Origin of the sequence: Bacillus cereus group sp. BfR-BA-01331, from assembly GCF_022663915.1 — a bacterium.
Lineage (GTDB): Bacteria > Bacillota > Bacilli > Bacillales > Bacillaceae_G > Bacillus_A > Bacillus_A mycoides.
Map to the genome: position 1 here is coordinate 57,672 of NZ_JAKUGJ010000007.1, position 115,343 is coordinate 173,014.

Genomic DNA, 115,343 nt, shown 5'->3' on the forward strand with positions numbered 1-115,343 from the left:
TAATCCCGTTCCCAAATTAGAGGCAACTTCCACACCTTTTTCTACTAACGGAGAGTCTGCCCAACCTTGCGCGCGATGATTCGCATTTAATATTGTTTTACCGTGCCTTGTAACATATAACGTAACTACATTCTCATTGCTATCTGTTTCTCGCTTCTTCATTCTATTCTCTCCCTTTACATTTCTATATCAATTTTACCATCTCAATTATTCATTGAGCAAAATATACGTAAGTAGATCTGCTTAATAAAAAAAGCTATCTTTCTGTATATCCCTACAAAAAGATAGCATCTTTTATGATTACATTTCTTAATCGATTCTCCTACTCAGCAAAAGCACTCGAATATTGTACAACTCCTTCTACACCTTGAAGAGCATTCTCTCTTAATTCCATCACCATAAACACTTCATCTGGCACTTCAAATGGTGCTTTTATATTCCAATCACTTGCTTTTTTAAATCCAAATTTCGGATAGTACTCTGGATGTCCTAATACCACAACAGATTCATATCCTAGTTCTTTCGCTTTTTCTAAAGCAGCTACGATCAATTTTCCGCCAATTCCTTTTTTCTGATGGCCCCTAGCAACTGATACTGGTGCAAGTGCTAATGATTTTACAGAAGTTCCATCCTGTTCTATTGTAATTTTTGATAACAAAATGTGCCCCACTATTCCCTCATCAACCGCAACTAATGATAATTCTGGAATAAATGCATCACATTTTCTAATACGTTTTACAAGTTCATGCTCTTTTTTATCACTAAATTCTTCATTTAAAAATGCCTCTTTTACAACTTCTTCTGTCTTTCTATAATCATTTTTTTGTTCTTGTCTAATCGTTACCATTCTATATTACCCTCTATTCTTTCTTATTTCTTTTTCAATTTTACGAAGCGCTTTTTTCGATCCGCGCTCCATATCGTGCTGCATTTTTCTTTCTTTATAATCGACAAATAGTGTATTTAAATCATATCCTTCTGGGTATAATTCTTTCGCCGCTACCTCTAAAGTAATACGTTTTACATTCACTTCAACGAATTCACCGTTATAATATACAACGACATTATAGAAATTATCTCTTTCCTTATAGATGATACCAAAATCATCATGATCCAATAAATTCACACGGTCACCGATTTTATATTCATAGTCATTTTCTCTTTTTTCTTGCACGAATTTTGGTTTTCTAATTTTACTTTCATTCACTTTTTCTAGAGCGTATTCTTTATTTGCCATATACTCTTTCGCTCTTTGCAGTACATGGTCTCTCACATTCATTTTATTCGCAATCCAAAGTGCATTACTTTCACCTGATTTACCGATCACTAATTTATAAAGTGGCTCTAGTGTTTCACTATTAAATTGCATTGCTGCGTTCATAAAATCACCATGCATTTCTGAAAAACGCTTAATTTCACCGTAATGCGTACTCGCAATTGTAATACATCCCGCAAGGTAAAATTCTTCTAAAATAGATATCGCAAGCGCCGCACCTTCATTCGGTTCTGTACCGCTTCCTATTTCGTCAAATAGTATTAATGTATTATTATTTGACATCCTCATAATCTCGGATAGATTTTTCATATGCGATGAGAATGTACTTAGTGCATTTTCAATACTTTGATTATCACCAATATCTACAAATACGTTGTCAAAAATAGCAATTTCCGTTTCTTTATCTCCAGCGATGTGCAAACCTGACATCGTCGCTAATGTTAACAATCCTATTGTTTTTAGCACAATTGTTTTTCCGCCTGCATTCGGTCCTGTAATAATTAAACTACGGTATTCTTGACCGATTTCAAAGTTTAACGGTACTACTTTCCCACTTAAAAGCGGATGCTTACAATTTACTAAATGAATGTAGCCATGATCATTTAACTTCGGCTCTATTCCATCGATTGATTTACTAAACTTCGCTTTCGCAAATACCATATCATATTGGCTAATTAGTTCCATATTAATTTTTATATGATAAATGTTTTCTAATACCATTCCTGATAATGTCGCTAAAATTTGATACTCCTCCATCGCTTCTTCTGCTTTCCAACTTGCGAGTTCCGCATTTAACTTTGTAACCGTATGTGGTTCTATAAATACAGTAGAGCCTTTAGCGGACGCTTCAACTATACTTCCCGCAACTTGATTTTTATAAGAAGATTTAATTGGAATTGTATACCTATCATCCTTCTTACTAATAAAGAACTCTTGAATATACTTCTTATTTGCACTACTATTTAAAAACTTCGTTAAGCGCTCTTTTATTTTTCCGTCTACAGAATCAATGTTATTTCGAATTCGTTTTAACTCTTTACTAGCCGCTGCATCAATGCTATTTCCTTTAATTGAAAAGTTAATTTCCTCTTCAATACTTTTATATTCAGTCATTGAATTTGCATATGAAGCTAATACTGGCGCAAAAAATTCTTTATCTAACATAAACCTTTTAATCTTTCTACAGCCACGTAAAAAGTCTGAAACACTTACTAATTCTGCTGGATCTAAAATCATCCCTTTTTCTAATTTTTGAATTGTACTAGCGATATTAGAAATTCCGAAGAAAGGCACATGCCCTTCTGCATCTACTATAGCTCGTGCTTCTGTCGTTTCATTCAAGCGATTCCTCACTACTTTTATACTCGTACTCGGCTCTAATTTATTTAATAGTTCTTTACCTAATCCACTTACACAATAAGATTTCACTATATCCTTTAATTCGTTATATTGTAACTTTTCAAAAGTCATCGTATTCATTTTGTTTCTCCTCACTATGATTGATTTCTATCATCAATGAAGATACCTACTCATTAGATTCCAATGAATTCTACATTATTCAATTACCATTTTTATACATTAAAAACATATACAAAAAAGCTGCGGGGATACCGCAGCTTTTACATTTACAAGGCATGTGTAATAACATATGAGGAAATAAGCCATAAAAAACGGATGGCACTCCCCTTATTACACGCTTTATAAAGTATTGTAGGTATCTTCATAGGTATCGAAATAAATCCATGACAAAATTAGGGGGATGCTATACATAAAAATCCCCTGGTCTTATCCGATTTATTTCATTAAATTTTTCCTATTTAGTACCTACCGCACTCACAAAAAGCACCTCTCATTAATTTATATTATAGTCATTGAAATCTAATTTACTGAAATCATCATACTATATGTTTTGTGAGAAGTAAAGGTGTCAGACTATTCCCTTACAGATTGTAAAGCTTTCATATAATCAACCTTTTTCTCAAGGGTCTTTTTCACATCTTCAGCCGTTAATATATAATCTACTGCAATATTTTTTAATACATCCTTATTAACGTCTGGCAGCTTAATCGTTATATCTTCCACACTACTCTTACTATTTTCAATCGTTTTATTAAATTCCTTAATACTTCTTGCAGCCTCCGCTAATGTTTCCATATGTACAGGATTGTTTACATCTAAAACAGTATTACTTCTAAAAACTGCCGTATAATACTGCTTCAAATTTTTCTTCGCTATTTCTTTCTCGGCATTCTTATCGAAAACAGTATCCCCCGCCTGTATTTGAGCGAAAATAAGGATAGTATTATTCTCTTTTTTTTCATAATATGTATTGAATCTTTCTTGTAAATCATTCGCTTCTTTTTTTATTTTATAGTTATCATTATTTACTTTTGGAGAGATTTGTCCCTCGAAAGAAAGTTGAAATTGCAAATACGGTTCATCGACTTGCTGTACAGAAACTATCCGCCACTTTGGACCAAGGAAATCCTTTCCGTTATCCAGTGTTTCAACTTGGTTTAGTTTAACAGAAATACCATACTCCGATTTTGTATAACTTTGTGCTTTTTGTTCAAGTTCTTCATCCGTTATATAACATGATGTTAATAGTAATAAACTAAATACTATGCTATATTTCATTTTTCTTTTTTTCATATTTCCTCTCCTTTCGCTACTACTGCCTATACAGAAATGCCCTTATAGATTTGAAATTACAATGTATATAAAAAACTTCTTCTAATAATTGCTACACCACTTTGCCTTCTCTGACATGAATAATAAAAACTCATCATCTTGCTTTAGAAAGCCCTAATAACCACAAGTGTAAAAACACCCATTTCTTTTCATTTTACACTTATAGTGTAATTTTACACTATAAACATTTTATCGTAAAGCAAATATAAAACATCTATTAAAATCACGTTAAAAGCATACTAATATTTAGTTCTATAGCAATCACAGTACGATTTTTATTATTACGAAAAACAATATATAAATCTTTTATATTTAACGTTCGGTAGTACATTATAATTTTTAAAGCCTTGCTATTTCAGTCGAGGCTTTTTAATTTCCATCAGGGATTTTTTGCAATTTGTTGTATTTCATAGCTATATAGGAATATAACTCATATTTAGAAAGGAAATGATTATGATTGAATTTAATGATCGACTACAAGTAGCTGATAAAGAAAAATAGGATTTAATGGACATTTACCATATAATTGAAGATTAAAAAGCATTTTTCATAAAATTGAAGTATTAACGAAAGAATTACACGAGTTGGTGGTGGTTCTGGGGTAAGAGCTACATTCGCCAGAACTGACCTATTACCTTTAAGCTAAGGAGATGTTCTTCGAGTACGAATAAGAGAAGCGATCGGTGACATTATTTATTCCAACACATCTCTTGTTGTTTCAAAAGTCGACTAGTGCATTTATTAAAATAAAGATTTAGGTATGATAACAATATAAAAAGAAGAGTAAGACTTATATTTCAGTCTACCTCTTCTTTTCTATTACCAATTCACTGCTGAACATATATGGAAACTGATCCTCCACTTACATAGAACTGCCCCCATCCGTCCTTATTAATTGTTACAGTATTTGTTTGATTACCCGTAATATCGTACCATACTTCCCCAGCGTTATTCTTTCCAACATCCATCCACTTTGATCCTCCTGGTCCGTCCGAGAGTAATGTCGCTAAACCAGAATTAGCATGTACACCATCGCCTTCTCTTGTCCAGCCAATCACATCTGGATGATCTAAATAATCACGCTGCGTACCATATGCAAAGTTTTTTCGTGCCGTCAAAATCGGATCAATTGTATCTTTTAACGCTGGAATTTCATAACTACTCTTTCCGCTTGTCCCATAGTAATCACCATAAAAAACTGAAGGATAGCCCTCTGCACGTGTTAAAATAAATGCATATGCCAACGGTTTAAACCACGGACTTACTACAGATTCCAATGACTGCCCAGGCTGAGAATCATGATTCTCAACGAGAGTAACTGCGAGTGCAGGGTGATTTTTCATTACTGTTCCATTTAAAATATTTCTCATATCATAATTCCCATTTCCTGTTGAAGCATAATGAAAATTGTAATGAAGCGGTGCATCAAACACAGATTGATTATAATTGACTTTCGCTAAATAATTGTTTAAAGCCTGAACATCATTTTGCCAATATTCAGCTACTGTAAACATTTCTTTCCCCGTTTGCTGTCTGGCATGATTTACCCAATCGCGTAAATATTCATGATCAATATGTTTAACAGCGTCCAAACGAAAGCCATCTAAATTTAATTCATTCGCATACCATGTTCCCCAATTTTTCATCTCATTCGCAACATCAGGATGATCAAAATCAAGATCTGCATACATCAAATAATCATAATTCCCATTCTCGCTAGACACTTCCGAGTCCCACGCTTTACCTATACCCCTAAATTTATAAATTCGATTTAATTTCCTTCCTTCATCCCAATCCGTTCCGTCAAAATGATACCATTTCCATTTGAAATTAGAATAAGCATCTCCGCGCCCTGGAAAATTAAACCCCGTCCATGCACTAATTTGATAATCACCTGATACTTCAATATTTCGATTGTTACGGTCTACCTCAACAGCTGTTACGGTTTCAGTATAATCAGCCCCACCTTTATGATTCATAACTACATCACCGTATACGTCGATGTTTTGCTTATGTAAAGCGTCAATTGCAGATTTCAACTGTGCTTTTGTCCCATATTTCGTCCGCACCGTTCCTTTTTGATTGAACTCCCCTAAATCATATAAATCATAGGCCCCATACCCTACATCATTTTGCGAAGTCCCTTTATATGCAGGTGGTATCCATACAGATGTGATTCCTTTATGAGCTAAACTTTCAGCATCGGAACGCAAACGATTCCAATGATTCCCATCATTCGGAGCGTACCACTCAAAATACTGCATTAATGTTCCATTGTTTATCGTTGCTGCTTCTGCCTTATTCATCACATATACATTAGGTAAAAGCAAAATAAACAATAAACAGAATACCATAATTCTTTTCAACATATTTACACCAGCCCTTTCAAGAAAACGTTTGCATAATTTATTAAAGTTATTATAATATTCGTTCTACAGTTAGTAAAGTAACAATCTTTTAATCTCTCACATTATTTTTCAAAATATGAATTCAACTATTCCACAAGTACCCCATATAGTTTAAAATTCACATCGGATTCAAAATTGTTTACAATTTATCTATAAAAGCATAACGGAGGGATTTCTATGACCGACTTTCAAAAACAATTTTTCGCAAGATTAAATATAGAAGAAAAACACAAAGTTTCATTTGAAGATTTACCTAACATTATGTACGCAATGGCACAAACTGTCCCTTTTGAAAACTTAAATATTCTCGAAAACAACTTTAAAGAAATATCAAAAGAAAATCTAAAAGAAAAAATTTTAATAAACAACCGTGGCGGCCTTTGTTATGAATTGAATCCGGCTATGTATTACTTCCTTAAGGACTCTAAATTCGATGTCCATCTCGTTTCAGGAACAGTTTATAACGCTGCAAATTCTATATGGGCTGTAGATTCAGGGCATATCGCAACTGTTTTACAACATCATAATGAACTTTACTTAATTGAAGTAGGTTTCGGATCATATTTACCCCTTTCCCCTGTTCCTTTCTCAGGTGAGATCGTTCATTCTGTAACAGGCGACTATCGTATTCGTAAAGAAACGACTGAAAAAGGTAATTATATTTTAGAAATGCGTAAAAGCAATGAGTTTCTAGATCAATCTTCTACTGATGATTGGACAGTAGGTTATGCATTTTACTTGGAAGAAGTGGATGAAACGAAAGCAAATGCAGCACAAAAAATTATTGTTGAACATGAAGGTTCACCATTTAACAAAGTACCTCTTGTTGTAAAACTTACTCATGACGGGCACGCATCATTAACAAAAGATAGCCTTACAGTAACGAAAAATAGAAATAAAACAAAAGAAACAATTACAAAAGAGCAATATACAAACCTCCTTCATTCAACGTTCGGCATTACATTATAACTTTTAAAGCCTCGCCATTTCCGGCAAGGCTTTTCATTTTCCAGCAGGGATTTTTTGCAATTTGTTGTATTTCATAGTTATATAGGAATATAACTACATATTTAGAAAGGAAATGATTATGACTGAACTTAAAGATCGACTACAAGTAGCTGATAAAGAAAAATGGGATTTAACGGATATTTATCATACAATTGAAGATTGGGAAAGCGATTTTCATAAAATTGAAGTATTAACGAATGAATTACACAAGTTTAATGGAAATATTCACGATGGCAATAGTTTATTAGCTTATTTAACAAAGAGTGAAGAAATATCTAGCATAATATCTTTAATGTTCGCTTATGCACGATTACAATCTGATCTTGATACACGCGATACTGACGCTCAATCCCTTGTCGATAAAGTATCACAATTACACGTGAAAGTAAGTGCGGCTAAATCTTTCTTTTCCCCATTCTTACTTAGTGTAGATGAAAACACATTACATTCTTACATAGAAGAAACAGAAGGCTTACACTATTATAAAGAAGACTTATTTGAGCTATACCGTTATAAAAAACACGTTTTGAATAAAGACCAAGAAGAGATTTTATCACAAATGGGTGAAGCACTCTCCTCCCCGCAGCATACATTTGGCATGTTAAATAATGCAGATATAATTTTTGGTGAAGTGACTACTGATGATGGAGAAAAAGTAAACTTAACACGTGGAATGTATGCAAAGCTAATAGAAGATGAGAATCGTGAGAAACGTGAAGAAGCCTATAAAGCTTATTACAAGCCATATGTTCAGTTAAAAAACTCTATCGCTTCTACTTTGTCCGCAGCTATTAAAAACAATGTTACTGTCTCAAAGCTACGAAAATATCCATCAGCTTTAGAAAAATCATTATTTGGCGACATGGTTCCGAAAGAAGTATATGAAAATTTAATTGAGACAACGAAAAAAAACATTCAATCATTACATACGTATAATGAACTTAGAAAAGAAAAATTAAATGTAGATGAACTACGACAATACGACTTGAGTGTTGATTTAGTAAAAGGTGTAAAACAAGACATTCCATACGACGAAGCGTTTGATATAATGATCGCGTCACTAGCTCCTTTAGGTAAAGAATATATCGAAACATTAAAAAACTTTAAAGATAAACGCTATATAGACGTGAGAGAAACACCAGGAAAACGTTCTGGCGCTTATAACTTTGGTGTATACGGTGTTCATCCTTTCATTCTTTTAAATCATCATGATGATTTAAATAGCCTTTTCACCCTTACTCATGAATGCGGGCACGGTATGCATACGCATTACTCACACGGATACCAGCCAAGAATTTCTGCACACTATTCCATTTTTGTTGCAGAAGTCGCTTCTACAGTAAATGAAGTGTTATTAATTCATTATTTATTAAAAGAAGCAAAAGAAACGAACGTACGTAATCATTTAATTAACTACTTTATCGATAGCTTTAAAGGTACTTTCTTTACACAAATCATGTTTGCAGAATTTGAAAAAATTACACATGAAATGGCCGAACAAGGTAAACCATTAAATGCCCAAGTCTTTAGCGAAGTTTATGAAAACTTGTTTAGAGAGTATAATGGCGACTCTCTCGTATTTGACGAAGAAGTAAAATACGGCTGGGCTAGAATACCGCATTTCTATCGTCCATTTTACGTGTACAAATATGCAACTGGATTCGCTTCTGCAATCCAAATTGCTGATAAGTTATTGAGCGGCGATCCAAATGCTCAGAAAAACTATATTGAATTCCTTAAAGGCGGAAGTTCTGACTATCCATTAAACTTACTGAAAAAAGCTGGTGTTGATTTAACTACGCCAGAACCGATTGAAAATGCACTAAATCGTTTTAGCTCACTTGTTGAAGAGTTTTCAGCATTATAAAAAGCATGCAGAGTATATACTCTGCATGCTTTTTTCATTTCGGTTACTTTATGCTAAATGTTGCTGTGTCACACAGTGAATCATACCACCATACGCATACAGTTCATTTACATAAACACCGACAATTCTTCTTCCTGGAAACTGCCCTTCAATGATTTGAAGTCCTAACTTATCATGTTCATCACCATATATAGGAACTAATACAACTTCATTTCCAATATAAAAGTTCAAATACGAGCCCTTACAGTCTGCTTCTTTTACCACTTTTCTTGTTACCGGTACTGGGATGAGCTGAAATGGATTTTCATCTATATTTCTCGCTTGTCTCAATTCTTGATAATGCTTTTCGTACGCCTCCAAAAGGTAGGATTCACTCTCCCCAAAAGGATCATATTCATAAAGAATTGTATTTTCATTTACAAAACGTGCTGCCCCATCAATATGGTAATCCGTATCTTCATCATAATTATCCTCACCGCGAATGCCCGTTATCCATATAAAATTCGTGACCCCCAAATGCTTCGTTAACTCTATTTCAATCTCTTCCTGACTTAGTGTAGGATTTCGATTTTCATTTATAATAGAAGTTTTTGCCGCCATTAAGGTTCCATTTCCGTTTATCTCTATTCCTCCACCTTCTAGACAGACACTAGAATTAACTTTTGGAATGTTATACATTTCACTTATTTCCGCCGGAATACCCGCATCATTTTCATACGGATATTTCTCACCCCACCCATTAAAAATCCAGTGTGTTAAGCAGAGCTTGCCTTCCTTATCTTTTACAAAGATCGGTCCGTTATCTCTTATCCATACATCATCCGTCTCTTGAACTAAGAAATCAATTTTATCCATATCCACTTTCGCTTCCATTAACTTCGATTGGACATGTACTTTTTCTTCTTCATCATATACAACAATATGCACAATTTCTCCGTAATGAAGCTCCTTTGCCATCGTTACCCAAATATCATCTAACTTAGCTCTGTAACCTTCACCTCTATGAGCTTTATCATGAGGCCACTGGAGCCATGTCCCCTCATGCTTTTCCCACTCAGCTGGCATATAAAACAAACTATTTTCCATATTTCTCATACATGTTCACCCCTTCTTCGAATGTAAATTCAGTCTAAACTTTGACATCGTGCTAAGGTCAACAGAAATATATTAACTACTTCATAAACTGATTCTTTATTTTCCCTTGTGATACACTACTTCTCCTTGTAAAACCGTCACTAAAACTTTCGCATTCGGAATCTTATCGACACTCATTTTAGTAATATCTTCATTTAGCAATACCATATCGGCTGATTTACCTACTTCAATTGAACCAGTAATATTATCAAGGCCTAATGCTTTGGCGGGCTTAATTGTATAAGCATCAATAGCTGCATATATATCAGATAAGCCTTTCTCTTCAATACTTAACGCATTCGAAATTGTCACAAGTGGATTCAGTTCGTTTACGTCCCAATCACTACTAAGCGATACATTTGCTCCTGTTTTCCAAATGCGTCCTAACGGCATAATTCGTTTCATCTGTTGATTTGTAAAATACGCACTTGCCCAGCTTTGTTTAGGATCTTCTGCAAAATCATGACCTACTTGAAAATCAGCGCTAATACCTAACTTAGCAAAACGATTTATATCACTATCTTCTACCATCTCAACATGTGTGAGCGTATAAGGCTGATTTGCACCTTCTTTTTTCGCAGCTTCAATTGCATTTAAACTTTCTCTTACTCCGCCATCTCCAATTGTGTGGATGAGTGCACCGTAACCAATTTTATTGAGTTCACTCAACCACCACTTCATTTTTTCTTCTGGAATATAGTTCAAACCGTACGGTGTTCCTTTAAACCACTCAAATTTATATTTTTCTAGTATTTTAGCTGTGCTGTTAATGCTAATTCCATCACTATACATCTTCACTTGATTAATAAGCATTCTAGATGATACATCATCACGCTTAATTTTTTTGAAATACTCCATTTGCTCTGCTTCATTTAAGTTCGGATATACCCACGGACGAAGTACTACTCGCGACGTTAACTTTTTCTCATCATTAACTTTATTCCAAACATCTAACCAGCCTCGTTTCCAATAAAGACGTCCATCGCCGACTGTAGTAATACCATTCTTCGCAACCTCATCTAAACCGTCTAACAAACCTTCATAATTTTTTTCAAAGAGATTGGGCTGGGAATTCCATGCTTTTTCCATCACGATATCCCCTGCTGTATCATACAGAAGCCCGAAAGGTTCTCCTGTTTCTGGATCCCGGATGATTCTTCCGCCTTGCGGATCTTTCGTCTCTTTATTTATTCCCGCTACTTCCAATGCTTTTGAGTTAACCCATACAGAATGAGAAGTTCTTTCCATAATTAATACAGGGTTATTAGGAAATAACTCATCAAGAACTTGTAATGGCGTTTGTTGTTCAGATTTTTCGTCCATATCTTTTAACAGCTCTTCCAAACTAAATCCTGTTCCGCTTATCCATTCGCCATCTTTCACATCTTTTTTACAAGCCTTTAAATACGAGCGTTGTTCTTGCAGCGCAGCATCTGGCGAGACACTACAATTCCCTGCTGCTGGTGATTTCGCCTCAAATATATGATTGTGATTGTCCACAAAACCAGGAAGAATAAAACGTCCTTGTAAATCCACCACTTTCGTATCTTCATTTATAAATCCTTCTACATCTTTGTTTGAACCAACAAATGTAATTTTCCCTTCTTTAACGGCTACAGCCTCTACAATGTCTTGCTTGTCATTTGAAGTATAGATTGTACCATTTTTAAACACTACATTTTTTGGCAACTGATTTGGTAGAACGAAGCTACCATTCTCACCTTCTCCTACTCCAGGAGTACACGCTGAAACCCATGTCATACTTAGAATCAGACAAATAATCATGATTGTTCTTTTCATATTCTTTCTCCTTTTTATTATGATGAATTACTTACATAAATAGAATAAGGATTGACATAATGTTAATGTCAATCCTTATTCTCAGTCTATTTTCATAACTAAAAAACAAATTTGTGTGACATACTCTTCTACTAAACAATCACATTCAGGTCCCTTTATGTAGACCTCATATGGTGAACCATCTATTACATAACCATTTCTTTCAATCCATTTTTCTAACGCAATATAAGCGTAGCCTATATAGTCATAACTTCCATAATGCATAGTAGTAACGATTTGATGTGGATTTAATTTTTTTATTTCATATTCTTGTACTACATCTTTATTGTTCCCATGCATGACCGGAATCCTTAATTCAACATCACTTTCATTTGGAATATACTCTTCATCATAAAAGACCGTAGAGGGCGAACCGACCATTTGTAAGTTATGCTTTTGTACTTTTTCATATAAGTCATAAAAATAATCATCCATATCATCTATATTTATTTGCAGTCTTTGAGCAATTACTGTTATTTCATTTCTCATTCCAATAAATATATCGTAATTTCTATGACAAGCAGTATTTAAAGCATGATTCATATTTACCATTTCATTCATTTCTGAAATAACCTGTAAATTTTGTTTCACCTCATGAGACAACTCTATAATTTGTGATTGCATATGTTTAATAAATGAATCTTGATCTGATGATTGAAGAATTATTTTAATTTTCGGTAAAGGAAACTTATACTCCCTTAGCTTTTTAATTTTCAGCGCTATTTCAAGCTGCCCTTGCTCATAATATCTATACCCATTTTCCGGGTTCACATATGCTGGTTTTAATATATCCTCTTTGTCATAATGCCTTAGCATCCGTGTACTCATTTTACAAATCCGCGAAAACTCAGTAATTGTATACATATAAATACCCCTTGAATACATTTTCTTATATATAAGCTTATTTATTAAAACCAATCAAATATTTTTCTGATTGAAGAACCTTCATTCTGATCGTTCAGCCTTTTCATTTTTGAAGGTAACAAATGACTAGGACAATACCACGTTAAACAATTCATCGCGCCTCCCATTGTCGATATTTCTCCTACATGACTTTGAATAACTTGTTTCTCAGTATGCTGTTGAATATATCGTAAAACTTCCTCATCTTTAGCTAATCCAAACTTAGGAACGTAAAGCGTATCACATGTTTCTAACATATTTATATATAAACCTTTTGCTGACGCTATCTCTTCATCGTATTGACCCTTCTCTGTATATGACGAAGGAACAACTATAAATTCAGCCTCTGGCATTTGCTCTTGAATAATCTCTTGAACCTTATATCTAAATTCATGATCCCCTAAAAAATCACTAATAAACATTGTATGTTCATCAATAAATTTAACCATCCCGTCTGCGTGTGCAAGTACATCTCCCTCTTCAGCAGGAATAATAATAACCCGACTCACATCTAAATCGCATTCCAGTTGCTCTATAATTTCTTCTTCCGTCCAATCATAATTATCATCAAATATGCGTTCCGTTAATATAACGGTATCTTTTTTATTCCAAATAAGATTTCCACCGTCTAATATCAATGGAGATGTCACATATTCAAAGTCGTTCTTTTTCAACCATTTATTAAATTGTTGATCTAAATATCGTCCTTGATCTTTCGGTAAATAATTCGGTTGATATTTGAATTTAACTAGATGATTTGTTACAACTGGTGCAACATCTCTTAGCCAAATATCATCATACTCAAAAAAGTTTGTATGAAAGTCTTGCTCTTCAACAGATAAAGATATAAGTTGATCGGTAAATGCTTTATTTTCATTTAAGTATTCATTAAAATAAATAATGTCTTCATAAAATGGTCGATAATATTCATTCGATTCATCTGGTATTGCAGTAAAAATAATGCCACTATGTTTTTGTTCCATATTACTTACCTCGCTTTTTAATAATGATTGAATAACTGTTTTCAATAAGCTAACTATTCCCCAATTCATTTCTCTTTTCATTACAATTTTTGAAACGTGCACATTTCATGAATGGATTATAGCACGGAGAAATATTATATATTTATATAAAAAATATAAAGCCGTCGTTAAGCCATAAACTGACTCTTGACAAGATTTTTAAATTTTAATCGCCGTACACAATGAAGGATTAGATGATTTTTTTATCAAGATTCAAATCCATTACTTCTAATAGAGCGTTTTGATTATATAAATTCACTAAATGCGTTTCTACACCAATGCAAATCCCTTCTAGCGGCAGATCGTTTGGATCTTGACCAAATGGATCCTCAATTTCAACTCCTATTGCTTCAATCCCTATAAATGCAAAACTTATAAACGTAGTTGCAAGTACTGTAAACCATCCAAGACTATCAACAAGACCAATCGATAAAGTCCCGCAAAATATGAGCAGTAAAATTTTAATATGAGCAAAATATGCAAAAGGAATAGGCGTTGTTTTGATCCGATCACATCCACCCACAGCCGTAAGCAGAGTATTCAAATCAGCTTCCATATTAATTATTGCATTTGGGTGAATTTGACCCGTTTTCAAACCTTTTGATAGTATAGTTTTTAACATAAAAACTATACTAATCGGTAAATGAATAGACTCAGCCAACATTTCTTTTTCCTTCTCAGAACAAATATCAAACAATGCTTTTATTTCGGATAAATCTTTTTCGTCTCTCAAATGTCCTTTCGCTAACTTTGGAAAAGCAATTAACAAATGTAAAAATTTTAATTTTTCCTGATCCGTCTTTTTCCCTTCAGACTCCCAATAACATAAAAAACTAACTGCCAAATTTCTAGTACAAGCACCAACCGTGCCAAATAACTTTCTACCTTCCCAATACCTATCATAGGCAGTGTTAGTACGAAAAACTAACAGTAGACCTAAAGCCCCTCCAACAATTACCCAAGGAGTTTGATTAATTTTTATTTCTACATAATAATAATTAATCACAGTTACTATCGTTGAAATACATATATATAATAAAATTTGCGGGAAAATATCTCTTATAACTGTTCCCTTTAATGTAAATATTTGATGTAAATTATTTTGATTATTGTAATGAACCATATTTACAAAAACCTCTTTCCTTATTAACCTTTTATTCTTTTAAATTATGAAAGTATACAATTAAATAGTAGAATCATAAACCCTATTATTATAAAACTGGTTAAGATTATTTCTTTCAATACTGTTACTCCTTTTTACCAAAAGATAAAACATCTTTTTTGATTTAAACAACAAACGTTCACTCTTCTAAATCACGACGCATTATTTTAGAATTTGCAATGAATAAAGCACTAATTAATACAAGAATCGCGCAAGCATATATCAATGAATCCATTGGACTATCATGGTCTATAATAATTAGACGAACAATAGCCGTAATACCTATATATATAAAATAACGTAATGGAAAATGAAAGTTCATTTGAAAATACTTTATAATCATTACGATGAATTCAAAATATAAAAAAAATACGACAATGCTATCAATTAAATGATAACTAGATTCCTCACTATTTAATTTAAGTTCTTGTATAAATTGAATGACTTCTTTCATAAGAAACACACTTAAAACAATTCCCAAACAGATCAAAGCTACATTTATAATGTACTGTAGAACGATAGGGAAAAACGAAAATACTTTTTTAAAATTCTTTACCACAAACATTTTTCTCCTTTTCCATATAAACCAATAATGACAATATACTTTCATTCAATTATCGTTACATTAAAATTATACATTCCGTTCTTGTTACAGATGTTAAAACAAGACAAAATAAGTAAAGATAGCTTTTCACCTATTTTGTCTATAAAGCAACATAACGAAACTATAATCGATTACTTCAATTGAATCGGTTGTTGCTGTGTCACACAATGGATCATTCCGCCATTTTTATAAAGCTCTCTCACATCAATTCCCACTACTTTACGATCCGGGTATAATTTCTGAATCGTATCGTTTGCGATTTTGTCATTTGGATCATTATAGTTAGGCACCAATATAACTGTATTCCCAACATAATAATTGATATACGACCCCTTATAATCTAGAGTTTTTCCACCTTCTAAAGTAACTTTATCTTTACTAAGCGGTAAGTATTCGTACTTATATTTCTGTCCTGAAGCATTTTTTGCATCTAACAATTTATCCATATCTTTGTTTGACAAGCCCCATTCAGCCAAGTCATCTTCTGCCATCGTTACGATTGTAGATTTATCATGGAATTTAGCAAATCCATCAATATGAAAATCAGTAATATCTAAATTAGGCACTCCATCTAACCAAATAAAGTTTGTCACCCCAAGGTCACTTATATATTTTTCAATTTCCGCTTCTGATAAATCAGGATTTCTATTTTTATTCGTTACTGCGCTTCGAGTTAATAAAGCAGTCCCATTGCTGTCTAATTCAATTGCGCCACCTTCAAGGACAAATTTCCCCCAATCAATTCTTTCAATCCCTAATTGTTTACTAACATTCTCACGTATACAGGCATCATTTTTATATGGAGTTTTCTTTCCCCAACCATTAAATGCTGGATCTAATATTTTCAGATTTTTATTATTGTCATAAACAAAAATCGGTCCACTATCTCTTGCCCACACATCATCAGTAGGAGCGATAAAGAAATCAACTTTATCCATATTCAGCCCTTTATCTATTAAAAGCTTATTGATTCGCTCTTTCTCTTCCTCATCATATGCAACAATGTGGACTTTTTCACCCTCAGTTAAAGCACTTGCCATCTTAATCCAAATAGGTTCAACTTCTTGTTTATACTCTTGACCATATGTGTATTCATGAGGCCATTGTAGCCATGTACCTTCATGTTTATCTTTTTCATCCGGCATCGTATATTTTCCAGCGTTTTTCTGTACCTCTACTTTTTTATCCTCTTTCTCTTTCCCTTTGGCATTTTCATTATTCCCTTCAAAAGAACATCCACTAATAATCGTTGTAGATAATGTAGCTATTAAACAAAACTTTACTATTTTTTTCATTTTTCAACCTCCTGTTCATGTCTACAATACTGTAAGGCTTAACATAGTGTGAAGCTCAAGCTTTTTCATCAATGTAAAATTTACCAATTATTCTTCCGCATGATAATCACATAATTTCAATACAAATAGATGACATTCACAAAGTATATTCCCTATATTTAACATTAATATCATTTGACTTCCTTCATAAATTTATTCTAGTACTAATCCACTCTCATACCTGCTTGTTCACTAAATAAAACATTATTAAATAAAAAAATCGGTATTGATAATTACATATCAATACCGATTTTAAAATAATTATTTTCCTTCTATTAAATCATTCGCTAATTTCCTAAACTCTTGATTAAATGTATCATTCATACCATTTTGTACGTTAGAGAATAATATTACAAACGTTCTTTTATCCCAGTTAAAATTATTAAAAGTGTTCCAGCCAGCTAATACACCGTGGTTATGATAATAATCTGGGTAAATATAGAAGCTAAATCCATATTTTCTCGCAGGTGATACTGTAAACATATCTGATAAGCTTTGTTTAGAAATCAGCTTTCCATCCATAATAGCCTCATCTAATCTTTTCATATCTTCAACGGTCGTATACATTTCACCACAACCATACAGCCAGTTCATTTTTAAGCGTGGTGCAGCTATTAACTCATTATCTTTTTTCGTGTAACCTTCTGCTAAGAAAATATCTTCAGGGAGAGTTGCACCCATACCAGATTCATTCATTTCAACAGGAGTAAAAATGTTTTCTTTCACATATTCAGCAAGCGGTTTATTCGATATCTTTTCTACAATATACGCAAGTACCATATAATTATAATCTGTATATTTCCATCCTGTCCCTGCAGGAAATTGCAACTTTTGCGCTCCAATCCACGTTACTAACTTTAAACGTGATGCCGCATCAACACTACCTTGTCCCTGATCTGGTAATCCGGACGTATGTGTTAATAAATTTCGTAACGTAATGTTTTTATCTGCTGGAAACGATGGAATATACTTATTTACATTGTCTTCAATATTCAATTTCCCTTTTTCTCTTAGCTGTAATATAGATATTGCAACTACTGTTTTCGTTATGGAACCGATGCGATATTTTGTTCTTGGCGTTGTTAAAACTTTATCTTTTATATTCGCATACCCGTAGCCTTTTCGTAAAACCACATTATTTTTATCCGTTACGAGAACCGTTCCGTTAAATCCTTTATCTTTTAAATATTGATCGAGTTTCGTTGCTGCAATATCATAACGTTTTTGCTGATTCGCATCAACTTTCGATTGAACATTTCCAACTTTATCCTCAAAATTTGAAAATGCCTTCAAATTGTATTTCTTTTCTTTATTTGCATGTATGAGTGCAGCGACACTCCCACAAAAAATAGCAAAAACAAAGAAAGCGATTAACCATTTCTTAAACATATGGGAACCCTCTTTTATCTAGTTTCACTTTATACTTTTCCATTCTATTCTATATCTTTTAATTTTTAAATATCTTATAATCTATCTACTCTATTATTCCTCATAGTAAACTAGATTCCTTTTTCTAACGTTCAAATTTTAACTACTCTCTATTGTAGTTCTTTTTTACAAAATTTCCACCTTACAATCGGATACATCCAGCTTTAATTTTAATTTTTTATGTAACATTCGTTACACATTAACAAGAATGGAGGCGTTAATTTGAAAAAGACCGATAAGCTCAATCGTTTAGATGATATGATGTTTCATTATCGAGTAACAAAAAACAATATAGTTTTAATTGAATATTAAGGGAAAAAGATTATAATTTTAAAAGGAAATGATGCTGAAAATTTTTAAAACAAAATAAATCGGGCAAGTAACGAAAAAGAAAAACAGCTTATTATGGCTAAAATTACAGGTAATTTCAAAAGAGGAAATGAGCGTTAATGAAAACCAATCTCATTTCTAAATTGATTATACAGCATATAAAAAAAGAAATGTCACTCTCACGACATTTCTTTAGATTTTCTTCATAAAAGATTTACATTTTTAATATTTTTTTACTCTCATTGTCTATAAAATAACCTTTTCTTCTCATAACGCTCAGCCCTTTATGTTCATTTTATTATACAGATAAGGCATAACTAGCGATATATTATCATAGACGCCTACCATTGTACACATATTAAGCCAACGCAGCTGGCGGCAATAATTGCGGTCCTTTCCCGATGCGCGCCAATACCCAATCATCGTAATACCACATTTCTGTTTGGCGACGACTCATCATATAATCCCAGCGCACTTCTCGCTCAAATTCAATGATTTGTCCGTCACCACCAATTGTCACCCAGTTAAAACTTCCGTTATTATGCATCATCTTTATCCATAGAACAGGAAACTCCACAGTTTGTCCCCCGTCAACATAATGTCTCGTTTGTTTTTCTATACGAAGCAAAGTTAGGCCCTTTGCATATTGTCGATCAACCTTTTCCATTACATCCATCGCTATTTTCTCTGCCTCATCCTTATGAGGTAGTTTATTAGCGTATACTGGCATCATATTCGTGTAACTTAAAAGATACTTACTCTTTTGAGAAGTAATAGTTGTTATATGAGAGCCACCATAATTCAGTGGTTCTTCTGCTTGATAACGCTGTATTTCAACATTTACACCATCACGTAGTTCTTCATGCTCATGCACTAATTTTACATACTTCGGAATTGGTAATAACATTGAAACTTCCTTACTACAGTTTTGAAAAGCATTTAATTGATTAGCCATTAAGCATCTCTCCCTTTACTCGTTTCGTTTTGAAATAATTCTTTCGGTACTTTCGAAAGAATTGCCGTAATCTCTCCAGCATAATATACATATAACTCATGCATCGCTCGTGTACATGCTACATAAAATAAATTCCGTTCAGATTCTTTACTGTAAATATCACTTGAAGCATCAAATACAATAACAGCGTCGAACTCTATCCCTTTTGCTAAATAAGCAGGAATAATAACAACGCCATTCTCATAAGTCGTGTTTTCTTTCTGCACAAAATGGTAGTCTAATTTATCCCCTATTAACTCCATAGCCTTCATACATTCTTCATTTGTTTTACAAATGAGCGAAATTGATTTATGACCTTTCTCTTGCAAATCTCTTGCTTTATCAATGATACTTTCCACACGCTCTTGTTCATCATTCACTTTTATACATAACGGCTTCTTACCATCCCGATTAAAAGCTTCGATTTCTTTCCCGTTCGGAATGATATGTTTTGTAAGTTCAATAATAGGTTTTGCTGAGCGATAACTACGATTTAACTGAATGGTTTCTACTTTGCTATTTGCAAACAACGTTGAAATTATATTTGTTCCTCTATTACTAGCATGAGCGAAAATGTTTTGATTTACATCACCGAGCAACGTCCACTTTGCCTTCGGAAACAGTCGTTTCATAAACGCTAATTGAAATGGTGTATAATCTTGTACTTCATCAACAAATACAAATTTCACAAGATGGTTCGTTTTAAAACCTTCTATTAATTCTTTTAAAAATAAATATGGAGCTACATCTTCATATGCTAATCGCTTTTCCTCTAAACACTTTACTGTTTGCTTACATATTTCTTCCCAACCATCCGGTGCGAAAACATCTTTCTGGATCGTTCCAAAGAACTGCTGAAATATTGCAGAATGATTTACAAAAGCTAAAGATTTCACCTTTCTTCGCAATGAACGGAAATGCTTTCTCACTACATATTTCGTTAACACTTCATGCTCTTTCTCGTAATAATCAAATTGATTATCCTTCTCTAACTTTTCATACAAACGATTATAATCTTCTTTATTTAAATATTGAATTTCCCGCTCTACCCATTCTTTTTTCGCTTCTTTCTTTTCAAAGATATTTAATTTTTTACTAATCCATTCCGTTACAAGTTGCATTCGATTCGGTATTGAAATGGCTGTGTTTAGGGAATAAAAATAGTCATATATTGCATTTGCATGTATGATTATTTCCCCTTTAAATGTTACATCATGAAATTGCATCCCTTTTTCACCAAGGTTTCTCGCATACTTTTCAATCAGCCCCATAAATTCAATTGATGATTTATATTGAATCCCTTTTCTCCTTGTTTCATACACGTTTTCCTGTTCTTTCGTTAACATGTATTCTAACTGCGAAAAAGGATCTTCTACAGTAAAACTTTTTCCAATCATATGTTCCATGTATGCTTGGATAGTTGTTTGTTGCATATTCTCCTCACCAAGCTCTGGTAAGACATTAGCAATATAGCTATTGAACAAATCATTCGGAGAAAATAGCAAAATTTGATCCGCGTTTACTGTCCCACGGTAACGATATAATAAATACGCAACCCGTTGCAGAGCTGCTGAAGTTTTCCCGCTTCCAGCCGTCCCTTGCACAAGTAATACATCACTTTTATCGTTTCGAATAATTTTGTTCTGTTCTTTTTGAATTGTCACTACAATACTTTTCATTTGTTCACTTGCATTTCTTCCTAGCGCTTCTTGAAGGAGTTCATCTCCTATCGTTACACCTGTATCGAACATACTTTGAATGTTACCATTTCGGATAATATATTGACGTTTCAAAAGTAAATCACCTGATATTGTCCCCATTGGCGCTATATACTTTGCACTTCCTAAAGAATAATCGTAATAAAGACTAGAAATAGGTGCGCGCCAATCATATACTAAAAATTCATCTGTCTCTTTATCATAAAAAGAGCCGATACCAATATAGATTTCATCAGTATCCGCCTCTTGTTCTTCATTAAAATCAATTCTTCCAAAGTACGGTGTATCTTTTATTTTCGTTAAAAGATTATATTCATTTTTCGCATGTCGATGGGTATGCTCCCTTTCCGAAAGAATCTCGGCCTCTTGCCTAATACTGGCCGCCGTTTCAACCGCCTCTTTAATATTATCTATATTTACTTTTACATCTTCCCAAAAGTTTTTTCTTATATTTACAATTTCAGACTTCACCGAACCAACTCGGCTGTCCAGCTCATTCAGTTCCTCGTCTACTTTTTCAATGACTACATTTACACGTTGTTGTTCTTCTTTATAATGACTCATATAATCTCCCCTTCTCATTACGTTTCCTGATTGAAAGCCTTATATGATACGAAGTTCTTTACTTTTGAAAAATACCACGCGCAACAATTTCCCATGACTTTTGAAATTCTTCGTTTATCTTCTCTTCTTTCCATCGCTCAGAAAAAGCAGGGTGGTAGAACGGTGATAGGAGTCCAAAAATCGTATGCGCTAAAAATAAACTGTCTTGTTTTTCAATCTCGTTACGCTCTATCCCTTGATTTATAACCTTCTCCAGTTGCCTAACTAATCTTTCTTCGTGTTTTTGGATAACAGCATTCTTTTGCTGAACTAACGAACTATTCAATGTAAATAGCTCTTCATTTTCCAGTAACTCTTTCTGTTTAAGTTGGAACAAACATAAGAACCAATCTTGTAAAATTACTGCTGTTTCTCCGTCTTTCCCACTAATTTTCTCAAGTTGATCCGAATACTTTAATAACCATCTTTCCAAAATAGCGTCTCGAAGTGCTGCCTTACTACGAAAATAAGAGTATAAAGCTGCATGACTAACATCAAGTGATTTCGCAATACTAACGAGAGTCGTCCTACTCCATCCGTATTTAATCAATTCCTTTTCCGCTGCATCCAAAACAACATTTCTCGTTAATGCTTTTTCTGTCATTTTTCTCACCGTCCACTTTATTTACATAATAAAATTATCTTCTGTTATTTCAACAACTTACATTTTTTATTATTTGTAAGTTGCAATCAAAAAAATTCATCTTTCAAGTAGGTTATAAGATTAGCACATCTGCTTACAACTTACAATATTTTATTTTTGTAAGTTGTAAGCAATAAAAACACCGCTTTTGAAATACAAGCGGTGTTTTTATATTTAATTACATAATAAACGATTCATTATCTCTTCAAGTAATATACCCGGCTTTACTACCTCATTTTCCGTACGCCATCCAATAAATCCATCTGGTCTTATTACTACCGCTCCTCCATTTTCTATCCCGTATAGTTTTCTAAAAAAGTTACCTTGATCGATAAAATCACCAGTTAAACCTACCTGATACACTTTTATCTTTACTCCTAATCCAGATGAAACAACATTTGCAGCTTCAGTCCAAGTACTAGGCTCTGCTCCAGTAAGTAACACAAAGTTGCTACCAAATAGATCAAGTATAGAAACTTCTTTTCCTTCATAAGTTCCCCAAAAATGTGGCGCACGCGTTCCCGGGCGTCCGTTCAAATCAACTATATTCATTCTATGCGGTGTGTTACATTCGTCTATAATTGCTTCTGAGCAATACTGATAACCAGCAGTGACAGCTAAACTATCCATAGTATTCAAATTACCTCCCTCTCTATTCGCTGCACGAAATAATATACTACTCGCATGGTCCGTCGTTAATTTCGCAACAGGATATCTCTCGTCATGATACGTTTCTAACAATTTTGGATTTGCTTTCCCTTTTATAACAGCCGCTAATTTCCAAGCTAAATTATGTGCATCTTGTATCCCTGTATTTGAACCGAATCCTCCTGTTGGCGGCATAATATGTGCTGAGTCACCAACTAAAAAGATGCGATTGTCCTGAAATTTTACCGCTGTACTTTCACTCGCTTCCCACGGTAAAACACTTACTATTTCTGGCTTAATATCCATACTTCCAATTGCAGTTTGAATAATTTGTTTACAGCGTTCTATAGAAAAATCTTCTGGTCGCTCCCCTTTTACTGGATCATAAGCTACATGATAAATCCATTTACTTTCGTTATCGACTGGAATAAGCGCGCCAATTACTTCTGGATGTCGTATCATAGTAAAACCGAATGCGTCTCCTTTAATACATTCACTTAAATCTGCTTCAAAATATATGTTCATATAATAACCACCGATTGTACCACGGCCCTCGGTTAAAATACCTAACTGTTCACGTATTTTACTTTTCGCTCCATCTGCTGCAATTACATAATCACAATGAATCATGCTCTCTTCTTTCGTGTCACGATTTCGAATCGTTGCTATTACTCCGTTCTCATTTTGTTCATAAGAAACCAGTTCATGATAAAAAGATAGCTCTCCGCCTAATTTTTTCGCGCATTGTAACATCATCTCTTCTAAAGTAATTTGATAACAAGCAGTTTGTTTTGATGGGCTAATCTCTTCCACTTTACGAAATAAATTTTCGTTATTTTCATACTGCGCCGCCCTTATTTGTTCCAACTCTTCATGCTTTACCTCAGCTATTGTTTGAACTGCAATTCTCCCGTGACAATTCTCTAATGCTTTACCAGCTAATCTAATTCCTTTTTCTAGACCCAGTTCTCGGAATAATTCCATTGTGCGAAATGTAATTCCACCCGCTTTCGGATGAATCGCAGTAGACGGATGCCTTTCAATAAGTACATAATCAATGTTATGTTTCGCAAGGAATAATGCAGACGATAATCCTGATAATCCCCCTCCAACAATTAAAACTGGTACATGTTTCGATTCCATACATTTTCCCTCCACATATATTCTTCTGAGCTCAGTGACATAAATATAATCAAAAAACCAACAAAAATATAGACTTATATTTCATTTTGAATTATCATATAGATAGATTACGCCCCAAATTACTTTTATCCTTTCATACATCTACAAGTCACTTAATTTGTGTGTGTATGAAAGGATAAAAAAGAAGGCTTTACTTTGAACTATTCTCTGATATTGACATCAAAAATAATAAAAACATTATAAGCGGTCGTAACCTTGTAAATTATACAAGGTTACGACCGCTTATTTTATTGTTAAATGGCTACCCTTTATCCTCGGCAGACAACGCATTGTTAAATCATTTCCTACCTTTTGAATTCATTAATTACTATAGAAAAAAAATATATATCCTTCTATTCCTTATAATAAATACTCCATAATTTTCAATACGTAAAAATGGATTCGTCTCGATTTTCTTTCTCAATATTGCAGCTCATACAACATTCATGTAGCATTACCGTATCGATGTAATGGTTCATCATCTTAAACCTTTCGACTAATTATTGGAGGTATAGTGATTGAAATGAATAAACAAGAACAATTAAATGTTATTAAAGAAGATTTTATTAATTGTCAAAAAGTATTAGTGGCAATTGGTGACGAAACACGTCAAGCTATTTTGTTAGTTCTAATGAAAACAGAATGTCAAACTGGATTACGTGTTGGCGAAATCACTAAACAAACACACCTTTCTCGACCAGCAGTATCACATCACCTTAAGATTTTACGAGAAGCTGGTATTATTTTAATGCGTAAAGAAGGTACAAAGAACTTTTATTATATTGACATACGTACAAAATTAGGATTATTAAAAAACCTTGTATTAGATATTGAGAAGCTACTGCAAAACTTTTATTGAACTTTGGAGGTATAAGAAATGAGAGCAATGGTGATTGATAAGTACGGGAAAGTTCCAATGCGTATGACTGAGATGCCCACCCCTGAAATAAATGAGTATGAGGTGCTCGCAGAAATTCATGCAGCTAGCATTAACCCAATTGATTTTAAAATACGCGATGGAAAAGTGAAGTTGTTACTTAAATATAAAATGCCCCTTATTCTTGGTAATGACTTTTCTGGTGTCATTGTAAAAGTCGGAACAAAGGTGACCCAATTTAAAGTTGGTGATGAAATATATGCACGTCCAAGAAAAGATAAGATCGGTACTTTTGCGGAATATATAGCCATTCATGAAGATGATATAGCCTTAAAACCGAAAAATTTAACTTTTGAGGAAGCGGCGTCGATTCCTCTCGTTGGCTTAACATCATATCAAGCATTACATGACATCATGCAATTACAAAAAGGACAAAAGATTTTGATTCACGCTGGATCCGGCGGTGTTGGTACTTTCGCAATTCAGTTAGCAAAAATAATGGGCGCCACTGTTGCAACAACTGCTAGTGAAGCTGGTGAAAATTTAGTAAAGTCTCTTGGCGCAGATGAAATTATTAATTACAAAAAAGAAAAGTTTGAAGATATACTGAAAAATTATGATGCGGTATTTGATACACTTGGCGGTACAACACTTGAAAAATCATTCGATATTATAAAAAGCGAAGGGAACATTGTTTCCGTTTCAGGAATGCCGAATGCTCGCTTCGGTAAAGAATTTGGTTCAGGATTTTTCAAAACACTCTTATTTTCATTAGCAAGCAAAAAACTTACTGCACTTGAAAAAAAGCATAATGCTCAATATTCGTTTTTGTTTATGAAACCAAGCGGAGATCAATTACGTATAATTGCAAAGTATATTGAATCTGGACAAATCAAACCTATAATCGATCGCATTTTCCCTTTTGAAGATACTCAAAAAGCAATGGAATATTCAGAGTCTGGAAGAGCAAAAGGAAAGATAATTGTAAAAATCAAATAATAATAAAACTCCATTTTTTTAAAATGGAGTTTTATTATTTGCTGTTAAATAGACATAGTGCAATGAAGTCCTTACAATAGATTTCAAGGGGAAATATCATATTATACTTTTAGCTAATTTTACAAAGAATACATACGTACAAATACATAATAAAAAAATAAACAAGGAGGAGATAAAATGACTAAAAATAATGAAGCAGGTTGGAATTTAGATAATAGTTATACGACTTTACCACAATCATTTTATACAGAAATCCCCCCAACTCCTGTACACTCACCGGAGTTAATTAAACTAAATAATTCTTTAGCAATATCTCTTGGCTTTAATCCTGAGGAACTAAAAAGGGACGCTGAAATCGCCATTTTAGCTGGTAATACTATTCCAGAAGGAGCTCATCCACTAGCTCAAGCGTATGCTGGGCACCAATTTGGTCATTTCAACATGTTAGGAGATGGTCGTGCCCTTTTAATTGGAGAACAAATTACTCCTTCAGGCGAACGGTTTGATATTCAATTGAAAGGTTCCGGTCCAACTCCATATTCACGCCGCGGTGATGGTCGTGCTGCACTCGGTCCAATGCTACGTGAGTATATTATTAGTGAAGCGATGTACGCGCTTGATATTCCAACTACTCGCAGTTTAGCAGTAGTCTCAACTGGCGAACCAATCTATCGCGAAACGAAGTTACCTGGAGCTATTTTAACTAGAGTTGCAAGCAGTCATATACGCGTTGGAACATTCCAATACGCGGCTGCTCGCGGCCCAATCGAAGATCTCAAAGCTTTAGCTGATTATACGATAAAAAGACATTATCCAGAGGTTGAATCTACTGAAAATCCATATGTCGCACTACTACAAGAAGTCATTAAGAGACAAGCAAGCCTTATCGCAACATGGCAACTCGTCGGCTTCATTCACGGCGTAATGAACACTGACAATATAACGATTAGCGGTGAAACGATTGATTACGGTCCATGTGCCTTTATGGATAGTTATAACCAAGGAACAGTATTTAGCTCTATTGACACACAAGGCCGTTATGCATACGGAAATCAACCATATATGGCTGCATGGGATCTCGCACGTTTAGCTGAATCTTTAATACCGATACTACATGAAGATGAAGAAGAAGCACTAAAAATTGCACAAGATGAAATTTCAAAGTTCAGTGTGCAGTACGAAAACAATTGGTTCCTCGGAATGAAGAAGAAATTAGGACTATTTAGCAATGAAGAGCATGATCAATCACTTATTGAGAAACTTTTAAAAGCGATGGAAAAATATAAAGCAGATTATACAAATACATTCCGTGCATTAACTGACAATACATTAGAAAATGCACCTTTATTTGAAAGTCCTGAATTTAAAGAATGGTACGAGCTATGGCAATCTCGGTTAGAAAGACAAAAAGAATCACAAGATGATGCCTACAAGTTGATGAAAAATAACAACCCAGTAATCATCCCCAGGAACCACAAAGTAGAAGAAGCACTAGAAGCAGCTGTTAAAAATGGAGACTATAGCGTAATGGAGAAACTTCTTCAAGCTTTAGCAAATCCTTATGAATATTCTCAAGAACAAGCGGATTACTGCACGCCTCCTGTGCCGTCGAATCGCCCTTATAGGACTTTTTGCGGGACGTGATTGTTTCATATGTAAAAAGGTGTGTTCATACAAATTGTTTGAACACACCTTTTTTATACATTTCCCTTCCAAATAAACAGACTGAATCACTCTTTAGCTACCCTTACTATATTCCACTCCCTCCTTCCTTAAACTAAATATCAAAACTATCTTTATTCCAATTTATTTAATAGTAAATCTACCAAACAAATATTGAGAAATATAAAACTCCATTTCTAAATATTGTTATTTTTGATAATATATTTTATAAGAATATTCAAAAAGTGAGGGGGTTTTATGAACGTTCAACTACAAGGTAATGAACAAGTTACAAAACTATTTAATGATTGGTATTTAGCCATGCTAAAGCAAGATGTTTCACAGGCGAAGAATTTAAAGCATGAAATTGAGGAAAAGGAACTAAACTTTAAAGAAGACGAAAATTTAGCATTATACTATTCCTTACTAGATTTTCGCTATAAAATTTTAACAGATAGTTTAAGCATTACAAAAGATAGTTTTGAAAAAATTGATTCTTATTCTATCTCTTCTAACAATCAACTTTCTTATTATTATCATTTGTTTAAAGGAATTTATGCTACTTTAACAACAAATTATAACTTAGCATGTGAACATTATGAAGAGGCTGAGAAACTATTAGTCAATATTTCAGATAAACTAGAGGAAGCAGAATTTAATTACCGATTCGCTATCTTTAATCAACATTTTTATAAACCTATTGAAGCGATTCAATATGCTAATAAAGCTCGAGAAGTACTTATCACACATAGAGATTATGAAAAAACTGTTGCTTCATGTGACAGCGTTTTAGGTGCCTCCTGTGTACAATTAAGACAATACGAACAAGCTGAAGAACACTACAATTCAGCAATAAATGTTTTACAAAAACAAAATGAAGAATCTTTACTTTTAAGAGTACGTAATAACTTAGGTTGGCTATATGCCAATCAAAACCTATCAACGTTAGCTATTCGTCACTTATCTGAAGTAACAACAAAAATGCCAACCCATTTTAAAGCGATTTTCTTACAAGCACGAGAACATTCTAAACTTGGCGAAACAAATATTGCAGAAGAATTTATTACAAAAGGATTAAAGCTTTGTACAGAACTAAATAATGAGGAATATATACTCCACTTTAAAATTTTAAAGTCTTTAAACAATAATGATTCAACTGAAGACTTAGAAAAAATTATTATTGAAGGAATTACGTATTTCGACAAAGAATCTTTATATAACTACACTCAAGAATATTCAGAGAAATTCGCCGTCAAACTTTATGATGAAAATAATCATGTAAAGGCTAGTGAATATTTTCATAAAGCGTTACAAGCAAAAGAAAAAACATTTGAGAAAGGAGCATTAAAATGATTAAAAGAATTAGTTCTGCTATTTTAGGATTATCTGTCATCGGAATTGTGTCCCTTGGAATAAATGGTTCATTTACATATCAAGCAAGTCATGCAGATTTCCCTGCACCACAAAAACCTGACTTTGTTCAATCCGTTGACGTAAGCAAAGACTACAACACAACAACAGCTGAAAAAGCACTTTAAAAAATGAAAGACCTTCAATTAAGAAGGTCTTTTTAAATGCATTTATTTAGTTAATATAATCCAATATTTTTTCATAGCCAAATGGTAACACCCATGATACTAAACAGCCTAGCATAATTGAAACACTTGATAAAAAAATAAATTTCCGAAATGATATATCATTCCTCTTGTACCCCGTAAAACAAGCTTTTATTATAACAAAAACTGTCATCATTATGATCATAGCTGAAAAAGCGGCTACTAAAAACACTTCCATTTTGTTTCCCACTATAAAATATCCTAACCTTAATTTTACCATTAAATAGGTATAATAAAGACAAACTATTTCTTAATATAGGGTTTTCAATATGCCTCCGACGGGATTCGAACCCGCACTCCTTTCGTAAGCATAGGCTAAGGGGAACACGCTTCCCTACGGAATTTCACCGACAGGAGTTTCACCTGTCTCAGCTCATTTGCTTTTCGGTGCTTCTGAAACCTTCGCCTTGCGACCCGGTTCTACACTGTTTTCCGGCGCTCTTCCCTTCTAGAGCTACGGAGGCAGTTTTTTCAAGTAAAATATATTTCTACAAAAATAGAACCATCCCTTTATTTCACATAAATTCTCTCTCTCACTCTATTTCCTTCATCAACCCTGCAATCCCCCTACTCCCCTCACTCCCAACTTTCTCAAGTTCTTCTATAACTAACCCTCGTCTCTCCACAGAATGATTTTGACTTAACTTCGCTTTTCCTTCTATTTTATTTATCTTTATTTTGAATCCAACTATTCCCCTACTTAATCCTTCCATATAATTTGGATCTACATCGTTCAGTGAGTAGGCGCTCTTTGGATTTTCATATTTATGTACTAAATCTTGAAGAGAATCTATTAATTCCTGTTCATCTTCAACAATTTCTAACTCTCCATATACATGCACCGCAACATAGTTCCACGTTGGTACAGCTTTGTTTGTTTTATACCACGACGGCGATATGTAACTGTGTGGTCCTTGGAATATTGCTAATACTTCTTGATTCTCAATATCTTTCCACTGTTCATTCGGACGTGCGAAATGGCCATGTAAAGTTAGAGTCTCCCTATTTAATAACAACGGTAAGTGCGTTGCATATGGTTCCCCGTTATGTTGAGAAAATAAAGTTGCAAAGCTATTTTGTTCAATCATTTCGTACTTCGTCTCTTCATCTTGTATAGTGAAATGTTTTGGTATGTACATAAGCTCCCTCTTTTCTTATCTTCTTATTTCCCATTATATTTACGAGATTTATTATTTGGCAGGGGCAGATTGTAATTGTTTTATAAGGTCAGTTCATATAGTAAAACCTCTTCTTCAAAAACAATAGGTGGCATTATATAATTTCTGCCACCTTAGTCTATTTTCGTATTGATACAAACTCTTCTATTCAACTATCCTTCATAGCTTTTTCTAATACATATTCAATGAATTCTGTTTTACCTAAGCTATAACTTGAGCGATTTTCCGCCGTTTCTGCTAACTCTTTCTTTAACTTCCCATATTCAATAACAACGTTTGGATTTCCACGAAGATACTCACGAAACGCTACATGTCTTCTTAACTCTTCACTATTCTTATCGCATACATATAAATGATGTTCCATCCAAATTGTATTCTTCCCGTCCCTCGGAACATATTGACCCTTTCGCCCAAAAGCCTCTCTCCCCTTAAAACTCCACTCTTCTTGATGAAAATAACCTATCTGTTCAAGTCTCTTTATTACTTTTGGAAAAACATCATAATCTTCTATTACAACATCGACATCTAATATCGGTTTAGAAGCAAGGCCTTTAACAGATGTACTCCCAACGTGCTCTATAGAAAAAATGAGTTCTCCCATTACGTTATTAATCAACGTCTGTAATTTACAAAATTCACTTTCCCATTGTGTATTATATTTCTCAACAGTAATAAATTGTTTCAATTGACCACCCTTCTCAAATCACTTTTATAACCTCTGAATATGCGTATCCTTAAAATCAGTTTCATACTTCAATCCATACCCAAGCATTCGATCCATGCCAATATGTGCTGTCCATATTAAACCAACCATTAAAATTGTATCCATCTTTAAATAGACTCCTATTAAAACAAGTAATATTGATATGATATATGTGTGAAATAGATTATATATTTGTGCACCGATACGTTTGTTAATAGAGTACGCCACCATTGCTAAATCAGGTGCAAAAAGTAATACGATAAATAATAACCAACTAAATCCACATAATGCATATATATAAATCGTAGCTAATAAGACGACCAATCCTTCAAAGTGTATAATTCGTTTCTCCAAACTTCATCATTCCTTATCTGTTAGCTTGAAAATTTTATTCGGATTTAAAATATTTTGCGGATCAAGAGCTTTCTTTATTTTCTCCATTACCAATAATGCCGCACCATGTTCTTCTTCTTGATACTTCTGCTTTCCTATTCCAACGCCATGCTCTCCTGTACAAGTTCCGCCACGCTTAAGAGCATACAGTACAATACTTTCATTTATTTCGTCCGCTTTTTTCACTTCATCTTTATCATTTGGATCAATCATTAAGAGCACGTGAAAATTCCCGTCTCCTACATGGCCAAGAATACCACCAACAAGGCCCACCTTATCTAACGTCTCTTTCGCATTTTGAATCGCGCCAGCTAACTCTGAAATTGGCACACATACATCTGTGCTCATTAGCTTTTTACCAGGATAACTATGAACGTAAGAATAAGCTAAGTTATGTCTTGCATCCCATAATTTATTTCTTGCCGCAGTTTCAGTTTCAAAAGCGACTTCTTTACATTTATGATCAAAAACAATTTCCTTCGTAAACTCGATATCTTGCGTTAGCCCTGCTTCATTTCCGTGAAACTCTAAAAACAGTGTTGGTTCTTCTCTGTAATTTGTCTCATTATAATGATTTACTTGTTTCATAGATAATTCATCAACAAGTTCTATTCTCGCAATTGGAATGCCAGCTTGCAGTATATTAATAACAGCTTCTACTGCATCATTTATAGTTGGAAACGATGCTCTCGCAGCCATAACATGTTCTGGTATGCCGTATACTTTTAATGTTAGCTCTGTAAAGCATCCAAGCGTACCCTCTGATCCTACGAAAATACCATTTAAATGATAACCTGATGATGACTTCGCCGCTAAATTGCCAGTATGTATCACTTGCCCATCAGCAAGCACCACTTCTAAATCACGAACTTGATCACGCATTACGCCATACTTAACCGCTGTCGTTCCGCTCGCATTCGTAGCAGCCATGCCCCCTAACGTTGCATCTGCACCTGGATCTACACTAAAAAACAAACCGTACTTTTTCAATTCTTTATTGAGCTGAGAACGAGTCACTCCTGGTTGTACTTTCACAAGAAAATCTTTCTCTCTTATTTCAAGTATTTTGTTCATTAATGAAAAATCAACTGTAATCCCCTTTTCATAAGGAATTATATGACCTTCTAAACTAGAACCTACTCCAAATGGAATGACAGGTTTTTTATGCTCACTCGCTACTTTCATTATTGCTCTAACCTCTTCCATCGTTTTTGGAAAAACAACTACATCAGGTAAACTACTATTATGGTAAGATTCATCTTTACTATGTAACTCTCTTACTGTCTTATTAACCACTACTTGCTCTTCAGGAAGTACATCCTTTAATTCATTTACTAAACGTTCAATTGTTATTTCCATTACGTACTCTCCTTTTATATTATTTACGCCACATTAATTATACCATTTTTATACAAAATAATCTGAATAGTAAGATTCCTATAATTTTATATACAAAAAAGAACTTGCAGTATTCCTTATCTAGGGTAAAATATTTATAATCAAACTACTAAAAAGGTATTACATTTTAATGATGTAGTGCCTTTTTTATTGTAGTTACATTTAAATATCTACGGTATTATATGTAATATAATAATCAAAATGTAGGTATAGGAGGATATATGATGGAAATGCATCCAGATGAACTGTTCTTAAAGTTTTACGAGAACGCTTCTACAAGGAAAAAGAAAACATTAGAACTCATAAATAATGCCTGTAAAAAACAGTCCGAGTCTGACATAAAAGATTTTTCCATTGGCACCATAGCCAGACTGATAGCAGATGATGGCGGTCCAAGTGAACAAGCACTTAGAAACAAAAATGCCGAGGATTACAGAGTTTTAATAAGCCAGTGGGCTGAATACTATAAAACTACCACTAAAAAGCCTAAAAAAGAAAAGAGAACAACCGTAAACGATGATATCTTAGCAAGTATCTCCGAACCAACAACCAAAGCATTGGTTGGTATGCTTATGGCAGAGAATAAAAAGCTCAAAAGAGAAAACTCTCTGCTTAAGGAACAAACAACCTTTACGATTGATTTGCGTCCTATAAACGATATAAATAAAAATAAGGATGTCGTTATAGTCGAGCCTTCTTATAATCTGACAGATACCGAAATAGATGCGCTGAGAAATGCCATATCAAACGAATTTATGAACCATCAGGGATGGACTACCGATAAATATGGCAGAGTAAAAGAAAACGGCATTCAGGTATATAAGGCAGGATATATAACTGCCATACAAAAAATTCTTAATGAAAAATAAAAAAAATACATCCATTATCTCAAAAAAGATTGATTTAATGGATGTATTTTTACATACAGGGGTCACGCCACATTGCCATCAACCTAAGCTTTTGAGATACCCCCATACCGAAATTTTCACCTTTTTACAGTTATTTATGAGAATTCAGCTCATTTTTTCGTTTTGGGGAACAATCAATTTCTTAAGTTGATGGGTATGTGATAATGCTTCCATTTGAACAAATTTTCCTTTTCCATACCGATCACACACCTTTTGTAGAGTAATAGTATCAGCATATCCCAGTTTAAGAGGTTACTTACAAAATATTTAGAATTTTTTTGCGAGAATCCTCCGAAATGTAATACGGACTTTAAATATTTTCATTTATAATTCTCTATTTGTCTATACTTTTCATACCGCTGTTGTATAAGCTCTTCCGAGGATAATAGTATCAATTTTTTTAGAGATGATTCGATTACAGATTCAATCACTTTTGCCTGTGATTTTATATCATTTTGTGCTCCACCTTTAATTTCAGGAATGATTTCATCAATAATTCCTAAATGTTTTAAATCTTTTGCTGAAATTTTCATATGTTCAGCAGCTTCTGGAGCATACTTAGCATCCTTCCATAGGATAGATGCTGCTCCTTCTGGCGAAATTACCGAGTACCATGAATACTCTAACATATGGATATGGTTACCGACACTAATGCCAAGAGCTCCACCACTTGATGCCTCTCCAATTACAATACAAACAATTGGCACTTTAAGTGTAGCCATTTCAAATAGATTTCGAGCTATCGCTTCAGAAATTCCACGTTCTTCAGACCCTTTCCCTGGATATGCGCCTATTGTATCAATAAATGTAATAATAGGGCGATTAAATTTATCAGCTTGTTTCATAAGTCTTAGCGCTTTTCTATAACCTTCTGGATGTGCCATTCCAAAATTTCTTTCTATATTTTCCTTTGTATTTCTACCTCTTTGATGACCAATAACCGTAACGGGCATCCCTTTAAATTTTGCAATACCACCTATCATTGCTTTATCATCACCATATAATCGATCACCATGAAGTTCGAGAAAGTTTGTAAACAATAAAGGTATATAGTCCAATGTCGTGGGCCGGTTACGTAGCCTTGCAATTTGAACTCGTTGAAAAGGTGTAATATTAGAATAAATTTTATCTTGCATTTTATTTAAACGTTTTTCTAATACATGAATTTCTGGCGATAAATCTACATTATTTTCTTTCATAATTTTCTTTAATTCATCAAATTTCTCTTTTAATTCAATAATAGGACGTTCAAAATCCAAACTCATTTTACCCTCCAAATGTTATGATTTACCTCACTCTAATCAAAAGGCTTAGAAATAGAATCAATAAATAATTCAAAACCATCCACAACTATTTTTTGTTCTGATTCTGATAAATTATTGAGAATACTTTGATAAAATGTAATGGATTGCTCTCTTAAGCAATTAACAGTTATGTGACCTTTTTCTGTGAGGTGCAGAAAAAGTTCTCTTCTATTTTTTTCATTTACTTCACGATAAATAAGCCCCTTTTTTACTAACTTATCTACCAATCTACTTACAGTTGAAGTCTCTAATCTAAGTTTATTGGATAGTTGCCAAACAGTTAATTTTTCCACCTCTAGTTCCTCTAACGCCATCATTTGAGAAGTTGGTAAAGGTTTTTCAAATGGTCCATTGGGCAAATTTTGAGATTCAAAAACCCCAGTTATTATAATCATTTTCTTAATATCTGTTCTTAGTTTTAAGGCATCTTCTCTTTTCAAATAGGTCACCCTCCTACAACTAATGTATCATACATCAATTGTATTATACATGAATATGTTTTTTTCACAAGCTTAACGTAAGCCAATATTACAACATGGACGAGATATTTCTTCTTGTTAAAATGGTATAAGTGGATTGTTTTCTACAAATGGCAGAACATCAATTATGTATCAGGGGCCTTTATGGGGTACCGCTCATCGCAATCAAGCTAAGAAAATAAAACTACCCAAAAAACGAAAATTTTGTGATAACTTGTAACAAAAAACTCATAATTTTTTGGGGGAGTTCTAAATTCTTAAGTTGATGGGCATGGGGTAGCACCAACATAACGCGGATTCTGTACGTTAAGACAAATATTGTAATATTAAAGATGATATAATTGGAGAAAAAATGTGGGGGCTTCCTTAGTGGAGATAAGAAAATATAATTCTGATGACATCAAACAATTTACAGATTTAATGCCAGATTTAGGTTATCCCAGTTCATTAGATGAAATGAAAGTAAGAATGCAACGTATCGAATCCAATACAAATTACTACACCTTTGTTGCAATAAATGATAATAACTTAGTAGGGATGATAGGAATAACAATTCATACAACGTACACAAACAATGATGAAAAGATTCAAATAACATCGCTAGTTACAAAGAAAGAATATCGTGGTCAAGGTATTGCGAAAGCATTGATTAAATATGTGGAAGAATGGTCTTTGAAAAGGGGTTCTAATTTTATTTATCTTCTAAGTGGAAAAAGTGAACAGAGGATAAAGGCACACGAACTATATAAATTCCTTGGTTACGAGATAACAGGTTATAGGTTTGTAAAGCGTATGAAAAAAATAGATATTATTTAACAGTTGAGTGCAATTGTTAAATAATTAAATCCCAATTTCTTATGTATATCACTGAGAGATTGGGATTTTTTATATTGGATATCCTTAGCGTACGAAATTCGCGTTTTGTTTGTGCTACCCCTATAAGGTAGCACAAAATTTCGGTCTGGGGGGTACTATAAAATTTTAGCTTGATGGGTATGTGGTGCTACCCCATACAAATAAAAAGTTTGATTATATATAATCAAACTCAAAAACTCTAAGTATAAGGTCTGGTTTTGTTTTATTATACTATTTACCCTATATTCACTTTTTCTACAAGTTCTTTTTTAAAACTATATTTTAGATGATTTTTTCAACAGAATCATAAACCAAACTAAAGTAAATGCCATCATAGAATGAGAGAACCCTACAATATAAGTTAACCCTTTAAAGTCCGCTCCATTTAGTTGAAGAAGCCCTCTCGCTGCCAACGAACCTAGCATTAAAGTTAATGCGATATTATGTAAAACAAACCACTTATTAAAACCTTTCACTTCATGAAACGCGAATACTTTTGCTAATCCTAAAGCAATTAAAAAGAAGAAAAAGCCAAGTACTAACGTATGCGTATGCAAAAGATTTAATAAAGTAGAGCCTAAAATCCCTTTATATTTCCCATACTCCCTAGCAAATATTCCTGACAATAAACCGATAATCAAATAAGTAAACGATGCATTATATAATTTCTTCATTATGTACCTCCTTAAGTAGAATGTGTAGTGTGTCATATTTAGTAATAATGATAGTTATATAGTAAAAACTCCTAGTTTCCTAGGAGTCATTGTATAAGTATCTCACTCTTTACAATCAATCCTAATTATAAAATATCCTTTTATACAAAACAATCGAACTTTATGTGAACAGTAACTCTCAATTAAAATAACTTGCACTTTTATTTCGCACAATCCATACTAATTGTTATAACTTTTAAAGGGGGTGCGATAGATTGATAGTTCTTGAAACTGAAAGACTCACTCTTCGCTGGCTCGATGTAAAAGATGCTCCGTTTATTCTTGAATTAGTAAATGATCCTGCATGGATTCAATTTATTGGTGATAAAGGTATTAAAAACTTAGAAGATGCAAAAAAATACATCTTAAACGGACCCGTCGATATGTATAATAAAATGGGCTTTGGTCTTTACTTAGTTGAACGAAAAGAAGATCTCACACCAATTGGTATGTGCGGCCTTATTAAAAGAGATTCATTAGAAGATGTTGATATCGGCTTTGCTTTTTTAGAAAAATTCCGTTCAAAAGGGTACGGCTATGAATCAGCTGCTGCAGTAATCGAATACGGTGTACAAAAGCTCGGACTGAAACGAATTGTAGCAATTACTTCTATAGATAATGTTGCTTCAGGCACGCTGTTAGAAAAAGCAGGATTGCGATTCGAAAAAATAATTTCAGACTCAGGAGAAGATCTAAAATTATTCGGGTATAACGCATAACAAAAAAGGGTCGCCATTCATGGCGACCCTTTTTTTCACTTCACTTCTACCGTATAATTCCCTGTTCCACCACCATACTGGTATACATGTAAATAGTACTTCCCTGGATACGTATAGTAACTACCTACTAATTTATTTCCTTGTTGCTGTGCATACGTAACATAATTATTTAAATCTGCTTCTGAATAAAGAACCCAGTTTACTCCGATATTATTTTCCTTCGTTACATTAATTTGAAGGTTTTTCGCAGTTTCTATATTGATTTCAAAGTAATCACTCGTATCACCGTTTCCTAAACTAGCACGTAAAACTTGATTTAACTGCAGTTTATTCGCCGTTTGGAATGAATTATTTAGCTCTTTTTCTACACTGTTATCTTCTTTCTTTTGAACCGTTACGCTCGTTGTAGCAGTATTAGTTAATCCTTTATCGTCTGTTACTGTTAATTTCGCCGTATACGTTCCTTCTTTTGTATATACGTGAGTTGGATTTTGCTCATTACTTACCGCACCATCACCGAACTCCCAGTTATAAGAAGCAATTTTCCCATCTTCATCTTTTGATCCATCGCTTTTAAACGAGATTGCTTCATTCGTATGTCCGCTATACGGACCATTTATAACCGCGACCGGCGCTTTATTCACAGCACCTTCTTCTGTATTAATACTGTGGAACACAACATCATATTCAAATTGCCCTGATGCATTTACACGGTAATTCACGAAGTAAGCTGTTACTGTTTTATAGCCTGTCCATTCTTTTGCACTTAAACGTTTTAACGTATCATTAACGTTTTGCGTAATTGTTTTCCAGTCTTCATATTCTCCTTTTGCAGAAGTTCCTGTATATGTTCCTTGCAGTGTAAATGTATTAAAGAATTGTGATTTATTTTTCTTTACTGATACATTACTTAATTTTGCTTCCGCTGTAATTTCTGCGGCAATATCTGAAACTGGTTTCGGTGCATGAGTTGCTAAATAATCATCTGACACTAACGGAACATTATATTTCTCACGGTTGTCTACTAACATTTGCATATAGTCTTGATACTCTTTATTTAAATTCGCATCTTTACTTAAAGCAGAGCGATATGCATCATATGCTGTTACATCATTTTTCCTAATAAGATCATGAACTTTATCAAACATATCGTATCTCTTATTGTACATATACGATTGTAAAGCAAAGGAATAATTATAGAAATCCCACGTTCCATACTTTGCATTTAACGTTCGCTCTGCCGTATAACGTTCTGCTGGATTCGAAGATAGTCCTCCTATAATACTCTTTCTTGGAACGACGTTGTCCGTTCTCGTTGCACCTGCAAAAAACTCAGCATTCCCTTCTTCAAACCAAGATAATCTCTCATTCTCATACATCTTACCTTGCCCCCAAAGTCCTGGCACTTCATATCTACCTTGTAAATAATGCGTGAACTCATGTCGGAACAATTCTTCTAAACTATAAATACTTTCTTGTGGCGTACGTTCATAAGTAAAGAACGTACCTGTTCCTTCTATATAAAGACCGCCGTTATTCGTTTCATATCCGTACAATTGACGGTTAAATTGGTATTCAGCTGGGCTATTATAAATAACCATCGTTAATACATCATCTGGATTTCCTTTTTCTAACGGTTGGTCACTTTCAACCGTACGATGGAATTGTGCCTTCACTTCTTTTGCTGCCCAATATAAACGTTTAACTTTCTCCTCAGTCACTTTATCTCCGGCTTTTAAAACAATTGCACCATCATCAAACGTATACGTTTTCGGCAAATACTTTTTCTTCCCATCTTCTCGTATTTGATCTAAATTAACAACGTTACCGTTTGCATCTTTCCCGCCATAATTCGTCGTAATTTGCTCAGCTGCTACGAAATATTGCTCACCTAAATAAGGATAGATTTTCATCGCATCTGTTACAACTTGTAATCCTTTCGTCCCTGTACTATGGAATGTGCCGAGTCTCCCTGTATAATAAATGCCATTATTAATAAGCCATCCGTTTTTCTCTGTAATCGTTCCCATTAACGCAAATCTACTTAACTCATTAATATAACTATCTATTTTTTGGTACCATACTGTATCTTTCGGTACTTTTCTCGTATCGTACAAATACGATTGAATATCATAATCGACACCTTGCATAATATCGTAAATCGCATTTCCAGCTGAAAGATTATCTACCAATGTAGAAAAATCATCATTATATTGCTTAAAAATCTTTGCAGCCGATGTTACCGTTTCCACATCACTCGAAGCATTTCCTATTAATTTTCCGTATGATGATACAACTCTATTTTGTTCCAATGTACCGAGCTTGAAATTTGGATTGTTCGCAATCGTTTTTAACGCCGGCAAGCACTTGTCATGATAGCTCCGCTCATTAAGTTTACTTAATTCTGCATTATAAAAACCTAAATAAAATCCAGAGCGCAATACCTCTACTAATGTCTCAACCCCTTTTGAATCATCCTTCGTATAAGCTTGTCCTTGCTGCTTCAATTTATCAATAATTGCCTGCATCCTACTATCATTTTGATAGAATGCAAGACTGTCCTTATTAAACTGAAATAGCCCCGTAATTTGCTCCCAATCGATTGTTACAAGTAAATCTACTAATTGTTGATTGCTTAATTGATTCAATTCAGCAATTGTATAAGTTTTTGCTACAGCTAATTGCTTACTTTCCTTTTTTACTTCAGGCGGTCTTTGCGATAAATCAGCAAATTGTAGCCTTTTCTCAAAAGACTTGCTTTCTAATACTTTCGATGAATGAGCTAATTCTTCCACGGGCAGTTGTACACCAACCGGCTCCATTTTTAGCACATTTCGATATGAAACTTGCTCTCCCTTAGTATCTTCCGCCAATATGCTTCCTTGAAAACTCCCTAAAATTAAACTAGCAAAACTTACCCCTACTAAAACTTTTTTTGAATAGCCTTTCATGCTCTCCCCTACCTTACATTTTTTAGTGTCCCGCTCCATTATTTTACTATTCTGACTTTTTATTCTGTATTGAGAAAAAAGAAGGGAACGTTCACACATGTATCCATTCAAAGCGAAATTAACACTTGACTTCACATGTGATTTATGTCAAAAAAGGATAGATAATAGCGAAATTCCTGCTACATCTATCCTCTATTTCAACACTATGATTTTAACTTTATAAACGTAATTTCCGGCAATGTTTGCATATGCTGAATAAATGCATTCTTTTCTTCTGACGATATATTTTTCAATTGCATTCCTACCTTATAAACTATTTCTGTATCTTGCTGTAAGGCTTCAACTTCATATGAAAGTATTGGAATACCTTTCACTCGTAGCGTCTCTACTATTTGTTGTACCGCTTCGTGTTTATTTATACACATTTGCACTGTTATATTTTGCGGAAATAAAAATTGCACCTTAAAAATACGACTTACAATCTCTAAACCAATCAAAACGAGAATCATCGCTCCAATCCCTACAACATACATACCTGCTCCAATTGCTAACCCTATTCCTGCTGTAGCCCATAAACCAGCCGCTGTCGTTAATCCTTTCACTGCCTGCTTTTGAATAATGATTGTACCTGCACCTAAAAATCCAACTCCACTAACAACTTGCGCTGCAATCCGGCTCGGATCAAGAGCCATATGTTCTTCAAACACAATATCCGAAAAAGCATATTTCGAAACGACCATTATTAAAGCACTCCCTACGGCTACTAGGAAATGTGTTTTTAATCCAGCTTCTTTTGAGCGAATTTCCCTTTCAATACCGATTATCGCCCCTAACAAACCAGCAACACCGATTCGTATAATAAAATCAATATGTAAGCTCACAAGCACTTCCCCCTTTTATTCATTATAGAGAGATAAAACAAAAATTATCACATGCATCTACCCATCGATATAAAAGCATTTTATTGAAATACATTTAATATCCCAGTGATTTTATGTTAATATTTTAAATATTAACATAAATAAAACGTCCTACTTCTCATACAAAAAACCTTTAAAGTTCAACGTCTAACTTATTTTCAGTTAAAAATGGCATATGAGTTGCGTGAAATGAGGTTGAGAAAGTCAGGGAACGCTTTCATTTCATATCATAATTTTTGTGAAAAAAAACATAAATAAAAGGAGCTTACTAACAATGAACATCTCTTTACTTACACCTACTACCGATTTACAAGAAGAATACTTAGATTTTTATAACGAATGGAAAGATAGCGGTGAAGCGATGATTCCATGGGTTATTTCAAAAAATCCTTCTAATTTCACGACAATGATTCAAGAATTACACGACGCACATAACGGAATAAATATTCCTGAAACTTGGGTACCAGATTCTACTTATTGGCTCGTGACAGATGAAAATAAAATTGTAGGAGTTGTTAATATACGTCATAGTTTAACTGATCATCTATTTAATGCTGGAGGCCATATCGGTTATGGTATTCGCCCTTCTGAAAGAAGAAAAGGTTATGCTACAAAGTTACTAGAGTTATCATTAGAAAAAACGAAAGAATTAAACATCACGAAAGCACTTGTCGTTTGTGACGAAGTGAATACGGCTTCTGAGAAAACGATTTTACATAACGGCGGTCTCCGGGATGAAGATTACACTGAAGAAGATGGGAATGTTGTGAGAAGGTATTGGATTGAGCTCTAAATAATCAAAAACAAGCCAGAAAGTGATTAAACACTTTCTGGCTTGTTTTATCCCGCGTTAACGGGCAGTACAACTCCCACCTCAAAATTCAGCTGGAACAAAGAAGTTAGGTGGGAGATTAACTGCTCATAAACACCCGATTGGTGAAGGCTAATAATCAGTGGGGGATGAACAAAACCCCCACTAATTAAAGTTTCACTTTATACTGCTTCTATTTCAAACTGCACTGTAATACCACTTGGATCTACTACAGTAAATCCATTTGTAGTTTCATTTATTTCATGTTGTTTTTCTATTAATCTTTCTTTCACTTCATCTAACGCTTCTTTATGCGGTAGTACTATCGTATACACTTTTAGTCCCGTTGCATGTGCTGGTGGATGTGGATTATTTACCCCGTTCCACGTATTTGCACCAATATGGTGATGATAGCCTCCTGCCGAAATGAATAAGCAATCATCTTCACGCTGTTGTACTTCAAAACCTACTGTATCTACATAAAACTCATGTGACTTCTCCACATCAGCTATTCGTAAATGTACGTGTCCAACCACCGTTTCGGCTGGTAAGCCATCAAACTCATAATCAACGAGCACTGCTAGTTCTTTTAAATCAAGTGGCGTACTTCCTCCTGGCCCTTCTCCCCACTGATCACGCGGACGGTCTGCATATATTTCGATACCATTACCCTCTAAGTCTTGTAAATAAAATGCCTCACTATACGTATGATCACTTGCGCTATTAAACCTTGAAATTGGTAAAATTTCATTTGAATATGTATAACGCCCTTCTTGCTCAGCCGGACTATCAATTACCTTTTTATTGCGGATAACACCAAATAGTGCCGAAGCAAAAGCTTCACGAGTCGGAACTAAAAAGGCAACGTGATATATACCCGTCGTACGCGGTTCTTGTAGCGCTGCATCTTCCAACTGCTCAAGAACAAGTAACGTATTCTTACCACCCTTTCCAGCTAAGTGTGCTTTGTTCTCCTCTTGTTTAATTACTTCTAACCCTACTACATTCTCATAAAAAGCAATTTGACGCTCTAAATCTTTTACTTTAAATGCAACATGACCAATACGTGTTTTCGGATGAATTTGTACCATGAATAACTTCCTCTCCAGTTCCCTTTAGTTTTTTATGTAAGTTGATAGGCAATAGGCCCATTCAACGAATACACCTTAATTTTGTTTTTTTGTAGCATCAACTTTTAGCCATTTTTTCGATATGTCACTTAATGTTCCATCTTGCTCTAATTCTTTTAACGCCTTATTTATATCTTCTAACTTTTCACTCTTTTTTGCAAATGGAAATGCAATCTCTCCCCATTCAAGTGGGCCAAATCCAACTTTGACATTATCTAGTTTCGCCTTTGTTATTGTTGTTTCCACTTGAACTTTATCATTATAATAAGCATCGACGCGTCCAAAGCCTACTTCGTTCAATTCCGCCGTTGGGTCCTCTGAGTACGTTTTAATCGTAAAAGCATTATTTTTATTTAAAGCTTTTAACTCTTGCTCTCCTGCTGTACCAAGTCCAACACCTACAGTCTTTCCTTTTAGATCCTCTAGCGATTTAATTGTATTATTATTTTTCTTCACCGCAAAAACAGAACCTGAATACACATACGGGATCGAAAAGTCATATTTCTTTTTTCTTTCCGGAGAAACGGATAATTCATTTGCAATCGTATCAATACGGCCTGAATCTAATAAACCGAATAATCCTTCAAAATCAGAAACATTCCATTCTACTTTATATCCAGCTTTCTTAGCGGCCGCTTCAATAATTTCAGCATCAAAACCTTTTACTTTCTCACCTTCTTTAAATATAAATGGGCTACGACCTGCAGAAGTCCCAACTTTCACTACTTTTTCATCTGTCTTTTTACTTGCTGCATTAGAACCACATGCAGACAAAGCTCCAACTGATAGTGTTAATGCTAATGTTAGTAATAATGACGATTTTCTCATAACTCTTCCTCCTAAATAACGAAATGATTTCCTTCTTCAGATGCATTTAATTGCCGTAAAAACTTTTTCGTACGTTCATTTTGTGGGTTTCGAAAAATCTCTTCTGGCGTTCCCTGCTCTACGATAATTCCATCAGCCATAAAAATAACGCGATCAGCCACCTCTTTTGCAAAATTCATTTCATGTGTAACAATAACCATCGTTATATGTTGTCTTGCCAAATCTTTAATAACTTGTAATACCTCATTAACTAATTCTGGATCAAGTGCTGAAGTCGGTTCATCAAACAATAATACAGCTGGATTTAAAGCCATTGCCCTAGCAATCCCTACCCTTTGCTGTTGTCCACCTGATAACATTGCCGGATAAAAATCTTCTTTATCAGCTAAGCCTACTTGTTTTAATATTTCTCTCGCTATTCCATTTGCCTTTTCTTCACTTTTTTTCTGTACAACCGTTAATGCTGTTGTAATATTTTGCAATGCTGTTTTATTTTTAAATAAATTATAGTTTTGAAAAACCATAGCTGTTTTTTGACGTAATTTTATGATTTCTTTTTGATAAAGTTTTTTCGTATGAATCTCTAAATCTTCAATTCTAATACTGCCATCATCTGGTTGTTCTAATAAATTTAAACATCGTAGTAATGTCGATTTCCCTGAACCAGAAGGTCCAATAATTACTACCACTTCCCCTTTTTTTACAGTAAGTGAGATTCCTTTCAGCACTTCATTATGTTTGTAAGATTTATACAATTTTTTTAACTCAATCACATATATCACCTCACTTCTCTTATAAATACGGTGCATCAAGTTTCTTCTCCAACCTTTTCTGTCCCCAGCTGATTACGATTGTAATAATCCAATACACAATCGCTACCGCTAAATAGCTTTCCATATAACGATACGATTGTGCCGCCAGCATTTTCGCTTGTGCCAATATTTCAGCCACTCCAAGTGCAAAAGATAACGAAGATTCTTTTAACAATCCAACAAAATTATTTCCAAGTGACGGCACTGCTACACGAATAGCCTGCGGAAAGATAATTTGTCGCATCGCTTGTGCTTTTGTCATTCCAACTGATAAACAAGCATCCATTTGCCCTGATTCCACAGCATTCAATGAACCTCGAATGATCTCTGACAAATAAGCAGCATTATTTAAACTGAGACCAATTAAAGTTGCTTGCATAGCTGTAAGTACTGTAAAAGCCGGAGATATTTGTGGCAATCCGAAATACAACACAAACAATTGAACCAATAACGGTGTTCCTCTAAAGAAAGAGATATACACCCTTGCAATTGGATATAAAAATTTCGTTTTGTTTTTTGTTATGATTGCCAAGCCAATCCCTATAAAGAAAGAAATAATCATGGAAACAACAGTAATCCCTAAAGTTATGTATACATACTTAAATAATTGCGGAAAACTTTCTAAAAAATACGTTACATCAAATTTCATTTTCTCCCCCCTCTCTAAACAAAAAAACTCTTCTTACACATATAAGAAGAGTTGAATGTTAATCCATTTCCCCCCATCTTCCAAACGCCTCATACGTTTGCTGGAATTAGCACAGTACTTTTGTAGCCTGTTGCTGAGATTTCACCGGGCCAGTCCCTCCATCTCTCTTGATAAGAAAACTAATAAATTTTTCCATTTATTAAGTTGTTATTATGAAGAATACAGCCATTTTAAAACAATGTCAATAGGAAAACTAAGAATTAAACTCAACCTTTTTTCGAACATACTAGTAATACATCAATTTACTATTCTTAATAAACTGTACACAAAAGCCATCTCCTCTGAAATTCAGAAGAGATGGCTTCAATTATAGAAACTATAAATATTTTACTTTATTATCCTTTAACTACATATTTATTTCATCTTATGTACTTCAGCAACTAACTTTCCGCCTTGAATGCCCATATAAAGCTTAACAGGAGCATCATTCGTATTTTCAAATACTAAGTCTAAATATGGATAAGCAATTGTAGCATCTCTTCCCTGCGGGACATAACCTACTGTTTTAGAATGTGTAGTTCTATCTACCATTTTCAAACCAGCTTGATCTGCTGCATTGTATAGCGTTGATGATGTTTGACAAACGCCACCACCATAACCATCTACTAATTTACCATCCACAATTTCTTTTCCTAGTTGATACCCTTTATCTGGTGTTGTATCACCGATTAATGCATTGAAAGAGAAACGGTCTCCCTTCGCTAAAACAACCCCATTTATGCTCGCGGCAGACAAACGAATATTTTCAACTCTACCACCTGCTGAGCCACCTAAATTCGTTTCATATCTACCAATTACAGTACCACTTCCTTGAGCATCACTAAGTGTTGCAACCGGTTTTTTCTCCACAATTGGTAACTGATAAGAAGAATCCCACATACCCACATTTAATAATTTAGCCACTAATTCTTTTTCCATTAACTCATAAGCAGGCTTTCCTTCTTGCCACGTTCCATCAGGTGCCAAACGGGAAGGTACCATCTTTTTATCGACACTTTTACCAACTTCACTAGCAACCTTCGTTACCGCTGCTTTGAATTTCGCTTCATCTTCAAAATAACCTAAGCTCGATAAATCTAATTTTTTCACCTCAGTACCAGTACGCCCATCCACTAAGCTAATTGAATCCTGTACATCAGCCTTAGCCTCTACAACGTTCCCCCCAAAATCACTTACTAATGCCACATCACTTACTTTTGTTCCACAACCACTTACTACAGCTACGCATAGCACCCCTACTAATATACCCTTTATTTTTCGGAACAATATACTCTCTCCTTTTCCCCAACATTATTTCTTATGTATTATTTCATTTTTATGTATCTTTTGTTACAATCATTTTACAATATATTTAGAAAATGTTACAAGTTGTTTTTTACTCTATTAAAATTACTCTTTTCTTTTGTAAATGTCTATACATATTTATATAAATTTTCGAGTTTGATAAGATTGTAACTTTTATGTAACCTATATCCATCCAGTATATACCATTTAACAGATAAAATACAAATGTAAAACTCTTTCATTTCACCTCTTTATTCACCTGCATGCTTTAGAAACCGTAATACCGATTTTTCATATGTGATCATTATTAAACAACTTAAACCGAGCTTTTATAGGTAAAAACAATCATTCGCTTCAGTGTATATAGGTATTTGCCGTGCCACTACTCCGCTTTTGCACATACATTATGGTGAATTTAACCTATTATAAAGAAATGGAGGATTTTTTTATGTATCCCTACAACCCTTATGATTCATATAACCAATATGGTTACCAACCTCAGTATGATTTACAGGCACAATACCAACAATATATAGATCAAACAGAGCAAATTAATCCATATGATCCAAATCGCCAATTTCAACTTCCAATCTCTTTTCCTGGTGCTGGAAACCGTCAATTAGAAAGACGAGTAAATGAGCTCGAGCAAAGAGTACGTCAACTAGAAAACACAGTTGAGCGTCATACACGTAGATTAAATCGCTTAAATCAGCGTTTACGTACAGTAGAAAACAGGCTAAACATTCCATTTTCAGCATTAGAAGACGGATTTTAATTTCGAAAATAACAAATATATAAGGAAGGGACTCCCCCTTCCTTATATAAATTGACGAAAGTTTTTTCCATCTCTATACTGATAAGAGTTAATGAAATGAAACAAGGTGATAAATATGGATTTTGAAATAAATTTTCTTTCCTTTTATGTAGTACAAGTAGAAGGAAAAGGTGAAGCAGTTGATAAGCGCTATAAACATTTTCAAACATTAGACGCTGAAGAGTATGAAGATAGCTCTTTAAAAGAATTTTTGAATGGTGAATTATTAAAAATTTCAAAGCGAAAAGTAGAACGTCACGCAAAAACAGAACAAGCCCCAACGAAGATTGGTCGCTTTATTGTAGAAGAAGGGCATGAACTCGATTCAAACCCTCATTACAACTTATTTAATCGTATTCGCTTTGCAGAAACAAAAGAAAACTTCAAAGATATGAGCGAACCTCTCGTTTATACATACCTTGACACAAGCGCTGTACGTGGTGGTGTGTTTTTAATCGCTCAAGCAAAACTACGCAAATACTTTGATGATCCATTCGTATTCGTAATGAAATGTGACTTCGAACCAAAGGTTGCTTCCATTTCTGATGAATCAACACTTATTCGTAACGTTGAAATGGCCATCACAACAAAGAATATGAAATCTATTCAGTACCCATACATGCCTGAAGAAGGTATGGTGGAGCCTGGCGAACTAAAAATACACCAAGCATCACACGCCCGCTACTTTGAAGACTTCTTAAAATTCGTCGAATACGAACGCTCTATGCCTGAAATTATGAAAACACAAGTAATGGACATGGTATACGACCAAATTGAAGATGTATTTGAAGAAGGTACTGAAGAACGCGAACAATTCGACCAAGCGATGGAAGTATGGGCTGCCAGTCCGAAACGCGAAATTATGGAACAATTTTCAACCGAAGAAGTAATGGAAGCTACTGCTCAAATCGTCGAGCACGCCCCTGAAGTGGAATTAAAGCTAAAAGCAGATCATATCTCTGTGAAGGCGTTGCTTGCTGATTTCGGAGACCTAATACATATTGCAAAGGTAAACGACCGATATGTATTAATGATTGAGGCTGATACACTTACGTTTGAGAAAGGCTTCTCTCCAATTGAGTTTTTGAAGCCGGATGAATTACAAGACGTAATTGAGCGTATTGAGAATAAGCAACAGTATAGCTATGGATCAGGAGAAATTGAATAGAATAATGTAAAGAAGACAATGACGGGTTAAATTCCATCATTGTCTTTTTATTATCGAAAACATTTCGTATCAAGAACATGCGCTGTAACGTGTCCTTCTTGTATATCTGTTAATGTTATATTGTATGATCCGGCATTTTTTTCAAATGAAGCACCATCTCTCAATGGATACGAGTCTTTTAAACCACTCTCATGCATAATAAACACTTCATCTCAAAAACTGCTAATTTTTAATGATTATACGGCATTCCGCAAGAACAACGATGCGAACCGAATAATAAGTTATACGAAGCAGGAAATTCTTGATTTACACGTTGTACTTCTCGTGCAAACTCCTCTTCGTCTTTTGGTACTCGAATGAGCGCATTTGCTTTTTCTTGTGTATCTATATTGGCTCCAGGCGGCACAAACCTGTTCGCCGCAACACGTACACCGTTTGTTACTACTGCATTGTATGAAATAACTGTTCCTTCTCCAATAATCGCATTATACACAATTGCTTTAAAACCGACGAACACCTTATTCCCTATATAACAAGGACCGTGAATGAGGGCGCCATGCGCAACACTTACTTTTTTCCCAATATAGATTGAATACTTTTTATCACCAACATAAACAAATTTATTCAATAAGCCATGTAAGATAACTCCGTCTTGCAGATTTGTGTTTGAACTAATATAAAATGGAGTTCCTTCATCCGCACGAACGCTTACATTCGGAGCTACATATACATTATCTTTAATTCTCACATCGCCTATCACACTAGAAAATGGACTTATGAAAGCAGTTCTATCAATTTTAGGATAACGTTGAATCGGATTAAATGAGGTAATAGGATTAGGGCTGATGAAGGGAGCAAACGAATGATTGTGGCTCCTACAATTTCTTTTCGTCAAGAAAACATCTCCTTTAAAATCATATATACAGTATTTTATGTACGCCCTGCTATTTTGGAGACAAGTAGTTAAAAGTATTGAGAAACGATTCTCTTATATTGAGCTTCTGAGGCAAGATGAATTACAAGATGTGATTGAGCGGATTGAGAATAAACAGCAGTATTCTTATGATCCGAATGGGATTGAATAAATGCTTCCATATACCTATTTTTACTGAGCTCTATTAACAAGCGCTCTTTTATTTGGGACATAGTTGACATTTATATTAAAAACCGATTCTACTAAGAATCGGTTTTTCTTCTTTATAACAAATATGCTTATTTTTAAAAAATATTTTTGCTCCAAGATGACATTTCTTGTAGAATCAAGCAGATTCCTTCCTTGTTGTACAAGCATATTTCCATGAGAGACATCTACTTCAATATTTCTAGTTGACCAAGTCCTTCTATAAGTTTTTGGTGTTTTTCCTTTTAGTCATTATGTATGTTGTTAAAATGAAAATTTCACTTTACTACCTCAAATTTATTGTACTCGTAAAAAGATAATTGAAAACGATATTCCGGATGCTCTCTCACCCAATCGTAGGCTTCTTCTAAAATATCCATTTTATTTTGCACGTCATTAAGTTCACTACATTCGTTCCTTTTCTGTTTACATAAAGGACAGAACCCACCCACTATCTCGGCATTCATCGTACGAATCGTTTTACTTTCTAAGTCAACTACTAGACGAAGAATAAGAGAATGCTCCGCTTTTGTAGTCACCATCATTTCAGCAATTCCATCCTCATTCCAAAAGACACCATTTAATTCCATCTGTACGGTGACATCTTTGATTTCCAAGTCTATCACTATCACACCTCCCTTGTATAAGACTCTTACCTTACTCTTCGATTTTAATCTTTAATACACCACGAGTTAAAGATATATTAAGCTTTTTCCAATTCTTCTTCTTTGCTATGAAAGGAAGTGTAATTAGTGCAAATAGTGTGGTAAATATTATCAAAAAAACTAAAATGGTTAAAATGTTAAAGATTGCTTCCATTAAACTACACTCTTTTCTATGTATATCCGTACTAAAAACAACAAAATATTCCATTAACAATACAGGACAAGCCGTGAATTTTCCAACTAAACTTCAGCAACTTAATCCTAAAGTCTAGTTGTACATATGAATAAAATAAATTTTATTACTAACTTTCTTCTACTACTTTCTCCATCTCAGCCAAATACCTAAGCTGCCGCTCCGCTTTTCTCACCGCAGTAGGAAAGTGTTTTTTCAGAAGTTCTACTGCTGATTCACTTATATAATATCTTTCCGTTATACTTTCCCACGTGTCACTGCTTTCAAATGCACTCCATACAAAAGGACGCTCTGTATTTTTTCTCAGTTCTTTAAACACCCATTTCCGCATCCTTTTTTTCGCTTTTTCTGTTAGTTTTCCGTTCTTTACAAGTTCAAGCTCACCATGTCTCTTGTATCGCTTGTTAATATCTCTCTCGCCATATACTTTCAGAAAGATATTTGCTGTATTCTCAGCATCTGCTAAAGCCCGGTGCTGCTTCCCTTCCCATGTTAAGCCGAGCTGATCCACTGCAAATTGTAAACTTGGTGTATGCTCAAATAATTCTTCATACGCTTGAAAAACAAATTTTTGCACATCAAATCTGCTCTCTTTTTCCATACATGGGCATTCTACACCGTATAATGTACAATCTTGAGATAGAAAACGGTAATCTTCTTTTCCCCATGAAATAAATATAGAATCTTCTCCGATGAACTGAATAAATTTCTCTATAATTTGAGGGAAATTCCCTACACCTATTAAATCTTTCTTTGTAATTCCAGTTAATTTTGTTGTATGACGAGTTAATGGGGCACTTGGTTTTACTAACTCTGAAAATTCTCCAATAACCTTCATTGTACTCACATCTATTTTTACAGCTCCAATATCAACTATTTCTGACGGATCTTCTGATTTATACGGCCTAAAATTCCTTTCAATATCAAACACAATGAAGTGTGTAGCGTTTTTCAATTTATTTACCTCTTTCTAAATTCCTTTTCACACACATACTTTATTTTCAGTATTTATTTATTAATGCACTTTATGCATGAAAAACTTCACATAAAAATCAAAAATTCAGTCTTATTATTACATGTACATAGGAGGATATTCAATAAAAACGCAAAAAAAAAAGAAGGGCAAGCCCTTCTTTTTTCATAATTACTTCTTGTTTACGTTTGTAGCTTGAGGTCCACGGTTACCTTGTTCTACTTCGAAAGTAACTTCTTGACCTTCTTCTAAAGATTTGAAGCCGTCGCCTTGGATAGCTGAGAAATGAACGAATACGTCTTCTCCGCCTTCAACCTCGATGAAACCGAAACCTTTTTCTGCGTTAAACCATTTTACTTTACCGTTTTGCATTTAAAAAATCCTCCTACAATGTACCTATATGTACATATTCATTTTCAACCACTTTACAATAATACATCATATATTAAAAAACTGCAACCCCAGAGGAGATTTAACATTGCTATCCTCCTCGGAAGTTACAGCTCATTTAAATCTCTATATTATTAAAAGTAAAATGGTTTAAAGTAACTATATCATACCAATATAATAAAAGTAAAGTTTTTTTAAAGTTATACAGCTTTTTTTTTCCACTGCATCGCTTTTAATTCACCTGATCCAGCTACAACATAGCCTTCTTTTTCATTAACAATGCGCCAACCATGCCCTTTAACCGAATCACATACTGTAACAATTCCTTCTTCAAGAAGCACACGGCAAACAGTGCTAATTCCCGCCTTATTTTGCGTTGACGTTGTATATAACACATGTTGATCCACACTTAAATCTAAATAACTACTCGCTTTTTGTTCACTTTGACATGTATGCCAACCTATTTTATCACTTTCGATACTCTCATCTATTCTGCAAAAAGAAATATTTCCGCTAATTCCCTTGCACGATCCACTTGCCGCTACTAAATAGGAATTATGTATAGTCAACGCAGAAATCATCTGATTCATCGCTATTTTAATCCTTTTTAATTTACGTGTCTCTAAATCAAAAAGCCAAACACCACCATATTTAGTATGTATTTTCGTACCGATAAATAAGTAATGTTTATATAAAAATAATGATCGAATAGATGGTGCCTCACTACCGTAATTAAGAAATGGCTGAATAGTCTCCCATGTGGAACCAAAATTATTAGAATGATACAGTGTTTTATCTCCATGAGCAATTACTGTTCCATTCTCATTACTACATACATTCCAGCTCGTTGCTTTCGTTGGAAAGCGCTGGATCGTCCACGTTTCTCCACCATTCATACTACGAATAAAAACTCCTTCGTCCCCTACTCCGTAAACTACGTTACCTTCACTATGTAAATCTCGAATTCGTTTTTGGAAACCAGTTAAAGCCTGTTTCCATTCTCCATCTTTTTCAATGAATAAACCATTATATGTAGTAGCTAACAAAAGCTTTCCATCTCTTAACTTTGTAATAGCAGTTGCACTTAACATTGTTTCCACGTTGACACTCCCGTTCCTAGAACTTCTCGGCAAAAGCAATTGCAAAATCACTGCATTTTTCAACGTCTTCTTTATCTTCTGGAGCTAATTCAATTTTCAATCCTTCTTGTACAAGTTCTGCCCCGCATTTTACAAGACGTTCTTCAAATATCGTTACCGCTTCACAAAACAGCTCATACGCCGTATCACCTGATCCAAAAACAGCCACTTTTTTACCCGTTAAATCTATATTTTCTAACTCATCATGGAAATCTTCCGCTTCAAATGGTAATTCACCATCACCCCACGTATAAGATCCTAAAATGATTCCATCATAAGCTAATAATTCTTCAGCATCCATACCTTCCATCTCTTGCAATACTACTTCGTGATCAAAGGCATCTAAACTTACTTTAATTAAGTCAGCAATACTCTCTGTATTCCCTGACATACTTGCATACGCTATTAAAATTTTCGCCACTTTGGCATCCCCCTCTTACAATAATTGATTCTCATTCTCATTATATTAATAATGAGAATCAATTTCAATTATTATTTTCATTCAATTTATATCCTTTTCATTTATGTTAAAAGAAATGGTACATCTGACTATTCCCTTTTCATTTTGAGTATTAACATTCATATTCATCTATTGCCAAATCTAGTTTCTCAACTTATTGTATATACATCCTTTCACATTTAATATGTTGCATATATAATGCGAAAGGCCATTTACACATTTCATTATTTTTAGGTAACAAACAATTTCGATCTTACAAAAAGAGGAGTCTTTCTAATGAAAAAATTTTTTATTAGACTTTTAAAAATATCATCCCTTTTGACAGCACTATTATTAACAGTGGGTGCCATTATTCTATTTGGCACTTCATACGGCCATAATTTACGTGTCATCGCAGCGGAAAGTATTTTAACGTCTCAACATCCGCAATACGCAAAAATTACATTACTGTCTGATAACGAGTTAAATGATATTTCTCAATCCATTACAAATCCAAAATGGAAAAATAGCGATTTTGCCAATACTAAACTTTCAAAACAAGAATTAGAGCGAAAGAAAAATGCACCATTAAACATTTCGATTGAAACGATAAAGAAAAAATACAATGATCATTTTTTTGAAGGTAAATTAATGACTATTAGTAATCCATTAAATGTAAAGCTCGTTACACAACAAGGTTCAGAAGGGAAAGACGTTGGAGAAAAAATATATGTCATGGCAAAACGAAACCATGCACTTGCTGCTGTAAATGCTAGTGGGTTCTGGGATGAAACGGGGCATGGTGGTGGTAAAACAGGCATCGGTATTGTTATTGAAAACGGGAAAGTTATAAACACACCGCAAGACATTAATACCCCTACTCTCGTCAGTGGACTTACAAAATACGGACAAATGGTTTCAGGAGAGTTTTCTGCTAATCAACTGTTAAATAAGAATGTCGTTTCCGCTGCTGGCTTTATGCCTCAACTAATTGTAAATGGCGAAAAAATGATTACAAATGATGGCGGATGGGGCTATGGTCCCCGAAGTATTATGGCTCAGAAAAAAGATGGATCAATTATGTTTTTCATCATTGATGGAAGACAACCTCATAGTATCGGAGCTTCTTTAAGAGACTGCCAAGATATTCTTTATGAAAAAGGGGCCATAAATGCAATGGCAATGGACGGGGGCTCGTCAGCAACATTGTACGCAATGGGAGACATTTTAAACATCCCTTCAACCTTATCTCATAAATCACGCTATTTACCAAACGCCTGGGTTGTTACCTCGAACCCTAAACAACAAGTTCATGTAACGATAGATGGCAGCCCAGCAAGCTCTCAAAAGATTTCCGAAATGACAGGATCTACTGCTGTAGCAATAAATAAATAAAAAAGAACAGATGACTATACAATCATCTGTTCTTTTTTATTACTTTTTAAAAATACCAAATGGTTTTCCAACTGGTAATACAACTTTTCCGAAGTGTGTATTTAACACAGCTGCTGCTGAACCATAGAAAGATAATAATGAAATACATAGTTCAGAATACGCTGCTAAATTATGCATTGCGTGCGGCATAACACCTAAAGTACTTAATGAAAGACCGATAAATAAGAAATCAATAAGGACGAAAATCATAAATAATACTTTATGTGTTTCCATTGCACCAATTGTCATAAAGATCGTGAAAATCAAGTATCCGATAAAGGCTACACCAAGCTGTTTTGAATCTGCAGTTTGGGCTAATTTTTCGCCAAATACTCCGAGTTGAATTAACCAAGTCATTCCAACACCTAACCAAAATAGGCCGTACGCACCAAATGCTGTTGTACCGAACGTATTGTTATGCTTTGCATCGTGAATGCATGCAAAGATTTGTGCAAATCCTCCTAAAAAGATTGCCCATGGTAATACAAGTGAAACGCCATCTGTTAAGCCTAACTTTTGAGATGATGCTACAAGTGTTACCATCGCTAATCCAAATAGACCAATTCCAGATGGATCTGCTGTTGTCATTTTCACATGATGTGTAGTAGTTTGATTGCTCATATAAACCTCCTGATTATAAACATACTCGAATACAATACTTAAATCAGAAGGCTATGTCAATGGTTTTTTTTGTATGTTGTCAGACCTTATATTCCATAATAATCAAATACACATTTGGCCACATCATAAGGCTTTACATTTAAATTTGGCAACTCATTTACCGGCATCCATAAAGGAATATAACTCCCTCTATCTTTCAGCTCGAACTCCTCGCCTTTACCACTTCCGAAAACTCCACCTATAATATGGGCATTATAATAATACTCCGTACCTTTATACTCCACCTTTGCAATCAGATTCTTCACTTGTATATGTATCCCTAATTCTTCATAGACCTCTCGCTTCGTTGCTTCTTCAGGTGTTTCTCCTTCTTCAATTCCCCCACCTGGAAAAACAAAATACATTTCACCTTCTCGAACACGTTTTATAAGAGCGATTTTACCACCTTGTATAATTATAGCTGCACCGCGATTTCTTCTCACTTTATTACCTCAACACCAATCGCAACTGTTCCCCATTCTTTTTCTTGTTCTTTCGTATATATTCCGTATGTACTTTCTAACATTTCTTTTATACTAAGTTCTTCACAATCAAATAATTTTTTATCAATTTGTTCGTACATTGCTTTAAAGCTTTCGTATCGTTTTATCTCCGTTACTTTTACAGCCATCGTTTCTGCTGTCGTAAGGTTCGTAAATACAATTTCATCGTCTTGTTTTATAAGTTGACGTTTTTTATCGTATAAGCGTACTTCATATACTTTTTTTCCTAATTGAATCGACTGAAAAGGTTTATTATATAATCCCATTTCGTATCTCATACATTTCACTCCCTTTTATTCATCTTGCCTACTAACATTTTTGCACATTACTATTTCATACAACATAGTTCGCCTTACTTCACCTTGCATATAATGTTCCATATCCATTACTTTCTTTAGAGAGGATGCTAAAATTGGTATGTTATATTTAAATCAAAAACCTGAATATAATAAATATGATATCGGTGATTATACTTACAGTAAAGTAGGCCCTATTATTTTTTCTTGGAATGATGAAACAAAATTAAAAATAGGTAAGTTTTGTTCATTAGGAGAAGAAGTCGTTTTCGTACTTGGCGGTGAACATCGTGCTGATTGGATAACAACTTATCCATTTAATGTCCTCTTCGAAGAAGGAGCACACATTACTGGTCATCCTTCTTCAAAAGGTGATATCGTAGTCGGCAATGATGTATGGATTGGTTATCAATCCTGCATTTTATCTGGTGTTACAATTGGTAACGGGGCCATTATCGGGGCCAAGAGTGTTGTTACAAAAGACGTACCTCCATATGCAATCGTCGCTGGTAATCCTGCCAAACTAGTTCGATATCGTTTCCCGCAAGAAATCATTGAAAAACTAGAAAACCTTGCATGGTGGGACTGGGACATTTCCGTTATAAAAGGAGCTATTCCATTTCTACTCTCCAACAAAGTCAACGAATTTTTCACTTCTCCCGAAGAAGAAGCTACTTGATCTAAACAAAAAGAGCATCCTATTCTTTCAGGATGCTCTTTTTGTGTTTATTTTTTATTTATTCGCAACTGATTACACGGGGAACAGTGAAATGGAATTTTGTCTAAACAATTAAAGTTTGTTTCACAAATTTGTTCTATCGTTGGAACAAATGGAATGACAACTATGTTACTATCTATTATTTGTGTAACAGGTGGCAATACTGTGCCTACTTGATGTTCGAAGCGAATACTCGCTTGATTAATATAATTTCCTGAACCGCTTGGTGCACTCTGAACTGTTACTTGGAACGAAACTGTCCGTGCTTCACCTGGATTTAAACTTCCTATAAGAAACCCTAATACTGGGCTTACATTTGGCACTGGCGTATTATCAACAGTTACACTTCCAGGAACAAATCGAAAACTACTATCTAACATATCTTGAAAACGAATATTTTGTATCGCTGTATCCCCCGTATTCGTAATAACTGTCGTAAACGTAATAACATCGCCTATCGTTGCTGATTGAAGATCTGCCGTTTTTACGACTGTTGTTGAAACATTTTGAGGAATAAACGGGATAACAACTGTATTACTATCGCCTTCAACTACTACTGGCGGCTCATTAGGATTTACAGTTGCAAGCCCATTCGCTGTAGCTGTATTTGTAACTAAATTATTTATTTGCCCCCCTGTTATTACAACTTGGAAATTAATAATCGCTGCATCATTTGGCTGAAAATTACCTAAAGGGATACCAGTATTCGGATTGGCAAATGGAAAAGGTACATCATTTACTGTTACCGTGCCATTTATAAATAACGTATTTGGGTCAATGATGTCTGTTAAAATAATATTCGTCACAGGAACTGTACTATCATTTATAACAGCAATTCCGTAAGTGACAACATCTCCTACCATTGCTACTTCAAAATCCGCTCCTTTTGCAACAAATAAAATTGCAGTATTTACCGTTACAATAACTGTATTACTTGTGTCCATCACTGTAACTGGTGGCTCTCCTGGTACTAAAATATACTCTGCTAATGCCCCAGCAACGTTCACTACCGTACCACCATCAGGAAAACTTGTAATCGTAGCTTCATATGTTACAATCACCGTTTCACCGACTGGGATATCTGGTATCGTAAATCCAATCTGTGGATTTAACCCCGGCTGTGGTATTCCATTTATCGTTACACTATTTGGGACAAAATCAGCTTCCTGAGATAACACGTCTATAAATTGAACATTCATTGCATCAGCCGTACCAGTATTTAATATACGAACAGTATACGTTACCTTTTCTCCTACTCCAACAATTGGATGATCTACTTCTTTTAGCATATCTAAACTGCCTCTATTTACTGGTGTTACTGTCGTATTACTTAAATTCGTTATCGTAAATGGAGGTTCTCCTGAAATCAATTCAAAATCACCAGTTACACTCGCCGAATTCATAATACTATTAGAAGGCGGAATTGCGATTACAGTTACTTCGAACGTTATTAAAACGCCATCCCCTACTGCAAGATCCGGTAATGAAAAGCCTACAAAAGGATCTAAACCTACTTGCGGAATCCCATTTATCTGTACACTCCCTGGAACGAATTCTAAACTAGGTGATGGAACGTCAATAAATTGCACATTTGTCGCTGTTACCGTTCCTGTATTTGTAACTTGCACACTATACGTTAACGTATCTCCTAATCGTGTCGCCTGTTTGTTGACAGTTTTTATAACATTGAATCGCCCTCTATTTACCCTTGTTATTGTCGTATTACTCGGCTCTGTTACTACAACTGGTGGTTCTCCTGGTACTAAAGTAAAACTTCCTGTTATATTTGCAACATTCGTTATTGTTCCTGAAGATGGAATATTTGTCACTGTCGCTTGGAACGTCACTATAGTCGTATTGCCAACAAGTATATCGCCAATTCCAAACCCAGTAATCGGATTCAAACCAGGTTGCGGAGTTCCATTTACCGTTACACTATTTGGGACAAATGACGCTCCTGCTGAAATCGTATCAATAAACTGAACATTGTTAGCTGTTACTGTTCCCGTATTCGTTATTTGCACTGTATACGTTAATACATCGCCAACGAGAGTCGCAGCCCTGTTCACCTGTTTTATAACATTAAATCGTCCTCTATTTACAGTTGTGAGTGTTGTATTGCTTGGTTGGTTTACTATAACTGGTGGTTCTCCTGGTACTAATATAAAGCTTCCAGTCACATTTGCCGTATTGGCAATCGTTCCGTTTGATGGCACACTGACGACGGTTACTTGGAAGGTTACTTCTACACTTTCACCTGGATTTATATCTGGAAGCGTGAATCCATTATTAGGATTGAATCCAGGTTGTAACACACCGTCTATCGTTACACTGTTCGGTATGAATGTTATAGAGGAAGGTAATACATCACTATATTGAACATTCGTCGCTGTCACTGTTCCCGTATTTTGAACTACTGTTGTATATGTGATTGTATCTCCTACTGCAACAACCGGCTCACTTACTGATTTTAAAACATTCAAACCAGATTCATTTATTTTCGTTAATGTCGTGTTACTTGTCGTTGTTTCAGTAATAGGCGGCTCTGTTTCACTTACAGCAAATGTAGCCGTAACATCCACAAAGTTAACAACTGTTCCACCTTGAGGTATGCTCGTTACCATCTCTTGGTATGTGACAAGTACAAAATCACCTACAGGTATATCTGGAACTGTAAAGCCTATGAACGGATCTAATCCAGGCTCTGGTATTCCGTTTATACTCACACTTCCTGGAACAAATGCTACACCACTCGTACTAGAATCAAGAAATTGAACATTTGTTGCCGGCACTGTTCCAAAGTTAAAAATTAGTACATCGTAAGTTAATATTTCTCCAACCGTTGCTGCCTCTTTATCTACTAGTTTTAATGGGAAAATAGACGCTATATTAATCGTCGTAACGACTAAATTTGTTAATATCGTTTCCGTAATCGGTGGTTCCTGCGGATTTGGTTGTGAAGTAAATGTAACGTCAGCATCGTTTAATATGACTTCATTATCTGGAATCTCTGTAATCGTCACTTGGAATGTTACCGTAATACTTCCACCAGCATTTAATGACGGAGTAACTGTAAATCCTATTTCAGGATTTAAACCAAGTTGCTGTATTCCACCTATCGTTACACTATTTGCGACAAATGTTGATCCTTCTGGAATGACATCTTGGAAGAGTACATCTGTAACAGGTATAATTCCTACATTCGTTATTAGAACGGTATACGTTAATACATCTCCAACAGCTCCAGCAGCAACATTTACAGTTTTTGTTGCTGTTACTTCACCAGGAGGAGGTAACGGTATTGTAACTACTGTCGTATTACTTGAATTTGTCGTTGTTACAGGCGGTTTTAAAGGATTTAATAAAAAAGTGGCTGTAGCAGATGCTGTGTTTAATACTGCTCCACGTGTAGACGGTGCAACTACCGTAACTTGGAACGTTACTGTCAATGATGTTCCAGCTGCGATATTAGGGAGCGGGAAACCAACATTTGGGTCAAAGCCAGGTTGAGGCGTTCCATTTATCGTTACACTATTTGCGACAAATGTTGTTTCTGTTGCAATCGGATCAATGAAAGAAACATTCGTCGCTAGTACTGTGCCATTATTTCGAATGACAACAGAATACGTGTAAGTCTCTCCAAGTGCTGCTTGTTGTACAGATGAAGATTTTTGTATATTTAACTGTGCCGTATTTACCTGTGTCACTACAAAATTACTATTCGTAACAGTCGTTATAGGAGGTCCTGCTGGATTTATAAGGAAACTTGCAGTAACGTTCGATTGATTTCTTATATTCCCTCCACTTGGAACACTCGTCACTGTAACTTGAAACGTAATTGTAGCGGTTTGCCCGACTGGAATATTTGGTACTGGAAAACCTGTCATAGGATTCGCACCTTGCTGAACAACTCCATTTATCGTTACACTATTCGCTACAAGTGTAGCTCCAGTTGGGATTGGATCTTGAAAAATGGTATTTGTTGCAGGAACAGTTCCTGTATTTTGAATAAGAATCGTATACGTTAACGTATCTCCTATACCTGCTTGTGGTGTATTTACACTCTTCATTACATTAAGTGATCCTACATTCACTCGCGTCACAACAATATTACTAATCGTTACAATTGTAATTGGTGGCTGGAGAGGACTTACTTGGAAATCAGCAGTGACATTCGCATTATTCGGAAGAACTCTATTTGATGGTACACTTGTAATTAACACTTGGAAAGTAACTGTTACCATCGTACCTACCGGAATATTAGCAAGCGGAAATCCAGTTGTCGGATCTAAACCAGGTTGAGATATCCCGTTTATTGTTACACTATTCGCAACAAACGTTGTTCCAGATGGAATCGGATCAAGGAATGATACATTTGTCGCTGCTACTGTTCCACTATTTTGTATACGAACTGTATACGTTAACGTATCTCCTACACCGGCTTCACTAGCACTTACGCTCTTCATTACATTTAGCCCTGAAGAATTCACAACTGTCATAACAGTATTACTTGGTACTGTTACAGTAATTGGTGGCTCTGTTGGGTTTACAAGGAAATCTCCAGTTACATTCGCATTATTTACGACATTATTTCCTTGGGGAATTTCATCAATTAATACTTCAAACGAAACAATTACACTTGCGCCAGTAGGCAAATTATTTAGTGGGAATCCAAGTTCTGGATCTGCTCCTTCTTGTAAAACACCATTAACTAATACACTGTTTTCAATAAATAATGTCCCTTGCGGAATTGAATCTTGGAAAAATACATTTGTCGCTGGTACACTACCTGCATTTATGATTTCGATTGTATATACTAAAACATCCCCTACCGTTGCAACATCCGTATTGACTGATTTCACAACTTCAAAATCCCCTGATTGTACAGTTGTGTTAACAATGTTACTAGGAACATTAATTGTTACTGGTGGTTCACTCGGATTCACTTGAAAACTTGCTGTTACATTTGCTTGATTTAAAATATCTTCATTTTCTGGATCCTGTACAATTAATACGTCAAATGTGACTACAACTGTTTGAGCCGCAGGAATATTTGGAAGAGAAAATCCTGGATTCGGATCCAATCCACTTTGCGGTACTCCATTAATTGTTACAGAATTTGCAACAAATGAAACAGCAGAAGGAATAGGGTCTTGGAAAAATACATTTGTTAGCGGAACGTTTCCTGTATTTTGAACGGAAATCGTATACGTTAAAGTATCCCCTACTGCTGCTTGCGTTGTATTCACTTCTTTTATTACATTTAAACCACCTGTATTAACTTGTGTTACAACGGTATTCGTTTGCCTATTAATCGTTACTGGCGGTTGATTCGGAATAACGACGAAATTAGCAGATACATTACCGCGATTCGCAATCGTGCCTCCTGATGGGGTAGATGTAACTCGTACTTGAAAAGTCACCGTTCTACTTCCACCTGGAGATATATTCGCTACCGTAAAACCAGTCGCTGGATTTGCCCCAGGTTGCGAAACTCCATCAACAGTTACACTATTTGGTATAAAAGTCGTTCCAATTGGGATTGGATCTTGAAAAATAACGTTCGTCGCCAGTACATTTCCTGTATTTTCAATTGTAACGGTATACGTAAGAACGTCGTTAACCGTCGCAAAAGCTTTATCCACTGTTTTTCTCGTTCTTATATCAGCTATATTTATTGTAGTAAATACTGTATTACTTGTCGCTTGGCCTGAAACTGGTTGTTGACCAGGAACCGGAATAAAGTTAAACGTTGCACTTGCACGGTTCGGAATTGGATTTACAAGAGGATTAGATGTCACTCGAACTTGAAAGCGTACTACAGTCGTTTGCGAAGCATTAATACTTCCAAGATTAATACTACTTGCGGGATTCGCTCCTGGTCGAGCTACTCCATTTACCGTAACACTATTTGTTACAAACATTGTTCCAGCAGGTATACTATCGACAAAAATAACATTATTTGCAGCGACATTCCCATTGTTCGTGACATTCACTGTGTACGTTAATATGTCATTAAGTGTTGCCGTCTGTAGATCTACAGATTTTTGCAAACTTAGATTTGCACGGTTTACCGTCGTCTGTACTGTATTTGAAGAAGCTGTACTTGTGATAGGAGGACTTCCGACGAAAGGACGGAATTGGTACGACACCATTGCATGGTTTGAAATAGGATTTGGGTTCGGAAACGATGTTATTCGAACTTGAAATGTAACAATTCTTTGCGTGTTATTTGGGATTGTACCTAAATTTATCCCACTCGCGGGATTCGCACTCGGTTGTGTTACTCCACCTACTGTTACACTACCAGCTATAAATGTTGTTCCGTTCGGAATACTATCTTGTAATACAACGTTTTCTGCACTTCCTGTTCCTGTATTCAGAACGGTAATCGTATAGGTGAGAATATCTCCTATTCCTGCAACTGTTTTATCAACTGATTTTACAGGATTTATAATCGGCCCCGTCGCATCAATTTGAACACCAAAACCAGCTGCCGCATAACCATCACCATTTGTAACGAAACGAACAGTTGCTGAAGTTTGATTATTAACTAATGACGATGAAGCATCTACGTTTGTAATATCCCATCCTTGTCTTCGAACGGCCAAAGCTATCCCTAACGGCTGATTCAAATCTCCAAACGTCCCGGTTGTATCTAATTCCCCAATATCATTACAAATTTGAGACTGAAAGAAATTATTTGCGGGATTTCTCGGTCCGAATAATGCAACTGTAGCGTTTGCATTCGGACCAAAGCGAAGTTGATCTCCAGAAATGTTAGAATCTCCTTCTTGAACAGTTACGAGCACTCTTCCTGTAACAGCTCCTGTAGCTGGAGTAGCAAACCCTGAAATAGTAGCATCAACTGGCGGGGATGAAGCATCGATAATTTCTTGGCCTGCATATACTGACAAATTCCGAAGTGGTAAACTTGCATTTTGATAAACAACCTCAAGTGTCCAACCAGCAGAACGACTGATTGTTGGATCAGCTGAAGTTCTTGCAGCTGGCACGGCACCTGTTGTATATGCGCCTGCCCCACCTGCACTTACAAGATTCGTTACATTAGCAGAGCGAGCATAATAAAACTGCTTTCCTACTGAACCTTGCTGCGCGGTAGCGGGATCTGGCGTAACAGCAAACGTCCCTGATGGTGTTGTAAATGTAATATCATCATTTAAAAACGGTAAAACATCTTCCGTATCAGTCCGGTAAGTACCAGCCCAAACTAATTCCGCATATAACACACTACTCCCCGCCGGAAGATTTAAAATTGCACTTGAAGAATTCAATTGCCATTCATCCGTTGTTCCTGCTGGGAATCCTGGTACTTGTAGCGCTGTATTTACCGTTGTAAATACAGCAAGTGTACCAAAAATATTACCTGGCGCAGGCGATGTAGGGCTAAGCCCTAACGTATTCCCAGTGAACGTGACTGCACCAGGTACTGTCGTTGTAAAGCGATTCATAAAAGGCACATAATCATCTCATTTCATTTATAGTAAAAAGTGCTCTATACTATAAAATGTAGACAAACTATGCAACGTACGTTGTCCAACAAAATTCCACATATATGGAGAGGAGTTTATTACACTATGCGCTACGTTATCGTAACAGGAACTTCACAAGGTTTAGGTGAGGCAATCGCCGCGCAATTGTTAGAAGAAAACACGAGTATCATCTCTATTTCTAGAAGAGAAAATAAAGAGCTTACTAAACTCGCAGAACAATATAACAGCAAATGCATTTTCCATCCCTTAGATCTTCAAGATGTACATAATTTAGAAACTAACTTTAACGAAATCATTTCATCTATTAAAGAAGACAATGTATCTTCTATTCATTTAATTAATAATGCGGGTACAGTTGCACCTATGAAGCCGATTGAAAAAGCAGAAAGCGACCAATTCATTACGAACGTTCACATTAATTTACTTGCACCGATGATCCTTACTTCCGCTTTCATGAAACATACGAAAGACTGGAAAGTAGATAAACGCGTTATAAATATTTCATCTGGCGCAGGAAAAAATCCTTATTTCGGATGGGGAGCTTATTGTACAACGAAAGCCGGTGTAAATATGTTTACACAGTGCGTAGCTACTGAAGAAGTGGAGAAAGAATATCCTGTAAAAACTGTCGCTTTCGCACCTGGTGTTGTTGATACAAATATGCAAGCACAAATTCGTGAAACAAATAAGGAAGACTTTATTAACTTAGATCGATTCACCGCATTAAAAGAAGAAGGAAAGCTACTGTCACCTGAATATGTTGCGAAAGCTATTCGTAACTTACTAGAAACTGAGAATTTCCCGCAGGGTGAAGTAATTCGAATTGATGAATAACAAAGAGGCACGCTATAATAGCGTGCCTTTTCATTCTATTTCTCTAAAAATATGAGTACAGACTCCATCATCTTCTCATAACCAATCTCTTGATAAATTTTATTTGATGTTGGATTTGCCAGGTCCGTATATAATGTCGTTGTTTTGTAGCCTTCATCTAACATACGTTGACTAAGTGCAGCGATACAACTAGATGCGTACCCTTTTTTCCGAGCTTCTTTCGGTGTATATACGAAATTAACTGTTATATTGTTTGTAGTCGGTCTCGTTTTTGCAGCTACAGAAACAATCTTCCCGTCTACTTCTAAACCAAATAGACGATGATTAGTAATTAATGTATGAGCAGTTTGTTTCGCTTCTTCTTTCGTAGTAGGAAGCTTCACATCTTCGCAAAATTGATATATCCACTGCTCTATTAATGTTAGCTCATCACTACTTACTTCTCGAAAGATTCCATCTCCGTTCCACTTTTTCTTTACTTGTTTTAATTCATATATACCTTGCTCCATTGCAACATTAGTTTTCTTATTCTCTAACACTGCAATCTCTTCCGCTAATTTCTGTACGATTTTTTTATTACCAATCAATCCAGGAATATTTGGATATACTTTCGTTAACTCTTTTGCAAGTTCCTTAATAGCTACTGCCGAAATCTCAGACGTAGCAACAATTATTTGTTTCTTTTCTTCTGTTTGAAGAAATACAGCTGCAATTTCTTCCCCTTGTTTTGCTACTCCTATAAATATCGGTTCTTGGACCATTTGTAATACACCTAATATGAGATTATTTTCCTGCTCATTCTTCTCTAAAAATGGTGTAACCTCTTCTGCAAAATTAAGAATCTCTTCATATACATGTAATTGAATCATCGACAATCTCTTCTCTCTATTTATAGTTTCATTAAGTATTGGCGATTAATTCATTAAATCCCTCTTTTACGATTCAATAATATTCGAAGCTAACGTATTCAAATCATTTTCAGCTTGTAAAATTCTTTGTTTTTCCTTTTCAAATACCTCTTCTTCTTTTTGAAATGACTCTTTTCGATTTTTAATCATACGCTCCATCTCTTTTTTACTCGGTCCACCATATACATTTCTTTTTTGAATAAAAGCTTCTGGTGATATAATTTCTTTCCACTCTTCTTCTAATAAATTTACTTTCAAATTTTCTTGTAAGTATACATTTATGTCTTTGAAATTTAATTCATGTAATTCCTTTTTCTGCTCCAATGACATATTCGCAATCGCACTTGCTGCATGATGTGCATGCCGAAATGGTATTTCATAGTTTTTTGTTAAAACATCTGCGAAATCTGTAATCGTAATCGCGTGTTTATATGAACGATTTTTTAACGTTTCCTCTTCTACTTTCATCGTTCGAATAACTGCGTTCATAATACAAAAAACACGAATCGCCTTTTCGATTCCTTTATATAAATACGGCTGCAAGTCATCCTCCGTATCGACAATATCACCAAATGGTGTATTATGAATCATTTGAAATACAGTAAATGCTTCCCCTAAAGCACTACTCGTAATAGCACGGGCATGTTCTATTGAAACAGGATTTCGTTTTTGCGGCATAATACTACTTATTTGCACATATGGCTTCGCTACAGTAATCCCATCATATTCTTTCGTCGCTAATAGTAAAAAATCATGAATCCACCTACTCGTATTCGTCATAATTACCATTAGTAACGAGCTAACTTCTAATAAATAATCCGCTCCAGCAACAGCATCATATGAGTTCTCAATTACATTTGTAAACCCAAGTAACTGTGCCACTCGTTCTCGCTTAATTGGGAAGCTTGTTGTAGAAAGGGCAGCTGCCCCCATTGGAGAATGATTTAAAAGATGATACGCTTTTTTCATTCTTTCTAAATCTCGTTGCATCGTATCGTAAATTGCCAAAACATAATGACCAAATGTTGTCGGCTGCGCTGGTTGGGTATGTGTATACGCGGGCATAATTGTTTCCATATGTTCACCGGCGAGCTCCAGCATACTTTCTTGCAGCAATAAATGATGTTCCATTAACCGCAATACAAATTGCCGTAAACTCATGCGATACATCGTTACACCCATATCATTTCTACTTCTACCGATATGCATATTACTTACAAATTCACACTTTGCTTCTTGAGAAAGCAAATGTTCAACTAAGAAAAAAAGATCTTCATGCTGCTCCGTATATAATAATCTATCCTTGGGAATTGCCTCTACCTTTTTAAGTGCTGTTAGTATAACTTTAGCTTCTTCTCTTTTCATCAACTTTTCTTCAGTTAACATAATAATATGTGCCCTATGCACTTGAAACATATCTTTCAATAAATAATTGCGTTGAAAATCAAATACATGCTGTAATACACAATCCACATATGTTTTCCCAGGGAAATCAGCGCCTTCACTCTTTATAAACTCTTCTTTACTCTGTTTCATCACCTTTTCCCCTCTCACCTAAGTATTACTACCCATCATACCCAGGGATGGCAAAAAAGTGCTTGTACGTAAAAATAAACTCGGTGCTTATAGCACCGAGTTTATTTAATAAAAGTCGCATCATACTTATCACTTTGCAACACTTGGAAATGTAAATTTGCTAAGTGTTTACGTATTTCAGCACTGTCATCTTCATTTAAATTATTTGCTAAGAAAACAATTTCTGTACAGTTTCCGCGTTTATCCATTGCATAAACTGCTTTAGTTACCGTCCATGGTGTATAACCATTCTTTTGTCCAGCATGCCTGAATGTTTTACGATATTTCTTTGCGCTCATATCTGTTTCAACGATATTCGCCCACACTTTTTCTTCAGCTTCTGTAAGACCACCCTTATGATTTGCCTTTTGAAGCAATACCATATAATCATTTGCCGAAGCAGCAGGCAATCTATCCGACCAAATTTTGTCGTATCGTTCCTCTAAATAAAGAGGAATTTCCTTCTGTAATAATGGTCCCTTCTTTTTTAAGCGTTCATGAATAATCATGGCATACTCTCGATATTGCTCTTGGGACATTTCTTTTAACTTTTTCTCTATTTTATATTTTGGAACATGTAATTCTTTATGCAAATATCCTGGAATATATAATGATGAAACAATCGGAAATAGTGGTTGGTGTGCAGGGAGCGATAAGCTTTGTAAATTTCGATTAATGTTATCTAGCCCTAACAATTCCATTAAATATTCAGTATTTGCATTTGAACTGAACTTAACCATTCCTTTTGCAACTTCTTCTAAAGAAACCGCTCCTTCAGTTATCTTCCCTGTTTTTTGCAAATAATTTTGCCACCTGTCTTGTGCACCACCATCTGTATTTGGTACATAATAACGATTCACATCATTAATTGAGACGAAACTAGACGGATCACTTTTCCCTTCGGTAACTTGTTTCGTATATTCAAGCGCCACAATTAATTTCATCGTACTAGCAACTGGCAATACAACATTTGGATTTACAGAATAAACAACTTTATCATTTCTCTTTACTAGAAGCGCGCTATTTTTTTCATCTTTATGTTCTTCAATAAAGGATGCTATATATTCCGCATCATCATTATTTGAACTCCAAACTTTTTTCACTAAAAAGTTACCTGATATTAGCAAAACAAAAATACCCACAACCACTGCGCATACTATAGTTTTTTTCAAGTAAAATTCCTCTCCTATTGTGTAACTCTTCTCTATTTATCTTTTAAAAACAACATAATGGAGATGATTATTTAAATAATCATCTCCATTATTTTAACTTGTATGTTCCTATTATGTCTACGTCATAATTTTCACAAAATCCTCTAGAAACTTTTTATAATGTAAAGACCAGCCAATTTTAACCCAATTTTTCAACGCTTTTGCTTCAGGTTGCGGGCGAAAATCAGCGATACTTTCCCCTTTCGCAACTCCAATCGTATCTACATCAACACGACGATACACGTAATCTAAAAGAGATGGATTTGCCGCTACCATCATTGTAACAACGTCATGTACTGGACTACCTGTTATTTTGGGATTTAACTTTTTATAAGCTTTATAATAATACGTAAATATCGGTTCGATTAACTTATTAAAACTTGTTTTAGAGTTTTTCGTAATATATTTTACCATCTCTGGTGTAATAATTGCTTCGGATGTAACGTTAAGCGGCACTACTGTCACATTTTTTGCATTTTGCATAACTAATTGTGACGCAATAGGATCACCATGAAAATTCGCCTCTGCGACTGGTGTAACATTTCCAGGCATTAAGAACGCACCGCCCATTATATAATATTCTTTCACATACTTCATCATCGGTTTTTCTAAAATAAAAGCTGTTGCCAATGTTGTTGACCTACCAGCATCAACAATAATTAATTCTCCTTTATACTTTTCAAGAATATCGAAAAATGCACAAAAGGGTTTTATATTTGGTGAAAAAGCTTTTGGGGGTTTAATAGGTCCTAAGCCATCTACGCCGTGAATTTCTGGATAATACGTCACAAAATCACCAGACAAAGGTATTTTAGCACCATTAATAACAGGTATATCTTCCCTGCCAGCTATTTGCAATAAATACGCCGCATTACTCGTCGCCTTTTCCTGCGTTACATTCCCATATCCAGTTACTACTCCAACAATATCAATATCAGGATGCAATAATCCATACATAATTGCTAAAGAGTCATCAATTCCTGGGTCTCCTAAAAATAATATTTTTTTCATAGACCTCAACTCCATCCCATCAATTGTTATTACTTTATGAATACATGACGGAATACAGAATGAAAAAGATAAATTTTGTATAAACAAAAAACGTAGGAACTTCATATTAGAAATCCCTACGTTTTTCTATATTTTTATGCTACTTTTTTCATCGTAACCATACTACCAATTATATAAGAGATAAATGCAAAGCAAATCGGGAAAACAACTGTATGTATACCGAATGGATTAGGGTAGCAAAGGTGAATAAACATATAGGAACCTACTCCAACTAAAATAGATGCGAGAGCTCCAGTCGCATTTCCTTTTTTCCAATATAAACCTAACACAATCGGCCAAATGAACGCTGCTTCTAAACCACCGAAAGAAAATAAATTTAACCAAATTAAAAAGTCTGGTGGCTTAATAGCGGCAGCATATACGAGTAATCCTACGATACCAGTAATCAATAGGCTACCTTTCTTTATCGTACTATCCGCGGCATCTTTATTTATGTAGTTCACATATATATCTTTAATAATTGACGAACTTACAAGTAATAATAATGAGTTCACAGTAGACATTATCGCTGCCATTGGTGCAGCTAAGAAAACTCCAGCTAACCAAGGTGGCAACACTTCCATCGCGAGTAGCGGCATTACTTTATCTGGTACCGTTATGCCTGGAAGGACTACTCTTGCAAACACACCTGTTAAATGCATACCAATCATAATCGTACCAACGACAACCGTTCCAATGATTAATGCTTGGTGCATAGCTTTTGAATTTTTATAAGACATAGCACGCACACTAATTTGCGGTAATCCAACGACACCAATCCCAATTAAAATCCAAAATGATGTGACATATGATTTCGTTAAACTTCCATCCGCTCCGAACGGTGTTATTAGATTCGGATTAATTTGAATAAGTTCCTGCATAATCTTTTCAACTCCGCCACCAGCAATGACAGTAGCAATTAAAATGATTGTTGTTCCGACTAACATAATGATTCCTAATAACGTATCTGATAAAGCGACTGCACGAAATCCACCAATTAACACATACACAAGTACAGAAAATGTAAATAAAAATAGTGCCGTTGTGTAGGAAAGTCCTGTTAGCGACTCAATTAATCGTCCTCCGCCAACCCACTGGGCTACTGTTGCTGAGAACAAAAAGATTATAATACATAACGCAGAAAGAACAACTACCGCTTTATTATTGTATCTGCCCTTTAAATAATCAATAAGCGTAATTGCTTCCATCTTTCTAGCGATAATAGCAAATTTTTTACCAATAACCGTTAAAACGATATATCCTGTTACAACTTGAATCGCTGATAACAGCACCCATCCAAGACCCATATTGTAAGCAATACCAGGCCCGCCGATAAAGCTACTTGCACTACCGTACGTAGCAATCATCGTCATAGCTAATAATAAGCCACCAAGTTCACGCCCACCAAGAAAATATTCTTGTAAAAATTTATTATTAGCGGTTGCCTGTACACGTCTTGATGCATATACACCAATTAAAAACACAACGATAAAAGAAATTATCATTGGGATTATTACATACCAATTCATCTATCATTCCTCACTTTTTTCTTCCTCATCGAGTGAAATATCTTGAAATAAAAAACGAACAACTAAAATAAGCAAAATAACCATTACGATAAATCCAACGATACAGCTATAAAAAAACCATGCTGGAAAACCTAATACATATGTATATTCACTCGGATCCTTACTTCCAAGCCCATAAGCAAATCCATACCATATTATAAAATTAATAATAGCTAATCCAAGACCAATTAACGCTTCTCTATGGGCAACTCGAAAGCGCGGATCATCATGATAATTCTTCATTTTCCCCCTCCTCTCACGATGTATAATTGTACCATTGTTCTTCTAGTTTTTCCTACTAGAAAGCAAAAACAAGCAGGATTTTTTATAATCATATAGAAGAACCTCTTACATTACATATTTTTTACAATTGTAACACAAATGAAATTTGAATTTTCAGCATTTGTTAATTATGATTTAAATTAGAGGCTTTCCATCTAGTTCCTACATCCTTGATTTCGGAATAAACGCCGTCTCGTACTGCGTTTAAATTATATTTTCAAGGGGGTTATACAATGAGTCAACTAGCTGTAAATCTTCATGAAAAGGTAGAGAAATTTCTTCAAGGCACAAAGAAACTATATGTGAACGGAGCGTTCATTGAAAGCGCTTCCGGAAAAACATTTAAAACTCCTAACCCAGCAACTGGTGAAACACTCGCTATCGTTGCTGAAGCTGGTCGCGAAGACATTCATAAAGCTGTGGTAGCTGCTCGAATGGCTTTCGATGAAGGTCCTTGGTCACGCATGAGCACTGCTGAACGCAGCCGTCTTATGTACAAGCTCGCTGATTTAATGGAAGAGCATAAAGAAGAGCTCGCACAGCTCGAAACGTTAGATAACGGAAAGCCAATCCGTGAAACAATGGCGGCAGACATACCACTTGCAATTGAGCATATGCGCTATTATGCTGGCTGGGCGACGAAAATTGTTGGTCAAACAATTCCTGTTTCCGGTGATTACTTTAACTATACACGCCATGAGGCTGTTGGTGTCGTCGGTCAAATTATCCCTTGGAACTTCCCACTTCTTATGGCAATGTGGAAAATGGGAGCTGCGCTTGCTACAGGATGTACAATCGTTTTAAAACCTGCAGAACAAACTCCACTATCCGCTCTATACTTAGCTGAATTAATTGAAGAAGCTGGATTCCCGAAAGGTGTTATTAATATCGTTCCTGGATTCGGTGAATCAGCTGGACAAGCACTTGTTAATCATCCACTCGTTGATAAAATTGCATTTACTGGCTCTACTCCAGTCGGTAAACAAATTATGCGACAAGCATCTGAATCATTGAAACGTGTTACTTTAGAGCTTGGCGGTAAATCACCGAACATTATTTTACCAGACGCCGACTTATCTCGCGCGATTCCTGGTGCACTTTCTGGTGTTATGTTTAACCAAGGACAAGTATGCTCTGCTGGATCACGCTTATTTATTCCAAAGAAAATGTATGATAATGTCATGGCTGATCTCGTCCTCTATTCTAAAAAACTAAATCAAGGTGTCGGTCTTAACCCTGAAACAACAATCGGTCCTCTCGTTTCCGAAGAACAACAAAAACGTGTAATGAGCTACATTGAAAAAGGGATTGAAGAAGGCGCTGAAGTACTTTGCGGAGGAAATAATCCATTCGATCAAGGCTACTTCGTTTCTCCTACAGTATTCGCTGACGTAAATGACGAAATGACGATCGCAAAAGAAGAAATTTTCGGTCCAGTTATTTCTGCAATACCTTTTAACGATATTGATGAAGTAATTGAACGTGCAAATAAATCACAATTCGGCTTAGCGGCTGGTGTATGGACAGAAAATGTTAAAACAGCACACTATGTTGCAAGTAAAGTACGTGCTGGTACTGTATGGGTAAACTGTTATAACGTCTTTGATGCAGCATCTCCATTTGGAGGATTTAAACAATCCGGTCTTGGCCGCGAAATGGGATCTTACGCGCTGAACAACTATACAGAAGTGAAGAGCGTTTGGATTAACTTAAATTAACGAGAAAGAACCTGACCTACTCGGTCAGGTTCTTTTCATTATGTATTCATTTACACTTGCAACCCACCGCTCACATTTAATACCTCTCCTGTAATGTAAGACGCATACTCTGATGCTAAAAAGGCAGCTGCGTTTGCAATATCTTCCGGCGTTCCGATTCTTCCAACTGGAATCGCTCCAACCATTTTCTCTTTTACTTTATCCGGTATTGTTTTTGTCATATCAGTATCCATAAATCCTGGACAAATCGCATTACACGTAATACCAAAACTCCCAACCTCTTTCGCTGCTGTTTTTGTTAAACCTACAACCCCTGCTTTTGTAGCCGCATAATTTGCTTGTCCAATATTTCCTTCCCTACTAATAGAAGAAATATTAATAATCCGCCCATACCCTTGTTGCCTCATATAAAGAAGCGCTGGCTGCATACAGTAAAAAACGCCAGTTAAGTTCACTTGTAATACTTGTTCCCAAGCTGATTTCTCCATCTTATGTAACATTGCATCTTTTGTAATTCCAGCGTTATTCACTAAAATATGTAATGTACCAAATTTTTGCACCGCATATTCAATTAACGACTTCGCTTCATTTTGATTACTCACATCACATCGATATAAACTCACATCATACCCTTCATCTGATAATTCACGTGTCGTTTCTTGTAGCTTCTCTTCATTTACATCACTAATTAATACTTTGGCCCCTAGTTTTGCAAAAACTCGTGCGATTTCTTTTCCAATCCCCTGCGCAGCACCCGTTACAACAGCTGTTTTCCCATTCAATGATTCCATCTCTATCCCCCATTTCTATTAGTTATATTGTATATTTCGGCTCTATGCTTTCCAAATCCTCTTTGTATAAAAAAGTCTATTTGTGTCAAACTAACTTTGCAACACCGCATAAAACACAAGGAGATTGTGTCGAATGAAAAAAAAGAATGTAAATCGAAACAAAGCTGCCGATGGCATTGATGTTGAGTTCGCTCGCGAACTCGCTGACCACAATGACTTAGAAGCAAACGCACGTGCAAATGCCGCTGATGCACGTCAAAAACGCCAATCAATAGAAAAATAAGGCACTACAACGTTCCTTATTCTTTTCAACAGGGACCTACTACCCATCAAAATAAACCGAGAGTATCTCTCGGTTTATTTTCTATATTTCTTTACGTAGTGCGCTAAAGCAAGTAACGGATATATATGCCCATAACTATGATAGCGAATATAAAAGCCCCCCGGTAACCCTGTACCAGTAGGATATTTTTCATTCATAGTAGACTGCGCAAGCAAATATGAAATTCCTTTTCGAATAATCGGTGTTTCTTGATCGTAGTAAGAAATGAGTGCATCAAGTGCCCACGCTGTTTGTGACGGCGTACTAAAAGGTAAAGAAATAAATTTTTTCTCTACACTACTTTGACAGGATTCTCCCCACCCTCCGTCTTCATGCTGCAAATGTTCGAGCCATGAAGCTGCTTTTTTCAACGATGGATGAGTAGAAGGCACTCCTAATGCACGTAAGCCTGTCATCGTTGCCCATGTCCCATATATATAACATATCCCCCATTTTCCATACCATGATCCATTCTGTTCCTGTACATCCATTAACCATTTGATAGCTTTCTTTTTTTGCTCTTCAAGCAATTCATTCGGTGCATACGTTCCGAATAATTCTAACACCCTACCTGTAATATCTGGTGTGGACGGATCGGTTATCATATCACTCGCATTTTCAATCGGCAAATTCGATAGTAACTTGCTCGTTACCCCTCGTTCAAAAGCTCCCCAGCCTCCATCATTGTTTTGCAATCCTTTTACCCATTCCACACCTCTTCCCCACGCATCATCTACTCTATCATTCCCTCTACTTCGCGCTAACGCTCTAAGGGCAGCTGTAGTATCGTCTATATCAGGGATCGTCGTATTAACATCTGAAAATCCCCAACCGCCAGCTACAAGTGATGATGCATGTACGCTCCAATCTACCTTTTTAGTTTGTTGTTTTTGCAATAAATACTCCGTCGCCCTTTGAATCATCTTATTTTCATTTGTAACTTTAGCTTCTTGCAAGGAATAGCTAAGTAAAGCGGTATCCCATACGGTAGAAGGAGAATTTTGCAAATGACTTCCTCTGTCCATCTTCCATATATAAGATTTTAATCCTGTCACAGCTTTCTTAATAATTGGAGACTGAATAGAGTGCCCTAATGCAAGCAAAGCATAAATCATATAAAACGTAGCACTGGCGTAACTATATAATGTTCCATTTTCATCTATACGCTCCTTCATAAAGCGCTCTACTTCTTCGTATCCTTTATGATGTAACGATAATGGATACGATATTACCTTTTTCACATCACCTAACAACGATTGAAACAGCGGAGACCGCTCCTCTCGAAACCATTGCCCACCCCCGCCTGCAATATGATTTAAATTTGGCAATAACTTTTTCTCTACACGGAATCTCTTATTCATACAAATCATCATCGGAATTAAATGTATACGCGCTGAGCTGCTTAGCCCAAATATACTGAGGGGGGAGTCATCTTGTAAAAATAAGATTGGCGTTGGAAAGTGAAAAAGCGCAGGAAATTCATATTCTCCATGTATCGCCAATAAAAATTTCGTCATAAAATGAGCATGAGAAACTCCCCCGTGTTCCTTAATAAACATTTCAGCTCGCCTCATATTCATATCTTCTTTCGAATATTTTTCCGAAGCAAGTAAAGCAGCATATGCTTGAATCGTCGCGGATAAATTCCCTCCCTTTTCATCTTCGTATAATTTCCAAGTCCCTTCATTTGTTTGAAGAGATACTAACCTTTTCACAAACGGTTCTATTTCGTCATTTCGCCCTAATAATTTGAGTAAAAAAATCATGTGACAATCCGTTAGCAAAGCTCCTTCAAAACAAAATTGCCACGTTCCGTCTTGCCTTTGCATCGTTTGAAGTGCAGTCGTTCTCCGCTCTATCTCCTCATGCACTTTGTCATATAGTAGCACACCGCTCACCCACCCTTTCTAAGTCCGTATACGATATTCGAAAACTCATCTAAATATGTATGAAAACAAAGAAAAGCAGAACGTGTATTACACACATTCTGCTTACAAACAATACCCAACCCCGACAACAATTCCTAATAGTGCACCAACAACAACTTGATACGGTGTATGTCCAACGAGCTCATTTAACTTTTTATATTCTGTTTGTCTACCATGAAAAAAATCATTCAATATTTTCGCTTGCTTACTTACCGCAAGCCTTACTCCTGAAGCATCGTACATAACAATAATGGCAAAAATAGCGGCAACCGCAAATATTGGACTCTCCACACCTTCCACCACTCCGACACCTGTAGCAAGTGCAGTAACAGTCGAAGCATGCGAACTTGGCATTCCACCTGAAGCAAAGAACTTAGCAAAATCAAACTCGCCTGTTTTTATTAATTTAAAAACGACTTTCGTTAACTGTGCTAAAAACCAAGAAATTATAGCTGCTATAAGTGGATCATTATGTAAAATTGTTTCCATGTTTTTCAGCTCCTCACTGACTATAATGGAATTTCTATATAATATAAGTATAAAGAAAAATGCGTAGAAAATACTACGCATTATGATACTTTTGCTGATTTATTTTTAATAAATTTTGGTTGCTTCTGTAGTAGAAACTTTGTTTTCGCCATTGAAAAGACAAATAAAGCAATCCATATACAGAAAAATGCAATCATATGAGTAGATGTGAAATGTTCACCAAAAACGAACACACCTAAAATTAAACTAATAGTCGGCGCGATATATTGTAAAAACCCTATCATATAGAGCGGAATAAGTTGTGCTCCTTTAGCAAAATAAAAGAGTGGTAACGCTGTAACAATACCTGCCCCTATTAAAAGAAACGTTGATATTGCCGAAATAGAACCGAACGAACCAAAGCCATGAACTCCTGTCATAAACAAATATATAAGTGCAAATGGCGTCACTAACATCGTTTCCATCGTAAGCCCAATTGTTGCATCATAATTTAATAATTTTTTCGTTAATCCATATAATCCAAATGAAAAAGCAAGTGAAAGAGAGACCCATGGAATTGATCCGAAACGTATCGTTAAAATAACAACGCCCAATCCAGCTAAACCAACCGCAACATATTGCCAAAAATTAAGCTTCTCTTTTAAAACAACTGTACCAAGTAAAATACTTATAAGTGGATTAATATAATACCCAAGACTTGCTTCGATTACATGGTTATGATTTACGGCCCATATGTATACAAACCAGTTTCCACTAATAAGTACCGAAGCAATTGTTAATGACATTAATAATTTAGGTCGTTTAAAAAGTGCCACTAACTCCCCACCAAACTGACGAAACCTCTTCGTTACTCCTAAAACTAACAACATAAAAACAAATGCCCAAACGATGCGATGCGCTAATATTTCATCTGCCGGTACTTCCTCCACCCATTTCCAATAAATCGGAAGGACTCCCCACATCGTATACGCACCTGCTGCATATATAATCCCCTGCTTTTGCTCTGCTGTTTGACTCCCCATCTTCCTTTTTCTCCTCTTCTCTTTTTTTCTTCATTATAAAGTCTCACATGCTTACTTTACCAATATTCAATCTGCATTTCTTTCGACATTCCTTTTGCAAATCCTTTATATGTATAAAAACACTCCTACTGTTATAATAACGAGCACTGGAATACCGAAGACAAATTTACTTTTATGTGTCTTATGATGAAACATATACATACCAATCCAAGCTCCAACCGCTCCTCCAGCTGCAGCTGATAAAAACAACGTACTTTCTGGCGTTCTCCACTGCTTTTTCTTCGCTTTTCGCTTATCAAGCCCCATCATACTAAATGCTATAACGTTAATAATAATAAAGTATATCCATTTCATCTTATTCTCTCCCTTAAAAAATTCGCTTTATTGTAACACGAAAAAACCACGCAGGCGAGTAGCCTGCATGGTTTTATAATTCAGTCTCTTGATTTTCTTGTTCTTTCTGTTCTTCCATTTGTTGTTCAGCGATTTCCGCTGAAATCATTCCATAATAAATTTCTGGATATAATCCAAATATTTGATATACACTTCCTAAAAACGGCATCGGAATCCCTCATTTCTAAAGTTGTATTGCCATTCTTAAGGATTCCCTTTTTACTCATTATACATTCGTTTTTGGCACTTCTTCTTCATCGGGAACATGTAATACATTTTGCCATTTTTTATAAGGTGCACTATTTGGATCCACATACCCTTTCGCATACGAACGATCCCACAATTGTTTCATAAACATCTCTTTCTCTTTCTTCGCAACCATATCTGCACCTGTTCCGTAATAGTTTTGGAAATACAGCTCAATTTCATCAAGGAATAGCCTTAACAAATCGTCAGATGTTTCTTCTAACGTCGGGTCATATTTTGCCTCACGGTCATACATTAAAATCATATCTAAAATATTATGAACATGCTCTTTACGGAGCCATCTTATATCTTGAGCGCCTAATACAAATGCATGTGTATATAAATGTCCACCTTGTATCATTGCCTTTTCTTGTTCTTCTTCAAATCGTGACAAGATGTTTTCATAAATAAACGGATTATGAAGCAATGCTCTGTGCAACTTATAACTTTCACTTGAAATATTTTTCCCCATCGACTGAATTAAAAAGCTACGGCCAACACCATTATATTGATACACGAACTGTCCATCAACAGCAACTAAGCTAATCCAGCGATACATATACGCGTACAGAAGAGCACGATTACATTTATCGTAATCTAACTTCGTTTGCGTTGCATTCAAGTCTGGCATAAAGGCTGGTAAGTGCCAATATTTATCTAAATGCGGCGTCAAACTAGATTTTTTACTATTTAATTTGTTCACGCGGCGATAATACGATTGAAAATAATCACCTTTATCGTTCATAAAGCCATTCGCAATATGTCCAGATGAAAGCTTAGGAAAATCTTGTAGCGATAATCCGTAATGAGCACGATAACAAATCACTTCAAATGGTGAAAACGCCTCGTTTACCGTATCTTTTTCTTTAAACATTTCTTGCAATAACTCTTCTTGCAATTCTTGTTTTAAAGAAGGATGTACGCCCCAATATTGTAACTCTCTATGATGAGAAACTTTCGGAACGAACGGACTTGCTAAATGGAAAAGATCTTCAATTTTTTCACGAACGTATTCATCACGATCACGTTTCTTGAAATCTGCTTCTTTTCGCAATGCTTCAACGATATTAAGCTCTAGTTTGTCACGATAGCGCACTTGAAGTTCGTCATAACAATAACTCAATATATGTTCACGATAGAAGTCTTCCACCTTTTTCGACTGAATTTCTTCGGCTTTCGCATCACGACAATATTCCCCGTACAAGCTCATATAAATTTCGGACGATATATCTTTCGGTAATACACCTAAATTTAAATGTTGCTGCATATCTTGCCAAATCTTTTCTTGCAATTTCTCTTCAGCTAATACGTATACATTCGTCGGGTTCGTTTTCCCCTCAAATTCCTTGCTTCGCTTTTGGATTTCAAACAATAAATTTTCACGTGTTTCGTATAAATTATCAAAGAATCTTTCCCAATATTGAATCATTTTATCAACTGCTTGGTATAGCGATTGATACACGAGTTCTAACAACATTTCTTTACGATACTCACTTAATTTGTGTACGTACTGCGTTACAATATCTTCAAATTCTTTTTTAAACAAACGCTGCTGATTATTAATCATTTTTCCAAACCAGCCTTGTTGCTGCGCAATTTCAACGCGGCGAACAGCCGTTACAGTTCCATCAATATTACTCACATTAAATTTCTTATCGTAGTTTTGAATTAAATTACGCTTTTGTTCATTATTTTCATGTAGTCGATTCATCTTCTCTACTAACTGCTTACGAATTTCATACAGCATAAAACGTGCTGCAACTGGATGAACTGGATCCGTTTTCTTTAAAAACCATGTATTTAATTGGTAAGACTGTCCTTCTGAGCCACTCGGTGTAAAGCGGTCTGATTCGATCATGTCATATAAAAGGGTAGTAACATGCTCATGTACACGGCTCGGAATGGCATAAGCATATAAACGAACCGCATGATCAACTCTCGCTACTTCCCCCTTCATTTGTTCCATCATTTTAAGCTTCGCAGCCGATATTTTGCACTCATGCTGCAGGCGGTTTAATTCCTCATCTTTTTGCACTGTACGGTGTACGTAACTCTCTACAGCATCTAAAAACAATTTTGATTTTGCAACACCGAGCTTACCACCCTCTGCCCCTTCACGTGTTTCATGGTACATTTGTCTATAAAAAATATGAGCTTGTTCTGGCCGAGTAGCAAGATGCTCTAAGTCTTCTAAATAACTTTTCCCGCGCTCTGGCTTTTCACGCTGCATACCACGTTTGACATCTTGGTCGTATCTTTGCTTTTTTTCTTGAAACAGTTGATCTAAATGAAGCCAAGATTCATCTAAACCTTGCACCGCCCATTTTAAAGCACAGTATTTCAAAACGTGCTCATACGGATAAATAAGTTTTGCCGTTCCTGCTCCGCAATATCTCCCTTTCCCACTCGATTCTGCCAATTGCTGAATTTGATTATCTTCTTGGGCAAAATGATTTGCAGACATTGGACTAAATAACTGTAAATAAATCGTATTTGCCATTTGCTCCATATAATCCGATAAATTGTGCAAATGGTGCCCATGTAAATTTTCATAATCATATAAGAAACAATAATTGTACGGTAAATGATGCTGCTTTATCGTATGGTTTGTTCTTCCATCTTCATCCACTTGATCAGGACGATATTCTAATTCAATCGTTACGCCGCCTCGTTTGGATAATTCACCAGTCGATCCAAGCGTAATAGCGTGCAACTCTTTTAACGATGCATAACCATTCGCTTGCACAGTTTCAAACTCTTTCGCACTAACCGTTCTCGTCTTAACTAAAACATCTGGCATTAAAAACGCACCGCGAATTAAAATGTTATGATGCTGCAATTTCTTCCGGAGCATCTCACGCAAATATAATGCGATTTGTAAAAACATCCCTGAACCTGTTCCGCCAGCTAGTGACGTTACAATAATGACACGTACACCATATTCGGTCTGATCACTTGTAACTGGAAAAATCTTCTCGATTTCTTGCCAAAACGATGTGAGTTTATCTTCTTTCATCGCAGCACGTAACGCTAACCGTGAAATGACGCGTAACTGTCCAGCCCCTTCTGTTAACGGTTTATCGAGTATAGTCGGGTCCATCGGAAACCACTCTGGAATCGTTGGATCTCCCGCAATATACTCTCTCGGTGTTTTACTCGAGCTCGTTTGCGTCTTAAACTTCCGAATATGATCAAATTTACTCAATGTATTCACATCTGTATCAAATACATGCATCGCTACCTTTTTACGACGCTCCTCAGGTAATCTTTCATATATTTGATGTGTGACAGTACTACCGATTCCACCTAAGCCAATTAAAATTGTTGGAACTTGTAATGTCATGTGAACCACCTTCCTATTCTTGCTTGTTTGAAAAGAAGAATAAAGAGAGCCGGGCCTCCTCCGCCCCTCTTACACCCTATCTACTATTCACATTCGTACCGGTAAATCTCCTTACCATATCCTCTATCAATTACTAAAAGTTCATTTGGATACAACGTCTTGTGCTCCATTCCTACCTCTTCCTCTGTTATAAACATCCCATCAATAATCATCCCAACCACTTGCGATTCTTTTGCTACAAATATAGATTTCGATCCTTTTTTCGCTATTAATGTTACAGATTGCACCGTCTTTCTTTCTGCTCGGAATGGAATGCCAAAATAGTGCTTCCACCATTTATTTTTAAGTAACTCTGGTTCAGATTGATAAAGCCAATCTTTCGCTACTTCTTGATCCCATTCGTAATATAGTAATGCTTTCCGATGAAATCTCGGACGAACAATCCATCCTAAAATAATAATTCCTACTATTAAAAGTAATAAAGTAATAGGAATTACAAATTTAAAAACGAGCGCATACTTCTCAAAAAACGGCGCATTTTCAATGTGCAGTACAATCTTTTCCTTTACTTCTTGTAATTTTGAATCATTGATCGTGATGGTAGCCTCTACGGTGCCGGTATCTGTAAAATTGAATGTGTCGGAGTAATAAGGTCGAGGATAAACATAAACTTGACTACCATGCTGTTTTAATTCATAGTTGATCGATTGATTCGATGTGACACCAGTAGATTTTAATAGTTTCTTTACAGCCTCTTCTGTCATCGGTTTACCATTTAACTGGGGCTGTAAAATAAATGGTTTACTATTTTCTAAATTTGTTACCTTTTCTTCATAATCTTTCGTAACAGCTTGAAGTGTTAATTTTGGTTTTTCAGCTGGTTCAATCTTGAATTCTTTCGTCTGTCTATAAAATCCCTTTATATTCATATGGACTTTCCCGCGTACTAACTCTTTACCAACCTGTGTCTCGTAATAAAACACATGTCTTTTATCATCCCACTTCATCGGATACTGCTTTCCGTCTATTTCTACTTCTGCTTCGAAATAAGAAGTTTGAATTGGTAATTCAGTAGGTTTCGCTTCAATAACAGCTGTCACACCTTCATACATTTTTTCAAGCGTTTTTCTATCTTTATCATCTTTGTCGTACGTAGAAACAGTATAATTAAGCGCTGGTTCAACAAGTACTTGTAATCCCTCTTTCTCAATGTCCTGATCCACTTCTATCGTATATGTCCCTGGCTTAATCACTTCCTGGTTCGCTGTACTTACATGCACTATATTTCCGAATAATTTAGCTTCTCCTGGTGCATGTATAGAAAAAGAAGACTGCAATTGTAACGGTTTGGAAAGTTGCATAACTTTATAATTAGACAAAGAAGGTGATTGTCGTACAAGCGTCATACGCTTTAATGGAAATGGTGTTGTAATCTCTACTTTTTTCCCTACTATTTTCGTTTTGACAATCGACTCAACAGAAGAAAATGGATCACGATTTGCAACTAATGCTGCCACTTGATTCACACTTTGTACAATACCATCCTCACCGCTAGACGGCATGACAACTCCATTCATTTCTTTTTTCCAAATCTCTTTAAACGTATTTAACTGCTCTTTTTCTTGCTGCCCTAAATCCTCTTCCATCGTGATTAAGACTGGGTGTAAAGAGATCTTTTTAGAATCCATCTCTTTCTTAAACTGCGCTAACTTCTGTGTAATTTGTTCTTTTCCGCCAATCTTATCTTTCTCCAAATCATTAAATGCCCCGTCAGTTAATACAATAAGCCAAAATTCACGTTTCCCATCTATATCTGCTTCCTTCTCTATAGATTGCATCGCCGTTTCTACTGCGCTAAATGGAGTATTTAAATATGTTTTCCACGCGCCGATTCCATTAATTTCTGTTTGCCTTTGATCCTTTGTTAACGAAATGTTTAACGGATCATTTGGCTTACTCATTGGAACGTAAGAAAATTTATCTTTCTCATCTAATAGCGCAACTAAACTTTGCAAGGCGTAATTGGCATACTTCCAGCGATCGTTATTTCTCATGCTGCCCGAATCATCATATACAAGTGAAACGACCCTTTCCTTTGCCTCCTCTCCTTTTGCAAAAACTGAAAAAGGTAAACATATAAATAGAAACAACATGAACGTGGCACAAATTCGAATTTTCATGATGAGGCTTCGCCACCTTTGTAGACAAATTCCTATGTTTAAATTTATGAGGGGAAACAAGATATATGACTTGTATTTTAGGACAACAGTTCAAAGCAATTACATTATGTAAACAAAAATGAACTACTCCCATATTTTATTTCGAATTTTTTCCTTATTATATATCTGAAATAACACATAGATTTCATACTTTTCCCGCTATAAATTCCACCATTAAAGTTTGATTTTCTTTTCAATACAAGAAATAAAGAGCACGCTATAATTAGCGCACTCTTTACTTCTTCACATATACTTCAACAATCGGATTTTCCTTTTGATCTGCATGTAAACGTATATTCTCTTCACCCGTATTATAAATGCTAGCTACCAGCATAACTGTTAACAAATTAGGGATTTTCCCGTCACTCCCATATTTTCGTTCAAGAGCTTCTGTATACTCGAAATCCAAATCCCCCTGCACATATGTATACACTTCAAAACCATCTTCCAAATTACATACGACCGTATCAATAATATCCGCTCCTACTTGTTTCTTCATTTCACCTCGCAGTGCTTCTATTAATTCCTCCCAAGGAACTTCGTACGTCTGAAATTGGTCTGTAGATTTCATTTCTCTTCCTCCTCGTTATGTATCCTGTTCGTATATTTCCCCTTTCGTATAACAATTATGATAGATAGGTCATTCGTACAAGCCGCACTTGTCCTGCTTACATATCGTATTACGGTAATACGGAAGGAGGAAAGAACATGCATAGACAAAAATGTTATAATACATGCCAACGTTATTTCGGAAAAGTTGTTCGAATTGAAGATCGTGATGGTCATATCCATTTAGGAAAAATAATAGACGTGACAAATGATTCTGTTTGGATTGAGCCAGTACAGCAGCGTTCATCTTTTGATACAGGATTTGGATACCATGGCGCATATTCAAATGGCGGATGTGATATTTGCGGCGGTCTTAGCAGATGTGATAACTGTGGATTTGGATGTGGTGGTGGATTCGATGGTGGATTCGGTGGTGGATTCGGTGGTGGATTCGGTGGCTGCGGATGTGGCCGTCGTGGTTGCGGCGGTTGTGGATTTGGCGGTGGCTGGGGCCTTGAACTCGGATTTGGCTTTATTTTTGGAATTACTTTGGCTGCATTATTTTTCATCTAACATAGTAAAGAGTTGACTATCTTTAGCCAACTCTTTTTCTATTTTTCACATATAAAAATCCGATGCCCTAAAATATGTTGATACATAAGCAGTACTTGTTCGTGTTGCACCCACGCCTCATACAATTCTTCCGGAATAAACGGTGATACATTCCACTCTGGCTCTTCCACATGTCCTGCAACTGTTTCTGCAATAGTTCCGCCACCGGCAATTGTAATTCTTTTAAAATTTGCTGCTTTAAATAAATGAATCCACTCATTCTCAGTTAATAATTCTTTCATACCGTATAACTGTCCAATCTTTTCCTCCTCTTTCTTCTCAATATGTTTTTCGGTAATCATTTCAATGACAACAAGCTTTCCATCCTTTTGTAATACACGATAACATTCCGAAATAACCTTTTCTTTATTTGTAAAAGCGAGTATAGATTCTCCAAGTACAAGCTCAAAAGAATCATTTAAACACGGTAACCCTTCTACATCGCCTTGAATCAATTGTATATTTAAACCATCAAACAACCATCTATCTTTCGCTTTTTGAATCATAATTTCATTCTTTTCAACCGCTGTCACTTTATAACCCAATTCTTTTGTCATATACGCCGCTGTTTTCCCAGTACCGCAACCTATCTCAAGAACATTTGCTCCGTGTCTAAGTGGCAATTGAGATAGCAATTGCTTCGTTAACGTAAAACCACCAGGATGAGCACTCCCTATTCCGTAATAAGCTAGAAAATCAATGTATGTGTTTCGTTTCATGAGATTCTCCTTTGAGTTTTCTATAATACATATATTCATCCATAAAAAAATAGTGCACAGAAAAACAAGCATTTTCAAGTGCTATAATACCGCAACTTGAAAATGCTTGTTTCTTTTATTATTTCTCTTCTACATACGCCCATTTGAAACTATATTCCGGACTAATATTATGTTTCACAATTCCCTTTACATTTGGTTGCATAACATATGCTTTAGCACTTTGATATAAAGGTACAAGCGCTACATCTTCTTCAAGTAACAATTTCTCTGCCTTCCCTAACTCTGCCCAACGTTTTTTTGCATCAGCCATCCATTCTGTCTTACTTTTATCAATAATGTCATCATATTTTGAATTTGAGTAGCTCATTTGGTTCTGAGAATTCTTTGTTTCAAACATATCAAGGTACGTCATCGGATCCGCATAATCTGGATTCCAGCCGCCATATGAGAAATCATAATCTTGATCTGATTCTAATTTTAGTTTTTGCTTAAATGGTTGAAGTTTAATATTTACTGTTACACCTTTTAGATTCTTTTCAATTTGATCTTTCACGTACTCCCCAACTTTTTTCGCATTACCAGTATCATAATTTAATAATTCAATTGTCACTTGATCTTTTCCAAGTTCTTTTTTCGCTTCTTCCCAAGCTGCTGCTGCCTTTTTGGAATCTTGTTTTAAACCATTCTTGAATGTTTCTGCGAAATCTTTACCGTCTGGTCCACTTGCTAAACCTTTTGCTACTAAGTAATCAACTGGTTTTGAACCATCATTTAAAATTACATTAGTTAAACCCTTCTTATCAACCGATAATGCAATTGCTTCACGTAATTTTTTGCTCTTTAACGGTGTATCTTGCCCACCACGTTTTTGATTTAGACGTAAGTAAAACGTACTTGTTTCCGAATATGCTCCAAACTCATCTTTTTTATTTCTATACTTATCAACGAATTCTCCAGATAAAAGTGCAAAATCAATTGCACCTGTATCATATAAATTCACCCTAGTAGCTGCTTCTTTTACTACACTATAATTAATTTCATCTAATTTCACTGTCTTTTTATCCCAATACTGATCATTTTTCTTCAACTTCCAACCTTGCTCATGCTTCCAATCAGTAAGCACAAATGGACCGTTATAAACTGTTGTATCGGACTCTAAACCGTATTTCTTCCCTTTTTCTTTTACAAACTTTTCATTTAACGGATAGTATGATGCAAATGCCATTAAGTTCAAGAAATATGGTACCGGTCTGTCTAATTCAACTTCAAGCGTATAATCATCAACTGCTTTTACACCTAACGTAGAAACTTCTGCTTTCCCTTGATTAATTGCTTCTGCATTTTTAAGATAGTAAGCAATAAATGCATACTCAGCAGCTGTTTGTGGATCTACTAGACGTTGCCATGCAAATACGAAATCTTTCGCAGTTACAGGATCACCGTTTGACCATTTTGCATCTTTACGTAATTTGAATGTATATTTTTTACCATCCTCGCTTTTTGTACTAGATTCTGCTACAGCTGGGATTGGCTTATTATCTTTATCAAGGCGATATAAACCTTCCATTGTATTCCCCAAAATTTGCGAGCCAAGTGTATCTGTATTTTTTGAAGTATCCATCGTCGGAATTTCATTCGTTTCTGTACGATTTAACACTTGCTTTGCCGCATATTTAATATCGGATTTCTTCTCTTCCCCACCATTATTAGACGTCGTAGTCGTTTTCTTTTCCCCACCGGAAGACCCAGAACATGCTGTTAACGCCATACTCATCGCTAATACTGGCGCTACAACCGCCGTGAACTTTTTCATCTTTTTCTTCATTCTTGTACCCTCCCCAATTATATGTACGCTACTAACTTTTAGAGATTTCTACCAACTTTATTTATCAGAAAATTCTTATTAATTAATATTCTACTATTTTTTTCAGTTTTGTAAAGTATTTTTGTAAATTTTCTAAATATTTATTTTTTTATGATAATAACTTGCTATTTTACTATTACTACTATATGAATTATCCCCCGTCTACTATATGTAAACATATCCCCTCTTATTCTTCTCTATTGCTATGTTCTATATTTTTCTCATCAATATGAAATCTCTGCTATCATTTATCTATCCAATTGTTGAACTCCTTTCTAATTTCCATGTGCCTTATTCTCTTATTCATACAAAAAAAGCATTTCAAAAGCAGATTAGCCGCTTTTGAAATGCTTTCATATTATTTCTTTCCGCCATCCTCAGTTACATACGCCCACTTAAAGCTATATTCTGGACTAATGTTGTGTTTCACAATTCCTTTTACATTCGGTTTCATTACATACGATCTTCCTGTTTGATATAAAGGAACTAACCCTGCATCTTCTTCAAGGAATAATTTTTCTGCTTTTCCTAACGCTTCCCAACGCTTCTTCGGATCAGATAATAATTCATTACCTGCTTTTTGCACCATTTCATCGTATTTCGGATTCGAATAACTCATTTGGTTATATGGGCTCTTCGATTCAAACATATCAATAAATGTCATCGGATCCGCATAGTCTGGACTCCAGCCTGCATAGGAAATTTCATAGTCTTGCGCTGATTCTAATTTTAATTTCTGTTTGAATGGCTGAATTTTCGTGTTAATTGTTACACCTTTTAAATTTTTCTCAATTTGATCTTTAACATAATCAGCAATCTTTTTCGCAGTTCCATCATCATAGCTTAGTAATTCAATTGTAACTTGATCTTTTCCAAGTTCCTTTTTCGCTTCTTCCCATGCAGCTGCTGCTTTTTTCGTATCTTGTTTCAGACCATTTTTAAACGTATCTTGGTAATCTTTACCGTCAGGTCCTGTCGCAAGCCCTTTTGGAACCAATTGATCTGTTGCTTTTGATCCATTATTTAAAATAACATTTGCTAAACCTTTTTTATCAACTGATAACGCAATTGCTTCACGAAGTTTTTTGCTCTTTAATGGTGTATCTTGTCCGTTACGCTTTTGATTTAAACGTAAGAAGAATGTACTTGATTCTGCATACTCACCGTACTCATCTTTATTCGATTTATATTTATCTACAAATTCTCCTGACAGTAATGTAAAGTCAATCGATCCTGTATCATATAAATTTACTTTTGTAGCCACTTCTTTTACAACGCTGTAATTAATTTCTTCTAATTTCACAGTCTTATTATCCCAATACTTATCATTTTTCTTCAGCTGCCAACCTTGTTCATGTTTCCACGATGCCATTACAAATGGCCCGTTATACACTGTTGTATCTGCTTCTAAACCGAATTTCTCTCCTTTTTCTTTTACGAACTTTTCATTTAAAGGATAATATGACGGGAATGCTAATAGGTTTAAGAAGTACGGTACCGGTTTTTCTAATTCTACTTCTAGTGTATAATCATCTACAGCTTTTGCTCCTAATTCTGTTGCAGGTTTTTCACCTTTATTAATTGCCTCTGCATTTTTAATATAGTAGGCAATAAACGCATATTCTGCCGCTGTATTTTTATCAAGTAAGCGCTGCCATCCATATACGAAATCTTTCGCTGTTACAGGATCTCCATTTGACCATTTCGCATCTTTACGCAGTTTGAACGTATATTTTTTACCATCTTCGCTTTTCGTACTTGATTCTGCAGCAGCCGGAATAGGCTTATTATCTTTATCAAGACGATATAAACCTTCCATTGTGTTCCCTAAAATTTGTGCTCCTAACGTATCAGTAGATTTAGAAGTATCCATCGTCGGAATTTCTTGGTTTTCCGTACGATTTAATACTTGCTTCGCTGCATATTTAATATCAGATTTTTTTTCTTCCCCACTATTAGATGTAGTAGTCGTTTTCTTCTCTCCACCTGACCCAGAGCATGCTGTCAATGCTACACTCATCGCTAAAACTGGTACTACAACTGCTGTTAACTTTTTCATCTTTTTTCTCTTCATTTTTATACCCTCCCCAATTATATGTACAATACCAACCCTTGAGAGACCCCTTGCTAACGATTATTTTTCTGAAAATTACAACTAATATTATTCTACTCTTTTTTTCGTATTTGTAAATAGTTTTATTTTAAATATTCTGATTTTAATCTTCATAATTTAGTATGATTTATCCCCCATCTACTATATGTACGTACTATACGCCTTATTCTTCTCTATTTAACTGAACTAAAAATTAGTATTTTTAGCTCAATAAAAAACATTCCAAAAGTAGAATAACCACTTTTGGAATGTTTTTTAAATTCTATTACTTTCCGTCTTTTTCAGTAATATAAGTCCATTTGAAGCTATACTCTGGACTGATGTTATGGTGAACAACGTCTTTTACATTCGATTTTTGAACGTAAGCATCACCACGTTGGTATAGAGGTACAAGCGCTACATCTTGCTCAATAAGTAGTTTTTCTGCTTTTCCTAACTCTTCCCAACGTTTCTTCGCATCACCCATTAATTCTCCGCCAGCCTTCTTAATCATTTCATCATATTTCGGATCAGAGAAGCTCATTTGGTTATGAGAATGCTTAGACTGGAACATATCTAAGAATGTCATTGGATCTGCGTAGTCAGGTCCCCAACCAGCATATGATAAATCATAATCTTGCTCTGTTTCTAACTTCAGTTTTTGTTTGAATGGTTGAAGTTTAATGGTAACTGTTACACCTTTTAAATTTTTCTCAATTTGATCTTTAACATATTCCCCAACTTTTTTCGCATTACCTGTATCATAGTTTAATAGTTCAATTGTAACTTGGTCTTTACCAAGTTCTTTTTTCGCTTCTTCCCATGCAGCAGCTGCTTTTTTCGCATCTGGCTTGATACCATTTTTAAATGTTTCTTGGAAGTCCTTACCGTCTGGTCCAGTTGCTAATCCCTTTGGTACTAAGAAGTCCGCAGGTTTAGATCCATCATTTAAAATAACACTTGCTAAATTTTTCTTATCGATTGAAAGTGCAATTGCTTCACGTAATTTTTGACTCTTTAATGGTGTATCTTGTCCACCACGTTGTTGGTTCATACGTAAGAAGTACGTACTTACTTGTGAGTATGTTCCAAACTCATCTTTATTATTTCTATACTTATCAACAAATTCTCCTGATAAAAGTGCAGAATCAACTGCACCTGTATCATATAGGTTTACCTTTGTAGCTACTTCTTTTACTACACTGTAATTAATTTCATCTAATTTTACAGTCTTTTTATCCCAATATTGATCATTTTTCTTTAGTTTCCAGCCTTGTTCATGTTTCCAATCAGTAAGAACGAATGGTCCGTTATAAACTGTTGTATCAGATTCTAAACCGTATTTATCGCCTTTTTCTTTTACGAATTTTTCATTTAATGGGTAGTACGATGGGAATGCAACTAGATTTAAGAAGTATGGTACTGCTTGTTCTAATTCAACTTCAAGCGTAAGGTCATCTACTGCTTTTACACCTAATGTAGATACTTCTGCTTTCCCTTGGTTAACTGCTTCTGCATTTTTAATTGGGAATGCGATAAACGCATACTCAGCAGTTGTTTTTGGATCTAATAGACGTTGCCATGCAAATACGAAATCTTTTGCTGTTACAGGATCACCATTTGACCATTTTGCATCTTTACGTAGTTTAAATGTATATTTTTTACCATCCTCACTCTTCGTGCTTGATTCTGCTGCAGCTGGGATTGGTTTGTTATCTTTATCTAATCGATATAAACCTTCCATCGTGTTCCCTAAAATTTGAGAACCTAATGTATCTGTATTTTTAGAAGTATCCATTGTTGGAATTTCATTTGTCTCTGTTCGATTTAATACTTGTTTCGCTGCTAATTTTTCCCCTGACTTGCTATCTCCACTTGAGCTAGAATTTGTACTTGTCTTCTTATCTCCACCTGATGTAGAACATGCTGTTAATGCCATGCTCATTGCTAAAACCGGTACTACAACTGCTGTTAGTTTTTTCATTTTTTTCTTTTTCATTTTCTGTACCCTCCCTAATTCTAAACGATATCTATTTAAGAATTTTCTGATAATTCTGTTTTTCTTTATATATTTATCAGACGATTCTTACTACTTCTTATTCTACTAATTTTTTAAAATTTGTAAAGTATTATTATTAAAAATTTTTAAAAAATTATTTTCTTACAGTAATATTCATAAAAATTCTATATAGTTTTTTAACATCATTTTTCCTCGTTACATATACACTATTTTAATAGTGTATATTATGTTTTTTAATAAACATACTGTAGATTATCGTTAATAAATAATGTATATTCTAGAAATCTTTTTACTACAAAAACGAAAAAAGCCCACTTTCTCAGTGGACTTTCTAATTTACAACGGTAAATCCCTCTTCCTAAACACTACAATTGCTACTATGAAGATACTAAGCGCTCCAGCAGTTAAGCCTATACTTACTGGCCATATATTATATGTTCCTTCAGCAATTTCTTTCGGACGAAACAATGTAAACAAGGATATATTTCTCATCCATTCTAACTTATCACTTAATTTACCTACCATATCTAATACGAAAAATAAGATAGTTAAACTTGCTGAATAACTTAGTGCCTTTCTTTCGTCATTACATATACAAGAAAAGAAGAATGAATAAGCACTAACTACTAAAAATATTAGTCCTCCGACTACATTTATCTTCAGGAATAATTCTTTATTTAAGTTATTATCTTGTAGAAACCACTCTGCACCTACTATACCCGATACATACGTAACAGTTACTATGATTAGTAGTCCCAATATGAGAATAGACGCTTGTGTAATAGCAATTTGCACCCTGGATACAGGTGTTGCTAATAAATATGCCATCGCCCCTTTATCTACATGACGAGCAATTAAATGCGTTGCAACCGTGACACAAAAGATTGTTAAAATGATAATAAACAATAGGCTATAATATTCACCAGCTAAAAAATCCATTACATTTTGAATTGGACTTTCCATTCCAACAATTTTTTTTACACTATCAGGCATGGCACTTATTAATTCATTTAACCCTTTCGCTGAAACCATCGATGGGAATATCCAAATTAATAACCATAAATAAAGAGCTGCACCAGTTGCATAACTCAAAATACTTTTTTGTGTTTCTTTCAAACTAGCTAAAAACAATTGCTTATTCATGCTTTACCCCTTCTTTCTTATCGTAATAATGCATAAATAAATGTTCTAAATCCATTGCTCTCGTTTGAAGTGCCGTTACATTATAGTTTGAAAGTATTTGTAAAACAGCTTGATAGTTTCCTTGTACAATAATCGATGCTTCTCTTCCTTTCACCGCTTCAAATTGCAAATCACATTGTTTAAGAGACTCGATTTCTTCTTGAGATGATACTGTTACATCTATCACCTGTCTTCTCATGCCTTGTAAATCATGAATGTTTTCAACGGTTACAAGACAACCATCTTTAATAATAGCTACTCTGTCACAAGTTCTCTCAATTTCAGTGAAAATATGTGATGACATAAGGATTGTTTTTCCTCTTTGCTTTTCCTCTAATATTAAATCTATAAATATTTGCTGCATAAGTGGATCGAGTCCTGATGTCGGTTCATCTAAAATTAGCACTTCTGGATCATGCATAAATGCCGCAACTATACCTACTTTTTGTTTCATTCCTTTAGACATTTTTCGAATTGGTGTTTTCACATCGAATTGCAGACGCTCTATCAAGTCATCACGTCTCTTCGTTTCCTTTAACCCACGCATTCCTTGCATCAAATTTAAAAACTCTAATCCATTCATTCCTTCAATAAAAGAAATCTCTCCTGGCAAATAGCCAACTTCTCTTTGAATTTTCGCAGCATCTTCCCAACAATCTAATCCGAAAATTGTCGCTTTACCAGCCGTCGGTTTTATAAATCCCATTAAATTACGAATCGTTGTTGATTTCCCAGCACCATTTGGTCCTAAGTAGCCAAAAACTTCCCCTTCTTTCACTTCAAATGTAATATCAAACAAGCCTTTTCCATTTGAAAACTGTTTTGTAACATTTTGAACTGAAATCATAAATCCACCTCATTTTTTGAAATATTTAACATGTGATATTTCAAAATTATTGTACTCCTCATCTTTCATATTCGCAACAACTTTTTGAAATATTTATATGTCTATATTTCAAAATTATTGTTTTCAATTATTTTTTCTTGTATATTTTAAATGAGGTGATTGTATTGAACGGCTTTGAAAAAGTGAAAGAAAAGAAAAAACGTGCCATTAAAGATGCGGCCTTTACATTATTTTCAGAACGCGGATTTAATGAAGTAAAAATAGAACATATTGCAAAAAAAGCAAACGTTTCTCAAGTTACAATTTATAATCATTTTGGAAGTAAAGATGCATTATTTAGGGAGCTTATACAAGAATTTATAATATCTGAATTTCAATATTATAAAGAGCTTGCGGAAGAAAAATTACCGTTTCATGATATGATGCAAAAAATGATTGTAAGAAAAATGAATACGGGCGGGTTATTTCAGCCTGATATGCTACTACAAATGATGCAAAAAGACGAAGAGCTCCGAAAATTTATTTATAGTTATCAACACGAAAAAATTCTGCCTTGGTATTTAGAAATATTAGAACAAGCACAGCGCAAAAATGAAATTAATCCTCATCTTTCAAAAGAAATGATGTTACTGTACATTCAAATGTTCACTAAATTAGGTGATGATTTCGGGGCACAGCTTCTTGAAGGAGATCGAGAAAAACATATACAAGATATAGTTACGATGTTTTTTTATGGACTTTCCGTTCCGCAAAAATAAAAAAGACACATAATCGTGTCTTTTTTATTTTACCAAAATGACTCTACCAGTTTCACTACTTTCAATTGCCAATTGAATAATCCTAATAACTTCTAACCCTTCTTCTGCTGTTACAGGTGGTTTCTCACCATTTACAATACTATCTCTTACACCTTTATAATACATGTCATAGCAGCCGACTTCTGTTGGAATACGCTCTAAGCTTTCTCCTGTTTCTAAAGTAGCAAAATTCTCTTCAGAGTCTGCTCCATAACCATTATCCCCTGGCTTCATTCCAGTCTTTAATTGTTCTTCCTGTGAATCCATACCATACTTCACGATAGAACCTTTATCTCCATGCAGTGTAAAATGTGGTCCAGCTTGCTTTACGTAACTGCTACTATGTAAAATAACGCGCTTCACTCCATAGTGAAGTACAACATGGAAGTAATCATCAACTTCTGCACCTGGTCGTTGTTTTATTACATCTGCGCTTATCGCATCTGGTTTCCCAAATAATGATAATGCTTGGTCAATTAAATGCGATCCTAAATCATATAATATACCTGATCCTGGTAAGTTCTTTTCTCTCCAGCGATCGCGTACATGTGGGCGGAAACGATCGAAATGCGCTTCATATGCGTATACATTCCCTATTCTTTTTTCTTGTAATAATTTCTTTATCGTTAAGAAATCATTATCCAAACGGCGATTATGATACACACTTAAAACGACATTATGTCGGTTCGCTAATGAAATAAGTTCTTCTCCTTCTTCAATTGAAACAACGAATGGTTTTTCCACAACAACATGCTTGCCGTGTACAATTGCTTCTTTTACATATGGAAAATGGGTTGTATTCGGCGAAGTAATAACCACTAAGTCAATATCAGCTCGGTTTACTAATTCATCAATTGTACCAACAACTTCAGCATTTGGTAATGCTTGTTTCACTACTTCTTCTTTTGATGATAAAATAGCACGAATATCGTATTCTTCTATCGTTTGTAATAACGGGATGTGAAATGTTGTACTAGAAAATCCAAATCCTACAATCCCTACACCTATTTTTTTCATGTTGCCCCTCCATTTATCCCGCTTTAACGGGCAGTAAGATTCCTACCTCAAAATTCAGCGAAAGCAAAGAAATTAGGTGAGGAATCAACTGCTCGTAAAAGCTCGATTGGTGAAAGCTAATAATCAGTGGGGATAAAGAAAATCCCCACTGATTAAAGTTTCACTTTATGAGAACGATTTCATCTCATTATTATAACAAGATTATTTTTATATACATAACGTTTTGCTCATACATACCTTTTCATAACTAAAAACCTTGCTAGTTATACACTAGCAAGGTTTTTTCACATTTACTCTGTTCGTTTTTTTGTCCACGTTTCAATTACTTCACCAGTATCATTAACATCTAGTACTAAACTACCATTACTATACCGGTCTTTATTTCGAAACGCTTTCGGATCAATTTCTTCTACAATGTGTTTCTCTGTCTTCATGTAAACTAATTCATCATCTCGAACAATTTCAATACCGACAATGCGGTACGGATTACGTTTTAACTCTTTAAAAATTACAAGGCCTCGCTTCGCCCTCGTTGATTTCTCAATTTCCGATGCCTTTATACGTTTCACAGCACCTCGCTGCGTAACGAGAATAAGTTGATCTTTTTCACCATTTAACGGTTTACCAGAAGCAACATAGTCATCTTCTTTTAAATTAATTGCTTTCACACCAGCTGCTCTGACACCAACTGGACTTACTTCTTCTTCATTGAATACAAGTGCATATGCACCATGTGTTGCAAGAACAATATCACTTGTCCCATCTGTCGCAAATATATCAACAACTTCATCATCTTTTTTCAAGTTTACAGCAACGAATGCCCGTGAATAACGCTGCACTTTATATTGGTTTAATTCTGTTTTCTTAATCATACCGTTTCGTGTAACAAATACGATAAATCGTTTTTCTTCTTCAAAATTCGGTACGACTGTTGCCCAAATTAACGATTCATCTCGCTCGAGTGAAACAAGATTCGCAACGTGTTGACCTAAATCTTTCCAACGAATTTCTGGCATTTCATACACAGGAAGATAAATATAATTTCCTTTGTTCGTAAATAAAAGAACGGTTTCTGTCGTGTTTGTATCGAAACGCTCAAGTAAGATGTCACCCTCTTTCATACCGAAGTATTTCCCGTTCGATGCATTATGCGAACGCCAACCTGTTCGTTTCACATAGCCTTCTTTCGTTACAGTAACGATGACATCTTCTTGCGGAATCATAACTTCCACATCGATTTTAATTTCTTCAATTTCCTCTTCAATTATCGCACGGCGATTATCACTATATGTTTTCTTTACTCTCTTCAAATCTGTTTTAATAACTTGAAAAAGTCTTTTTTCACTTTGTAAAATTGACTGTAACTCTATAATTTTCTTACTAAGTTCCGCTGCTTCTTGCTCTAGCGCTGTAATATCTGTATTCGTTAAACGATATAATTGCAGTGAAACAATTGCTTCTGACTGCGCCTCTGTAAATCCAAATTTCGCACTTAAATTATCTTTCGCATTACGCTTATCTTTAGACCCACGGATCGTTTCAATCACTTCATCTAAAATTGATAATGCTTTCTTTAAACCTTCTACAATATGCTGACGATTTTCTGCTTTTCTTAATTCATATTGTGAGCGTCTTGTAACAACTTCTTTCTGATGTCCAATATATGCATCCAAAATCTTAGGTAATGTCATAAGTGTCGGACGACGATTATTTATCGCTACCATATTAAAGTTGTATGGAATTTGTAAATCTGTATTTTTATATAAATAATTTAAAATACCTTCAGCATTCGCTTCTTTTTTTAATTCTACAACGATACGAAGACCTGTACGATCTGTCTCATCACGTACTTCAGCAATTCCATCTAGCTTTTTATCTATACGTAATTCATCCATTTTCTTAACAAGATTCGCTTTATTTACTTCGTACGGAATTTCTGTAATAACGATTTGTTGCTTCCCGCCACGAATCGTTTCAACCTCTGCTTTTCCGCGAATAATAATTTTCCCTTTACCTGTTTCATACGCTTTTTTAATGCCATCTATCCCTTGTATAATACCACCTGTAGGGAAATCTGGTCCTTTAATAACTGTTAACAAGTCATCCACAGAACTATTCGGTTGATCGATACGCATCATTGTAGCATCAATTACTTCTCCAAGATGATGCGGTGGAATTTCTGTTGCATAACCAGCGGAAATCCCTGTAGATCCGTTCACTAATAAGTTCGGGAACATTGCCGGTAATACAATAGGTTCTTCACTCGTATCATCAAAGTTTGACACGAATTCTACTGTTTCTTTATCAAGATCACGTAATAACTCAGATGCGATTGGTGATAAACGTGCTTCCGTATAACGCATTGCCGCTGCTGGATCCCCATCAACACTACCGTTATTTCCGTGCATTTCAACTAAAACATTACGTACTTTCCAAGTTTGACTTAAACGGACCATCGCCTCATATACAGAGGAATCACCATGTGGATGATAATTACCGATAACATTACCTACTGTTTTAGCTGATTTACGAAACGCTTTATCATGTACGTTTCCTTCTACATACATAGAATATAAAATACGTCTTTGTACCGGTTTTAAACCGTCACGCGCATCTGGAAGCGCGCGGTCTTGAATAATATATTTACTATAACGTGCAAAGCGGTCACCTAACACGTCTTCAAGCGGGAGGTCATGAAACTTCTCTGCCTGCATGTTATTCCACCTCCGTCTCCATAATCATTTCATTTTCTAAAATATTTCCTTCTTCTTGCATACCAAATTGTACATTACGCTCAATCCATTTACGACGAGGTTCTACTTTATCACCCATCAATGTCGTAACTCGGCGCTCAGCTCTTGATGCATCGTCAATTTTCACACGGATTAACGTACGTGTTTCAGGATTCATCGTTGTTTCCCATAATTGATCGGCATTCATTTCGCCAAGTCCTTTATAGCGTTGCAACATGTAGCCTTTACCGACCTTTTTCGTTACACCACCTAATTCTTCATCAGACCATGCATATTCAATTACTTCACTTTTCCCTTTTCCTTTACTTACTTTATATAAAGGTGGAAGTGCGATAAATACTTTACCAGCTTCAATAAGTGGTTTCATATAACGATAGAAGAACGTCAGTAGTAACACTTGAATATGTGCTCCATCCGTATCTGCATCGGTCATAATAACAACTTTATCGTAGTTAATATCTTCAACCGCGAACTCATTCCCTACGCCGCCGCCAATTGCGTAAATAATCGTGTTGATCTCTTCATTCTTAAAAATATCAGCAAGCTTTGCTTTTTCCGTGTTAATTACTTTACCACGTAATGGTAGCACCGCTTGGAAACGACGATCTCGCCCTTGCTTTGCTGAACCACCAGCCGAGTCACCCTCTACTAAATACAATTCGTTTTTCTGAGGATTACGTGATTGTGCAGGTGTTAACTTCCCGCTTAAAGTACCTTCTGATTTTTTCTTCTTCTTACCAGTACGCGCTTCTTCTCTCGCTTTACGAGCAGCCTCACGTGCTTGTGCTGCTTTAATTGCCTTTCTCACAAGAAGTGTAGCTACATCCGGGTTTTCTTCTAAAAAGTAAGCTAAATGCTCAGATACAATTGCATCAATTGAAGAACGAGCTTCACTTGTACCTAGTTTCCCTTTCGTTTGCCCTTCAAACTGGAGTACGTCTTCTGGTACACGTACAGAAACAATCGAAGCTAATCCTTCTCGAATATCTGTACCCTCTAAATTTTTGTCTTTTTCTTTTAATAAAGAAACTTTACGAGCATACTCATTGAACACACGTGTCATTGCTGTTTTAAATCCAGCTTCGTGTGTACCACCGTCTTTTGTACGTACATTATTTACAAACGAAAGAATGTTTTCTGAGTAACCATCATTAAACTGAAACGCTAACTCTGCTTCAATTCCATTTTGCTCACCCGAGAAATATACAACTGGATGAATCGAATCTTTCTCTTCGTTTAAGTATGAAACGAAAGCCTCAATTCCTGTTTCATAATGAAACACATCTTCTAAATCATTACGTTCATCTTTTATCGAGATTTTCATTCCTTTTAATAAGAATGCAGATTCACGTAATCTCTCACATAATGTTTCATAATTATAATTTGTTGTGCTGAAAATAGTTGTATCTGGTTTGAAGTGCATCGTTGTACCAGACTCTTTCGTTTTCCCGATTTTCTCTAACGTCGTTGCAGGAGTACCACCATTTTCAAAGCGTTGTTCATAAATGCTACCATCTCGCTTAATCGTTACTACTAGCCATTCTGATAAGGCGTTTACAACTGATGCCCCAACACCGTGTAAACCACCACTCGTTTTATAGCCTCCTTGGCCAAACTTACCACCAGCATGAAGTACAGTTAAAATAACTTCAGGTGTCGGCTTTCCAAGCTTATGCATTCCCGTAGGCATTCCTCGCCCTTTATCAATTACGCTAATACTATTATCTTTATGTATTACGACAGAAATTTCGTCGCCAAATCCCGCTAATGCTTCATCAACGGAGTTATCTACTATTTCATATACTAAATGATGCAATCCACGGCTATCCGTACTCCCGATATACATACCCGGGCGTTTTCGAACGGCTTCAAGTCCTTCTAACACTTGAATTGCATCTTCATTATATTGGAACTGATGCTTCGCCAAACTCCTTGCCCCTTTCCTAATCAAATTAGAACATATGTTTCTATTATAGAATAACGCCTCGACTATAGTTTTGGCAAGTTATCTTATCTCTTTTATATACTATTTTCAATAGAAAAATCCTTGTTTTTTTCACAAGGATTCCTCTAGGCTACTATTTCAGAAAAATAATCGTTTGTCAACGAGAAATGGATATGTATTCCAACATTATACATTCCAAACCTTTATCATGATCCAAATGATCAATATCCAAAATGGGATAACAAGTAATACTCCCCAAAAACAGCCTTTAAAAAATCTCATGATGAACACCTCGTTCATCCGCCCTACTTATGTAAAAAGCGAGGGCTGAATCAATCTTTCTATCTTTAAAATCTATACTATTTTGTCATTACATGCTCTACTTTAATGCAACGATCCATTATTACTGTGTAGCCTTTTTCTTGTAAAAGTTTATATGTATCTTCATCTTGTACTCCTAATTGTGCCCAGAAAACATCTGCATCAATCTCTACAAACTCTTCCGCAACATCCTTTAAAAATTCTGAGCGACGAAACACATTTACAATATCAACATGTTCTTTAATATCCGTCAGTGAAGAAACCGCCTTTTCTCCGAGTACTTCATCTACTGTTGGATTTACTGGAATAATGCGGTACCCAGCATCTTGCATTGCTTTTGAAACCATATACGATGTGCGTTCTGGCTTATCTGATAATCCAACAACTGCAATCGTTTTACTTTTCTTTAATACTTCACCAATTTCCGTACGAGTTGGGTTTTCAATTGCCATAATTAATCCCTCCTATTCCTTTAGTATATCCGATAAAGAAAGTCTCTTTCAACATGAAAGAGACTTTCTTTTATTCCGATTATTGATTCTTAGTAGCTGAATTATCTGCTAACGTAGCTGATTTCGTCATTTTTTGACCATTGCGATAGAATGTAACTTCTACTTTCTCGCCTACTTTTTTCTTTTCATATAAATATTTACGGAATTGAAGTGAATTTTCTACTTTTTGATCATCTAACGCTACTACTATATCATATTGCTCTAAACCAGCTTTTTCCGCTGGTGATATTGGATAAATTTTACCTAATACAACTCCATTTGTTACTTCTTTTGGCACTTTTAATTGATTTACTGCATAAGCTTGCACATCTTCTAATGAAACGACACCGACTCCTAGTGCTGGACGTTTCACCACTCCATCTTTTTCAAGTGATTCAATAACTGGTTTTGCAATGTTAATTGGAATTGCAAAACCAATACCCTCTACTGATTGCTGAGCTATTTTACTTGAGTTAATACCGATTACCTCACCGTTTTGGTTAAATAGTGCACCACCACTGTTACCAGGGTTAATCGCTGCATCTGTTTGAATAACTTGTGCTTGCCAATCAGGACGTTTATCACCATCAATATCAACTGGAATTTCACGCTCTTTACTACTGATGATACCTTCCGTTACACTTCCATCAAATCCTAATGGATTACCGATTGCAATTGCTTTTTCACCCGCACGGATTTTACTGGAATCACCTAAACTTGCAACTTTATTCACATTAGATCCATCAATCTCTACAACAGCTAAGTCCAACCAAGGGTCCTTACCAACTAATTTTGCATCGACTTGCTTTCCATCGCTTAGTTTAACGGCAAGTTTATTTGCACCATCTACTACGTGGTTATTTGTTACGATATATGCTTTATTTCCTGCTTTTTTATAAATAACACCTGAGCCTGTACCAGCTGTTTGTTCTTGACCTGTCGGCTGCATCGCAAATGGATCAACACTTTGTTGCATATTAATCACACCTACAACAACATCCTTCGCGCCTTCGATCATTCCCGGTAAATCAGTTTCATTTTTCGCTTTATTTACAACTGGAACTACAGTTCCTTCTACTTGTTTATTAGAATTGAATGACGAAACAGCTGCATCATTATTTTGCACCCATGGCATGTACGGTGCTGCAAAACTAATCGAAACCGCCCCGACTACAGCTCCAACTAAACCTGTGAAAAAATATCCTTTTTTACTACCTGATTTTTTCACTTCTCTCGTTTCACTATGCTCTTCATTCAAATTCGGTCCGTCGTAATATCCCATGTTTTATTTCCCCTCCCTGGTGAATTCGTACTTTCAGTATAGTCACATTTTGTGTCCTTCTTGTGAACTCATCGTGAAATCCAATTAAAAAAATACTCCTATCTACCATTGTAGACAAGAAAAGTATTTTTTGTACATTCCACCTACAAAGGAGAGTGTAAATTTGCTATATCCCAAAGCCGGGATGCATAGTAGCTTAAAGGTTATTCTTCGAATTTGTAACCTACTCGAATAACAGTGCCGATATGCTTCGCCTTATCTCCTAGCTTATTTCGCAGTTTTTTAATATGTGTATCAACCGTTCGGTCATCACCGTAGTAATCATATCCCCATAACTGATCTAATAAATGTTGACGTGACAACACAATTCCTTTGTTCTCCATTAAATAAACAAGAAGTTCAAACTCCTTATGTGTCAATATAATTTCTTCACCATCTACTAAAACTGTTCTAGATAGTCGATTCACTTCTATTCCAGCTAAAGACATAGTATTTTCTTCTGATACTCCTACTGCTCCATCCGCACGTTTCAATAACGTCTTTGCACGAGCTACTAACACTTTCGGACTAAAAGGTTTTGTTACATACTCATCTGCCCCTAGTTCAAAGCCTAGTAATGTATCATCCTCATCAGAACGTGCTGTCAGCATAATAATTGGTACCGCTGACTCTTTTCTAATTCGTCTACAAACAGACCAACCATCTATTTCTGGTAACATAATATCTAACATAATTAAATCAATTGTATGTTCAGCAAATAATTCTAGCGCTTTTTTTCCATCTTCCGCTTCGATTACTTCAAAGCCTTCATTACGAAAATAATCACTAACAATTTCACGTAATCTTCTTTCATCTTCAACAAGTAATACTGTTTTATTCATATAATCTATCCCGCCTTTTTACTCTTTCAATCGAATAATACGTTGATTGGAGCTTCCGCGAAATGGAAGTGTTAAATCTTTTTTCTCGATTTCAAATCTTCCATCGACTAAAACATCCCCATACTGTAACAACTCTATCATATCATTATTTCGAGAACTCTGTATCTCTTCTAACGTATAACCTGTATACATCCATAGATTTTTTTTCAAATCTTTCACAGCTTTTGCTACTTTTTTCACTTCAGCAGCTTGGAAGAATGGATCTCCACCTGAAAATGTTACATCTGTTAATGAATTACTTTCAATCTCTTTCACAATTTCTTCTACCGTCATTTCAGTTCCATTGCAAACATTCCAAGATTTCGGGTTATGGCATCCGAAACAACGATGCGGACAGCCCGCAAAAAACACGACTGTCCGCAACCCTTCTCCATCTACTACACTATCATGAATGATATTCATAACTTTCATTTATGCTTCACCCGATCCATCTCTTCACTGCGTTTCGCGCTATTCCACTTTGACATATCTCCTACAAGATAGCCCGTTATACGGCGAATTCTTTCTATATTAGCCTCATCTTCATTTCCACAGCTTGGACATTCATTCCCAATAACTCCGTGATAACTACAGCACTTACAACGATCAACAGGATGATTTATTGAACCGTACCCAACGCCATTCTCTGCCATCGCTTGCACAATTTGCTTTAATGCCTTTTTGTTATGCATAGCTGCTCCGTCTAGTTCAATATACGTAATATGTCCCCCGTTACATAGGGCATGGAAAGGTCCTTCTAAACGAATTTTATTTATCGCTTGAATGTTATAATAAACTGGAATATGGAATGAATTCGTATAGTAATTATGGTTCGTTATACCGCTAATCTCACCAAATTCTTCTCTATCTTTTTTCACAAACTTTCCTGATAACCCTTCTGCTGGCGTTGCAATTACAGAGAAATTGAGTTGATGTTCTTCCATCGCCTTATCCATTCTCTCTCTCATAAAGGAAATAATTTCATATCCAAGCTTCCACGATTCTTCATTTTCTCCATGATGCTTTCCAGTTAACGCTACTAAACATTCTGCAAGACCGATAAAACCAAGACTTAACGTCCCTTGTTTTAAAATCGGTGCCACAGCATCTTCAGGTTGTAACGTCTCTCCACCGCGCCATACACCTTGTGAATATAAGAACTGAAAATCTCTTGCTCTCTTTGTACATTGATAAGCAAATCTCTCTAATAATTGCTTAACGCCTAAATCTAAATAATAACTTAGCGCTTCAAAAAACGCTTCTTTTGAACCACTAATTAGCGCTAATTTCACTAAATTAATAGAAGTAAACGATAAATTCCCTCTTCCAATTGCTGTTTCTTCCCCATGTATATTAGACATAACACGAGTACGGCACCCCATATAACATACTTCACTTTCAGGTCGACCGTCATAATGCACAGCATTAAACGGAGCATCTAAAAACGAAAAGTTAGGGAATAATCGCTCAGCGGTCGTTTCTAATGCTAATTCAAATAAATCATAGTTCGGATCACACTCTTCAAAGTTCACGCCTTTTTTCATTTTGAAAATTTGAATAGGAAAAATCGGTGTTTCCCCTTTACCAAGTCCAGCTTGCGTCGCTTTTAAAAGTTGCTTAATTAAAAGTCTTCCCTCTTTCGATGTGTCTGTTCCGTAGTTAATAGAAATAAATGGTACTTGTCCCCCGCCTCTACTATGCATACTATTTGAATTATGAACGAAAGCCTCACACGCCTGATACGTATCATTTTCTGTCTCTTTCCATGCAAATTCCTCTATTTGTTCTTTCGTAAGCGGATATGACTGTAGTCGTTTTTTATGTCTCTTTACTGTTTTTCTCACATATTGAGCTAAGTCAATATCAAAGAGTGCAAACGATTGACCACCGTGCTGCATATTTTGATTCGCCTGAAAAATAATTGAAGAAAGCGCCAACGCACTTTTAATGTCTTGCGGTTGTCTCATATGTCCATGGCCAGTATGAAAACCGTTAGCTAGCATTTGCGCTAACGGAATTTGCGAACAAGTCGTCGTTCCTGTTGCATAAAAATCTAAATCATGTGGATATAATATATTTTGATCTATCGCTTTTTTCACTTGATCTGATAATAATTTTTCTACTGCATAATACTTTGCGCTCTCAGATGCGAACGTTCCCATTACTCCCATTGGAGATCGACCATCTACATTTGCATTTTCCTGCATTAAATCTTGTTCATTACCATGGATAATTGTCTCAAATACTTTCATTAATTCTTCTCCACGTACATTTTGTTTCAACATTCATAACCCTCCACCAACATGTTGTTGTCTTTTGATTAAAATCATACAACATATAGTTCTTCTGTTCCTGTGAAAAATGTAACATTCCTGTGAAAGTTTTTTTAAAAATTAATGACTTTTTCATTTATAAAAAAGAAATGTGCTCTTTACAAATGTATGGTACAATAAATGGGAAAAACTCTTTTTACCCTTTATCAACACATTTGTATAAAGGAGACTGAACTCATGGTTATTACATATCTTTTATTTATCGTTGCCTATCTACTCGGTTCGATTCCATTTGCATTAGTCGTTGGAAAAATTGGTTATGGAATCGACATTCGTGAGCATGGAAGCGGTAATCTAGGCGGAACAAATACATTCCGTACATTAGGGAAAAAAGCAGGTTTTATCGTAACAATTGCTGACATTTTAAAAGGTACATTAGCAACAGGTCTACCGATTATTTTCGGGTCAGATATTCACCCACTATGGTTTGGATTAGCCGCTGTTCTTGGACATGTCTATCCGATCTTCGCAAAATTCCGCGGGGGGAAAGCAGTTGCAACTTCTGCTGGGGTGCTATTATGCTATTCACCAGTTGTTTTTGCAATATTAGCTGTTGTCTTTTTCAGCCTTTTATTTACAACAAGATACGTATCACTTTCTTCTATGATAACAGCTGTCGTTGCTGTTATTGCATCCATTGTTAGCGGGGATAAAATCTTCATTATTGCGATGTGTTTATTAGCAGGTATGGTTATTTATAAACACCGTGCAAATATCGGACGAATTATAAATAAAACTGAACCAAAAGCAAACTTTTCAAAAAAGCAAAAATAAGATCGTAACCCACATAACGCAAAAAGAAAACGTGAAGCATATTAATAGCGTCTTTTTGCGTTATTTTTTATACTAAAAGAAAAAGCAACATAATTTGGAGGAACTATACATGAATCTTTCCGTAACAAAAGAAGCAGCACAATGGTATAAAAACGAATTAAACTTACAATCGGGTGAAACAATACGCCTTTTCGTACAATACGGCGGTTGCAGTACTGTGCAAAAAGGACTTTCTTTAGGTATTCGTAAAGATGACCCTGCGCACCCTGCTGTTCAAACTCAAGAAGAAGGTATTAACTTCTTTATTGAAAGCGATGATGAGTGGTTCTTCGATGGACATAATTTATTAGTTACACTTAACGACGGTGATGATTTCCCTCAATTTAATTATGAAAAATAAAAAAGCGTGGCTTCTGCCACGCTTTTTTATTTCTTTTTAATTTCCTCATATTTCGCATACCACTCAGGATATAATTTTTTAAATGATACAGGGCGGAACCCTTCTTTTTTCGCACAAATATTCGTCGTGCTTGCAGTAATACAAAGTTCGCCATCACCATTATAAATTTCATATCCATATACAACGCGGAGCGGGCTCACAGTATCAACCCACGTTTTCACAATAGCTTTTTCTCCATAACGCATCGCTTTACGATATGAAATTTGTAAGTCTAACACAGGAGAAATAATTCCCTCTTTCTCCATTTCAACATATGAAAATCCTAAATCTTGTATAAGTTTCGTGCGCCCTAGTTCAAGCCACACTAAATAGTTTGAATGGTAAACAACACCCATTTGATCTGTTTCCGCATAACGGATTTCAACTTCATGTTCTGCTACAAACATTTCTATTCGCCTTCTTTCACTTCTGTTCCCTTGCATACATTTAATCATAATACAGTGGAATCAAAAATAAAATAAAAACAGTGAATCTTTTACCGAAAGGGGCAAGCACATGATTCAAATTGTAACTGTTCGTAGCGGTGATAGCGTATATAGTTTAGCCTCAAAATATGGATCTACACCTGAAGAGATTGTAAAAGACAATGGACTAAATCCAGCCGAAACACTCGTTGTTGGTCAGGCACTTATCGTTAATACGAAAGGCAATAATTATTATGTACAGCCTGGCGACAGCCTTTATCGAATTTCTCAAACGTATAACGTTCCTCTCGCCAGTTTAGCTAAAGTTAATAACCTTTCATTAAAATCTATTCTCCATGTCGGGCAGCAATTATATATACCGAAAGGAACAAAACGAGCAGTAGAATCCATTGCTTATTTACAACCTTCAACAATACCGATAAAAGAAAGTTTAGTAACTGCTACACGTGCTATCAACCCATTTTTAACATATTTAGCCTACTTTAGTTTTGAAGCAAAAAGAGACGGTACATTAAAAGAACCAACCGAAACAGCGAAAATCGCTAATATTGCAACGCAAGGTAAAACCATCCCTATGCTCGTTATTACAAATATCGAAAATGGAAATTTCAGTGCCGATCTGACCTCGGTTATTTTACGCGATGCAACAATTCAAAACAAGTTTATTACTAACATTTTGCAAACAGCTGAAAAATATGGCATGCGAGACATTCATTTCGATTTCGAGAGTGTGGCACCTGAAGATCGCGAAGCCTATAATCGTTTTTTACGAAATGTGAAAACACGCTTACCTAGCGGGTACACATTAAGTACAACGCTTGTACCGAAAACAAGTTCCAATCAAAAAGGGAAATTTTTTGAGGCTCACGATTATAAAGCACAAGGACAAATTGTTGATTTCGTCGTCATTATGACATACGACTGGGGTTGGCAAGGTGGCCCACCAATGGCGATTTCCCCTATTGGTCCTGTGAAAGAAGTACTTCAATATGCAAAATCTCAAATGCCTCCACAAAAAATTATGATGGGGCAAAATTTATATGGATTTGATTGGAAACTTCCGTTCAAACAAGGGAATCCACCCGCAAAAGCAGTTAGCTCTGTCGCAGCTGTTGCACTTGCTCGTAAATACAATGTTCCTATCCGCTATGATTTCACAGCCCAAGCTCCACATTTTAATTACTTTGATGAAAACGGCGTACAACACGAGGTTTGGTTTGAAGATTCGAGGTCTATTCAAAGTAAATTCAATTTAATGAAAGAACAAGGCATTGGCGGTATTAGCTATTGGAAGATTGGTCTACCATTCCCACAAAATTGGCGTTTACTCGTTGAAAACTTTACAATTACGAAAAAAGGCTGACGAAAGTCAGCTTTTTAAATATTTTTACAATATTATCCAAACGCGAAAAAAGGAGAATGATGACATTCTCCTTTTTTTAACCGTTATCAACAATTGGTTGTTTGCCAGTTTGGTCTTGCATTTGCTTCCCTTTATTGCCACCAGCTTTTTTCGATTGTGTTCCAATTTGATTTGGTGCAAAGTCTTTTGAATTTTTTTTCGGATTACCCATTACTATCGCCTCCTTAACACTAGTATCGTACTAGTGTTAAGAATTATTCAGCCTGCTTAAAAAGTTTCATTTCATAACGTTTTTCAATTCGTTTTTCAATTCGATCCATTGCATCACGATCGCTTAATAATTGTTGTTTATTTTCATTTACAAGTTCTTCAAACGATCTACGGCGACTTCTTCTCATGTTGCTCACCCTTTCTTCAACGCTTTCTTATTACATAGTATGAGCAAATGAAAAACTCTTTAATCAGATTTGCAAGAAAATTTTATGTTTTGATAAAAAATCCCATGCGCATATATTGCACATGGGATTTTTTACACCATCATATTTAAATATTTTTTAATTTCTTCATCCGCATTTACTTTATTTGCTCTATATTCATCCAGCGCTCGTAATACAGAATCGTATTCTTCTACAATGTAGCTCTCTAGCTTCAAAATGTCCTCTACACTGTCAATCATAATTCTCGTGTTGCCAATCTCACTTTTCAATGCTGCCTCGTATGTTAAGCTCGTACAAATTTCTCTTACATCGTCTTCCATTTTTTCTGTTAACACATATTTCTTTCGCCCTTTGACCTTTAACCTTATAATTGGGTAAAAAGCTTTTATATCTAAATAACTCCCAACATTCATACAACGAATCCAATCAATATCACGTTTATTTCGTACAAGCATTTCTTTTACCGCTTCAAATACCGCTGTTTCATCAAGTACTTCCTTATTCGCTTTTCTTTTTCCTTCTTCTTCAACAGCTGCACAATTTTGATAAACAGCCGCACACGTAATACAGTCGTCAAATGCATTATGAGAACTTAAGCGAATTCCAAGCATTCGTTTTAACGTTTCAAGTTTATGATTAGGCGCATGCTTCATATATTTTTTCGCTAAAAACACAGTATCAATAACGTTATTTTTAGGCTCAGGTAGTCCAAGCATATTTACATTACTCTTTAAAAAACGCATATCAAAAGAAGCATTATGTGCCACGATAATATTTGTATCTAGAAATGCCAAAAACAAAGGCAATACTTCTGCAATTGTTGGTGCGTCTGAAACACGATAATTCGTAATACCTGTTAAACTCGTAATTCGGCTCGGAATTGGACGCTCTGGATTCACATAAGAAACAAATTGATCTACTAGTTCATGATTATGATATTTCACTGCTGCGACTTGAATAATTTTATCATTATAAGGGTTAAATCCTGTTGTTTCAAAATCAATTACAACATAATCTAACGGTAAGGATATATTCCCCACTCCAAACACTCCTTTACCTCTAAACGTTTATATTTCTTTTATCATAACATGCTGCTATCACTACGTGAAAAAGAAAAGGCAGAAATGGTAACTTTCCACCTCTACCTTTTCACCGTTATTTTAATTTAGCAATCCGTTTCTCCATCTCTTTTTGCGTCATCGGTCCAATGAACTTATCTTGAATGACACCTTCTGTATCAATAAAATAAGAAGTTGGAATGGTAATTACTTTATACGCTGTTGTCACATCAATGTTCTTGTCCAATAAAATAGGAAAAGTAATTCCTTTTTCTTTAGCGAAGTTCCTTACCTTTTCTTCTCCCCCTCCTTTTTCTGAAGGAGTATAGTTTATAGCTAAAATTTCTACGTTTTCTTTATGTTCTTTATAAAAGGCCTCCATATCAGGCATTTCTTGCTGACAAGGCCCACACCACGTTGCCCAAAAGTTTAAAATAACTTTCTTTCCTTTTAACTCGGATAACTTTACATTCGTTCCATCTATCTTTGCTAATTCAAAATCTGGTGCGCTCTTTCCAATTTCAATACCGTTCCTTGCGAAAATCTCTTTCATAGCAGCTTCACTTTTGGCAGGCTTTTCTTGCATTACTTGATCCTCTTTACCAAACTGTTCATAAGCTGCATATCCCGCTAAACAAAGTAACACTACAATAATGGTAAGCTTCCGCCACATATTATATCACCCTTACGTGTTTATCTTCTTATAACATAATTAACTACATACTATATACCTTATTTTAGCTTATACGGACAAGCTTGGAAATATTCACAGTCGAAATAGTCGGAATATTTTTAACTAAGATGAAGTATTTCCCTTTTTATCCTTTTTGGCAAGAAGACTCCATCTGATTTGTGTTACGGGTGAAACCCAACAATTCAGGTGGAGATGAATTGCCGTCAGAAGGTAGGTTGAACGCTTTTGTTTCGTTCATAACAATTTTCCCGGGGCGAATATTTGTTTCTTTTGTCTTACGATATAATCTGCCCCTAGATAAGGAGGGAATATATCGTAAGACAACGAAATTGGATAATAATAATCATTTGGTTACTTGAGGCAAAAGGAATTATGATGAAGGCCATGTTCAAATTTTGTTCCGTTCCGTTTCAAATATTGATTTGTCAAAAGTAATGAACTCTCTACGAAAGGTGGTGAAAACAATGGTTAGAAAGAAAGCAGTGAAAGTATTACGGAAACAAAAGAAAAGAGAAACCATGCAACGATTCACGCAGAAACAGAATATCGGACGAGCTTGTCTTACAGCTAAAGAATTCCGCTTACTGCAACGCATGTCACATAGTTCAAAAGCGTTGCGAAATGTTGGATTGTACACGATTAAACAAAGTTATCTGAATAATAACAAGATGGCTACTATAAAAGAAGTGGACACTGCCATGCAAGCCGATATGAACTACTCGGGCGTCCAATCAAACTCTGTTCAAGCGATTCGTAGAGCCTTATTTACAGAAGTAAAAAGCTTTTTTAAAGCATTGGAACAGTGGAAGAAAAAACCTGAAACCTTCACAGGTCGTCCTAAGTTTCCGAATTATTCTCGTTCAACTGACAAACGAATTATTGAAATCTATCAAGTTCCAAAGGTGGATGATAACGGGTATTGGATGATTCCAATGAATGTTGCATTCAGGAAAAAATTCGGTTCCATTAAAATACGTATGCCTAAAAATGTAAGAAATAAGAAAATCTCCTACATTGAGATTGTACCGAAGCAAAAAGGTCGGTTCTTTGAGGTGCATTACACATATGAGATGCACGTTTCTCAAATGAAGAAACCATTCACGACTACTAGTAATGCTTTGAGTTGCGATTTAGGTGTAGACAGATTAGTAAGTTGTGCGACAAATACAGGTGATACATTTTTAATTGATGGAAAAAAACTTAAATCCATTAACCAATACTTCAACAAAATGATACGTAATCTACAACTGAAAAATATGGAAAATGGACTTTCAAAACGTGTTGTAACGAACCAAATGGCTGCACTTTGGCATAAACGAGAACGACAAATAAATGGTTACATTTCACAAACTGTAGGCCTGTTGTTCAAAAAAGTGAAAGCATGCAACATAGATACGGTTGTCGTAGGGTATAACGCGGGTTGGAAACAAAAATCTGATATGGGAAAAAAGAATAATCAAAAATTTGTTCAAATCCCGTTTCATAAACTGATTGCAGCGATTGAGAATAAATGTATAAAAGAAGGCATCCGATTTTTAAAACAAGAAGAAAGCTATACTTCAAAAGCTAGTTTTCTTGATAAAGATAAGGTTCCAGTTTGGTCTAAGGAGGATAGGACGCATTATCACTTTAGTGGCAAACGAATCACTCGTGGTCTGTACCAAAGTAAAGCAGGAACATGTATCCATGCTGATATTAATGGTGCATTGAATACATTGCAAAAATCAAAAGTTGTAGAATTGGATGAAAATCTTAAAGTGAAAACGCCGATTCTATTAGAAGTGCAAACACGTAAGGCTGTTGCTTCGCGCATAGCTTAGTGGGTGCGTCAACCATCCATGTGTACTCGACTTGTCGGGGCTTGTAGCACACGCCGGATTCATCTGAGTGGTGGCTTCTTCCATAAGGAAGAACTGCTCTTTTTCGAAAGGGTGGTGCAAGTGGGGAAACGATTGTTCGTTTCTAGTACCAACCAAAAACTTACTTGGGGTGTTACCATAAGGTGGCATGAATTCTAGAGCGTCAACTGTCTAGCGATAGACGAAAAGACCTAGCGTTCTAACTCAAGCCCCCACTGAAACGCTTTATCTCAGTGGGGGTAGTTGACCATATAATTAGAAATAAACACAAAACTTTCGAGGTGATATGTATTTTACAATTACTTATCAACCCTTTTACTTTTGTTTTCTTCACTTTGCCATTACTATGTATTTGTTTTAGCGGCTTGCTATATAAATTCAAATGGGCTGCTATTATTATTTCTTTTACTGTTCCACTTATATTTTTCATTATCGTCTCGGGATTTGATATACACCTAGCTTTACAAAACTTAGACGCTTGGATTGTTTATAGTGCTGTTTATTCTGTACTTTCCTACATAACAGCAGCGCTAATACGAAGAAAACTGCACATGTAGAGCT

General features: G+C 35.4%; 101 protein-coding genes, 3 pseudogenes and 1 riboswitch (1 of these 105 only partly in view). Of the genes and pseudogenes, 27 read left to right on the plus strand and 77 right to left on the minus strand.

Annotated features, from left to right (window positions below):
- The 4 genes from MR155_RS14815 to MR155_RS14830 all read right to left on the minus strand — a co-directional run.
- Positions 1–162, minus strand: the 5' portion of a protein-coding gene (locus MR155_RS14815; protein WP_242310361.1) for a histidine phosphatase family protein. The gene continues 549 nt to the left of window position 1, outside the view; 162 of the gene's 711 nt are visible here — the first part of the coding sequence; the start codon lies at positions 160–162; its stop codon lies off the left edge, out of view.
- A gap of 160 nt (positions 163–322) precedes the next feature.
- Positions 323–847, minus strand: a complete 525-nt coding sequence (locus MR155_RS14820) for a GNAT family N-acetyltransferase (protein ID WP_242310363.1) — start codon at positions 845–847, stop codon at positions 323–325.
- Between the two features lie 6 nt (positions 848–853).
- On the minus strand, positions 854–2,755 hold the full coding sequence (locus MR155_RS14825; protein WP_242310365.1) for an endonuclease MutS2: 1,902 nt from the start codon (positions 2,753–2,755) through the stop codon (positions 854–856).
- A 453-nt stretch (positions 2,756–3,208) separates the two neighbouring features.
- A complete protein-coding gene (locus MR155_RS14830; protein WP_242310367.1) occupies positions 3,209–3,928 on the minus strand; it encodes a hypothetical protein in 720 nt (239 codons plus the stop codon).
- A 616-nt stretch (positions 3,929–4,544) separates the two neighbouring features.
- Here MR155_RS14830 and MR155_RS31800 point away from each other — a divergent pair.
- Positions 4,545–4,700, plus strand: a pseudogene (locus MR155_RS31800) (exosporium leader peptide); the annotation flags it as partial.
- 94 nt (positions 4,701–4,794) lie between these two features.
- On the opposite strand, the gene amyS reads toward MR155_RS31800, so the two are convergent.
- A complete protein-coding gene (amyS, locus tag MR155_RS14835) occupies positions 4,795–6,336 on the minus strand; it encodes an alpha-amylase (protein ID WP_242310368.1) in 1,542 nt (513 codons plus the stop codon).
- A gap of 216 nt (positions 6,337–6,552) precedes the next feature.
- On the opposite strand from amyS, the gene MR155_RS14840 reads away from it, so the two are divergent.
- On the plus strand, positions 6,553–7,344 hold the full coding sequence (locus tag MR155_RS14840; RefSeq protein WP_002033438.1) for an arylamine N-acetyltransferase family protein: 792 nt from the start codon (positions 6,553–6,555) through the stop codon (positions 7,342–7,344).
- Between the two features lie 118 nt (positions 7,345–7,462).
- Entirely contained in the window at positions 7,463–9,250 is a 1,788-nt protein-coding gene (pepF, locus tag MR155_RS14845; protein WP_002137602.1) for an oligoendopeptidase F, read from the plus strand.
- A gap of 48 nt (positions 9,251–9,298) precedes the next feature.
- Here pepF and MR155_RS14850 read toward each other — a convergent pair whose 3' ends face one another.
- The 8 genes from MR155_RS14850 to MR155_RS14885 form a co-directional block, all read right to left on the minus strand.
- A complete protein-coding gene (locus MR155_RS14850) occupies positions 9,299–10,345 on the minus strand; it encodes an agmatine deiminase family protein (protein ID WP_002137603.1) in 1,047 nt (348 codons plus the stop codon).
- A gap of 96 nt (positions 10,346–10,441) precedes the next feature.
- Positions 10,442–12,184 (minus strand): amidohydrolase, encoded by a 1,743-nt coding sequence (locus MR155_RS14855; RefSeq protein ID WP_002137604.1) that lies wholly within the window; start codon positions 12,182–12,184, stop codon positions 10,442–10,444.
- 81 nt (positions 12,185–12,265) lie between these two features.
- Positions 12,266–13,087 carry a MerR family transcriptional regulator gene (locus MR155_RS14860; RefSeq protein ID WP_088039906.1) on the minus strand — a complete coding sequence of 274 codons (822 nt, stop codon included), beginning with the start codon at positions 13,085–13,087 and terminating at the stop codon, positions 12,266–12,268.
- A 44-nt stretch (positions 13,088–13,131) separates the two neighbouring features.
- A complete protein-coding gene (locus MR155_RS14865; RefSeq protein ID WP_242310510.1) occupies positions 13,132–14,109 on the minus strand; it encodes an agmatine deiminase family protein in 978 nt (325 codons plus the stop codon).
- A gap of 229 nt (positions 14,110–14,338) precedes the next feature.
- Positions 14,339–15,271 (minus strand): bestrophin family protein, encoded by a 933-nt coding sequence (locus MR155_RS14870; RefSeq protein ID WP_242310370.1) that lies wholly within the window; start codon positions 15,269–15,271, stop codon positions 14,339–14,341.
- 178 nt (positions 15,272–15,449) lie between these two features.
- Positions 15,450–15,869 carry a phosphate-starvation-inducible protein PsiE gene (gene psiE, locus MR155_RS14875; RefSeq protein ID WP_002167875.1) on the minus strand — a complete coding sequence of 140 codons (420 nt, stop codon included), beginning with the start codon at positions 15,867–15,869 and terminating at the stop codon, positions 15,450–15,452.
- Positions 15,870–16,045: 176 nt separating this feature from the next.
- Entirely contained in the window at positions 16,046–17,209 is a 1,164-nt protein-coding gene (locus MR155_RS14880) for an agmatine deiminase family protein (protein WP_242310372.1), read from the minus strand.
- Between the two features lie 300 nt (positions 17,210–17,509).
- Positions 17,510–18,637, minus strand: a complete 1,128-nt coding sequence (locus MR155_RS14885; protein ID WP_242310374.1) for a serine hydrolase domain-containing protein — start codon at positions 18,635–18,637, stop codon at positions 17,510–17,512.
- Between the two features lie 261 nt (positions 18,638–18,898).
- On the opposite strand from MR155_RS14885, the pseudogene MR155_RS14890 reads away from it, so the two are divergent.
- A pseudogene (locus MR155_RS14890) lies at positions 18,899–19,126 on the plus strand (hypothetical protein).
- A gap of 238 nt (positions 19,127–19,364) precedes the next feature.
- On the opposite strand, the gene MR155_RS14895 reads toward MR155_RS14890, so the two are convergent.
- From MR155_RS14895 to MR155_RS14910, 4 genes are all read right to left on the minus strand, one after another.
- Positions 19,365–19,961 carry a hypothetical protein gene (locus MR155_RS14895; RefSeq protein ID WP_242310376.1) on the minus strand — a complete coding sequence of 199 codons (597 nt, stop codon included), beginning with the start codon at positions 19,959–19,961 and terminating at the stop codon, positions 19,365–19,367.
- A complete protein-coding gene (gene helD, locus MR155_RS14900; protein ID WP_242310378.1) occupies positions 19,961–22,282 on the minus strand; it encodes an RNA polymerase recycling motor HelD in 2,322 nt (773 codons plus the stop codon). The genes MR155_RS14895 and helD overlap by 1 nt, the downstream gene beginning before the upstream one ends.
- Before the next feature lie 58 nt (positions 22,283–22,340).
- A complete protein-coding gene (locus MR155_RS14905) occupies positions 22,341–22,925 on the minus strand; it encodes a TetR/AcrR family transcriptional regulator (RefSeq protein ID WP_242310380.1) in 585 nt (194 codons plus the stop codon).
- Positions 22,926–23,138: 213 nt separating this feature from the next.
- Positions 23,139–24,755: an FAD-dependent oxidoreductase gene (locus tag MR155_RS14910; RefSeq protein WP_242310382.1), complete on the minus strand. Its 1,617-nt coding sequence runs from the start codon at positions 24,753–24,755 to the stop codon at positions 23,139–23,141.
- A 553-nt stretch (positions 24,756–25,308) separates the two neighbouring features.
- Here MR155_RS14910 and MR155_RS14915 point away from each other — a divergent pair.
- The 5 genes from MR155_RS14915 (at position 25,309) to MR155_RS14935 (ending at position 29,870) form a co-directional block, all read left to right on the plus strand.
- Positions 25,309–25,653, plus strand: a complete 345-nt coding sequence (locus tag MR155_RS14915) for an ArsR/SmtB family transcription factor (protein ID WP_002033417.1) — start codon at positions 25,309–25,311, stop codon at positions 25,651–25,653.
- Positions 25,654–25,671: 18 nt separating this feature from the next.
- Positions 25,672–26,670: an NADP-dependent oxidoreductase gene (locus MR155_RS14920; protein ID WP_002190327.1), complete on the plus strand. Its 999-nt coding sequence runs from the start codon at positions 25,672–25,674 to the stop codon at positions 26,668–26,670.
- Between the two features lie 177 nt (positions 26,671–26,847).
- A complete protein-coding gene (locus MR155_RS14925; RefSeq protein ID WP_242310383.1) occupies positions 26,848–28,314 on the plus strand; it encodes a protein adenylyltransferase SelO in 1,467 nt (488 codons plus the stop codon).
- A gap of 276 nt (positions 28,315–28,590) precedes the next feature.
- On the plus strand, positions 28,591–29,685 hold the full coding sequence (locus MR155_RS14930; protein ID WP_242310385.1) for a response regulator aspartate phosphatase: 1,095 nt from the start codon (positions 28,591–28,593) through the stop codon (positions 29,683–29,685).
- Positions 29,682–29,870, plus strand: coding sequence for a Phr family secreted Rap phosphatase inhibitor (locus tag MR155_RS14935; RefSeq protein WP_193663173.1), 189 nt, complete (start codon positions 29,682–29,684; stop codon positions 29,868–29,870). Before MR155_RS14930 ends, MR155_RS14935 begins: the two co-directional genes overlap by 4 nt.
- Positions 29,871–29,916: 46 nt before the next feature.
- Here the strand turns inward: MR155_RS14935 and MR155_RS32035 are convergent, their stop codons facing one another.
- The 5 genes from MR155_RS32035 to MR155_RS14955 all read right to left on the minus strand — a co-directional run bounded on the left by MR155_RS32035 (position 29,917) and on the right by MR155_RS14955 (position 33,581).
- The gene (locus tag MR155_RS32035) at positions 29,917–30,126 is read right to left on the minus strand and encodes a hypothetical protein (protein ID WP_307897085.1); all 210 of its coding nucleotides are present in this window, start codon (positions 30,124–30,126) and stop codon (positions 29,917–29,919) included.
- Positions 30,127–30,481: 355 nt separating this feature from the next.
- Positions 30,482–31,087: an FMN-binding negative transcriptional regulator gene (locus tag MR155_RS14940; protein ID WP_219303259.1), complete on the minus strand. Its 606-nt coding sequence runs from the start codon at positions 31,085–31,087 to the stop codon at positions 30,482–30,484.
- Between the two features lie 187 nt (positions 31,088–31,274).
- Positions 31,275–31,811, minus strand: coding sequence for a GrpB family protein (locus tag MR155_RS14945; protein ID WP_219303260.1), 537 nt, complete (start codon positions 31,809–31,811; stop codon positions 31,275–31,277).
- A gap of 24 nt (positions 31,812–31,835) precedes the next feature.
- Positions 31,836–32,183, minus strand: coding sequence for a DUF4260 domain-containing protein (locus tag MR155_RS14950; protein WP_219303261.1), 348 nt, complete (start codon positions 32,181–32,183; stop codon positions 31,836–31,838).
- A gap of 6 nt (positions 32,184–32,189) precedes the next feature.
- On the minus strand, positions 32,190–33,581 hold the full coding sequence (locus MR155_RS14955; RefSeq protein WP_215551922.1) for an FAD-binding oxidoreductase: 1,392 nt from the start codon (positions 33,579–33,581) through the stop codon (positions 32,190–32,192).
- Positions 33,582–33,844: 263 nt separating this feature from the next.
- Between MR155_RS14955 and gmtX the strand changes: the two genes are divergently transcribed.
- Positions 33,845–34,489 (plus strand): gamma-mobile-trio protein GmtX, encoded by a 645-nt coding sequence (gene gmtX / locus MR155_RS14960; protein WP_242310387.1) that lies wholly within the window; start codon positions 33,845–33,847, stop codon positions 34,487–34,489.
- A gap of 359 nt (positions 34,490–34,848) precedes the next feature.
- Here gmtX and MR155_RS14965 read toward each other — a convergent pair whose 3' ends face one another.
- A complete protein-coding gene (locus MR155_RS14965) occupies positions 34,849–35,793 on the minus strand; it encodes an acetyl-CoA carboxylase carboxyltransferase subunit alpha (protein WP_000050726.1) in 945 nt (314 codons plus the stop codon).
- A 32-nt stretch (positions 35,794–35,825) separates the two neighbouring features.
- The gene (locus MR155_RS14970; protein WP_000817662.1) at positions 35,826–36,272 is read right to left on the minus strand and encodes a MarR family winged helix-turn-helix transcriptional regulator; all 447 of its coding nucleotides are present in this window, start codon (positions 36,270–36,272) and stop codon (positions 35,826–35,828) included.
- 408 nt (positions 36,273–36,680) lie between these two features.
- Here MR155_RS14970 and MR155_RS14975 point away from each other — a divergent pair, with 408 nt between their 5' ends.
- Positions 36,681–37,127, plus strand: coding sequence for a GNAT family N-acetyltransferase (locus MR155_RS14975; protein ID WP_219303263.1), 447 nt, complete (start codon positions 36,681–36,683; stop codon positions 37,125–37,127).
- A 314-nt stretch (positions 37,128–37,441) separates the two neighbouring features.
- On the opposite strand, the gene MR155_RS14980 is transcribed toward MR155_RS14975, so the two are convergent.
- On the minus strand, positions 37,442–37,840 hold the full coding sequence (locus MR155_RS14980; protein ID WP_241138546.1) for a DUF2871 family protein: 399 nt from the start codon (positions 37,838–37,840) through the stop codon (positions 37,442–37,444).
- A gap of 254 nt (positions 37,841–38,094) precedes the next feature.
- Between MR155_RS14980 and MR155_RS14985 the strand changes: the two genes are divergently transcribed.
- Positions 38,095–38,598 carry a GNAT family N-acetyltransferase gene (locus MR155_RS14985; RefSeq protein ID WP_242310389.1) on the plus strand — a complete coding sequence of 168 codons (504 nt, stop codon included), beginning with the start codon at positions 38,095–38,097 and terminating at the stop codon, positions 38,596–38,598.
- A gap of 35 nt (positions 38,599–38,633) precedes the next feature.
- On the opposite strand, the gene colA is transcribed toward MR155_RS14985, so the two are convergent.
- Positions 38,634–41,549, minus strand: coding sequence for a collagenase ColA (colA, locus tag MR155_RS14990; RefSeq protein ID WP_242310391.1), 2,916 nt, complete (start codon positions 41,547–41,549; stop codon positions 38,634–38,636).
- 203 nt (positions 41,550–41,752) lie between these two features.
- Positions 41,753–42,430, minus strand: a complete 678-nt coding sequence (locus MR155_RS14995; RefSeq protein ID WP_002066498.1) for an MgtC/SapB family protein — start codon at positions 42,428–42,430, stop codon at positions 41,753–41,755.
- 313 nt (positions 42,431–42,743) lie between these two features.
- Between MR155_RS14995 and MR155_RS15000 the strand changes: the two genes are divergently transcribed.
- Entirely contained in the window at positions 42,744–43,262 is a 519-nt protein-coding gene (locus MR155_RS15000) for a GNAT family N-acetyltransferase (RefSeq protein WP_113936050.1), read from the plus strand.
- 200 nt (positions 43,263–43,462) lie between these two features.
- On the opposite strand, the gene MR155_RS15005 is transcribed toward MR155_RS15000, so the two are convergent.
- From MR155_RS15005 to MR155_RS15025, 5 genes are all read right to left on the minus strand, one after another.
- A complete protein-coding gene (locus MR155_RS15005; protein ID WP_000249858.1) occupies positions 43,463–44,371 on the minus strand; it encodes a VOC family protein in 909 nt (302 codons plus the stop codon).
- 75 nt (positions 44,372–44,446) lie between these two features.
- Positions 44,447–45,238, minus strand: a complete 792-nt coding sequence (locus tag MR155_RS15010; RefSeq protein ID WP_002066495.1) for an amino acid ABC transporter substrate-binding protein — start codon at positions 45,236–45,238, stop codon at positions 44,447–44,449.
- Between the two features lie 11 nt (positions 45,239–45,249).
- Positions 45,250–46,011: an amino acid ABC transporter ATP-binding protein gene (locus MR155_RS15015; RefSeq protein ID WP_242310393.1), complete on the minus strand. Its 762-nt coding sequence runs from the start codon at positions 46,009–46,011 to the stop codon at positions 45,250–45,252.
- Positions 46,012–46,030: 19 nt separating this feature from the next.
- A complete protein-coding gene (locus MR155_RS15020) occupies positions 46,031–46,699 on the minus strand; it encodes an amino acid ABC transporter permease (RefSeq protein WP_002137653.1) in 669 nt (222 codons plus the stop codon).
- A gap of 70 nt (positions 46,700–46,769) precedes the next feature.
- Positions 46,770–46,876, minus strand: a riboswitch (SAM riboswitch).
- Between the two features lie 237 nt (positions 46,877–47,113).
- Positions 47,114–48,025 (minus strand): VanW family protein, encoded by a 912-nt coding sequence (locus MR155_RS15025; protein ID WP_002137655.1) that lies wholly within the window; start codon positions 48,023–48,025, stop codon positions 47,114–47,116.
- A gap of 466 nt (positions 48,026–48,491) precedes the next feature.
- Here MR155_RS15025 and MR155_RS15030 point away from each other — a divergent pair, with 466 nt between their 5' ends.
- The gene (locus tag MR155_RS15030) at positions 48,492–48,818 is read left to right on the plus strand and encodes a hypothetical protein (protein WP_002137656.1); all 327 of its coding nucleotides are present in this window, start codon (positions 48,492–48,494) and stop codon (positions 48,816–48,818) included.
- 115 nt (positions 48,819–48,933) lie between these two features.
- Complete coding sequence (locus MR155_RS15035; protein ID WP_002033604.1) at positions 48,934–50,025, plus strand: DUF3900 domain-containing protein; 1,092 nt, start codon at positions 48,934–48,936, stop codon at positions 50,023–50,025.
- A 50-nt stretch (positions 50,026–50,075) separates the two neighbouring features.
- On the opposite strand, the gene MR155_RS15040 is transcribed toward MR155_RS15035, so the two are convergent.
- Both MR155_RS15040 and MR155_RS15045 read right to left on the minus strand, forming a co-directional pair.
- Entirely contained in the window at positions 50,076–50,222 is a 147-nt protein-coding gene (locus MR155_RS15040) for a hypothetical protein (RefSeq protein ID WP_242310395.1), read from the minus strand.
- Between the two features lie 32 nt (positions 50,223–50,254).
- On the minus strand, positions 50,255–50,920 hold the full coding sequence (locus MR155_RS15045; RefSeq protein WP_242310397.1) for an LbetaH domain-containing protein: 666 nt from the start codon (positions 50,918–50,920) through the stop codon (positions 50,255–50,257).
- Between the two features lie 73 nt (positions 50,921–50,993).
- On the opposite strand from MR155_RS15045, the pseudogene MR155_RS15050 reads away from it, so the two are divergent.
- Positions 50,994–51,110: pseudogene (locus MR155_RS15050) on the plus strand (DUF3900 domain-containing protein); the annotation flags it as partial.
- Positions 51,111–51,423: 313 nt separating this feature from the next.
- Here the strand turns inward: MR155_RS15050 and MR155_RS15055 are convergent.
- The 5 genes from MR155_RS15055 to MR155_RS15075 all read right to left on the minus strand — a co-directional run bounded on the left by MR155_RS15055 (position 51,424) and on the right by MR155_RS15075 (position 54,926).
- A complete protein-coding gene (locus MR155_RS15055; protein ID WP_242310398.1) occupies positions 51,424–51,771 on the minus strand; it encodes a hypothetical protein in 348 nt (115 codons plus the stop codon).
- A gap of 341 nt (positions 51,772–52,112) precedes the next feature.
- Positions 52,113–52,958, minus strand: coding sequence for an exonuclease (locus MR155_RS15060; RefSeq protein WP_113936057.1), 846 nt, complete (start codon positions 52,956–52,958; stop codon positions 52,113–52,115).
- Positions 52,959–53,147: 189 nt separating this feature from the next.
- Positions 53,148–53,348, minus strand: coding sequence for a cold shock-like protein CspB (cspB, locus tag MR155_RS15065; RefSeq protein WP_001179147.1), 201 nt, complete (start codon positions 53,346–53,348; stop codon positions 53,148–53,150).
- 218 nt (positions 53,349–53,566) lie between these two features.
- On the minus strand, positions 53,567–54,466 hold the full coding sequence (locus tag MR155_RS15070; protein ID WP_002066483.1) for a WD40/YVTN/BNR-like repeat-containing protein: 900 nt from the start codon (positions 54,464–54,466) through the stop codon (positions 53,567–53,569).
- A 16-nt stretch (positions 54,467–54,482) separates the two neighbouring features.
- Positions 54,483–54,926 (minus strand): flavodoxin, encoded by a 444-nt coding sequence (locus tag MR155_RS15075; RefSeq protein ID WP_001062757.1) that lies wholly within the window; start codon positions 54,924–54,926, stop codon positions 54,483–54,485.
- A gap of 315 nt (positions 54,927–55,241) precedes the next feature.
- Between MR155_RS15075 and MR155_RS15080 the strand changes: the two genes are divergently transcribed.
- Entirely contained in the window at positions 55,242–56,339 is a 1,098-nt protein-coding gene (locus MR155_RS15080; RefSeq protein ID WP_242310400.1) for a phosphodiester glycosidase family protein, read from the plus strand.
- A 39-nt stretch (positions 56,340–56,378) separates the two neighbouring features.
- Here the strand turns inward: MR155_RS15080 and MR155_RS15085 are convergent, their stop codons facing one another.
- The 3 genes from MR155_RS15085 to MR155_RS15095 all read right to left on the minus strand — a co-directional run bounded on the left by MR155_RS15085 (position 56,379) and on the right by MR155_RS15095 (position 57,819).
- On the minus strand, positions 56,379–56,999 hold the full coding sequence (locus tag MR155_RS15085) for an acetate uptake transporter (RefSeq protein WP_000070943.1): 621 nt from the start codon (positions 56,997–56,999) through the stop codon (positions 56,379–56,381).
- An 86-nt stretch (positions 57,000–57,085) separates the two neighbouring features.
- Positions 57,086–57,481 carry an NUDIX hydrolase gene (locus tag MR155_RS15090; RefSeq protein WP_016092047.1) on the minus strand — a complete coding sequence of 132 codons (396 nt, stop codon included), beginning with the start codon at positions 57,479–57,481 and terminating at the stop codon, positions 57,086–57,088.
- Positions 57,478–57,819, minus strand: a complete 342-nt coding sequence (locus MR155_RS15095) for an ASCH domain-containing protein (protein WP_002128458.1) — start codon at positions 57,817–57,819, stop codon at positions 57,478–57,480. Before MR155_RS15095 ends, MR155_RS15090 begins: the two co-directional genes overlap by 4 nt.
- A gap of 139 nt (positions 57,820–57,958) precedes the next feature.
- Here MR155_RS15095 and MR155_RS15100 point away from each other — a divergent pair, with 139 nt between their 5' ends.
- Entirely contained in the window at positions 57,959–58,516 is a 558-nt protein-coding gene (locus tag MR155_RS15100; RefSeq protein ID WP_002128459.1) for a CatB-related O-acetyltransferase, read from the plus strand.
- 47 nt (positions 58,517–58,563) lie between these two features.
- Here MR155_RS15100 and MR155_RS15105 read toward each other — a convergent pair whose 3' ends face one another.
- Positions 58,564–66,036, minus strand: coding sequence for a DUF7507 domain-containing protein (locus MR155_RS15105; RefSeq protein ID WP_242310402.1), 7,473 nt, complete (start codon positions 66,034–66,036; stop codon positions 58,564–58,566).
- Positions 66,037–66,153: 117 nt separating this feature from the next.
- Between MR155_RS15105 and MR155_RS15110 the strand changes: the two genes are divergently transcribed.
- Positions 66,154–66,903, plus strand: coding sequence for a (S)-benzoin forming benzil reductase (locus MR155_RS15110; RefSeq protein ID WP_002137669.1), 750 nt, complete (start codon positions 66,154–66,156; stop codon positions 66,901–66,903).
- 35 nt (positions 66,904–66,938) lie between these two features.
- On the opposite strand, the gene MR155_RS15115 is transcribed toward MR155_RS15110, so the two are convergent.
- From MR155_RS15115 to MR155_RS15140, 6 genes are all read right to left on the minus strand, one after another.
- Positions 66,939–67,772 (minus strand): GNAT family N-acetyltransferase, encoded by an 834-nt coding sequence (locus tag MR155_RS15115; protein WP_242310404.1) that lies wholly within the window; start codon positions 67,770–67,772, stop codon positions 66,939–66,941.
- Between the two features lie 66 nt (positions 67,773–67,838).
- The gene (argH, locus tag MR155_RS15120; protein ID WP_113936063.1) at positions 67,839–69,347 is read right to left on the minus strand and encodes an argininosuccinate lyase; all 1,509 of its coding nucleotides are present in this window, start codon (positions 69,345–69,347) and stop codon (positions 67,839–67,841) included.
- Positions 69,348–69,448: 101 nt separating this feature from the next.
- A complete protein-coding gene (locus MR155_RS15125; RefSeq protein WP_242310406.1) occupies positions 69,449–70,558 on the minus strand; it encodes a serine hydrolase in 1,110 nt (369 codons plus the stop codon).
- Positions 70,559–70,675: 117 nt separating this feature from the next.
- Entirely contained in the window at positions 70,676–71,608 is a 933-nt protein-coding gene (locus MR155_RS15130) for a nucleoside hydrolase (protein ID WP_242310408.1), read from the minus strand.
- A 134-nt stretch (positions 71,609–71,742) separates the two neighbouring features.
- Positions 71,743–73,176, minus strand: a complete 1,434-nt coding sequence (gene panF, locus MR155_RS15135) for a sodium/pantothenate symporter (RefSeq protein ID WP_002087740.1) — start codon at positions 73,174–73,176, stop codon at positions 71,743–71,745.
- 3 nt (positions 73,177–73,179) lie between these two features.
- Complete coding sequence (locus MR155_RS15140; protein WP_002014357.1) at positions 73,180–73,458, minus strand: YhdT family protein; 279 nt, start codon at positions 73,456–73,458, stop codon at positions 73,180–73,182.
- A gap of 272 nt (positions 73,459–73,730) precedes the next feature.
- Between MR155_RS15140 and dhaS the strand changes: the two genes are divergently transcribed.
- Positions 73,731–75,215: an aldehyde dehydrogenase DhaS gene (dhaS, locus tag MR155_RS15145; RefSeq protein ID WP_242310410.1), complete on the plus strand. Its 1,485-nt coding sequence runs from the start codon at positions 73,731–73,733 to the stop codon at positions 75,213–75,215.
- Between the two features lie 50 nt (positions 75,216–75,265).
- Here dhaS and fabG read toward each other — a convergent pair whose 3' ends face one another.
- Entirely contained in the window at positions 75,266–76,006 is a 741-nt protein-coding gene (gene fabG, locus MR155_RS15150; RefSeq protein ID WP_219303279.1) for a 3-oxoacyl-ACP reductase FabG, read from the minus strand.
- A 133-nt stretch (positions 76,007–76,139) separates the two neighbouring features.
- Here fabG and MR155_RS15155 point away from each other — a divergent pair, with 133 nt between their 5' ends.
- Entirely contained in the window at positions 76,140–76,289 is a 150-nt protein-coding gene (locus tag MR155_RS15155; RefSeq protein ID WP_242310511.1) for a YfhD family protein, read from the plus strand.
- A gap of 74 nt (positions 76,290–76,363) precedes the next feature.
- On the opposite strand, the gene MR155_RS15160 is transcribed toward MR155_RS15155, so the two are convergent.
- From MR155_RS15160 to MR155_RS15195, 8 genes are all read right to left on the minus strand, one after another.
- Positions 76,364–78,217, minus strand: a complete 1,854-nt coding sequence (locus MR155_RS15160) for a terpene cyclase/mutase family protein (RefSeq protein WP_242310412.1) — start codon at positions 78,215–78,217, stop codon at positions 76,364–76,366.
- Positions 78,218–78,319: 102 nt separating this feature from the next.
- A complete protein-coding gene (locus tag MR155_RS15165; RefSeq protein ID WP_000447809.1) occupies positions 78,320–78,745 on the minus strand; it encodes a divergent PAP2 family protein in 426 nt (141 codons plus the stop codon).
- An 80-nt stretch (positions 78,746–78,825) separates the two neighbouring features.
- Positions 78,826–79,767: an EamA family transporter RarD gene (gene rarD / locus MR155_RS15170; protein ID WP_002014350.1), complete on the minus strand. Its 942-nt coding sequence runs from the start codon at positions 79,765–79,767 to the stop codon at positions 78,826–78,828.
- Positions 79,768–79,872: 105 nt separating this feature from the next.
- Positions 79,873–80,121 (minus strand): DUF1294 domain-containing protein, encoded by a 249-nt coding sequence (locus MR155_RS15175; protein ID WP_000871335.1) that lies wholly within the window; start codon positions 80,119–80,121, stop codon positions 79,873–79,875.
- Between the two features lie 73 nt (positions 80,122–80,194).
- Positions 80,195–80,329: a hypothetical protein gene (locus MR155_RS15180; protein ID WP_002014348.1), complete on the minus strand. Its 135-nt coding sequence runs from the start codon at positions 80,327–80,329 to the stop codon at positions 80,195–80,197.
- A 57-nt stretch (positions 80,330–80,386) separates the two neighbouring features.
- Entirely contained in the window at positions 80,387–83,749 is a 3,363-nt protein-coding gene (locus MR155_RS15185) for a tubulin-like doman-containing protein (RefSeq protein WP_242310414.1), read from the minus strand.
- 83 nt (positions 83,750–83,832) lie between these two features.
- Positions 83,833–85,929, minus strand: a complete 2,097-nt coding sequence (locus MR155_RS15190; protein ID WP_242310415.1) for a vWA domain-containing protein — start codon at positions 85,927–85,929, stop codon at positions 83,833–83,835.
- Between the two features lie 274 nt (positions 85,930–86,203).
- Positions 86,204–86,539, minus strand: coding sequence for a hypothetical protein (locus MR155_RS15195; RefSeq protein ID WP_201064870.1), 336 nt, complete (start codon positions 86,537–86,539; stop codon positions 86,204–86,206).
- Positions 86,540–86,676: 137 nt separating this feature from the next.
- Between MR155_RS15195 and MR155_RS15200 the strand changes: the two genes are divergently transcribed.
- Positions 86,677–87,090: a hypothetical protein gene (locus tag MR155_RS15200; RefSeq protein WP_242310417.1), complete on the plus strand. Its 414-nt coding sequence runs from the start codon at positions 86,677–86,679 to the stop codon at positions 87,088–87,090.
- 38 nt (positions 87,091–87,128) lie between these two features.
- Here the strand turns inward: MR155_RS15200 and MR155_RS15205 are convergent, their stop codons facing one another.
- The 6 genes from MR155_RS15205 to MR155_RS15230 form a co-directional block, all read right to left on the minus strand.
- Entirely contained in the window at positions 87,129–87,848 is a 720-nt protein-coding gene (locus MR155_RS15205; RefSeq protein ID WP_016092062.1) for a class I SAM-dependent methyltransferase, read from the minus strand.
- Between the two features lie 118 nt (positions 87,849–87,966).
- Complete coding sequence (locus MR155_RS15210; protein ID WP_201064862.1) at positions 87,967–89,673, minus strand: peptide ABC transporter substrate-binding protein; 1,707 nt, start codon at positions 89,671–89,673, stop codon at positions 87,967–87,969.
- A 397-nt stretch (positions 89,674–90,070) separates the two neighbouring features.
- Positions 90,071–91,786 carry a peptide ABC transporter substrate-binding protein gene (locus tag MR155_RS15215; protein WP_242310419.1) on the minus strand — a complete coding sequence of 572 codons (1,716 nt, stop codon included), beginning with the start codon at positions 91,784–91,786 and terminating at the stop codon, positions 90,071–90,073.
- Positions 91,787–92,090: 304 nt separating this feature from the next.
- Positions 92,091–93,803, minus strand: coding sequence for a peptide ABC transporter substrate-binding protein (locus MR155_RS15220; protein ID WP_242310421.1), 1,713 nt, complete (start codon positions 93,801–93,803; stop codon positions 92,091–92,093).
- Positions 93,804–94,160: 357 nt separating this feature from the next.
- On the minus strand, positions 94,161–94,967 hold the full coding sequence (locus MR155_RS15225; protein ID WP_242310423.1) for an ABC transporter permease subunit: 807 nt from the start codon (positions 94,965–94,967) through the stop codon (positions 94,161–94,163).
- Positions 94,960–95,853 carry an ABC transporter ATP-binding protein gene (locus MR155_RS15230; protein WP_242310425.1) on the minus strand — a complete coding sequence of 298 codons (894 nt, stop codon included), beginning with the start codon at positions 95,851–95,853 and terminating at the stop codon, positions 94,960–94,962. The genes MR155_RS15225 and MR155_RS15230 overlap by 8 nt, the downstream gene beginning before the upstream one ends.
- A 164-nt stretch (positions 95,854–96,017) precedes the next feature.
- Here MR155_RS15230 and MR155_RS15235 point away from each other — a divergent pair, with 164 nt between their 5' ends.
- Positions 96,018–96,611 (plus strand): TetR/AcrR family transcriptional regulator, encoded by a 594-nt coding sequence (locus MR155_RS15235; protein WP_242310427.1) that lies wholly within the window; start codon positions 96,018–96,020, stop codon positions 96,609–96,611.
- Positions 96,612–96,635: 24 nt separating this feature from the next.
- Here MR155_RS15235 and MR155_RS15240 read toward each other — a convergent pair whose 3' ends face one another.
- From MR155_RS15240 to MR155_RS15275, 8 genes are all read right to left on the minus strand, one after another.
- Positions 96,636–97,667, minus strand: a complete 1,032-nt coding sequence (locus MR155_RS15240) for an oxidoreductase (protein ID WP_242310429.1) — start codon at positions 97,665–97,667, stop codon at positions 96,636–96,638.
- Between the two features lie 290 nt (positions 97,668–97,957).
- Positions 97,958–100,381 (minus strand): DNA topoisomerase IV subunit A, encoded by a 2,424-nt coding sequence (gene parC, locus MR155_RS15245; protein WP_002087770.1) that lies wholly within the window; start codon positions 100,379–100,381, stop codon positions 97,958–97,960.
- Between the two features lies 1 nt (position 100,382).
- Positions 100,383–102,347, minus strand: a complete 1,965-nt coding sequence (parE, locus tag MR155_RS15250) for a DNA topoisomerase IV subunit B (RefSeq protein WP_002087772.1) — start codon at positions 102,345–102,347, stop codon at positions 100,383–100,385.
- A gap of 377 nt (positions 102,348–102,724) precedes the next feature.
- Positions 102,725–103,138: a CoA-binding protein gene (locus MR155_RS15255; RefSeq protein ID WP_016092071.1), complete on the minus strand. Its 414-nt coding sequence runs from the start codon at positions 103,136–103,138 to the stop codon at positions 102,725–102,727.
- Positions 103,139–103,217: 79 nt separating this feature from the next.
- On the minus strand, positions 103,218–104,459 hold the full coding sequence (locus MR155_RS15260; RefSeq protein ID WP_016092072.1) for a S1C family serine protease: 1,242 nt from the start codon (positions 104,457–104,459) through the stop codon (positions 103,218–103,220).
- A gap of 203 nt (positions 104,460–104,662) precedes the next feature.
- On the minus strand, positions 104,663–105,340 hold the full coding sequence (locus tag MR155_RS15265) for a response regulator transcription factor (RefSeq protein WP_002087776.1): 678 nt from the start codon (positions 105,338–105,340) through the stop codon (positions 104,663–104,665).
- 18 nt (positions 105,341–105,358) lie between these two features.
- Positions 105,359–105,811 carry an anaerobic ribonucleoside-triphosphate reductase activating protein gene (gene nrdG / locus MR155_RS15270; RefSeq protein ID WP_002137702.1) on the minus strand — a complete coding sequence of 151 codons (453 nt, stop codon included), beginning with the start codon at positions 105,809–105,811 and terminating at the stop codon, positions 105,359–105,361.
- The gene (locus MR155_RS15275) at positions 105,808–107,664 is read right to left on the minus strand and encodes an anaerobic ribonucleoside triphosphate reductase (RefSeq protein ID WP_242310431.1); all 1,857 of its coding nucleotides are present in this window, start codon (positions 107,662–107,664) and stop codon (positions 105,808–105,810) included. The genes nrdG and MR155_RS15275 overlap by 4 nt, the downstream gene beginning before the upstream one ends.
- 225 nt (positions 107,665–107,889) lie before the next feature.
- Between MR155_RS15275 and plsY the strand changes: the two genes are divergently transcribed.
- Together plsY and MR155_RS15285 are read left to right on the plus strand one after the other, a co-directional pair.
- Positions 107,890–108,486 (plus strand): glycerol-3-phosphate 1-O-acyltransferase PlsY, encoded by a 597-nt coding sequence (gene plsY, locus MR155_RS15280; protein WP_002014306.1) that lies wholly within the window; start codon positions 107,890–107,892, stop codon positions 108,484–108,486.
- Positions 108,487–108,595: 109 nt separating this feature from the next.
- Positions 108,596–108,886 (plus strand): HesB/YadR/YfhF family protein, encoded by a 291-nt coding sequence (locus MR155_RS15285; RefSeq protein WP_002014303.1) that lies wholly within the window; start codon positions 108,596–108,598, stop codon positions 108,884–108,886.
- A 26-nt stretch (positions 108,887–108,912) separates the two neighbouring features.
- Here MR155_RS15285 and MR155_RS15290 read toward each other — a convergent pair whose 3' ends face one another.
- Positions 108,913–109,332: an acyl-CoA thioesterase gene (locus tag MR155_RS15290; RefSeq protein WP_000495812.1), complete on the minus strand. Its 420-nt coding sequence runs from the start codon at positions 109,330–109,332 to the stop codon at positions 108,913–108,915.
- A 109-nt stretch (positions 109,333–109,441) separates the two neighbouring features.
- Between MR155_RS15290 and MR155_RS15295 the strand changes: the two genes are divergently transcribed.
- Positions 109,442–110,734 carry a glycoside hydrolase family 18 protein gene (locus MR155_RS15295; RefSeq protein WP_002014302.1) on the plus strand — a complete coding sequence of 431 codons (1,293 nt, stop codon included), beginning with the start codon at positions 109,442–109,444 and terminating at the stop codon, positions 110,732–110,734.
- A gap of 76 nt (positions 110,735–110,810) precedes the next feature.
- On the opposite strand, the gene sspN is transcribed toward MR155_RS15295, so the two are convergent.
- The 4 genes from sspN to MR155_RS15315 all read right to left on the minus strand — a co-directional run bounded on the left by sspN (position 110,811) and on the right by MR155_RS15315 (position 112,902).
- The gene (gene sspN, locus MR155_RS15300) at positions 110,811–110,945 is read right to left on the minus strand and encodes an acid-soluble spore protein SspN (protein ID WP_000527988.1); all 135 of its coding nucleotides are present in this window, start codon (positions 110,943–110,945) and stop codon (positions 110,811–110,813) included.
- Positions 110,946–110,988: 43 nt separating this feature from the next.
- A complete protein-coding gene (locus MR155_RS15305; protein WP_002014298.1) occupies positions 110,989–111,132 on the minus strand; it encodes an FbpB family small basic protein in 144 nt (47 codons plus the stop codon).
- Positions 111,133–111,263: 131 nt separating this feature from the next.
- The gene (locus MR155_RS15310) at positions 111,264–112,211 is read right to left on the minus strand and encodes a 3'-5' exonuclease (protein ID WP_242310433.1); all 948 of its coding nucleotides are present in this window, start codon (positions 112,209–112,211) and stop codon (positions 111,264–111,266) included.
- A gap of 115 nt (positions 112,212–112,326) precedes the next feature.
- A complete protein-coding gene (locus MR155_RS15315; RefSeq protein ID WP_002087785.1) occupies positions 112,327–112,902 on the minus strand; it encodes a TlpA family protein disulfide reductase in 576 nt (191 codons plus the stop codon).
- 485 nt (positions 112,903–113,387) lie between these two features.
- On the opposite strand from MR155_RS15315, the gene MR155_RS15320 reads away from it, so the two are divergent.
- Positions 113,388–114,743, plus strand: coding sequence for an RNA-guided endonuclease TnpB family protein (locus MR155_RS15320; RefSeq protein WP_242310435.1), 1,356 nt, complete (start codon positions 113,388–113,390; stop codon positions 114,741–114,743).
- Positions 114,744–115,343 lie beyond the last annotated feature (600 nt).

Excerpts from the sequence above, each read along its gene's own strand:
- MR155_RS15080 (WP_242310400.1), top strand. The coding sequence starts at position 55,242 with ATGAAAAAATTTTTTATTAGACTTTTAAAAATATCATCCCTTTTGACA.
- sspN (WP_000527988.1), bottom strand. The coding sequence starts at position 110,945 with ATGGGTAATCCGAAAAAAAATTCAAAAGACTTTGCACCAAATCAAATT.
- MR155_RS15265 (WP_002087776.1), bottom strand. The coding sequence starts at position 105,340 with ATGAATAAAACAGTATTACTTGTTGAAGATGAAAGAAGATTACGTGAA.
- MR155_RS14880 (WP_242310372.1), bottom strand. The coding sequence starts at position 17,209 with ATGAAAAAAATAGTAAAGTTTTGTTTAATAGCTACATTATCTACAACG.
- MR155_RS15000 (WP_113936050.1), top strand. The coding sequence starts at position 42,744 with ATGAACATCTCTTTACTTACACCTACTACCGATTTACAAGAAGAATAC.
- MR155_RS15205 (WP_016092062.1), bottom strand. The coding sequence starts at position 87,848 with ATGAAACGAAACACATACATTGATTTTCTAGCTTATTACGGAATAGGG.
- MR155_RS15130 (WP_242310408.1), bottom strand. The coding sequence starts at position 71,608 with ATGAAAAAAATATTATTTTTAGGAGACCCAGGAATTGATGACTCTTTA.
- MR155_RS14855 (WP_002137604.1), bottom strand. The coding sequence starts at position 12,184 with ATGAAAAGAACAATCATGATTATTTGTCTGATTCTAAGTATGACATGG.
- MR155_RS14910 (WP_242310382.1), bottom strand. The coding sequence starts at position 24,755 with ATGGAATCGAAACATGTACCAGTTTTAATTGTTGGAGGGGGATTATCA.
- parC (WP_002087770.1), bottom strand. The coding sequence starts at position 100,381 with ATGCAGGCAGAGAAGTTTCATGACCTCCCGCTTGAAGACGTGTTAGGT.
- MR155_RS15255 (WP_016092071.1), bottom strand. The coding sequence starts at position 103,138 with ATGGCAATTGAAAACCCAACTCGTACGGAAATTGGTGAAGTATTAAAG.
- MR155_RS15240 (WP_242310429.1), bottom strand. The coding sequence starts at position 97,667 with ATGAAAAAAATAGGTGTAGGGATTGTAGGATTTGGATTTTCTAGTACA.
- MR155_RS15260 (WP_016092072.1), bottom strand. The coding sequence starts at position 104,459 with ATGGGATATTACGACGGACCGAATTTGAATGAAGAGCATAGTGAAACG.
- MR155_RS14955 (WP_215551922.1), bottom strand. The coding sequence starts at position 33,581 with ATGGAAATAACAATTGAACGTTTAGTAAATGAATTAAAGGATGTACTT.
- MR155_RS15220 (WP_242310421.1), bottom strand. The coding sequence starts at position 93,803 with ATGAAAAAGAAAAAAATGAAAAAACTAACAGCAGTTGTAGTACCGGTT.
- colA (WP_242310391.1), bottom strand. The coding sequence starts at position 41,549 with ATGAAAGGCTATTCAAAAAAAGTTTTAGTAGGGGTAAGTTTTGCTAGT.
- MR155_RS14825 (WP_242310365.1), bottom strand. The coding sequence starts at position 2,755 with ATGAATACGATGACTTTTGAAAAGTTACAATATAACGAATTAAAGGAT.
- MR155_RS14980 (WP_241138546.1), bottom strand. The coding sequence starts at position 37,840 with ATGAAGAAATTATATAATGCATCGTTTACTTATTTGATTATCGGTTTA.
- MR155_RS15155 (WP_242310511.1), top strand. The coding sequence starts at position 76,140 with ATGAAAAAAAAGAATGTAAATCGAAACAAAGCTGCCGATGGCATTGAT.
- MR155_RS15190 (WP_242310415.1), bottom strand. The coding sequence starts at position 85,929 with ATGAAAATTCGAATTTGTGCCACGTTCATGTTGTTTCTATTTATATGT.
- gmtX (WP_242310387.1), top strand. The coding sequence starts at position 33,845 with ATGGAAATGCATCCAGATGAACTGTTCTTAAAGTTTTACGAGAACGCT.
- MR155_RS14905 (WP_242310380.1), bottom strand. The coding sequence starts at position 22,925 with ATGACAGAAAAAGCATTAACGAGAAATGTTGTTTTGGATGCAGCGGAA.
- MR155_RS14935 (WP_193663173.1), top strand. The coding sequence starts at position 29,682 with ATGATTAAAAGAATTAGTTCTGCTATTTTAGGATTATCTGTCATCGGA.
- MR155_RS14850 (WP_002137603.1), bottom strand. The coding sequence starts at position 10,345 with ATGAGAAATATGGAAAATAGTTTGTTTTATATGCCAGCTGAGTGGGAA.
- MR155_RS15200 (WP_242310417.1), top strand. The coding sequence starts at position 86,677 with ATGCATAGACAAAAATGTTATAATACATGCCAACGTTATTTCGGAAAA.
- MR155_RS14925 (WP_242310383.1), top strand. The coding sequence starts at position 26,848 with ATGACTAAAAATAATGAAGCAGGTTGGAATTTAGATAATAGTTATACG.
- MR155_RS15315 (WP_002087785.1), bottom strand. The coding sequence starts at position 112,902 with ATGTGGCGGAAGCTTACCATTATTGTAGTGTTACTTTGTTTAGCGGGA.
- MR155_RS15175 (WP_000871335.1), bottom strand. The coding sequence starts at position 80,121 with ATGAAATGGATATACTTTATTATTATTAACGTTATAGCATTTAGTATG.
- MR155_RS32035 (WP_307897085.1), bottom strand. The coding sequence starts at position 30,126 with ATGGAAGTGTTTTTAGTAGCCGCTTTTTCAGCTATGATCATAATGATG.
- MR155_RS15305 (WP_002014298.1), bottom strand. The coding sequence starts at position 111,132 with ATGAGAAGAAGTCGCCGTAGATCGTTTGAAGAACTTGTAAATGAAAAT.
- MR155_RS15095 (WP_002128458.1), bottom strand. The coding sequence starts at position 57,819 with ATGAGATACGAAATGGGATTATATAATAAACCTTTTCAGTCGATTCAA.
- pepF (WP_002137602.1), top strand. The coding sequence starts at position 7,463 with ATGACTGAACTTAAAGATCGACTACAAGTAGCTGATAAAGAAAAATGG.
- fabG (WP_219303279.1), bottom strand. The coding sequence starts at position 76,006 with ATGGAATCATTGAATGGGAAAACAGCTGTTGTAACGGGTGCTGCGCAG.
- rarD (WP_002014350.1), bottom strand. The coding sequence starts at position 79,767 with ATGGGGAGTCAAACAGCAGAGCAAAAGCAGGGGATTATATATGCAGCA.
- MR155_RS15215 (WP_242310419.1), bottom strand. The coding sequence starts at position 91,786 with ATGAAGAGAAAAAAGATGAAAAAGTTAACAGCAGTTGTAGTACCAGTT.
- dhaS (WP_242310410.1), top strand. The coding sequence starts at position 73,731 with ATGAGTCAACTAGCTGTAAATCTTCATGAAAAGGTAGAGAAATTTCTT.
- MR155_RS15275 (WP_242310431.1), bottom strand. The coding sequence starts at position 107,664 with ATGTTGAAACAAAATGTACGTGGAGAAGAATTAATGAAAGTATTTGAG.
- MR155_RS15320 (WP_242310435.1), top strand. The coding sequence starts at position 113,388 with ATGGTTAGAAAGAAAGCAGTGAAAGTATTACGGAAACAAAAGAAAAGA.
- MR155_RS15140 (WP_002014357.1), bottom strand. The coding sequence starts at position 73,458 with ATGAAGAATTATCATGATGATCCGCGCTTTCGAGTTGCCCATAGAGAA.
- MR155_RS15165 (WP_000447809.1), bottom strand. The coding sequence starts at position 78,745 with ATGGAAACAATTTTACATAATGATCCACTTATAGCAGCTATAATTTCT.
- amyS (WP_242310368.1), bottom strand. The coding sequence starts at position 6,336 with ATGTTGAAAAGAATTATGGTATTCTGTTTATTGTTTATTTTGCTTTTA.
- MR155_RS15110 (WP_002137669.1), top strand. The coding sequence starts at position 66,154 with ATGCGCTACGTTATCGTAACAGGAACTTCACAAGGTTTAGGTGAGGCA.
- MR155_RS14870 (WP_242310370.1), bottom strand. The coding sequence starts at position 15,271 with ATGGTTCATTACAATAATCAAAATAATTTACATCAAATATTTACATTA.
- MR155_RS14895 (WP_242310376.1), bottom strand. The coding sequence starts at position 19,961 with ATGGCTAATCAATTAAATGCTTTTCAAAACTGTAGTAAGGAAGTTTCA.
- MR155_RS14920 (WP_002190327.1), top strand. The coding sequence starts at position 25,672 with ATGAGAGCAATGGTGATTGATAAGTACGGGAAAGTTCCAATGCGTATG.
- MR155_RS15020 (WP_002137653.1), bottom strand. The coding sequence starts at position 46,699 with ATGAAATTTGATGTAACGTATTTTTTAGAAAGTTTTCCGCAATTATTT.
- argH (WP_113936063.1), bottom strand. The coding sequence starts at position 69,347 with ATGAAACAGAGTAAAGAAGAGTTTATAAAGAGTGAAGGCGCTGATTTC.
- MR155_RS15100 (WP_002128459.1), top strand. The coding sequence starts at position 57,959 with ATGTTATATTTAAATCAAAAACCTGAATATAATAAATATGATATCGGT.
- MR155_RS14830 (WP_242310367.1), bottom strand. The coding sequence starts at position 3,928 with ATGAAAAAAAGAAAAATGAAATATAGCATAGTATTTAGTTTATTACTA.
- MR155_RS15040 (WP_242310395.1), bottom strand. The coding sequence starts at position 50,222 with ATGCATGAGAGTGGTTTAAAAGACTCGTATCCATTGAGAGATGGTGCT.
- MR155_RS15115 (WP_242310404.1), bottom strand. The coding sequence starts at position 67,772 with ATGATTCAATTACATGTATATGAAGAGATTCTTAATTTTGCAGAAGAG.
- cspB (WP_001179147.1), bottom strand. The coding sequence starts at position 53,348 with ATGCAAAACGGTAAAGTAAAATGGTTTAACGCAGAAAAAGGTTTCGGT.
- MR155_RS14885 (WP_242310374.1), bottom strand. The coding sequence starts at position 18,637 with ATGTTTAAGAAATGGTTAATCGCTTTCTTTGTTTTTGCTATTTTTTGT.
- MR155_RS15290 (WP_000495812.1), bottom strand. The coding sequence starts at position 109,332 with ATGTTTGTAGCAGAACATGAAGTTGAAATCCGTTATGCGGAAACAGAT.
- MR155_RS15030 (WP_002137656.1), top strand. The coding sequence starts at position 48,492 with ATGTATCCCTACAACCCTTATGATTCATATAACCAATATGGTTACCAA.
- MR155_RS14865 (WP_242310510.1), bottom strand. The coding sequence starts at position 14,109 with ATGGAACAAAAACATAGTGGCATTATTTTTACTGCAATACCAGATGAA.
- MR155_RS15035 (WP_002033604.1), top strand. The coding sequence starts at position 48,934 with ATGGATTTTGAAATAAATTTTCTTTCCTTTTATGTAGTACAAGTAGAA.
- MR155_RS15210 (WP_201064862.1), bottom strand. The coding sequence starts at position 89,673 with ATGAAGAAAAAGATGAAAAAGTTCACGGCGGTTGTAGCGCCAGTATTA.
- MR155_RS15225 (WP_242310423.1), bottom strand. The coding sequence starts at position 94,967 with ATGAATAAGCAATTGTTTTTAGCTAGTTTGAAAGAAACACAAAAAAGT.
- MR155_RS14820 (WP_242310363.1), bottom strand. The coding sequence starts at position 847 with ATGGTAACGATTAGACAAGAACAAAAAAATGATTATAGAAAGACAGAA.
- helD (WP_242310378.1), bottom strand. The coding sequence starts at position 22,282 with ATGAGTCATTATAAAGAAGAACAACAACGTGTAAATGTAGTCATTGAA.
- MR155_RS15085 (WP_000070943.1), bottom strand. The coding sequence starts at position 56,999 with ATGAGCAATCAAACTACTACACATCATGTGAAAATGACAACAGCAGAT.
- MR155_RS14860 (WP_088039906.1), bottom strand. The coding sequence starts at position 13,087 with ATGTATACAATTACTGAGTTTTCGCGGATTTGTAAAATGAGTACACGG.
- nrdG (WP_002137702.1), bottom strand. The coding sequence starts at position 105,811 with ATGAAAGTTATGAATATCATTCATGATAGTGTAGTAGATGGAGAAGGG.
- MR155_RS15195 (WP_201064870.1), bottom strand. The coding sequence starts at position 86,539 with ATGAAATCTACAGACCAATTTCAGACGTACGAAGTTCCTTGGGAGGAA.
- MR155_RS15005 (WP_000249858.1), bottom strand. The coding sequence starts at position 44,371 with ATGGTACAAATTCATCCGAAAACACGTATTGGTCATGTTGCATTTAAA.
- MR155_RS14840 (WP_002033438.1), top strand. The coding sequence starts at position 6,553 with ATGACCGACTTTCAAAAACAATTTTTCGCAAGATTAAATATAGAAGAA.
- MR155_RS14930 (WP_242310385.1), top strand. The coding sequence starts at position 28,591 with ATGAACGTTCAACTACAAGGTAATGAACAAGTTACAAAACTATTTAAT.
- MR155_RS14940 (WP_219303259.1), bottom strand. The coding sequence starts at position 31,087 with ATGTACATACCAAAACATTTCACTATACAAGATGAAGAGACGAAGTAC.
- MR155_RS14965 (WP_000050726.1), bottom strand. The coding sequence starts at position 35,793 with ATGAGTTTGGATTTTGAACGTCCTATTATTGAATTAAAAGAGAAATTT.
- MR155_RS15285 (WP_002014303.1), top strand. The coding sequence starts at position 108,596 with ATGAATCTTTCCGTAACAAAAGAAGCAGCACAATGGTATAAAAACGAA.
- panF (WP_002087740.1), bottom strand. The coding sequence starts at position 73,176 with ATGAATTGGTATGTAATAATCCCAATGATAATTTCTTTTATCGTTGTG.
- MR155_RS15010 (WP_002066495.1), bottom strand. The coding sequence starts at position 45,238 with ATGAGAAAATCGTCATTATTACTAACATTAGCATTAACACTATCAGTT.
- MR155_RS15295 (WP_002014302.1), top strand. The coding sequence starts at position 109,442 with ATGATTCAAATTGTAACTGTTCGTAGCGGTGATAGCGTATATAGTTTA.
- MR155_RS15185 (WP_242310414.1), bottom strand. The coding sequence starts at position 83,749 with ATGACATTACAAGTTCCAACAATTTTAATTGGCTTAGGTGGAATCGGT.
- MR155_RS15230 (WP_242310425.1), bottom strand. The coding sequence starts at position 95,853 with ATGATTTCAGTTCAAAATGTTACAAAACAGTTTTCAAATGGAAAAGGC.
- MR155_RS15180 (WP_002014348.1), bottom strand. The coding sequence starts at position 80,329 with ATGCCGTTTTTAGGAAGTGTATATCAAATATTTGGATTATATCCAGAA.
- plsY (WP_002014306.1), top strand. The coding sequence starts at position 107,890 with ATGGTTATTACATATCTTTTATTTATCGTTGCCTATCTACTCGGTTCG.